Origin of the sequence: Nostoc sp. FACHB-190, from assembly GCF_014696905.1 — a bacterium.
Taxonomy (GTDB): Bacteria; Cyanobacteriota; Cyanobacteriia; order Cyanobacteriales; family Nostocaceae; genus Nostoc_B.
This window is the reverse complement of sequence record NZ_JACJQW010000004.1, coordinates 230685-346027: the sequence shown is the minus strand read 5'-3', so window position 1 is coordinate 346027 and position 115343 is coordinate 230685. Positions and strand designations below refer to the sequence as shown.

The 115343-nt window shown below is 41.1% G+C and carries 98 protein-coding genes and 1 riboswitch (2 of these 99 cut by a window edge); of the genes, 48 read left to right on the top strand and 50 right to left on the bottom strand.

Going from position 1 to position 115343, the window contains the following annotated elements; translation table 11 throughout:
- Together era and H6G28_RS07825 are read left to right on the top strand one after the other, a co-directional pair.
- Positions 1–848, top strand: the 3' portion of a protein-coding gene (gene era / locus H6G28_RS07830) for a GTPase Era (protein WP_190592176.1). 109 nt of this gene lie to the left of the window's left edge; only the last 848 of its 957 coding nucleotides appear in the window; its start codon lies beyond the left edge, outside the window; it ends in the stop codon at positions 846–848.
- Between the two features lie 71 nt (positions 849–919).
- The gene (locus tag H6G28_RS07825; protein ID WP_190592177.1) at positions 920–1597 is read left to right on the top strand and encodes a response regulator; all 678 of its coding nucleotides are present in this window, start codon (positions 920–922) and stop codon (positions 1595–1597) included.
- An 83-nt stretch (positions 1598–1680) separates the two neighbouring features.
- Here H6G28_RS07825 and H6G28_RS07820 read toward each other — a convergent pair whose 3' ends face one another.
- The 3 genes from H6G28_RS07820 to H6G28_RS07810 all read right to left on the bottom strand — a co-directional run bounded on the left by H6G28_RS07820 (position 1681) and on the right by H6G28_RS07810 (position 5010).
- The gene (locus tag H6G28_RS07820) at positions 1681–3564 is read right to left on the bottom strand and encodes an ATP-binding protein (protein WP_190670080.1); all 1884 of its coding nucleotides are present in this window, start codon (positions 3562–3564) and stop codon (positions 1681–1683) included.
- A gap of 180 nt (positions 3565–3744) precedes the next feature.
- Complete coding sequence (locus H6G28_RS07815; RefSeq protein WP_190670078.1) at positions 3745–4557, bottom strand: isopentenyl phosphate kinase; 813 nt, start codon at positions 4555–4557, stop codon at positions 3745–3747.
- A 192-nt stretch (positions 4558–4749) separates the two neighbouring features.
- Positions 4750–5010, bottom strand: coding sequence for a hypothetical protein (locus H6G28_RS07810; protein ID WP_190592180.1), 261 nt, complete (start codon positions 5008–5010; stop codon positions 4750–4752).
- A gap of 464 nt (positions 5011–5474) precedes the next feature.
- On the opposite strand from H6G28_RS07810, the gene H6G28_RS07805 reads away from it, so the two are divergent.
- Positions 5475–5822, top strand: a complete 348-nt coding sequence (locus H6G28_RS07805; RefSeq protein WP_242054483.1) for a hypothetical protein — start codon at positions 5475–5477, stop codon at positions 5820–5822.
- Here H6G28_RS07805 and H6G28_RS07800 read toward each other — a convergent pair.
- Complete coding sequence (locus H6G28_RS07800; RefSeq protein WP_190670076.1) at positions 5819–6853, bottom strand: L-histidine N(alpha)-methyltransferase; 1035 nt, start codon at positions 6851–6853, stop codon at positions 5819–5821. The two genes, H6G28_RS07805 and H6G28_RS07800, sit on opposite strands and share 4 nt — an antisense overlap.
- Before the next feature lie 234 nt (positions 6854–7087).
- On the opposite strand from H6G28_RS07800, the gene H6G28_RS07795 reads away from it, so the two are divergent.
- Positions 7088–8131: a nitrilase-related carbon-nitrogen hydrolase gene (locus tag H6G28_RS07795; RefSeq protein ID WP_190592182.1), complete on the top strand. Its 1044-nt coding sequence runs from the start codon at positions 7088–7090 to the stop codon at positions 8129–8131.
- Positions 8132–8177: 46 nt separating this feature from the next.
- Positions 8178–9677, top strand: a complete 1500-nt coding sequence (locus H6G28_RS07790) for an aldehyde dehydrogenase family protein (RefSeq protein WP_242054481.1) — start codon at positions 8178–8180, stop codon at positions 9675–9677.
- A gap of 110 nt (positions 9678–9787) precedes the next feature.
- Here the strand turns inward: H6G28_RS07790 and H6G28_RS07785 are convergent, their stop codons facing one another.
- The gene (locus H6G28_RS07785; RefSeq protein WP_190592183.1) at positions 9788–10468 is read right to left on the bottom strand and encodes a Uma2 family endonuclease; all 681 of its coding nucleotides are present in this window, start codon (positions 10466–10468) and stop codon (positions 9788–9790) included.
- 265 nt (positions 10469–10733) lie between these two features.
- Between H6G28_RS07785 and H6G28_RS07780 the strand changes: the two genes are divergently transcribed.
- The 3 genes from H6G28_RS07780 to H6G28_RS07770 all read left to right on the top strand — a co-directional run bounded on the left by H6G28_RS07780 (position 10734) and on the right by H6G28_RS07770 (position 14736).
- Positions 10734–12446, top strand: a complete 1713-nt coding sequence (locus H6G28_RS07780) for a diflavin flavoprotein (protein WP_190670074.1) — start codon at positions 10734–10736, stop codon at positions 12444–12446.
- A gap of 510 nt (positions 12447–12956) precedes the next feature.
- Positions 12957–13859: a cell division protein FtsX gene (locus H6G28_RS07775; RefSeq protein WP_190592185.1), complete on the top strand. Its 903-nt coding sequence runs from the start codon at positions 12957–12959 to the stop codon at positions 13857–13859.
- A gap of 67 nt (positions 13860–13926) precedes the next feature.
- A complete protein-coding gene (locus H6G28_RS07770; protein WP_190670072.1) occupies positions 13927–14736 on the top strand; it encodes a DUF3598 family protein in 810 nt (269 codons plus the stop codon).
- A gap of 22 nt (positions 14737–14758) precedes the next feature.
- Here the strand turns inward: H6G28_RS07770 and H6G28_RS07765 are convergent, their stop codons facing one another.
- From H6G28_RS07765 to H6G28_RS07755, 3 genes are all read right to left on the bottom strand, one after another.
- Complete coding sequence (locus H6G28_RS07765; RefSeq protein ID WP_190670070.1) at positions 14759–15256, bottom strand: DUF5063 domain-containing protein; 498 nt, start codon at positions 15254–15256, stop codon at positions 14759–14761.
- A gap of 68 nt (positions 15257–15324) precedes the next feature.
- Positions 15325–15609 (bottom strand): hypothetical protein, encoded by a 285-nt coding sequence (locus H6G28_RS07760; RefSeq protein WP_190670068.1) that lies wholly within the window; start codon positions 15607–15609, stop codon positions 15325–15327.
- A gap of 279 nt (positions 15610–15888) precedes the next feature.
- Positions 15889–16434 carry a hypothetical protein gene (locus H6G28_RS07755; protein WP_190670067.1) on the bottom strand — a complete coding sequence of 182 codons (546 nt, stop codon included), beginning with the start codon at positions 16432–16434 and terminating at the stop codon, positions 15889–15891.
- Between the two features lie 177 nt (positions 16435–16611).
- Here H6G28_RS07755 and H6G28_RS07750 point away from each other — a divergent pair, with 177 nt between their 5' ends.
- A complete protein-coding gene (locus tag H6G28_RS07750) occupies positions 16612–16857 on the top strand; it encodes a helix-turn-helix domain-containing protein (RefSeq protein ID WP_190670064.1) in 246 nt (81 codons plus the stop codon).
- Positions 16841–17572, top strand: coding sequence for a hypothetical protein (locus H6G28_RS07745; RefSeq protein WP_190670062.1), 732 nt, complete (start codon positions 16841–16843; stop codon positions 17570–17572). Before H6G28_RS07750 ends, H6G28_RS07745 begins: the two co-directional genes overlap by 17 nt.
- 4 nt (positions 17573–17576) lie before the next feature.
- Here H6G28_RS07745 and H6G28_RS07740 read toward each other — a convergent pair whose 3' ends face one another.
- Complete coding sequence (locus tag H6G28_RS07740) at positions 17577–18719, bottom strand: DNA cytosine methyltransferase (protein WP_190670059.1); 1143 nt, start codon at positions 18717–18719, stop codon at positions 17577–17579.
- Between the two features lie 68 nt (positions 18720–18787).
- Positions 18788–19363 (bottom strand): leucyl/phenylalanyl-tRNA--protein transferase, encoded by a 576-nt coding sequence (gene aat / locus H6G28_RS07735; protein ID WP_190670057.1) that lies wholly within the window; start codon positions 19361–19363, stop codon positions 18788–18790.
- 107 nt (positions 19364–19470) lie between these two features.
- Between aat and H6G28_RS07730 the strand changes: the two genes are divergently transcribed.
- Positions 19471–19800 carry a DUF8822 family protein gene (locus H6G28_RS07730; RefSeq protein ID WP_190670055.1) on the top strand — a complete coding sequence of 110 codons (330 nt, stop codon included), beginning with the start codon at positions 19471–19473 and terminating at the stop codon, positions 19798–19800.
- A gap of 122 nt (positions 19801–19922) precedes the next feature.
- On the opposite strand, the gene rpsN is transcribed toward H6G28_RS07730, so the two are convergent.
- From rpsN to rseP, 4 genes are all read right to left on the bottom strand, one after another.
- The gene (rpsN, locus tag H6G28_RS07725; RefSeq protein WP_190592192.1) at positions 19923–20225 is read right to left on the bottom strand and encodes a 30S ribosomal protein S14; all 303 of its coding nucleotides are present in this window, start codon (positions 20223–20225) and stop codon (positions 19923–19925) included.
- Between the two features lie 201 nt (positions 20226–20426).
- On the bottom strand, positions 20427–21047 hold the full coding sequence (locus tag H6G28_RS07720) for a Uma2 family endonuclease (protein ID WP_190670053.1): 621 nt from the start codon (positions 21045–21047) through the stop codon (positions 20427–20429).
- A gap of 50 nt (positions 21048–21097) precedes the next feature.
- Entirely contained in the window at positions 21098–21748 is a 651-nt protein-coding gene (gene nth, locus H6G28_RS07715) for an endonuclease III (RefSeq protein WP_190670052.1), read from the bottom strand.
- 317 nt (positions 21749–22065) lie between these two features.
- On the bottom strand, positions 22066–23139 hold the full coding sequence (gene rseP / locus H6G28_RS07710) for an RIP metalloprotease RseP (RefSeq protein ID WP_190592195.1): 1074 nt from the start codon (positions 23137–23139) through the stop codon (positions 22066–22068).
- A 585-nt stretch (positions 23140–23724) separates the two neighbouring features.
- Here rseP and kdpA point away from each other — a divergent pair.
- The 4 genes from kdpA to kdpC all read left to right on the top strand — a co-directional run bounded on the left by kdpA (position 23725) and on the right by kdpC (position 28882).
- Complete coding sequence (gene kdpA / locus H6G28_RS07705; RefSeq protein WP_190592196.1) at positions 23725–25410, top strand: potassium-transporting ATPase subunit KdpA; 1686 nt, start codon at positions 23725–23727, stop codon at positions 25408–25410.
- A 338-nt stretch (positions 25411–25748) separates the two neighbouring features.
- Positions 25749–27854, top strand: coding sequence for a potassium-transporting ATPase subunit KdpB (kdpB, locus tag H6G28_RS07700; protein ID WP_190670050.1), 2106 nt, complete (start codon positions 25749–25751; stop codon positions 27852–27854).
- A gap of 167 nt (positions 27855–28021) precedes the next feature.
- Positions 28022–28249 carry a potassium-transporting ATPase subunit F gene (locus H6G28_RS07695; protein WP_190591877.1) on the top strand — a complete coding sequence of 76 codons (228 nt, stop codon included), beginning with the start codon at positions 28022–28024 and terminating at the stop codon, positions 28247–28249.
- A 30-nt stretch (positions 28250–28279) separates the two neighbouring features.
- On the top strand, positions 28280–28882 hold the full coding sequence (gene kdpC, locus H6G28_RS07690; RefSeq protein WP_190591876.1) for a K(+)-transporting ATPase subunit C: 603 nt from the start codon (positions 28280–28282) through the stop codon (positions 28880–28882).
- 42 nt (positions 28883–28924) lie between these two features.
- Here the strand turns inward: kdpC and H6G28_RS07685 are convergent, their stop codons facing one another.
- A complete protein-coding gene (locus tag H6G28_RS07685; protein WP_190670048.1) occupies positions 28925–29383 on the bottom strand; it encodes a retroviral-like aspartic protease family protein in 459 nt (152 codons plus the stop codon).
- Between the two features lie 88 nt (positions 29384–29471).
- Here H6G28_RS07685 and H6G28_RS07680 point away from each other — a divergent pair, with 88 nt between their 5' ends.
- The 4 genes from H6G28_RS07680 (at position 29472) to rbsK (ending at position 33544) form a co-directional block, all read left to right on the top strand.
- Positions 29472–30632: a universal stress protein gene (locus H6G28_RS07680; RefSeq protein ID WP_190592200.1), complete on the top strand. Its 1161-nt coding sequence runs from the start codon at positions 29472–29474 to the stop codon at positions 30630–30632.
- Positions 30633–30696: 64 nt separating this feature from the next.
- Positions 30697–31671 (top strand): M48 family peptidase, encoded by a 975-nt coding sequence (locus tag H6G28_RS07675; RefSeq protein WP_242054480.1) that lies wholly within the window; start codon positions 30697–30699, stop codon positions 31669–31671.
- Positions 31672–31838: 167 nt separating this feature from the next.
- Entirely contained in the window at positions 31839–32498 is a 660-nt protein-coding gene (locus H6G28_RS07670) for an Alr2735 family protein (RefSeq protein ID WP_190670046.1), read from the top strand.
- Positions 32499–32608: 110 nt separating this feature from the next.
- Positions 32609–33544, top strand: coding sequence for a ribokinase (gene rbsK / locus H6G28_RS07665; protein WP_190670044.1), 936 nt, complete (start codon positions 32609–32611; stop codon positions 33542–33544).
- A gap of 51 nt (positions 33545–33595) precedes the next feature.
- On the opposite strand, the gene H6G28_RS07660 is transcribed toward rbsK, so the two are convergent.
- On the bottom strand, positions 33596–34027 hold the full coding sequence (locus H6G28_RS07660; protein WP_190592167.1) for a nucleoside deaminase: 432 nt from the start codon (positions 34025–34027) through the stop codon (positions 33596–33598).
- 16 nt (positions 34028–34043) lie between these two features.
- On the opposite strand from H6G28_RS07660, the gene H6G28_RS07655 reads away from it, so the two are divergent.
- Together H6G28_RS07655 and H6G28_RS07650 are read left to right on the top strand one after the other, a co-directional pair.
- Positions 34044–34967, top strand: coding sequence for a nucleoside hydrolase (locus H6G28_RS07655; RefSeq protein ID WP_190670042.1), 924 nt, complete (start codon positions 34044–34046; stop codon positions 34965–34967).
- A gap of 180 nt (positions 34968–35147) precedes the next feature.
- Entirely contained in the window at positions 35148–36452 is a 1305-nt protein-coding gene (locus H6G28_RS07650) for a glutamate-5-semialdehyde dehydrogenase (RefSeq protein WP_190592165.1), read from the top strand.
- A gap of 172 nt (positions 36453–36624) precedes the next feature.
- Here the strand turns inward: H6G28_RS07650 and H6G28_RS07645 are convergent, their stop codons facing one another.
- Together H6G28_RS07645 and H6G28_RS07640 are read right to left on the bottom strand one after the other, a co-directional pair.
- A complete protein-coding gene (locus H6G28_RS07645) occupies positions 36625–38379 on the bottom strand; it encodes an ATP-binding protein (RefSeq protein WP_190670040.1) in 1755 nt (584 codons plus the stop codon).
- Positions 38380–38524: 145 nt separating this feature from the next.
- Positions 38525–38761, bottom strand: coding sequence for a hypothetical protein (locus H6G28_RS07640; protein ID WP_015113554.1), 237 nt, complete (start codon positions 38759–38761; stop codon positions 38525–38527).
- Positions 38762–39338: 577 nt separating this feature from the next.
- Between H6G28_RS07640 and lepA the strand changes: the two genes are divergently transcribed.
- From lepA to H6G28_RS07625, 3 genes are all read left to right on the top strand, one after another.
- Positions 39339–41150, top strand: a complete 1812-nt coding sequence (gene lepA / locus H6G28_RS07635; RefSeq protein ID WP_190592163.1) for a translation elongation factor 4 — start codon at positions 39339–39341, stop codon at positions 41148–41150.
- A gap of 567 nt (positions 41151–41717) precedes the next feature.
- A complete protein-coding gene (locus H6G28_RS07630; protein ID WP_190670038.1) occupies positions 41718–42905 on the top strand; it encodes a glycosyltransferase family 4 protein in 1188 nt (395 codons plus the stop codon).
- A gap of 163 nt (positions 42906–43068) precedes the next feature.
- Entirely contained in the window at positions 43069–44106 is a 1038-nt protein-coding gene (locus H6G28_RS07625; RefSeq protein WP_190670036.1) for a cyanophycinase, read from the top strand.
- A 302-nt stretch (positions 44107–44408) separates the two neighbouring features.
- On the opposite strand, the gene ilvB is transcribed toward H6G28_RS07625, so the two are convergent.
- A complete protein-coding gene (gene ilvB / locus H6G28_RS07620; RefSeq protein ID WP_190670034.1) occupies positions 44409–46304 on the bottom strand; it encodes a biosynthetic-type acetolactate synthase large subunit in 1896 nt (631 codons plus the stop codon).
- Between the two features lie 586 nt (positions 46305–46890).
- Between ilvB and H6G28_RS07615 the strand changes: the two genes are divergently transcribed.
- On the top strand, positions 46891–47637 hold the full coding sequence (locus tag H6G28_RS07615) for a DUF6683 family protein (protein ID WP_190592159.1): 747 nt from the start codon (positions 46891–46893) through the stop codon (positions 47635–47637).
- 390 nt (positions 47638–48027) lie between these two features.
- On the opposite strand, the gene H6G28_RS07610 is transcribed toward H6G28_RS07615, so the two are convergent.
- Positions 48028–49290, bottom strand: a complete 1263-nt coding sequence (locus H6G28_RS07610; RefSeq protein WP_190592158.1) for an MFS transporter — start codon at positions 49288–49290, stop codon at positions 48028–48030.
- 134 nt (positions 49291–49424) lie between these two features.
- Positions 49425–49967 (bottom strand): hypothetical protein, encoded by a 543-nt coding sequence (locus H6G28_RS07605; protein WP_190670032.1) that lies wholly within the window; start codon positions 49965–49967, stop codon positions 49425–49427.
- A 338-nt stretch (positions 49968–50305) separates the two neighbouring features.
- Here H6G28_RS07605 and H6G28_RS07600 point away from each other — a divergent pair, with 338 nt between their 5' ends.
- Positions 50306–51421, top strand: coding sequence for a ferrochelatase (locus H6G28_RS07600; protein ID WP_190670031.1), 1116 nt, complete (start codon positions 50306–50308; stop codon positions 51419–51421).
- Positions 51422–51756: 335 nt separating this feature from the next.
- On the opposite strand, the gene H6G28_RS07595 is transcribed toward H6G28_RS07600, so the two are convergent.
- Positions 51757–52017 carry a hypothetical protein gene (locus H6G28_RS07595; RefSeq protein ID WP_190670029.1) on the bottom strand — a complete coding sequence of 87 codons (261 nt, stop codon included), beginning with the start codon at positions 52015–52017 and terminating at the stop codon, positions 51757–51759.
- 151 nt (positions 52018–52168) lie between these two features.
- Between H6G28_RS07595 and H6G28_RS07590 the strand changes: the two genes are divergently transcribed.
- Together H6G28_RS07590 and H6G28_RS07585 are read left to right on the top strand one after the other, a co-directional pair.
- Positions 52169–52525 carry a Rieske (2Fe-2S) protein gene (locus H6G28_RS07590; protein WP_190670028.1) on the top strand — a complete coding sequence of 119 codons (357 nt, stop codon included), beginning with the start codon at positions 52169–52171 and terminating at the stop codon, positions 52523–52525.
- Between the two features lie 584 nt (positions 52526–53109).
- Entirely contained in the window at positions 53110–53667 is a 558-nt protein-coding gene (locus tag H6G28_RS07585; protein WP_242054478.1) for a hypothetical protein, read from the top strand.
- On the opposite strand, the gene H6G28_RS07580 is transcribed toward H6G28_RS07585, so the two are convergent.
- The 4 genes from H6G28_RS07580 to H6G28_RS07565 all read right to left on the bottom strand — a co-directional run bounded on the left by H6G28_RS07580 (position 53668) and on the right by H6G28_RS07565 (position 59781).
- Positions 53668–53823 carry a hypothetical protein gene (locus H6G28_RS07580; protein ID WP_190592152.1) on the bottom strand — a complete coding sequence of 52 codons (156 nt, stop codon included), beginning with the start codon at positions 53821–53823 and terminating at the stop codon, positions 53668–53670.
- 171 nt (positions 53824–53994) lie between these two features.
- Positions 53995–55260, bottom strand: a complete 1266-nt coding sequence (locus H6G28_RS07575) for a sensor histidine kinase (RefSeq protein ID WP_190670024.1) — start codon at positions 55258–55260, stop codon at positions 53995–53997.
- Positions 55261–55269: 9 nt separating this feature from the next.
- Positions 55270–57147 carry an ATP-binding protein gene (locus tag H6G28_RS07570; protein WP_190670022.1) on the bottom strand — a complete coding sequence of 626 codons (1878 nt, stop codon included), beginning with the start codon at positions 57145–57147 and terminating at the stop codon, positions 55270–55272.
- A 198-nt stretch (positions 57148–57345) separates the two neighbouring features.
- Positions 57346–59781, bottom strand: coding sequence for a penicillin-binding protein 1C (locus tag H6G28_RS07565; RefSeq protein WP_190670020.1), 2436 nt, complete (start codon positions 59779–59781; stop codon positions 57346–57348).
- Between the two features lie 387 nt (positions 59782–60168).
- Between H6G28_RS07565 and H6G28_RS07560 the strand changes: the two genes are divergently transcribed.
- The gene (locus H6G28_RS07560) at positions 60169–65904 is read left to right on the top strand and encodes an alpha-2-macroglobulin family protein (RefSeq protein WP_190670018.1); all 5736 of its coding nucleotides are present in this window, start codon (positions 60169–60171) and stop codon (positions 65902–65904) included.
- A 51-nt stretch (positions 65905–65955) separates the two neighbouring features.
- Here the strand turns inward: H6G28_RS07560 and H6G28_RS07555 are convergent, their stop codons facing one another.
- From H6G28_RS07555 to H6G28_RS07535, 5 genes are all read right to left on the bottom strand, one after another.
- Complete coding sequence (locus tag H6G28_RS07555; RefSeq protein WP_190592147.1) at positions 65956–66624, bottom strand: Uma2 family endonuclease; 669 nt, start codon at positions 66622–66624, stop codon at positions 65956–65958.
- A gap of 217 nt (positions 66625–66841) precedes the next feature.
- On the bottom strand, positions 66842–67678 hold the full coding sequence (locus H6G28_RS07550) for an energy-coupling factor ABC transporter ATP-binding protein (RefSeq protein ID WP_190670016.1): 837 nt from the start codon (positions 67676–67678) through the stop codon (positions 66842–66844).
- Positions 67653–68465: a cobalt ECF transporter T component CbiQ gene (gene cbiQ / locus H6G28_RS07545; protein ID WP_190592145.1), complete on the bottom strand. Its 813-nt coding sequence runs from the start codon at positions 68463–68465 to the stop codon at positions 67653–67655. The genes H6G28_RS07550 and cbiQ overlap by 26 nt, the downstream gene beginning before the upstream one ends.
- The gene (locus H6G28_RS07540; protein ID WP_190592144.1) at positions 68462–68764 is read right to left on the bottom strand and encodes an energy-coupling factor ABC transporter substrate-binding protein; all 303 of its coding nucleotides are present in this window, start codon (positions 68762–68764) and stop codon (positions 68462–68464) included. Before H6G28_RS07540 ends, cbiQ begins: the two co-directional genes overlap by 4 nt.
- Complete coding sequence (locus H6G28_RS07535; RefSeq protein WP_190670014.1) at positions 68751–69530, bottom strand: energy-coupling factor ABC transporter permease; 780 nt, start codon at positions 69528–69530, stop codon at positions 68751–68753. The genes H6G28_RS07540 and H6G28_RS07535 overlap by 14 nt, the downstream gene beginning before the upstream one ends.
- Before the next feature lie 26 nt (positions 69531–69556).
- A riboswitch (cobalamin riboswitch) is annotated at positions 69557–69696 on the bottom strand.
- Positions 69697–69784: 88 nt separating this feature from the next.
- Between H6G28_RS07535 and H6G28_RS07530 the strand changes: the two genes are divergently transcribed.
- Positions 69785–70390 (top strand): thermonuclease family protein, encoded by a 606-nt coding sequence (locus H6G28_RS07530; protein WP_190670012.1) that lies wholly within the window; start codon positions 69785–69787, stop codon positions 70388–70390.
- A 173-nt stretch (positions 70391–70563) separates the two neighbouring features.
- Here the strand turns inward: H6G28_RS07530 and H6G28_RS07525 are convergent, their stop codons facing one another.
- The gene (locus H6G28_RS07525; RefSeq protein ID WP_190670117.1) at positions 70564–71058 is read right to left on the bottom strand and encodes a methylmalonic aciduria and homocystinuria type D protein; all 495 of its coding nucleotides are present in this window, start codon (positions 71056–71058) and stop codon (positions 70564–70566) included.
- Positions 71059–71710: 652 nt separating this feature from the next.
- On the opposite strand from H6G28_RS07525, the gene H6G28_RS07520 reads away from it, so the two are divergent.
- On the top strand, positions 71711–72307 hold the full coding sequence (locus tag H6G28_RS07520; RefSeq protein WP_190670010.1) for a hypothetical protein: 597 nt from the start codon (positions 71711–71713) through the stop codon (positions 72305–72307).
- 71 nt (positions 72308–72378) lie between these two features.
- Here H6G28_RS07520 and H6G28_RS07515 read toward each other — a convergent pair whose 3' ends face one another.
- Complete coding sequence (locus H6G28_RS07515) at positions 72379–72630, bottom strand: DUF6464 family protein (protein ID WP_190670008.1); 252 nt, start codon at positions 72628–72630, stop codon at positions 72379–72381.
- A 475-nt stretch (positions 72631–73105) separates the two neighbouring features.
- Here H6G28_RS07515 and H6G28_RS07510 point away from each other — a divergent pair, with 475 nt between their 5' ends.
- Positions 73106–73474 (top strand): cyclic nucleotide-binding domain-containing protein, encoded by a 369-nt coding sequence (locus tag H6G28_RS07510; RefSeq protein WP_190670114.1) that lies wholly within the window; start codon positions 73106–73108, stop codon positions 73472–73474.
- Positions 73475–73842: 368 nt separating this feature from the next.
- Here the strand turns inward: H6G28_RS07510 and H6G28_RS07505 are convergent, their stop codons facing one another.
- Complete coding sequence (locus tag H6G28_RS07505; RefSeq protein WP_190670006.1) at positions 73843–74151, bottom strand: threonine dehydratase; 309 nt, start codon at positions 74149–74151, stop codon at positions 73843–73845.
- A gap of 229 nt (positions 74152–74380) precedes the next feature.
- Between H6G28_RS07505 and H6G28_RS07500 the strand changes: the two genes are divergently transcribed.
- Positions 74381–74599: a hypothetical protein gene (locus H6G28_RS07500; RefSeq protein WP_190592138.1), complete on the top strand. Its 219-nt coding sequence runs from the start codon at positions 74381–74383 to the stop codon at positions 74597–74599.
- A 355-nt stretch (positions 74600–74954) separates the two neighbouring features.
- Here the strand turns inward: H6G28_RS07500 and H6G28_RS07495 are convergent, their stop codons facing one another.
- On the bottom strand, positions 74955–75386 hold the full coding sequence (locus H6G28_RS07495; protein WP_190670005.1) for an EamA family transporter: 432 nt from the start codon (positions 75384–75386) through the stop codon (positions 74955–74957).
- Positions 75387–75657: 271 nt separating this feature from the next.
- Complete coding sequence (locus tag H6G28_RS07490; RefSeq protein WP_190670003.1) at positions 75658–76596, bottom strand: alpha/beta fold hydrolase; 939 nt, start codon at positions 76594–76596, stop codon at positions 75658–75660.
- A gap of 129 nt (positions 76597–76725) precedes the next feature.
- Here H6G28_RS07490 and H6G28_RS07485 point away from each other — a divergent pair, with 129 nt between their 5' ends.
- On the top strand, positions 76726–77598 hold the full coding sequence (locus H6G28_RS07485) for a shikimate dehydrogenase (RefSeq protein WP_190670002.1): 873 nt from the start codon (positions 76726–76728) through the stop codon (positions 77596–77598).
- A gap of 188 nt (positions 77599–77786) precedes the next feature.
- Here the strand turns inward: H6G28_RS07485 and H6G28_RS07480 are convergent, their stop codons facing one another.
- From H6G28_RS07480 to thrC, 3 genes are all read right to left on the bottom strand, one after another.
- The gene (locus tag H6G28_RS07480) at positions 77787–79457 is read right to left on the bottom strand and encodes a hybrid sensor histidine kinase/response regulator (protein WP_190670000.1); all 1671 of its coding nucleotides are present in this window, start codon (positions 79455–79457) and stop codon (positions 77787–77789) included.
- A 2-nt stretch (positions 79458–79459) separates the two neighbouring features.
- Positions 79460–83614 (bottom strand): PAS domain S-box protein, encoded by a 4155-nt coding sequence (locus tag H6G28_RS07475; RefSeq protein ID WP_190669998.1) that lies wholly within the window; start codon positions 83612–83614, stop codon positions 79460–79462.
- Positions 83615–84073: 459 nt separating this feature from the next.
- A complete protein-coding gene (gene thrC / locus H6G28_RS07470; protein WP_190592131.1) occupies positions 84074–85165 on the bottom strand; it encodes a threonine synthase in 1092 nt (363 codons plus the stop codon).
- A 460-nt stretch (positions 85166–85625) separates the two neighbouring features.
- Here thrC and H6G28_RS07460 point away from each other — a divergent pair, with 460 nt between their 5' ends.
- Positions 85626–85814, top strand: coding sequence for a hypothetical protein (locus H6G28_RS07460; RefSeq protein ID WP_190592130.1), 189 nt, complete (start codon positions 85626–85628; stop codon positions 85812–85814).
- A gap of 306 nt (positions 85815–86120) precedes the next feature.
- On the opposite strand, the gene H6G28_RS07455 is transcribed toward H6G28_RS07460, so the two are convergent.
- Positions 86121–88013 (bottom strand): iron uptake porin, encoded by a 1893-nt coding sequence (locus H6G28_RS07455; RefSeq protein WP_190592129.1) that lies wholly within the window; start codon positions 88011–88013, stop codon positions 86121–86123.
- Positions 88014–88442: 429 nt separating this feature from the next.
- On the opposite strand from H6G28_RS07455, the gene H6G28_RS07450 reads away from it, so the two are divergent.
- Positions 88443–88652 carry a TOBE domain-containing protein gene (locus tag H6G28_RS07450; RefSeq protein ID WP_190592128.1) on the top strand — a complete coding sequence of 70 codons (210 nt, stop codon included), beginning with the start codon at positions 88443–88445 and terminating at the stop codon, positions 88650–88652.
- Between the two features lie 169 nt (positions 88653–88821).
- Here H6G28_RS07450 and H6G28_RS07445 read toward each other — a convergent pair whose 3' ends face one another.
- Both H6G28_RS07445 and H6G28_RS37320 read right to left on the bottom strand, forming a co-directional pair.
- Positions 88822–89181, bottom strand: coding sequence for a hypothetical protein (locus H6G28_RS07445; RefSeq protein ID WP_190669994.1), 360 nt, complete (start codon positions 89179–89181; stop codon positions 88822–88824).
- A 102-nt stretch (positions 89182–89283) separates the two neighbouring features.
- Entirely contained in the window at positions 89284–89412 is a 129-nt protein-coding gene (locus tag H6G28_RS37320; protein ID WP_277877203.1) for a hypothetical protein, read from the bottom strand.
- 350 nt (positions 89413–89762) lie between these two features.
- Here H6G28_RS37320 and H6G28_RS07440 point away from each other — a divergent pair, with 350 nt between their 5' ends.
- The 4 genes from H6G28_RS07440 (at position 89763) to H6G28_RS07425 (ending at position 94539) form a co-directional block, all read left to right on the top strand.
- Positions 89763–90998 carry an XRE family transcriptional regulator gene (locus tag H6G28_RS07440; RefSeq protein WP_190669992.1) on the top strand — a complete coding sequence of 412 codons (1236 nt, stop codon included), beginning with the start codon at positions 89763–89765 and terminating at the stop codon, positions 90996–90998.
- 232 nt (positions 90999–91230) lie between these two features.
- A complete protein-coding gene (gene nifH / locus H6G28_RS07435) occupies positions 91231–92196 on the top strand; it encodes a nitrogenase iron protein (protein ID WP_190592125.1) in 966 nt (321 codons plus the stop codon).
- Between the two features lie 738 nt (positions 92197–92934).
- A complete protein-coding gene (locus H6G28_RS07430) occupies positions 92935–93618 on the top strand; it encodes a hypothetical protein (protein ID WP_190592124.1) in 684 nt (227 codons plus the stop codon).
- 336 nt (positions 93619–93954) lie between these two features.
- Positions 93955–94539: a PEP-CTERM sorting domain-containing protein gene (locus H6G28_RS07425; RefSeq protein WP_190669990.1), complete on the top strand. Its 585-nt coding sequence runs from the start codon at positions 93955–93957 to the stop codon at positions 94537–94539.
- A 128-nt stretch (positions 94540–94667) separates the two neighbouring features.
- On the opposite strand, the gene H6G28_RS07420 is transcribed toward H6G28_RS07425, so the two are convergent.
- A complete protein-coding gene (locus tag H6G28_RS07420; protein WP_190669987.1) occupies positions 94668–96074 on the bottom strand; it encodes a hypothetical protein in 1407 nt (468 codons plus the stop codon).
- A 245-nt stretch (positions 96075–96319) separates the two neighbouring features.
- Here H6G28_RS07420 and H6G28_RS07415 point away from each other — a divergent pair, with 245 nt between their 5' ends.
- Entirely contained in the window at positions 96320–97963 is a 1644-nt protein-coding gene (locus H6G28_RS07415; protein WP_190670112.1) for an iron uptake porin, read from the top strand.
- Positions 97964–99328: 1365 nt separating this feature from the next.
- Positions 99329–102442, top strand: coding sequence for a CHAT domain-containing tetratricopeptide repeat protein (locus H6G28_RS07410; protein WP_190669986.1), 3114 nt, complete (start codon positions 99329–99331; stop codon positions 102440–102442).
- A gap of 409 nt (positions 102443–102851) precedes the next feature.
- Here H6G28_RS07410 and H6G28_RS07405 read toward each other — a convergent pair whose 3' ends face one another.
- Positions 102852–103415, bottom strand: a complete 564-nt coding sequence (locus H6G28_RS07405) for a Uma2 family endonuclease (RefSeq protein ID WP_190669983.1) — start codon at positions 103413–103415, stop codon at positions 102852–102854.
- A gap of 355 nt (positions 103416–103770) precedes the next feature.
- On the opposite strand from H6G28_RS07405, the gene H6G28_RS07400 reads away from it, so the two are divergent.
- From H6G28_RS07400 to purU, 5 genes are all read left to right on the top strand, one after another.
- Positions 103771–104772 carry an ABC transporter ATP-binding protein gene (locus tag H6G28_RS07400; protein WP_190592119.1) on the top strand — a complete coding sequence of 334 codons (1002 nt, stop codon included), beginning with the start codon at positions 103771–103773 and terminating at the stop codon, positions 104770–104772.
- A complete protein-coding gene (locus H6G28_RS07395; protein WP_190669981.1) occupies positions 104773–105582 on the top strand; it encodes an ABC transporter permease in 810 nt (269 codons plus the stop codon). It abuts the gene before it with no gap.
- 100 nt (positions 105583–105682) lie between these two features.
- Positions 105683–107392, top strand: a complete 1710-nt coding sequence (locus H6G28_RS07390; protein ID WP_190669979.1) for a GldG family protein — start codon at positions 105683–105685, stop codon at positions 107390–107392.
- 90 nt (positions 107393–107482) lie between these two features.
- Positions 107483–108097 carry a DUF4340 domain-containing protein gene (locus tag H6G28_RS07385; protein ID WP_190669977.1) on the top strand — a complete coding sequence of 205 codons (615 nt, stop codon included), beginning with the start codon at positions 107483–107485 and terminating at the stop codon, positions 108095–108097.
- A gap of 169 nt (positions 108098–108266) precedes the next feature.
- On the top strand, positions 108267–109121 hold the full coding sequence (purU, locus tag H6G28_RS07380) for a formyltetrahydrofolate deformylase (protein ID WP_190592115.1): 855 nt from the start codon (positions 108267–108269) through the stop codon (positions 109119–109121).
- 35 nt (positions 109122–109156) lie between these two features.
- Here the strand turns inward: purU and crtW are convergent, their stop codons facing one another.
- The 6 genes from crtW to H6G28_RS07350 all read right to left on the bottom strand — a co-directional run bounded on the left by crtW (position 109157) and on the right by H6G28_RS07350 (position 114228).
- On the bottom strand, positions 109157–109930 hold the full coding sequence (crtW, locus tag H6G28_RS07375) for a beta-carotene ketolase CrtW (RefSeq protein WP_190669975.1): 774 nt from the start codon (positions 109928–109930) through the stop codon (positions 109157–109159).
- A gap of 234 nt (positions 109931–110164) precedes the next feature.
- Positions 110165–110551, bottom strand: a complete 387-nt coding sequence (gene gloA2 / locus H6G28_RS07370; protein ID WP_190669974.1) for an SMU1112c/YaeR family gloxylase I-like metalloprotein — start codon at positions 110549–110551, stop codon at positions 110165–110167.
- Between the two features lie 131 nt (positions 110552–110682).
- Positions 110683–111636, bottom strand: coding sequence for a bestrophin family protein (locus H6G28_RS07365; protein ID WP_190669973.1), 954 nt, complete (start codon positions 111634–111636; stop codon positions 110683–110685).
- A gap of 34 nt (positions 111637–111670) precedes the next feature.
- Complete coding sequence (locus H6G28_RS07360; RefSeq protein WP_190669972.1) at positions 111671–112690, bottom strand: hypothetical protein; 1020 nt, start codon at positions 112688–112690, stop codon at positions 111671–111673.
- A 357-nt stretch (positions 112691–113047) separates the two neighbouring features.
- Entirely contained in the window at positions 113048–113596 is a 549-nt protein-coding gene (locus H6G28_RS07355) for a hypothetical protein (protein ID WP_190669971.1), read from the bottom strand.
- Positions 113596–114228, bottom strand: coding sequence for a ParA family protein (locus tag H6G28_RS07350; protein WP_190592109.1), 633 nt, complete (start codon positions 114226–114228; stop codon positions 113596–113598). Before H6G28_RS07350 ends, H6G28_RS07355 begins: the two co-directional genes overlap by 1 nt.
- Before the next feature lie 171 nt (positions 114229–114399).
- Between H6G28_RS07350 and H6G28_RS07345 the strand changes: the two genes are divergently transcribed.
- Positions 114400–115343 carry the 5' portion of a cytochrome P450 gene (locus H6G28_RS07345; RefSeq protein WP_190669970.1) on the top strand. It continues 415 nt past the right edge of the window, so 944 of the gene's 1359 nt are visible here — the first part of the coding sequence; it begins with the start codon at positions 114400–114402; its stop codon lies beyond the right edge, outside the window.

Below are 115343 nucleotides of genomic sequence, written 5' to 3'. Positions count from 1 at the left end.
TCGGTAAATCTACTCTAATGAATCAATTAGTTGGTCAAAAAATTGCAATAACCTCACCAGTAGCCCAGACTACGCGGAATCGTTTGCGAGGAATTTTGACCACCGAAGCAGCACAATTAATTTTCGTCGATACACCGGGAATTCATAAACCCCATCACCAATTGGGGGAAGTGTTAGTACAAAATGCCAAAATTGCCATTGAATCAGTAGATGTGGTGCTGTTTGTAGTTGATAGTACAGCTGCTTGTGGTGCTGGCGATCGCTACATTGCGGAGTTATTAACCCACAGTCACACCCCTGTAATTTTGGGACTGAACAAAATTGATCAGCAACCAACGGATTCCCAGTTTATCGATGAAAGTTACCAACAACTAGGTGATGCTAACCAATGGCCGTTAGCGAAATTCTCCGCCAAGACTGGTACAGGATTACCAGAACTACAAGAATTACTGACGGAAAATTTAGCAACAGGCCCCTTATACTATCCGCCTGACTTGGTGACAGACCAACCAGAACGGTTTATTATGGGCGAGTTAATTCGGGAACAGATTTTACTGTTAACCCGTGAAGAAGTGCCGCATTCTGTGGCGATCGCCATTGATAAAGTAGAAGAAACACCATCAATTACCCGCGTCCTCGCTACCATCCACGTCGAACGCGATTCCCAAAAAGGTATTTTAATTGGTAAAGGTGGTTCTATGCTCAAAGCCATTGGTAGCGCCGCCCGCGAACAAATCCAAAAACTCATCTCCGGCAAAGTATACCTGGAACTTTTCGTCAAAGTCCAGCCAAAGTGGCGACAGTCTCGGTTAAATTTGGCAGAGTTTGGCTATCGCGTGGAAGAATAGAGAAGTTAGTCAATGGTCAATAGTCAATAGCTATTGGACTATTGACTATTGACCATTGACTAGATAAAAAAATGTCTACCAATCCTAGCTACTCCTTCAATCTGCCGAATGATCAACCTGTATTGCGCGTTTTGATTGTGGAAGATGATCCGATGATGCAACTAGGACTAGAACAATCACTAATGGCGCAACCCCAGTTGGAAATTGTTGGACAAGCAGAAGATGGTTATTTAGGGGTACAAGCAGCCTTAAAATTAAAACCAGATTTGGTAGTCATGGATATTGGTTTACCGCGCCTGGATGGGATTGCAGCGACACAGCAAATTAAAGCGGCCTTACCAGAAACCCATGTCGTGATGCTGACATCCCACACCACCGAAACAGAAGTAATTGCGGCATTATCCAGTGGTGCAGATGCTTATTGTATCAAAGGTGCGAGTGTAGAAAGACTGTTAAAAGCGATCGCAGCCGCCGTTGATGGCGCGACTTATTTAGATCCGCAAATCGCCAGACGTGTCATTGATAACCTCAAACCTCCCACAACCCAAGGAAACACCGCCAATCTTTCCACCAGAGAGTTAGAAGTTTTAAAACTCATGGTAGAAGGTTTAAGCAACCCCGAAATTGCGGAAAAACTTTATCTGAGTCCCAATACCGTTAAAACCCATGTCCGTGGGATTATGAACAAACTAGCAGTTGATGATCGTGTTCAAGCTGCTGTAGTGGCACTGCGATCGGGTTTAGTATAGTTAATCATATTTGATGGTTGCCAAAAATTTACTCGATTGAATGTCATTTTTCACTCTTATTTACCATTACACCCAGATTTCATTCAATCCTCACCTTGTTTTAAAGGAATCATAATTATAAATTCTGTACCTTTACCCACAGATGAAATACACTCCAGGGTTCCATGATGATTTTCGGTGATAATTTGATAACTAATTGACATTCCCATTCCTGTACCTTTACCAATGGGTTTTGTAGTAAAAAATGGGTCAAAAATCCGTTTTTGAATATCTTCCGGTATACCCAAACCATTATCAGCAATTTTAATAGCAATCTGAGTTTCATTCTCAACTGCTGTATCAATCCGAATTCTACTAGGAGTAGCTTGCATTTCCTTTAGTGTGCGTTGTGCGTCTCGTTCTTCGATAGCATCGATCGCATTAGTCAAAATATTCATAAATACCTGATTGAGTTGACCAGCATAGCACTCAACCAGAGGTAATTTACCATAGTCTTTAATAACTTTAATACCTGGATAATTAGGTTTAGCCTTGAGCCGATTTTCTAAGATTAATAATGTACTATCAATACCTTCGTGCAGATTCACCGCTTTATATTCAGCTTCATCCAGGCGGGAAAAATTACGGAGAGATAGCACAATTTGGCGAATGCGATCGGCTCCTATTTTCAGAGAAGATAATAGCTTGGGTAAATCTGACATTAAAAAATCTAAGTCTATAGAATCGATTTCTTCTCGAATTACCTCCACAGGATAAGGATAGTTTTCCTGATAAAGATTAACTAGCTTGAATAAATCATGAACATAATTAATCGCAGGATTAATATTGCCATAAATAAAGTTAACCGGATTGTTGATTTCGTGAGCTACACCAGCTACTAGTTGTCCTAAAGAAGACATTTTTTCACTTTGAATGATTTGGGATTGAGTACGTTTTAATTCTTTTAGTGTTTGTTCTAGTTGTTGAGTTTGTTGTCTGAGTGCTGCTTCGGCAATTTTGCGATCGCGTGATTCAACCACCAGCCGCACAAAGTCAGTAATTGAGCCAATAAAGCTTTGTTCTTCTAATGTCCACTGGCGTGGGGTGATTAAATGTTCACAACAAACTACACCAATTACTTCCCCTCTCGACCATATCCGCGCATCCAACATCGCAGTAATTCCCAATGGAGTTGTATAAGTTGCCGAAAATTCAGCAGTGCGAGCATCAGTATGCACATCAGTAACTGCGATTATTTGTTCTTCTTTGAGAGCTTGAAAATATTGCGGGAAGTCGTAAACAGATAATTCCAAACCGTGACTGTGGCGATTATATTCTTGTTCATATAAATCCACACATTGAATTTCCGAACGGTTCTCTGTGTATAACCAAACACTAACACGCCCAACCTCAAGACCTAAACTAGCTACTTCAGTTACATATTGAATCGCAATTTGAAAATCATCATGTTGTAGTTTTTCACTCTGCACAAGCTGTTGTAGCGCATTACTATGTCTGCGAAAGCGTTTCTCTGTTTGTTGGCGTTCATTAATTTCTTGTTCTAATTTATTGATTGTCTGAAGTAGCAAAGTAGTTTCAATTTGATCTTGGGGAACAACTAGCCGAATTGAACCTACTAAAAATGAATTACCAGCTTCGTCAGATAATAAGCTTTTTTTAGTAGATATGATTTGGGTTTTACCTTGGTAATCTGTGATTAATTCCTCATTTTCATCAGTCACACCTGTGGTAAAAACCAGTTCATCTCTCGCCCAAAAAACATCGGCTTGGGTTTTGCAGAAAAAATCATAGTCAGATTTACCAATTAGTGTTGTTCGCTCATATCCAATGAACTGACAAAACGCATCATTAACAAACACCCAATTGTGTTGTCTGTCCTTCACAAAAATGGGGTCAGTAATGCTGTTCAGAACACTCCACAGCAAAGTCTGAGAAGATTGTTGCGGTACAAAGTGAGAAAACGCCATCTTGCTGAATCCTGCAAGTTACTGGCTTTCTTTTTGGCAGATCATCCCAAATTCAGAATGATTCCCACAAAAGATGGCCAAAGTTTTCCCTTAGTATGCCCAATATATCTTTAAATGCAATACCCCTCATGCGAATATCTTGCACTTAATGAATTAGCTCTCCCTTTTATCCCTAAATTCTTACCTGCATTCACCAGAGCGGATCACTGTTCCTAAAGTCGCCTGTCCTAACACAGCCTTGACTAAATTTCCGGGAATATTGCCATCAATTATCCAACAATCAATTCCCCAATCAGAAATAGCCAAAAATTCTTCTACCTTCTGAATCATCCCGCCAGTTACATCTATTGACGCACTCTTGCCGATAGCAGCTTTAATTTGAGCATAATTGGCTGGTGTAATCTCAGGTATTACTTGCCCATTGTCGTCATACACACCAGGATAATTCCCCGCATTGATGAGTTTGACTTGGTAGTTATCTTGAATATGAAAGTATTTGGCTAACTCTGCTAATAAAGTTTCAGTAGAAAGAATAGTACCGCCAATGACTTGATCTAAAACAACATCACCGAAAACCAACGGTATTAAGCCAGCTTGTAAACTATTTTCAATTACCGAAAAGTTTGTTTTCACTAGCTGTTTATTCTGAGTCACTACCATCGTGAGAGGTGGTAAGCTCACTACTGGTAAACCTGCTTGTAAAAAATAATGGGCCAGTAATTTATTTAAATCTAAAACGTCTTGATGAACTAGACAAAACCCTAGTTTATCAGCATCACAGACAACACCATTGATAGTATCATATTTATGTGCTGACTGATGCCCAAAAGAACCAGCACCATTGCCAATAATCAGTTTCACACTAGGATTTTGCTGCCTGACTAGACTAATTTCCGTAACTAGTTTTTGCATAGTTTCTAGTCGAGCAGTGTATGGTTGGTTCTTATCAGTGATTAAAGAACCTCCTAATTTGACTAATACTAGCTCTAGCATGAAATCTCAAGATGTGGTAATCACTAGCAAAAAGCTTACCACAAGGAATTTCAAATCATCGAGTGTTCACTGTCTTAAAAAACAACTAATAAGCAACAGTTATCTTGCTGTTGCTTATTTATGATGAACATATTTTTTGCAGAATTCATAAGTTAAAGATTAGAATTCTGACATATATATATTGGTTATTTATCAGTCATAGAAATTATCTACTCTGATATCCCGTAAGATTTCCGAAACCTGCCATCCTGAATTGGCGATGGATAAAACTACCGGGTTATCCCGCACCGGAATATAGTTAGGCTCTCTAGTTTCTACTATATTGACTACTGGTTTTTCCTCAACGGTAGCTTCTTGGCTTTCAAAATCATCTATTGAAAGATTTTCTTCTTCTATCTGTTTTATCTTTTTCAGGATTAATTTTTCAGATTTTTTGATGAGTCGTATATCCATGATGATTTGTTAAGCCTTAAAGTGTGACAAAGAAATAATCAACAGAAAGTAGATTCTGAGAGAGTTCAAGAACTTCTTCCAGAATCTTGCGTGAAATCCGCAAAAAAGTTTTATGAACTTGGGTGTTGAAAAAATTACCTAAGAAAATCTAGGATACATCAAAATTGATTTAAAATTCCCAGGCTCAACAGAAAAATTTCTGAAATCGTAGATGCAAACTTCAAACCACTGTCAATACTCTCTATCCAGCACAATCAAGTTTCTCTAATCAACTCGATAGATTTTTTCTATGTTTGTAGGAAACTCTCTGCTGCTTAGATGGGCTATTTGCGATCGCATTGTAGGATGGGGGGAGCGATCTCCACATAATTGCAGACATCAATCATCATCACTCTCTGAGTTATTATCACTGGCATACTGAAAAAATAGTTCCAGTTTCAGAACCGCGTGGTTTACCAGAAGATATGAATCCTAGTTATCAAGACTATTTTGAAAATAAAGGTCTTGGAATGGGACATCACTTTACTTGGTTCATGGTTCAAGAAATTATTGATTATGATTGGGATAGAATATTCCCAGAATGTAAAGGCTATGTAAATCATCAGTATGCCTATTTATTTTCTGCTTCGGCTCCTTTTCCTGATGATTTACCAGACGATGAGCCTGTTTATAAAATGAAAAAAGACAACACAACTGAAGTTTCATGGGTACAGAGTTATAGAGAATATGTCGGTTGTGTTGATTGGTTTATTCAAGAATTACTAAAGTTAGGAAATCCCGCAGAAACTAGAATTCTTTTTTGGCTTCATTAGATATTAGCAACCTGACAAATTGCCATAATATGTGATGAATATTTGTTAGTAGTGTAATGAACAAGTTCTAATCCCGCACTTTCTAGTTCTTGGGTAAGTTTAGGTATTTCATATTTATGATGTCTCCAAATTGTAATTTCTTTACCCTTGGGGATTTCAATAGATTTATCTATTCCTTGGAAGCTGAAATCTATAGTGTAATTATGCTGGAATTTGATATTAGCGACGACACTATCTGTTGCTAAGTCATACTTTCTAATTAGTTGACAATCTTGAGATTTAATACCAATTGTATTTTTGATTGTGCGATATATGGCTTCGGCATGATACTTACAGCCACCTCTGGCTATGCCATCCCATTGAGAGTTAGAACCAATTTCATTGGTAAAGATGAGCAAATCATTTTCATCCATACTATTTCTAAAGTTATGCAGCACCTGATTTCTATTGTGATGGTTGCCCATTGTCACACCCAAATGCAGAATGATTTTGGGTTTGCCTGAGAAATTTGCAGGTATACAGCTATTTTCAATGTCAATTTGTTGGTTGCTATAATCCAGTTTGGGAAACCAACTTGTAAAATTTCTCTTGGATACAGTCAGCAATCCTTCACTAATATCTAAAGCAATATATTTATTAATTTTATTCAATTGATTGAGTCGGAAAACAAATTCTTTGGCTGGGTATGAATTTCCTGCACCCACGTCGATAATATTGACTTGGCTAAATTTTGATATATTTTCATAAATATATGCAAAACTGTTCCTTAATAGGTCAATTTCTACACTTGATTTGCGATACCATTTAGGGCTAATAAATTTCTGATAAAAATCATGCCAAATTTTTGCCCCTTGACCTTTATAAGAATATTTCAGGGGGATTTCCCATCGAGTTTCTAAGGCGTGAATAATTTCTAAAATTTCTGCTGGAGAAAAAACAGTGTAAAACTCAGAACTTGGCTTTGCTATACAAGGGTGCGAAATGGAATTATCTGCGGAAAATTGCGAGTTTTGATGAAAGTTTTTTGCCATTATTCCTAGTTCTGAGGTGGGTTAAGTAGAGAAAGTACATAATTGACCACTTGGCCAGTCTTGTATTTTCTCATACCTTGCTCTCAAACAAGGTCAGGACTTACACATAAAGATTGTGGGAGTGAAAGGGTGTATCTTGCTGTCATATTAAATTATGCTTGATGGCGCGATCGCTAGGCATAGTTAGCATATCCTTGTAAATTGATAGTGAGGCGTTTCTAAACAGCAAACAGCATGGCAGATATTCCCAATTCCATCGCATCATACCGAGCCTTAGCATTGCAAGTCACTTGTCATGCTGTCAATCAAGCACGCGATCGCCACTCAGCCCAAGAAATCATTCATAATACTATCAACCGCTTGGCACAACAAATTGCCGCCAGCATTGCTTTTATTGGGTTTGACTGTCGCTTAATTGTCCTCCCAGAATATTTCCTCACCGGTTTCCCGATGGGTGAATCTCTGGCTGTGTGGCGAGAAAAAGCTTGTATAGAAATGCACGGTGCAGAATATGAAGCCCTCAGTAAAATTGCCCAAAAGCATCAAATCTTTTTAGCTGGAAACGCCTACGAACTCGACCCCAACTTTCCCCATTTATACTTTCAAACTTGCTTTGTTATTGACCCTTCTGGCACGATTGTTTTGCGGTATCGACGGCTAAATTCTTTGTTCGCACCAACACCCCATGATGTTTGGGATCAATATCTTGATTGCTATGGTTTAGAAGGGGTTTTTCCTGTAGCGAAAACTGCTATTGGCAATTTAGCTGCTTTAGCTTCCGAAGAAATTTTGTATCCAGAAGTGGCGCGGTGTTTAGCTATGCGTGGTGCCGAGATTTTTCTGCATTCCACCTCAGAAGTGTATAACAAAAACCTCACACCCAAAGACGCGGCGAAAATTTCTCGTGCTGTGGAAAATATGGCTTATGTTGTTTCTAGCAATACCGCAGGTCTAGCTAATAGTACTATTCCTATTTCTTCTGTTGATGGTGGCTCAAAAATAGTAGATTATCGCGGGATTGTATTAGCAGAAACAGGTGCAGGGGAAAGTATGGCCGCCTTTGCCGAGATAGACTTAGCCGCTTTAAGACGCGATCGCCATCGTCCAGGGTTAAATAATTTACTTTCTCGTCAGCGATTTGAAATCTACGCCCAAAGCTACAGCGAGGCACAATTTTACCCAGCAAACACTATGCTAAATCAAGAAGTAGACCGCAAACACTTCATCCAAACACAGCAACAAACAATAGAACGCCTATCTCAGCTAGGAGTGATTTGAAAGTATGAAATCTGAAGTATAAAGTCTGAAAAATGACCAATGACAAATGAAAAAACCAATCGAAGTCCGTAACCCACGCACCGGCAAATATGATTATGTAATTATCCCACCGCCGCCAAAACTGCTGGCACAGCAATGCAACCGGGCGCGAAGGGCGCAAGTGCGTTGGCAACAACTAGGGGTAGACGGGAGAGTTGCAGCTTTAAAAGAATGGAAGCAAGCAATATTAACTAGACGCGACAAACTCACAGATGCTTTGGTCAATGATACGGGTAGATTGTCTATCTCGGTAATGGAAATTGACTCGTTTCTATCTAGCATTGATCGCTGGTGTGGGTTAGCGCCAGACTTATTACAAGATTCAGCCAAAAATACATCTATCCCCTTTATCGCCCTACAACAAACATCAACCCCTTACCCTGTAGTTGGGGTGATTAGTCCGTGGAATTTTCCACTATTACTATCTACCATCGATACTATTCCGGCACTGCTGGCGGGTTGTGCGGTAGTTGTTAAACCCAGTGAAATTGCACCGCGTTTCATCGCCCCACTCACAGATGCAATTAATGAAGTATCGGCGCTACGTGATGTTTTAAGCTTTGTAGAAGGTGCGGGAGAAACCGGCGCGGCTTTAATTGAAAATGTAGATTTAATCTGCTTTACAGGTAGTGTCGCCACTGGACGCAAAGTTGCAGCCGCCGCAGCTAACAAATTTATCCCCGCTTTTTTAGAATTGGGAGGGAAAGATCCGGCGATCGTTTTAGAATCTGCCAATTTAGAATTAGCCACATCAGCAATTTTATGGGGTTCTGTCGTCAATACCGGACAGTCATGTTTATCAATTGAGCGAATTTACGTTGCTGAATCTATCTTTGACAAGTTTTATCATCAGTTAGTAGCTAAAGCCCATCGCCTACAACTAGCTTATCCCGCCATTGAAAGTGGCGAACTTGGCCCGATTATTGCCGAAACACAAGCGGGTATCATTAACGAACATATCTCCGATGCCGTGGAAAAAGGTGCTGTGATTCATTGCGGCGGTAAAGTTGAGGAGTTGGGCGGCGGTTGGTGGTGTCGTCCCACGGTGTTAACTCAAGTTAACCATACAATGAAAGTCATGACGGAAGAGACATTTGGCCCGATCATGCCCGTCATGGCTTTTGCCACAGTAGAAGAAGCAGTTAATTTAGCTAATGATTCAATTTATGGACTAAGTGCGGCGGTGTTTGCAGAAACGGAAACTGAAGCATTAACAGTTGCCCAACACATAGATGCAGGTGCTATCAGTATTAATGATGCCGCCCTCACCGCTATTATGCACGAAGGTGAGAAAAACGCCTTTAAATTCTCCGGCTTGGGCGGTTCGCGTATGGGTGCATCTGCCCTCAAACGGTTTTTGCGGAAAAAAGCTTTTTTAATTAAAACTAATTCTCACCAAGATCCTTGGTGGTTCGACATAACAGGAGGACGAAACTTTACTCCAGTCGGGGAACCCGCCTACCCAAGTGTCTCCAGAAGGCAAGAGGACGACACGATAAGCTATTAAGCACTTAGTTTGCAGTTTAGACCGCAGGGGGGCAGAGGGGCAGAGGAGAGAGTTTAAGTCATTTATGTACAATTTCAATAGTGCAGCTTAAATGCTGATTAGCTTATGACTCATATTGTATCGGGATCAATATTTAACTCCCGCAGTTTTGCTGCAAGACGTTCCGTTTGTTGTTGTGCTTGTTGTGCAGTTTCTTCCAGTGTGGGTACTAGTTGATGATCTGGGGTGAAATAACGCAATAATCCCTCATACACACCCAGATACAATCCTAATTGTTGACTCCACAAATGACCATATTCATTTGCTTGCAGAGGTTGATATTCGCCATCTAATAAATGAAACCCCGCAAATTCTAAGGTGTTAGGGTCAAACCAAAAATAATCCGGTGTGCGGAAGGTGTCTTGATAAATTGTTTTCTTTAAATTTTTGTCTGTCTTTGCTGTGGAGTCAGATAAAATTTCAACGATGACATTGGGATATTTGCCGTGTTCTTCCCATACCACCCAACTTTTTCTGGTTTTACGTTCACATCCCAATACTACAAAAAAGTCTGGGCCTCGGAAAAATTCTGACTTTAGTTGATAGGGACTGTAGTAAATAGTCAAGTTTCCCGCCGCATAGAAATCTTTTCTCTCGCGCCACAGCCATTCTAGGCAAGTTAACAGTAGGATGATTTGTCTGAGGTGTAAATCGCTTTCCAAGGGTGGTTCATCGCTGTATATATCACTAGGAGGAAATATAACATCCTGGCAGATGCCTGTTTGCGGATTTTTTTCTGGAGCGATGGTCATAGGATGAATACGGCAGCGAGTATGGCTTTATTGTAACAGCGTTGTATTTGGCGATCGCTCTCTCCCATCCCAATGACAGGAAAGATGCGCTCAATATCTGCAATTAATTTTGTTATCCTCTTTATAAGAAATACTGAAAATTTAATCCACTAAATTAAGCTTTAATTTAAATGGGTACTCTTTGGCTGCAATTGTGGACTCGTATGTAGCAATTGCTGTTTCAGCCATAATAAATACTTAAAAATAAACAAGTTATTCAAAAATTATGCCAGATACTAAACCGCGTGATGTTCAAGTACTACCAATTGCTACCGATACAACTGTCATGCGATCGCGCAGTTGGACAAGGTTAAGATTTGAAATAGAATACGCCCTAGCTAAAGGAACAACAGCTAACTCTTATTTAATTCAAGCTGACAAAATCGCTTTAATTGACCCACCTGGGGAAACTTTCACGCAAATTTATCTGGATGCGTTGCAAAAGCGTATTGATGTGACAGCGATTGATTATGTCATTCTCGGTCACATCAACCCTAACCGCGCCGCCACTTTAAAAGCTTTACTAGAAATTGCACCCCAAATTACCTTTGTTTGTTCTAACCCTGGGGCGATAAATTTACGCGGTGCTTTAGAAAATCCCGACTTACCAATTATCGTGATGCGGGGGGAAGAAACCCTCGATTTGGGTAAGGGACATAACTTACAATTCATTCCTACACCCAACCCCCGCTACGCCGATGAACTCTGCACCTACGACCCCCAAACCGAAATTCTCTACACCGATAAGTTATTTGGGGCGCATATCTGCGGCGACCAAGTATTAGATGAAGGCTGGGAAATTATCAACGAAGACCGCCGTTATTATTATGACTGCCTCATGGCTCCCCATGCGCGGCAGGTGGAAACAGCACTAGAAAAACTCGCAGATTTTCCCGCACGTTTGTATGCGACAGGACACGGGCCTTTAGTACGTTACGGCTTAATTGACCTAACCAAAGCTTATCGCCAATGGAGTCAACAGCAAACCTCGGCTGACTTGACAGTAGCTCTAATTTATGCTTCAGCCTATGGGAATACGGCAACCTTAGCCCAAGCGATCGCCCGTGGCATTACAAAAGCTGGTGTGGCGGTAGAATCAATTAACTGCGAATTTACTGAACCAGAAGAAATCCGCGCGGCGGTGGAAAAATCTGATGGTTTTGTCATGGGTTCACCCACGTTAGGCGGTCATGCACCGACACCAGTGCAAACAGCTTTAGGGATTGTCCTCTCCACCGGAACTAATAATAAACTGGCGGGTGTATTTGGTTCCTTTGGTTGGAGTGGTGAAGCAGTCGATTTAATTGAAAGCCGACTCAAAGATGCTGGTTATCGCTTTGGGTTTGATACCATCCGCGTCAAGTTTAAACCCGATGATGCGACTCTGCAATTGTGCGAAGAAGCCGGAACCGACTTTGCCCAAGCTTTGAAGAAAGCCAAAAAAGTGCGATCGCAAGGTGTCCCCGCGACCAATGTTGAACAAGCAGTAGGGCGTATTGTTGGCTCTCTGTGTGTGTTGACAGCCAAACAAGAAGATAGAGCCAGCGCCATGTTAGCCTCATGGGTAGCCCAAGCCAGCTTTAATCCGCCGGGGTTAACTATCGCCGTTGCCAAAGAACGGGCAGTAGAATCACTAACCCACTCCGGTAACGAATTTGTCCTGAATATTCTTAAAGAAGGCAATCACATCGGCTTGATGAAACATTTCCTCAAACCCTTTGGCCCTGGAGAAGACCGATTTGCAGGTGTCGCCACTGAAGAAGGTGCAAATGGCTCTCCTATTTTGGCTGATGCTTTAGCATATTTGGAATGTAAAGTGCAGCACCGGATGGAATCGGGCGACCATTGGTTAGTTTATGCCACTGTAGAAAACGGTAAGGTGTTGAATCAGGATGGTGTGACGGCGGTGCATCATCGCAAGTCGGCTACGCATTATTAAGTGCTGAGTGCTGAGTTTTGAGTTTTGAGTGTTGTTCACTGAGCGAAGTCGAAGTGAACAACACTCAGTAATTTTTGGGTGAGAATGATATTGGTATGATTTACGCCAAAAAAGGAAAATTCAGGTTTTAGAGCAGGCTGTAGGTATTCAAAACCCTTACACACCCCTACCGTGTAAACACAAGTCAAAAACTTTCATCCCGCCTAGAACTAAAGTTCCAGGCTAATAGCCAAAGTCCACAAAGCGTGGACTGGAAGACATTTTTGGTTGAGTCATCTTCAGATGACTTGCGCTATGAGACTCGGAATTCATTCCGAGGCGGGACAGATGCACTCAACGAAGATTTCATTTGTGTGTACACGGTAGCCTATACCCTCGCACCCTCACACCCTTACATCCCTAAACCCAGTCTCAACAGACAAAGTTTTTGCGTAAATCCTCATGGGTAAACTTCATCACATCGAGTATAAAGAGTGATTACAAATTACTTTTTAGATGTTGGGGTGGTCTGTGTTCAAATTTCTCACTAAACTCGACTATTTACTCAAAGAAACCTTTTTAGGATTATTGCGTGGCGGCTGGATGAATTGGGCTGCTGTTAGCACTGTGGCGGTATTATTATTTTTGTTCGGCTTGAGTTTGCAAACTTCTTGGCAAGTAGAAAAACTCCTCAATCAATTCGGTAGCCAATTGGAAGTTTCAGTATATTTAGAACCAGGAGTAGAAGCCAAAAGCATTGAACATTTGGTAGTAAAAATGCCGGAAGTGGTTTCGATGCAAAGCATTTCTAAAGAAGAAGCTTGGCCAAAATTAGTGAAGGATTTAGGAATTGCAGATATTGACGGTGCGACTCAGCAGCTAGGGGAAAATCCTTTAGTGGATGAGATGAAAGTTAAAGCACGGAGTTCTCAAGTAGTACCAGTTTTAGCCACAAATTTGGCGAAATTGCGCGGTGTTGATACTGTTGAATATGTGGATGAAGCTGTAAAACGAATTGCTCAGTTGCATCGAGGGTTGAACTGGTTTACTGTGACAATTACCAGTATTTTGACTTTAACTGCGATCGCTGTTACTACTACCACCATTCGCCTGATTGTACTGGCGCGACGACACGAAATTGAGATTATGCAACTAGTCGGCGCAACTTCCGCGTGGATTTACCTACCGTTTATTTTACAAGGAATTTCCTTTGGTTTAGTTGGTGGTGCGATCGCTTGGAGTTTCATTTCGGTAATCGAACAATTTTTAGGCAAACTCCTAGCTAATCAACCAGAGTTTATTCAATTCCTTGCCAATGGTTTGCAACTTGCACCATCACAAATCTTATTATTACCCCTGATTCTCTTAAGTTTCGGTGCAACGGTAGGATTAATAGGCAGCTTATTTGCAGTACACCGATTTGCTAAGGCTTAGTCTCTTGTCAAAAGTTCTCTATTATATTAATCAAATGACAAATGACCAATGACCAAGGACAAATAACATGACATCTCAATGGAAATATTTATTAAAAAATCTTGGTGAATGGCAAGGTTCATTCACCAGATTTTCACCTCAAGGTGTGCTGTTGAACGATGTTAAAAGCGTAGTTTCTTTAGAAGGGTTGAATGATAATAAAACTATTCACCAAGTTGTTAGCCGCGAAGGTCAAGAAGATTTAGTTTTAGAATACAGTTCTTTAGCTAAAACTACACTTTTTTTTGAAAATGGCGCATTTTCCCAAGGTTCGATTCAATTAGCACCATTTACAGAATTTGGTGCAGAACTAAGTTTAATTTATGAAAATCGCCGCGTACGTTTAGTTCAATTATTTGATAAAAACGGTCAACTTGATAAACTAACTTTAATCCGAGAACATTTAGCCGGAACAGCACCAGTAGAAAATCCTCCCTTAACGGTAAATGATTTATTGGGAGAATGGCGCGGTGAGGCGATTACAATATATCCTGACTGGCGATCGCCTGATACTTTCTCTTCAACGTTAAAATTACATTTAGATGACACTGGACGTTTAGTGCAGAGTTTAACTTTTGGCGAAAGAACCATCACTTCAACAGCCACTATCAAAGGTTCTCTCATTCACTTTGACCAAGACCCACAAAAGCAAGTACAAATTTTATTATTACCTAACGGTGCTTCTGCAACATCGCCCTTGCAAGTAAAATTACGTCAACCCTTATTTTTAGAAGTTGGTTGGCTAATTCAGCCTAACTTACGCCAGCGCATGGTTCGCACCTACAGCGATAAAGGTGAATGGGTTAGTCTTACATTGGTAACTGAACAAAAGGTGTAGAAGAATTTGTTTACCATTCCTACTACGAAAAATAATTATGAATTGCCCTTTGCGATCCCACTAAATGAGCGCCCCAATGAATTTCAAAATGAAAACGCCATTCCCATACTGCTTCCATAAGATAACTATGCTCGTAAAGTATAAGACCTCGTTTGAGGTCTTGATAAATATCATTTAAATCATCGATAAGACTGTTAGTTACAGGTTGATTATCTTCTATATTTAGTGGTTCAAACACATCCCAATAATTATCAATAGGTAATATCTGAAACCGCTTATAAACACTACTTAATTTGTAAGATGAGCGAATATCGTCTACTTTTTTGCCACAATTAATTTCAGATAAATCAATTTCAAGTAAATCAATTATACCTAAATGAAGTTCAGCTAAAAGTTTTCGAGCCGTTACCATTTCTTGCTCTGGATCGCTGCTAGAAGCTTCTGCCCAATCACAATACTTACGAACAGTATCAGCAAATTTTTGAATTTTTGTTTTTGTATCTAAATTAGACAGTTCCATGCGGGAATTTTTGCCTATTACAAAATACATTCTATTTTGATTCAAAATAAGAGATAAACTATGAATATCTATTTATTTCTCTTGAACTTTTGCCAAACTTCTCCTAATTCTGACCTTACTGCTATCCAACCTAATGGTAGATTAGCCAGTTGATTCAAAGAAGGGTCAAGTTCAATAATTCTTCTGAGCGACACAACTTTAGCATCAGAGTCTTTAACTGTATCATTTGTATGAAATTGCCAAGCACCATCCTCTTCATCATGACTGACATATAAGATTGGTTTACCTTCTATGACTTGAAGAGTCGTAATCACAGCTACATTTGGTGGATCATCAAATAGCCAGTCACTCATAGCTTATATCTGTCTCATCAACAGTTGGTAAGTAGAAATCTAGTAATATAGCAATCCTAAATCATTTGTGAAATTCTCTTTCTTCTCTTTTCTCTCTTTCTTTGTGTCCTTTGCGTCCTTTGCGGTACCCTACCCTTCGGGAACGCCTGACGGCAAACGGGAAGCCGCTTCGCGTCTACGTTAAAAAGAATATTTTTTACAACTCAGATAGGATTGCTATAACAATAACTCAATTGACAGGAATGCTCCACCTTAAATCCATCTTGTAAATGAATACTATCAATCAAAAGAATAACCAGCAAAGAAAATCTCACTTGGCTGGTTGTCTGCATAAACAATGATGTATCTTGCTGTACCTCTATCAATACTGTCCCAAAATTGATTTCTGCCATTAGGATTTGTGTTACCAAGAAGCACTAACTCTATCATTTCATGAGTGGGTTGCTCAGTACCGAATAAAGTCATAAGTTCTGCTGGCAGTAGTAGAAAAGCAGTGTTAAAAACTTCGCCAAGTATTTGATAAAATTCTTCTCCTCCTCCTAAAGCCTCTTCAAACTCATCTCTTGAAAGTGGACATGGCCTATCATCAACTCGAAGAATATCAAGAATTGAACGTGTTCCATCAGCCTCTGAAGCTTCTAGTGCTGCTTCAATGGATATATGCTGCGCTCCAGGAGCAGGAGAATTTTCTGTAATCGGAAAATCAAGCAATCGTATTGCAGGATTATATCTACCCGCTTGAAATTCTCTTTGGCGGAGTGTCTGTAATGCTGCATTCAGATCAGGTTGATAATCTGTGTAGTACCAGTAAACTTCTGCAACCATAGAAATTAGTCACTAAATTTTAAGAATGAGCCACATCATGCCCTACATTCTTACACCAAAGAACAGCGTCGCTGCAATGCTTTCTGAAGTAAAGTTTGATATTCTTCATCGCCAATCCCGTAAGCTCGAATACTTTAGTCTGTAGAACTTTTGTATTCAAAAACCTATGCTTTCTTCATGCAGACCAGTCAACTAGATCAAATCTTAGGAAGAGAACTACAGCGTCGTCGGATAAATCAAGGTTGGTCACAAGAGTATCTTGCAGAAGTAACAGGTCTGCACAGAACTTATATCAGCCAGCTTGAACGGGGGTTAAAAAGCCCATCAGTTAGAGTTCTCAGTCATATTACCAAAGCTTTAGACATAAAAATGAGCGAATTCTTACAAGCTGTTGAGGAATCTTTAAGTGTTGACGGACAGTGAAGTTGAAAGATTAAGACAAGCTATTATTGCCGCTATTGCATCTCCAGTTATCGGTTCGATAGAAGATTATACGTGGGAGGCTATGTTTCATTATGTGAAGAATATTTCTTTATCTGATCCCGCGTTAGGACGTAGCAAGCTTCTTTACGATGCTGTAGATCCTTCAACTAAAACAGGTTGGTCGCTTAAGTCGCTACAGTTAAAAGGAAAAAGCCATCTTGAAATTACAACCACTTATTTTTACGTCATTCAAAGAGCGGATGTAATTAAAAAGGCTATTGATTTAGGATTTCCCGACCTTGATGAAACATCTCCACCAGAAAAACTGGGTGCAGCAATTATTAAACATTGGAATCAAAAAGTCGAAAAAGATTCTCTAAAACAAAAAGTTGAAATTAGTTATGAAGGTATTCTTCTCAAGAATATTCAAGGAACCGAATATGTTTATTGTGAATATTCCATTGAGTGTTTAGACGCATCTGCTTTTTCTTGGTCTTGGACAGTCAACCAAAAAACTGGGACAAAAGGTGTGGGTTTACAAGGAAGTATTGACGGCAAAGCACAACTCATCTGGTATAAAAATCAAAAGCAACTTTTTAGAGCTAGAACTATTCCTTCAGACGCAGTTCATATTAGGGTTGAGCGAAATCGTCTGACACTGGAGCGTTATGTTGAAATAGTTGTCTCAGCTTTGCGATCGCAAATTAACAATTAGGTTGTTAAACATGAGCCTGAAGAATAGATGAAGCTATAACTTTACCAAGAAGTGGTGGTACAGATTCACCAATTTGGGAAGCCATATCAGTATATGTTCCTAAAAAGTGAAAATTATCAGGATAAGAGTGTAATCTTGCCGCTTCACGTATTGTAATTGTGCGATCTTGAGTAGGGTGAAAAAACCTCCCCGAACCAGGATGAAATACCCATCTTGTAATAGTTCGCGCTGGCTTATCCCAGTACAGTCTTCCGTATGCACCGCTATAGTGCTTTTTAGGAGCTAATTCACTTGGTAAGTCTCTAGCATCTTGTCCTTCTCGAAGAATACGCACTCTTGATAATTGAATTGGAGTCAAAGCACGGGCGACATGATTAACTATTGTTATGCTGTTATGACGCATCATAGCTTGATATGTAGTTTCTGGTGCAGAAGGATAAATTTCAATGTCATATATTTGTCCTGCTTCTAGTGGTGGCAAGTCCCCGATTGCATCTCTAACGGTTACAATAGGAGACATATTCGCCTCTAACAAATTCATCTGATTATACAAATTTTTATTTCTATAGTCACTTTTGATATCACCAAAATATGTTGGTTCAGGAAAATGAAGGTAATGATCTAGACTAGCCAGAAAAAAAGCCCTGCATCTTGTTTGTGGTATTCCATAATGTGCTGCATTTAAGGAAGCACAGATAACTTTATAGCCGAATAATTCTAGTTGTTTTATTATTTCTTCTTTGATTACACCATTATAAGCTTTCAAAATTTCAGGTACATTTTCTATGACAACATAAAGAGGCCGAAACTGGTCTACAAATTCCAAAAAAGTTCGATATAGTTGATTACGTGAATCATTGAGGTAGCGATAACCAGCAGGAATATTTCTGGACAATCCTTGGCATGGAGGGCCGCCAATCAATGCTGTTAGTTCTTCTCTTTTCAAACCTAAAGCTAATTGCAAGTCAGAAGGACTAATCTGACGTATATCCTGATTAATAATTTTAGTATTTGGATAATTGTGCTTGTAAGTGGCTAATGCTTTTGAGTTGATATCTACTGCACATAGGGATTCAAAACCAGCCATGTGAAATCCTGTGGTAAAACCACCTGCACCAGCAAATAAGTCAATAATTTTATATCTCATTATTGAATACTATAGTCTTCACTAGAGAGTGTCAAGCAACTTTCCGATTTTAAAAATCATGACACTGTTTACACCAAAGAACAGCGACGCTGCAATGCGTTCTGAAGTAAAGTTTGATATTCTTCATCGCCAATACCGTAAGCGCCAAAGCGTTCTAAATGCGGGTTCATCATTTGAGCGTCAAACAGGACAAATTGTTTTTGGCGCAATCTTTCCACTAACTTAACCATTGCTACTTTTGAGCCTTCGGGAATGCGGTAAAACATCGATTCACCGATGAAAGCGCCACCAATGACAATTCCTAAAATACCGCCTGCGAGTTCATCACCTTGCCAAGTTTCAAAACTGTGAGCAAAACCTGTTTTATGCAGTAAAAAGTAAATTTCTTTTAATTCATCCGATATCCAGGTTGTTTCTCGGTTCGCACAGCCAGCCACAACAGCCGGAAAATCGCGGTTAATTGCCACTGTAAACCGTTCTTGATTCAAAACACGCTGCAACGACTTAGGATAGCGGAATCGCTGGTCTAGAGGAATCAAAGTCCGATCGCGGCTACCATACCAACCCAAGCCATGATCGTCATCAGCCATGAGAAAATAACCTTGGGCATATCCTTGAATAATTGCAGCGATATCATATTGCATAGATAGATCAAAATAAAATAAAAAAATTCAGAGGAACGCCATTTGATGCGATCGCCATCCTCTGCGCTCCTCTGGGATATATTTAGCATGACTCTGCATTTACCAAAATGACACAACCAATCCCATCCATTACCCTACCACCAGCTAACAACCCCCTCCTTGAAGGTGAGTGGTTACAAGAGCGTTTGTTGCGGTGGTTAGATGCAGAATTTATCCCTGAAGCAATCAACCAAACGATTGCTCAACGAGCCGCGCAAATTTATGTCCGCCAACGTATGGAAGGAGAAAACGACTTGGGTTCTCTGGTAATTGCCATTGTCACAGAGATGCAAGGGTTTGATTTTTCCAAAAGCTTTTATGGAGAGTTTGCGATCGCTAACGCCGTCAGCGATCTACTCTTAGAAAGTCTGGGTATAGACCGTTGCTGCGGTCAATAATTTTGTCATTTGTCATTTGTCCTTAGCAATAACCAATGACTAATGACTAATGACCCTTCGGGTTCGCCAGTTGCTCATGGGGGAAACCCCCAAGACCGCACTGACTCACCAATGACCAATGACTACCAACTAGACTTAACAACTCCAGGTAATAAACCTTCGTGCGCCCACTCCCGCAGAACGTTCCGAGACAGTCCAAAGTCACGGTAAACACCTCTAGGACGACCAGTTACCCAACAGCGATTGCGGCGACGGTTGGGCGCACTGTTACGAGGTAGTTGTTGAATTTTACGGTGAGCGTCCAGTTTCTCTTCTAAAGATTCTGCCTGTTTGAACTCTTCCATCAGAGTTTCCCGCTTCTCCGCATACTTTGCGACTAATTTGGCGCGTTTTTTCTCGCGCTCAATCATACTTTTCTTCGCCATACATTCTAAATAAAGACAGCATTTTCCATTCTACAGTGTCCGAATCAATTCTAGGGATAGTTTTGATATTAAAGGGAACAGGGAAAAAGGAATAGGTAACAGTACAAGGGTTTGACGAGGACTGTCATACCATTTCACGTTCAAAATGATACATATCGGCAAGTAGCGCCTCGACTTCGCTCGGCGATCAAATGCAGAGAGCTATGGCGTTATGTTACCTGCTTGAAAAATCTGTTGGGCGGTTAAAATCAGTTCTGGGAAGGTTGGTGACTGAATCAAATCATCCCCTTGAAACTTTTTAACTTGATACTCGCCTTCATCTAACGAGAAAATCAAAATAGTGGCTTGTTTCGGTTTCCCAATAAATTCTCTACCACCCAAAGCAGCGTAATCAACAAGCCAGTATTCTTGTATTCCTATTGCTTCGTACTCGCCACGTTTCTTAAAGTAATCATCCCGCCAATTCGTACTAACGACCTCAACAATTAAAGGCACTGAGGCTCCGTAGACCACAGTAGATTGCTTTTGCCAAAGAGGTTCATTGATTAAGTTTTGCCGATTCAGCAATAGTATATCTGCTGAGTAAGCAGATTCATTTTCTGGTGGTTTTACTAGTGCTGTTTTCGGTATAAAGTATGGCAGTTGTAAGCGTTCATACTCCACCACTAACTTAGTCACTAAAAAGCCTATAACTTCTTCATGTCCTCCCAATGGCTGCGGCATTTTAATGATGACTCCATCATGCAATTCATAACGCCCATCTTCTGGTTTACATTGAGTAAATTCTGCAAATGTGACTAGTTTGCGTTGGGCTTGAATCATTTTTCCTTCTCTTGAGCATTAAGATATCAGTTTTTCAGTACTTATCCAAATTATTTGTCAGATGTCGGACATAAATCAGCCAACTCACAAGCTGAACAAGCGGGAGAACGGGCTTTACAAACAGCGCGACCATGATAAATCAGCCTAATTGACCAATTTTCCCAATCTGGTTGGGGTAATAACTTCATTAAATCTTGTTCAATTTTAATGGGTTCAGCATGTTTAGTTAAACCCAAGCGTTGACTGAGGCGCTTAACGTGAGTATCTACAGTGACTCCAGCATTGATCCCATAAGCGTGAGCTAAAACTACATTTGCTGTTTTTCTCGCCACACCAGGCAATTTTAATAATTGCTCCATTTGATTAGGCACAACTGAATCAAATTCCGTCACAATCATCCGACAGGCGGCTTGAATATTTTTAGCTTTATTGCGATAAAACCCTGTAGAACGCACCAAGTTTTCTAATTCTTCTAAATCAGCATTGGCTAAACTGGCTGCATCGGGAAAGCGACCAAATAAAGCTGGTGTCACTTTATTGACGCGCTCATCTGTACATTGTGCGGAAAGAATGGTTGCAACGAGTAGTTGTACAGGTGTTGAGTAGTTTAATGAACAAGTAGCATCTGGATATAAATGTTTGAGGCGTTGGAGAATTTCTAACGCTCGTTGTTTTTTTGAGGGAGATTTACGGGTGGTCATAAAAAAAGGCAAAAGTAAAAAGGCAAAAGTAAAAAAGGCATTGCTGAATATGAGGATTAAAATTAAAAATTCAATCTCTCAAACTCTTATTCTCCGCGCCTCTGGTTACTGAGCGAAGTCGTTCGCGTTAGCGTCTCCGAAGGAGAAGTATGCGTCTCTGCGTGAGATAAAAATTATCCAACTCATCAGCAACACCTAAAAAAATCATTGCCTATTTACTTAAAGATTAGTAAGTAAAAAATAAATTAGCCTGCACAGGCAGGCTTGGTTTGATGAGCCTCAGACTTGAGTCTGAGTGCTTTAATTTTGTGCCATGACTACTGAGTAGTTAACTGGATGGTTTCTTTGACAATTAAGAAAATACCTAAACCCAAAAGTAGGACTAAGCCAGTTTGCATGACACCTTCTTGAATACGGTTAGGTAAGGGTTTACCGCGTAAACCTTCAATTAATAGGAAAGCTAGTTGTCCGCCATCTAATGCAGGGAGGGGCAAGATATTGATAATGGCTAAGTTAATGCTGATAATTGCAGCAAAAGATAACAAGTTTGTGCTATCATCTGCGGCTAATTTTGCACCAACTTTGACGATATTAACTGGGCCAGAAACTTGTCCAATGGTTTGTTTGAAGTTAGTAATTAATTGTCCAAAACCATTAAGTGTGCCGACAAATAATTGTTGGAAGCGGTTAGCAGCAATGCCAAAAATCTCAAAAGGATTGCTAGGGCGACGAAAAACAGGCTTACCATTTGGCCCTAATTGAATGCCAACCAAGCCTTTACCATCAGCGCCTAGTGTGGGGGTTAATTTTAGGGAAACTTGTTTATCTTTCTGCTGAACTTTGAGGGAAATTTCCTGGTTGGGATGGGTTTGAATTTCTTTGGTCAAGATGGCGGTGGATTTTTCAGAAGCTGGAAGTTCTTGACCGTTTATGGCTAAAACTATGTCACCTTCTCTAATTCCGGCTTGATAGGCAATGGATTGTTCATTAACTGGTTGAACAATTACGCCGGGTTGATAATTAAACTTTTCGGGGATGCCGACAATGCCCAATTGCAGTACTAGAACTAAATAGGCAAAGATTAAATTTGCGATGACTCCCGCACTGATCACGATCGCCCGGTCTAAAATTGGACGGTTACGCAGCAGATTCGGGTCGTTGGGTGGAATGTCACTATCTGGGTCATCATCGGGAAAACCAACAAAGCCACCCAAGGGAAAAGCACGTATAGCATATTCGGTTTCTGTTCCTTGGTATTTCCACAAAATCGGCCCAAACCCCAAGGAAAAGCGGTTAGCATAAATGCCTTGAGACCGCGCTGCTACAAAGTGTCCCAGTTCATGTACCAAAATTAAAACAGCCAAGACTGCGATCGCTGCTAAAACTGACATAAAGCAAATAAGTCAAAATATTCGGATATATTTCCTTATTGTAGTAGTTGAAGAACGGACGCTGAGACTGAATACTGTTATGTGGGAGGAGGGAGGGGGCAGGAGGCAGGGGGGCAGGGGGGGGGGAGCAGGGGGAGACTCAGCACTTTCAAGTCAAAATTTGAGAGGGTTCTTGCGTTAGTTCTTATTATGTTAATGGCTCTACATTCTCCATAAAATTAAACCCAGTATATTAAACTACTTTTTGACTAGTGCAATTACATAAATACGGCGTATACACTACCTTAATCAGTCACTCAGATTAAATTTTAAATACTCTTGACAGAAACTTTAAAAAGTAACTAAAAAATTGTAGTGAATGAACAGAGTAAATCTAGATAGATGTATTGAGACTCAATAAAATATTGCCAACTTGCTCACAATCTCACCGTCAAATAGTTCACTCTTATAGCAGAATTCAGAGTTTAGAAGTAACGCAGTCTATTTCTCTATCTGGAGGTATAGATTATATACTTCAAGTGAAAATCCGCAATATATCTAAAATAATTAGCTTTCGAGTATTAAGTTAAACTGAGCGCAAAATAAATGGGACAAGGTTTTTTACAAATCGGCTTGACGCTGTGTATTGTCATAGCGATCGCACCTATTTTGGGACGATATATAGCGCGTGTGTTCCTGGGACAAAGAACAATCCTTGATCCCCTGATGAACCCGATAGAACACAGCATTTATCTAGTTGCAGGTGTTAATAGAAAAGATGATATGACGGGCTGGCAGTATATCCGAGCGATTCTGTCTAGCAATCTAGTCATGGGGATTTTAGTTTTTGGGTTGATACATACTCAAAGATTTTTACCTTGGAATCCCAATGGATTTTACGCGCCTCGTTGGCATACATTACTGCACACGGTGATTTCTTTTGTTACCAACACAGACCAGCAGCACTATATCCCCGAAACTACTCTCAGTTACTTCAGCCAAGTCGCGGCATTAGGCTTTTTGATGTTCACTTCGGCTGGTACAGGGTTGGCGGTGGGGATCGCTTTTATTCGCGGGTTGACTAGCAAAAAATTGGGTAACTTTTATGTTGACCTGACTCGTGGCATTACCAGGATATTACTACCGATTTCCCTAGTTGGGGCGATCGCCCTTGTTTTCTTGGGTGTACCGCAAACCCTAGATAAACCATTAATTGTGGAAACTCTAGAAGGCAGCACACAATATATCGCCAGAGGCCCTGTTGCTTCCTTTGAGATGATTAAGATGCTGGGTGAGAATGGCGGTGGTTTCTTTGCGGCGAATTCTGCCCATCCCTTTGAAAACCCCAATGGCGCATCTAACTTAATTGAACTCATCGCTATGATTGCCATTCCCGCAGCATTGATATTCACCTACGGGATCTTTGCGAAAAACTTCAAACAAGCTTGGCTGTTGTTTTGGATGGTGTTTACCGCCTTCGTAATTTTAGTGTGGGTGACAGTCAGTGGCGAACTACAAGGAAATCCCCTTGTGAATGCCAACTTAGTAGCAGAACTACCGAATTTAGAAGGTAAAGAAGTCCGAATTGGAGTTGTACAGACAGCATTGTGGGCTGTGACAACCACCGCCACCATGACAGGCGCAGTCAATGGAATGCTAGATTCTTTAATGCCCCAAGGATTATTTGCGACATTATTTAATTTATTTGTGCAGATTATTTGGGGAGGACAGGGTACAGGGATCGCCTACCTGCTGATTTACTTAATTCTCACCGTGTTCTTAACGGGGTTAATGGTGGGACGCACACCAGAATTTTTAGGACGCAAAATCGAAAAGCGCGAAATTGTCCTCGCCAGTGTTGTGCTGTTGATTCACCCCATTGTGATTTTAATTCCCAGTGCGATCGCCTTAGCTTATCCCTTTTCTTTGTCTGGCATTACTAACCCAGGCTTTCATGGAATTTCCCAAGTTGTTTATGAATATGCTTCAGCCGCCGCCAATAACGGTTCTGGCTTAGAAAAACTCGCCGATAATACCCTGTGGTGGAACTTCAGCACCAGTTTGAGTATGTTGGCAGGACGCTACATCCCGATGATTGCCATCTTACTGTTAGCTGATAATATGTCACGCAAACCAACCACACCAGAAACACCAGGAACCCTCAAAACCGATTCCCTACTCTTCACCACAGTGACTGCTGGTATAGTACTGATTTTAGGAGTCTTGACATTTTTCCCCGTTTTAGCCCTAGGCCCCATCGCCGAAGGATTTAAACTAGCATCTGGCAGTTAGGGGTGGGGAGTGGGGAGTGGGGAGTGGGGAGTGGGGAGTGGGGGTAGACAAGGTAGAGGGGGTAGACAAGGTAGAAATAGAAAATTACTCCCTTGTCTCCCTTGTCTCCCTTGTCCCCCTTATCCCCCTTGCCCCCCCCTTTCAAGGGCAGGTTTTTAAACCTTCGATAAATAGTTGAGAATATTCTCAATTATGAAACGTAGTTTTAACTGTTCAGACAATAATTTTGGTTTTAAAAGCCCAAAAATTTGTCTAATAAAAAAAGCCTGCCCTTGAAAGCTTGCCCCCCCCCCCCCTGCCCCCCTGCCCCCCCGCATCCCCTTGCACCACTCAACTATATGAACCAAGTGGCACCTACCCAGAAATCAAAAAACACAAAACTGCGTCCGAGCGATCGCCGTCAGGCGCGGAAAAAGGCCAGAATCGATAACAAAGGAATTTATTTGAGAGCCATCAAGGATGCTTTTATCAAGCTCAATCCCATCGCCGCCATTAAAAATCCGGTGATGTTTGTGGTGTGGATTGGTACGCTGATTACCTTGGCTGTAACGATTGATCCCAACTTATTCGGCCCCACCCAACAGCGAAATCCTCAACTGTTTAACGGTATCCTCACCGGAATTTTGTTTTTTACAGTGTGGTTTGCTAATTTTGCTGAAGCTGTCGCCGAAGGACGTGGTAAAGCCCAAGCCGATGCCTTGCGATCGACCCAATCAGAAACCATCGCCAAAAAACTCGCCTCTGATGGTTCAATCTCCGAAGTTCCTTCCACTAGCCTCAGACAAGGTGACAATGTATATATTGTGGCTGGTGATATCATCCCCGCCGATGGGGAAGTAATTATGGGTGTCGCCTCGGTGGATGAATCAGCCATTACCGGCGAATCTGCACCAGTCCTCAAAGAATCAGGTTCAGACGTAGCGAGTTCCGTGACAGGTGGCACACGCATCATCTCTGACGAATTAATCATCCGCGTCACAGCTGATCCCGGTAAAGGTTTTATTGATCGGATGATTACATTAGTCGAAGGTGCAGAACGCAGCAAAACACCCAACGAAGTTGCTTTAACAGTATTACTGTCCGTATTAAGCTTAATATTCCTGTTTGTTGTGGCCACCTTGCCAGCCTTTGCCTACTACGTTCAAAGTCCAATTAGCATCCCTGTTTTAATTGCTTTATTAGTCGCCTTGATCCCCACAACCATCGGTGGTTTACTCAGCGCCATTGGGATTGCAGGTATGGATCGAGTCGCCCAATATAATGTGATTGCTACCTCTGGACGAGCAGTGGAAGCCTGTGGTGATGTTAATACGTTAGTTTTAGATAAAACCGGCACAATTACCCTGGGTAATCGTTTAGCGGAAGAATTTATTCCGATTAACGGTCATTCTATGCAGGAAGTGGCTTATATTGCCTTAATTGCCAGCATCTTTGACGATACACCAGAAGGTAAATCGATTGTCAGGCTGGCAGAGAGATTAGGCGCAAGACTAGATTTTGATCCCAGTCGCGCCAGTGCCGTAGAATTTTCTGCTAAAACCCGGATGAGTGGTACAAATTTAGCCAATGGACGAGAAGTCCGCAAAGGTGCAGTCGGAGCAATTCAAGGATTTGTGCGATCGCGCAACGGTCGAGATACTCCAGAATTAGATACTGCATACCAGCGAATCTCCCAACAAGGAGGTACACCCCTAGCAGTTTGCTTAGATCAAGAAATTTACGGTGTCATCTATCTCAAAGATATTGTTAAACCCGGTATTCGTGAGCGTTTTGCCCAGATACGCCGGATGGGTGTGTATACTATCATGCTCACCGGAGACAACCATATTACTGCATCTGTAATTGCCCAAGAAGCTGGTGTCGATGATTTTATTGCTGAAGCCACCCCAGAAGATAAAATCAGCGTCATTCAAAAAGAACAAGCCGAAGGCAAATTAGTAGCCATGACAGGCGACGGAAGTAACGACGCTCCCGCCTTAGCACAGGCAAATGTGGGTGTCGCTATGAATACAGGTACACAAGCAGCTAAAGAAGCCGCCAACATGGTAGATTTGGACTCTGATCCCACCAAACTCATCGATATTATCAGTATTGGTAAACAATTGCTGATTACCCGTGGGGCATTAACCACATTTTCAATTGCTAATGATATTGCTAAGTATTTTGCAATTATCCCGGTAATTTTTGCAGCCGCTAATCTGCAAAGTCTCAATATTATGAATTTAACTAGTACTAATTCGGCTGTGCTATCGGCATTAATTTATAATGCGTTGATTATTCCGGCATTAATTCCCTTGGCTTTAAAAGGCGTAAAATTCCGCCCGTTGACAGCGAATCAATTATTAAAACGTAATATTTTAATTTATGGCTTAGGTGGGTTAATTGCACCATTTATTGCCATTAAAATTATAGATTTGTTGATTACCGCAGTCGGCTTGGCATAGAAGGAAGTATGAAGTGTGAAGTATGAAGTATGAAATTTTTCAGGACTTACGCAAAAATTCTCAAAAAGCTTAATTTATATTTACTACTCAGCACTCAGCACTCAACACTTTGCTATTGACCAATTTTGAATTTTTACCCTGTTAGTGAGGGAAATTAGCAGATAAGTATGAATAAAGAGTTTATGGATTTAAGGCGACAATGGCGTAAACAAAAATTTTTTATCGGCATTCTGATTGTAATTGGAATTAATTTAGGACTTTCTCGTGTAGTTTATGCAGCTAGTAATAACACCTTACAAATTCAATTTACTTGGGCGTATGGTGTTTTATCTGCCATTCTTTTAGGGCTGATTATTTACTTATTTGTGGTGTTTTTTCAGCCAGAACGCTTTTAAAAATTTAATCCTCAACACTTAACAATTGTTATGGTAATTATTCGAGAAGCTATCAGAGCAATGCGTATGACGCTGATATTATGGTTGCTAACAGCATTAATTTATCCTTTAGCAATCTTAATTATCGGTCAAGGTTTATTTCCGTTTCAAGCTAATGGCAGCATCGTGTTAAATATAGATGATAAGCCCATTGGCTCAACTTTAATTGGTCAGATATTTACAGACGATCGCTATTTTCAAGGTCGTCCCAGCGCCGTCAGATATAGTCAAGGCAGAAAGGCAAAACCCAATGGTATCTCTGGTGGTAGTAATCTCGCTCCCAGTAATCCAGAGTTGCTCAACCGCGTAACTGAACAAGCTACTCAATATCAAGAACAAAGTATTCAACCAAGTGAAGATTTAATTTATACCTCTGGTTCAGGTATAGATCCACATATTTCCCTCAAAGCCGCCAGAGAACAACTACCAAGAGTAGCTAATGCCCGTGGTATCAAAGAAGATGACATCATACCTTTACTAAATAAGTTTACTGATGGCAGATTTTTATGGATTTTCGGCGAACCAGGAATTAATATTCTCCGCTTGAATTATGCTCTTGATTTGCAAGATATTAATCGCAAGTTAAATCAATGAAAAATTGTACTTCTTTACAAAAGGCTTGAGCAGAGCGATCGCCTACAATACACTCAGGTAAGTTTGCTCAGAATTCATTGGTAAAACCCGCAACTTACGATTTCTTAAGTCTGGTTCTAATCCTAAAACTTCCATAGGCGTAACACCTAAAAGAGCATAAGATACTTCTGTGAGTTCCAAACAATCAAATGTCCCTTGGCGTTCTCCAATACTTACTTCCACGTCTCGAAATATTCGTCCTTGTTGTACTCCAGCAGTAGTTTCTACCTGGGCTTCTCCACCTGGAACTAAACCTAATTGACTAATAATATTAGCGGGTAAACAAAGTAAAGTTGCACCTGTGTCAACCAAAACATTTTCTAATTCACAGGAGCGAACTTCTGCTTCTGGAATAAAGCCTCGCTGGGCTAAAACTCGATCAATACGATTTGTCACGGTGAGGGTAACTATAACTTGCCCCATTTGCCTACCCTGAAGATTTGGTAACATCAATTTACTCATTTCAGCAAATCCTCTGGAGATTGTACAGTAATTCTAGGGTAGCTCTCTTGAATGGATGAGAGCGATCGCATCTTCACATAGCATTCTTATGTTAGACCAAACTAATTCAGGTGTAGCTATCAATTCTTCTTACCCAGCGCGTCGAGGCAAACATAAAATCTTTATTGGGATGGCTCCCGGCGTGGGTAAAACTTATCGAATGTTAGAGGAAGGAAATGCACTCAAACAAGAAGGAATAGATGTAGTTATTGGACTGTTAGAAACCCACGGACGCAAAGAAACAGCAGAAAAAGCCGCAGGATTAGAAATTATTCCGCGTCAGCAAATTGCTAGAGGTGGGTTGACGCTGACGGAAATGGATACCGAGGCGATTTTACAGCGATGTTTAGGAACTAGCTCTTATACGTCTAAATCCCAATTGGTTTTAGTTGATGAACTGGCTCATACAAATGTCCCTGGTTCCCCACGGGAGAAACGCTACCAAGATGTGGAAGTGATTTTAGCTGCGGGTATTGATGTTTACTCTACGATGAATGTGCAGCATTTAGAAAGTCTCAATGATTTGGTAGCAAGAATTACGGGTGTGGTGGTACGAGAACGAGTCCCCGATAGGATTTTAGAAGCAGCAGACGAAGTGGTGGTAGTCGATGTGACACCAGAAACTCTGCAAGAGCGATTATTGGAAGGGAAAATTTACGAGCAGTCAAAAATCCAACAATCTTTAGATAACTTTTTTCAACGCCGGAATTTAATTGCTTTACGAGAATTGGCTTTGCGAGAGGTAGCCGACAACATCGAAGAAGATGCGATCGCCTCTAGTCCTAATGGGCAATTTTGTAACATCCATGAGAGGGTTTTAGTCTGTGTATCTACTTACCCAAATTCATTACAATTATTGCGCCGTGGTGCAAGACTGGCTAATTATATGAATGCACCACTGTATGTTGTGTTTGTTGCTGATCCTGAGCGTTTTTTAAATAAAGAAGAAAGTTTACACATTCACAACTGTGAAAAGCTGTGTCAAGAATTTACAGGTACTTTTCTTCGCGTTACCAATGGTAACATTGCTCAAGCGATCGCCGAAGTTGCAGAGAAATACCGCATTACCCAAATTGTCATCGGAGAAAGTCAGCGATCGCGCTGGCAAATTTTGTTGAAAGGTTCATTAACTCAAAAGTTAGTTCGCTTATTGAAAAATATTGATATTCATATTATCGCTAGTGATAAACAATCTGCGGTTAAAAGTTAAATATATTCCCTTGGTGAGGTATACCAAAAAATAATTAACCGCAGATTGAAAAGGATGAACGCAGATGAACGCAGATAAATTCGGATTTCAGCAGGCTTTGAAACGCGAGAATATTAGCATTAAAAATATTAAAATACAACAAAACTATATTCTACAAAATATTTTTAATTTAGCATCTCAGCCTGATTCCTATACAAATAAAATTCAACAATTAACCCAAACTATCAATCAAACAGTCTCCACAATTGAAAATATCTGCACTACCAAACAAATCACACCCGCAAACCTGACTAATTCATCTCGTAAAATCTATGCTTGGTTGAAGTTTCTCTCTGAGGAACAAAATCTACAAATTCACCTAAACAGTACTTATCGTGTACGACAAATAATTGCACAAATTCTCTCTACAGAACAACAAAGTGCTGTAGAAATTATGGTTGAATTTACTAATTTAGCGGGATTATATCAAGGTAAAAGGTCTAGTAAGGTTGTTGCACTTAAGATGAACGAAGGTTTTATTAATGCTGAGGAAGAAGTTTTACAAGCATTAGTGAAATGCACTCTCTTTGGTAAAAATCCAGAAAGTACTCGATTAATTAGAGGGTTTGCGAGTTCTGAAGAATATATTGCTGTTCTCTTAGAGTTAGATTTAATTGCAGAGGTAATTGCCGAAAATCCTCAAGGTAATTTTTATAATTTAAATGAATTGTTTGATCAGCTTAATTTTGAATATTTTGCAGCGAATCTTGTTAAACCCAGGCTTGTATGGAGCCAAATCAAAACCTATCGTAAGTTTGGGCATTATGAGCCAGCTAGAGATAGGGTAGTGATTAGCACAACTCTGGATAACGCTTATATCCCTAAGTTTGTGCCTGAGTTTGTTTTATACCACGAATTACTGCATAAATACCACGGCACAAAGTGGGTAAATGGTAAACGTATGGTTCACACCAGTCAATTTCGCACTGATGAACGAAAGTTTAAGTTCTACACAGAAGCAGATGAATGGTTAAAAAAGTTAACACTCAATCAAAGTTGATAAAAAAACTTTTGGCTCAAAAACCTTACCCAATCAAGATTTCACACTTTGACTCCAAATTTAAGTATGTTTGGGGTTTTTTATTGAGATTTTAGTAGTACAATTGTTCTAGTGATAGACCTCTGAGCGATACTTTGCCGACGCGAAGTTTAAACGATATCAATACTATGATGACACCATTACAGGGTATAGTTGCAAGCCAAACCCAATCGAAGTTTGAGCAATATCATGAACATCAAGCTAATCGCCCAAAAAGCTTTAAGCGCGAACATATTGCTTTTCAACGGCTAACTGATGTCACTCAGGTAATTTTGCATCATGCTTTTTGGTTGGCGGAACAAAAAAAACAGCTTTCTTTGCGAGATTACAAACAGCTACTTTTAGAACATGGTTGGCAAGGCGAAGAAAAGCGATATCTGAAAATAGCAGCAGCGTTTGCGAAGTTTTCGCCGCAAGATGTCGCGCAAGTTGAGCCGAGAACTATTTATCAATTGGCAGAAAACAGCAAAAAATACGAGCAAGTTATCAATCGGCTACTAGATTTAAGCATTATTAATCAAGAAAATGTGCGTTCTTTAATTAAAAAGCAGCGTCCAGCCAAAACTGCTGAGTATAAAAATGAAAAACCTAGTATTTGGCGACGGACAAAAAACGGCGGGAGATACTGCCAAATTCCCCCAATTCATGAACCGTCAGAACAAACTGGGATGACTTTGCAAAGAATGATGGATGAAGAAGGATTAAGCGCCCAGCATATTGTGGCAGAAGCGATCGCACTCCGACAAGCATATAAACAAGGGCAACTCATCCACACTGCCAATCAATAAGGTTCAATTAAGGTGATGAAAGTTGATTTCTCAATTTCTGCTCTACCCATAAAGGGATAGGGTTTTAAGGCGAGTATATTTTCATTTTTTCACCCACCATTCCACTCACTATGAGTATTATTGTTTTCGGCAGTATCAATCTAGATTTAGTCGCCACCGCCGCTCATTTACCAACTAGCGGCGAAACTTTATTGGGAAAAAACTTTTTTCAAGTCCCAGGCGGTAAAGGGGCAAATCAAGCCGTAGCCTTAGCGCGTTTGGGAATTCCCACTCAGATGGTAGGACGTGTGGGAACCAAAGGTTTTGGTGCAGAATTGCTGGATAATTTGCAAACTGCTGGCGTACAAACTGAGAATATTTTCCGAGATGAAACTGTCAGTTCTGGTGTTGCCATAATTATTGTTGATGATGCTGGACAAAATCAAATTGTGGTGGTTCCTGGTGCAAATGGAGAAGTAAATCAGGCAGATGTAGAGAGGTTATTGCCTTTATTACCAACAGCCAAAGCACTACTTTTACAATTAGAAATTCCCTTGAGTGCGGTTGTGGCTGCTGCTCAAGCTGGACGTAATGCAAATATTACCGTGATTCTTGATCCTGCGCCGGCACAATCTTCTTTACCCGCCGAACTTTACCCGTTGGTGGATATTATCACCCCCAATGAAGTAGAAGCCGGACAATTAGTTGGTTTTAAAGTAGATAGCCAAGAGTCAGCCACCAAAGCCGCAACAGTATTATTGCAAAGAGGTGTAAAATCTGCGATCGTCAAATTAGGCGCAAAAGGTGTAGTTTGCGCCACCGCCGAAGAAACATTTTTTGTACCAGCTTTTAGAGTTGATGTTGTAGATACTGTGGCGGCTGGTGATGCTTTTAATGGTGGTTTAGCTGCTGCACTTTACGCGGGAATGTCTTTACATCAAGCCGTGATTTGGGGTGCAGCCGCAGGTGCTTTAGCCGCGACAAAATCCGGCGCACAAACTTCGTTACCTGATAAGTTGACTTTTGATGCTTTCCTTAAAGGTAGGGGAGTAGGGAGTGGGGAGTAGGGAGTGGGGGAAGATAAGGGGGACAAGGGGGACAAGGGAGATTACTATTGACTATTTCCCAATATCTTCATTCCAGAGTTCGGGGTTGGTTTGAATAAAGTCACTCATCATTTGTTCGCATTCATCTAAATTTAAATCAATTACTTCTACGCCGTGAGATACCATAAATTCTTTCGCGCCAGGAAATGTGCGAGATTCGCCGGCGATGACTTTTTTGATACCAAACTGCACAACTGCCCCGGCACACAAATAACACGGCATTAAGGTTGAATATAGGGTGGTACCTCTGTAACTGCCAATTCTGCCAGCGTTACGGAGACAATCAATTTCGGCATGGGTAACAGGATCGCCATCTTGGACGCGCTTATTGTGTCCTCTACCAAGAATCTCGCCATCCTTGACGAGAACGGAACCGATGGGAATTCCACCTTCTTGTCTACCTTGTCTAGCTTCTGCGATCGCAGCTTGCATAAATTCATCCATTCTCTTATTCTCCTTTATGTCAAAACAACTGGTATTAATGGATCACGATGGTGGTGTAGATGATTATCTAGCAACTATGCTGCTGTTGACGATGGATCATATAGAATTGCTTGGTGTTGTCGTCACTCCTGCTGATTGTTATGTCCAACCTGCCGTGAGTGCGACACGCAAAATCATTGATTTGATGGGATTTTCTCATATCTCAGTTGCCGAAAGTACAGTACGCGGGATAAATCCTTTCCCTCGGCTTTATCGACGTGATTCGTTTATTGTTGACCATCTCCCCATTCTCAACCAGCAGGATACTATTAATACACCTTTGGTTGCCGAACCTGGACAAGATTTTATGGTGCGGGTGTTACGAGAAGCACCCCAACCAGTAACGCTGATGGTAACAGGGCCATTAACGACAGTTGCAGTAGCGTTAGATAAAGCACCAGATATTGAAGCCAAGATTCAAAAAATTGTCTGGATGGGTGGCGCGTTGAATGTTGGTGGAAATGTGGAAAAAAGTTTAGAAGCCGGACAAGATGGTTCGGCGGAATGGAATGTTTACTGGGATGCAGTTTCCGCCGCGCGAGTTTGGCAAACCCAAATTGAAATTATTATGTGTCCGTTAGATTTAACTAACAATGTCCCAGTGACATCAGATATTGTGTACAAAATGGGCAAACAACGTCACTATCCCATCTCTGATTTAGCTGGACAATGTTATGCACTGGTAATTCCCCAAGATTATTATTTTTGGGATGTGTTGGCGACGGCTTATTTAGGACACCCAGAATTTTATCAACTGCGACAGTGGGAAACGGAAATTATTACCACTGGCTTAAGTCAAGGACGGACTAAGGTTGTTCCCGGTGGGCGGAAAATTTATGCAATGGATACAGTTGATAAAGAGGCTTTTTATGCTTATATCTTGCAGCAATGGGCAAGATGAAAGGTAACAGGTAACAGGCAACAGTGGAAATCAGATTGCTATAGGATGGAAAATACAGCAGATTTTTAGTGGATGAAGTACACAATCTAGTTTTCAAACTTAGGCAGCAAGAGTATTTTGCTTCTGACTTCTGGATTCTGCTGTATATGTTTCTACCATAATTAAGAGTTATTTTTTCTCATGACCATTGTTGAAGTTGCACCATCCCTAGTTAGCATTGCGGAAAAAACTCGCGCGGCTGCAAGTAAGTTAGCAATTCTGTCCACCGAGGCAAAAAATCAAGCGATCGCAGCGATCGCCCAAGGGTTAGAATCAGCCAGAGAGGAAATATTGCAGGCAAATCTGGCGGACTGTCAAGCTGCGGCGGCGGAAGGAATTGCTAAACCCCTGTATAAACGGTTGCAGTTAGATGAACATAAATTAAGAGATGCGATCGCTGGAGTCCGAGATGTTGGTAAACTGGCTGATCCAATAGGTAAAGTCCAGATTCACCGCGAACTCGATACTGGCTTAGTCCTCAAGCGCATCTCTTGTCCTTTGGGTGTGTTAGGCATTATTTTTGAAGCCCGTCCCGAAGCCGCCATTCAAATTGTTTCTTTGGCGATTAAATCAGGTAATGGTGTCATTCTCAAATGTGGTAAAGAAGCTGTACGTTCTTGTGAAGCCATCGTCAAAGCAATTAAACAAGGATTATCTCAAACTGCTGTCAGTCCTGATGCAGTGCAGTTACTCACCACAAGAGAAGAAACTGTAGGACTGTTGAAATTAGATAAATATGTAGATTTAATTATTCCTAGAGGTTCTAATTCTTTTGTGCGGTTTGTGCAAGAAAATACCCGTATTCCTGTCCTTGGTCACGCTGATGGTATTTGTCATGCTTATATTGATCAAGCGGCTGATATTAACAAAGCTGTAGAAATTACTGTGGATGCGAAAATTCAATATGCGGCTGCTTGTAATGCCATTGAAACTTTATTAGTACATCAAGCAATTGCCGGAGAATTTTTACCCAAAGTTGCCGCAGCTTTAGCCGCCAATCATGTGGAATTAAAAGGTGATCAACGCACCTTAGAAATATTACCAAATATTGCCCCAGCTACCGAAGTTGATTGGGAAACAGAATATAGCGATTTAATTTTGTCAGTTAAAATTGTAGACTCTTTAGAAGATGCGATCGCTCATATTAACCAATACGGTTCTCGCCACACCGATGCAATTATTACTGAAGATATCGCCACCGCCGAATCTTTCTTTGGCTTGGTAAATTCTGCTGGTGTGTTTCACAATTGTTCCACACGTTTTGCTGATGGTTTCCGCTATGGTTTTGGCGCAGAAGTTGGCATTAGTACTCAACAAATGCCTCCCCGTGGCCCTGTTGGTTTAGAAGGCTTGGTAACTTATAAATATCAAATGACTGGTAATGGCCACATTGTCGCTAGTTACACCGGCTCAAATGCCAAGGCGTTTATTCACCGCGATTTGTAGGAGGGGCTAGGGATTAGTACAATAAGGCAAAAGGAAAAAGAAATAATAACGATACCGCAAGCCTTTTAGGAATTTCTTATGGTTTGTTTATTTAGGCAGGCCTGTACTAGAGGCAAGGGACTAGTATTTTTACTGTAACCTGTAACCTATCACCTGTAACCTGTAACCTGTATCAACAAGCACAATCTAAATTACCTTCACTAGAAGAAACAATTACTGGTTGATGATACAAAGGTACGGTAAAGGTGACAGTTGAACCTAGTCCTTCACCCAAGCTGTAAAAATGTACTTCGCCACCCATCGCTTCAATTAGCTTTTGGGATATTGCCAACCCCAAACCTGTACCGCCATATTGGCGAGTGCGGGAACCATCTACTTGAGAAAATAATTGAAATAATTTATCTTGCTTGTCTAAAGAAACACCAATACCAGTATCGGCTACCCGGACTCTAACCATACCGGGAAACTGCTGTTCTTGGAATTTGACTTTTTTCTGGACAATTTCGGATGTGATGGTTATACCACCTTCATGAGTAAATTTAATGGCATTGTTTACCAAGTTCAGCATGACTTGGAGTAGCCGTTGATAATTTCCTTGGACAACAATTTCATCGCAGGTTGTGGGAATTTGCATCCGAAAGCTGAGGTTTTTCATTTCTGCTTGGGGACGCATAAAACTTTCTACACCACAAAATAGCTCATCTAATTTGACAGGAGCGCAGTCTAATTCCATTTTGCCTGCTTCAATTTTGGCAATATCCAAAATATCGTTGATGATGTTCAGCAGGTGAATGGATGATTGATGGGCTTCTAAAAGAAACTGATGCTGTTCTTCTGGGTCATCTGCCATCCCCTCTAGAATCAGCTTTAAAAAGCCAATCATTCCATTGAGGGGAGTACGAATTTCGTGGGAAACGTTGGCTAAAAATTCACTTTTGAGGCGCGAGGCTTCTTCAGCTTTTTGTCTGGCTGCTTCTAATTCTTTATATAAAGTAGCATGAGCGATCGCAGTTCCTAACTGATCGGCTACTTCTTTCGCTAATTCCAGTTCAGCATTTGTGAGAGGATAACATTCATCCCGCACAGCCACTGCAATCAAACCATTGGCTTGGTCTTGATAGCAGGTGGCAACCACTAAAACTTTCTGATTTGGACAAAGTGCATATTTTGATACCTCCATCACCACAGGTTCTAAAGTGGCTAATGCTTGGGCAAATGCTGGCTCAGAAGCGACATCTATTTCTAAGCCAAGCATCGAACTGCGTTCTGGCTGATGGTACTCTGCTATGACACGCACTTTAGAGCTAGAGGGCTGATAAGGACAGATAATGCAACGTTCTAGCTTGAGAGCTTTACCCAAACTGTCTACCGTTTGTTGCCAAATAATGTCTAAGTCCAAAGTTCGCCGAATATTTCTAGTAATTTTAGTTACTAGTTTTTGATGTTGTTGCGAACGTAAAGCCAACTCGATTGGTGTAGGCGCTTTGGGTGTGGTACTGTGTTCTTGTTGATTTACTGTCGCCTGTAATAACCGCCCCATCACGACAACTGTCGTGGCGGCAGTTCCCAGTGGCGGTATGATTGGACAAATTACTAATTCCAACTCATACAACTCTTGCTGGTAGCTAAACCAACATTGAAACTTTTCTGGCACCAAACTTGTTAAAATTCGGTGCAATCGTTCCAAATAAGCTACCTTATCCGCAGGAGCAAAAATTTCCTCTTCATGGCTGCTGACTACTTGCTCAGGGTTTAATCCCAGAACTTCACTACGCTGCCAATAAAATGTCAGGTAGCGGCCTGACCCATCCTGCATATACACCAACTCAGCACCGAGAGCTGGTGACGAGCCATTTGTTTGATTAGCTATGTCTTCCAGATTTTGAGAAAATAAGTTTGGCAATTGGGAGTTGGCAGTAATAGTCATTTAATCGAGTTGGGTAGACAAGTGGCAACTCAATACAGGTTTGCTTCAGCTAATGCTTTTGCAGACTTACATTGGGTGTTTTGGCTGTTGTGAACACGATGATTGACCTTTGTGTTCTTGTCTATGAAAAGCTTGTTTGTGGCTGTCAATCATTCCACTCACCTCTAGGTGGTACAGGTGTGCGATAAGGAGTCCGCGTCAGTTCATCATCTCTAGGAATCTCACCCCGTAACCATTGGCGAATTGCCACTTCAATGACTTTGCTAGGATCATTGGTAAGATGCTGAATTTGCTCTAATAACTCAGAATCTAGGCGGACAGCAATTTCTACCTTATCGCCTTGTCTTTGCTCCCCTTCGGTAGCTCTCTCTTTCATATTCATAGGTTTATATACTCTGAATTTGTTTTTTCCAAAGCTTTGTAAAGTAGTTCTACTCAAGTTTCGGGTTAGTTTACTGACAAATCTTAAAGGTATAGATACATAGTTCCCCGAACTCCTACCAAAAATAACAGCTTGAGATTTTTAAGTGGCCATTTTCATAGAACTCACTTTTTCAATGCTCTAGAAGTTTTGTCAGTAAATCAGTAGATCCGAGCATTTACGAGGTGTAACTGCCCACGATCCCTACACTATGTACTTATATATCTTTATTGTACGCTGCTGATTGTTCAATACCTGCAAGGAAAAATAGACTTAATTATAGAGACTTTATATAGATTTGCAAAATACTTAAGGGTCAATAGTCATTTGTCATTGGTCATTAGTTATTGTCATTCGCCATGTTACAGACTTATCTACCTTGTCCCCCTTGTCTCCCTCGCCCCCCTGCTCCCCAACTCCCTACTCCCCATTCCCCACTCCCTCTCCTAAATAGCAGCGTCTTGGCAAAGAAAGCATTAAAATACATTAAGTAAATCGCTCTTTATAACCTTGGTTGCTGCTTCAGCAAAGATAGTATATGACTGACGTTCCGGCAGTTCGCATTCGCAATTTCTGTATTATTGCTCACATTGATCACGGGAAATCAACCCTGGCCGATCGCCTGTTGCAAGCTACCGGCACTGTTGATGAACGACAGATGAAGGAGCAGTTTCTCGACAATATGGATTTAGAACGGGAGCGCGGCATTACCATTAAGCTGCAAGCTGCCCGGATGAATTACACTGCTAAAGATGGTCAGCAGTATGTATTAAATTTAATTGACACTCCCGGACACGTAGACTTTTCTTATGAGGTGTCGCGCAGTTTGGCGGCTTGTGAAGGGGCGCTATTGGTTGTAGATGCGTCTCAAGGTGTGGAAGCGCAAACTCTGGCGAATGTCTACTTGGCGTTAGAGCATAACTTGGAAATTATTCCCGTTCTCAACAAAATCGACCTTCCTGGTGCCGAACCAGACCGGGTAATTAGCGAAATTGAAGAAATTATTGGTCTTGATTGCAGTGGGGCAATTCTCGCCTCAGCCAAAGAAGGAATTGGCATTAATGAGATTTTAGAGACGATTGTGGAACGGGTTCCGCCAGCACCTGATAGAGTTAATGAACGTTTACGGGCGTTAATTTTTGATAGCTATTACGATCCCTATCGGGGGGTAATTGTCTACTTCCGGGTGATGGATGGGCGCGTGAAAAAAGGCGATCGCGTTTATCTAATGGCATCCGGCAAGGAATACGAAATCGACGAGTTGGGTGTCTTGTCTCCCACCCAAAAGCAAGTTGATGAACTCCACGCCGGGGAAGTAGGTTATTTAGCCGCCGCCATTAAAGCCGTAGCCGATGCGCGGGTAGGCGATACCATTACCTTGTCTAACGCCAAAGCCGTAGACCCCTTACCAGGGTACACCGAAGCCAACCCAATGGTCTTTTGTGGGATGTTTCCCATCGATGCTGACCAATTTGAAGACTTGCGGGAAGCTTTAGAAAAGCTCAGACTCAATGATGCGGCGCTGCACTATGAACCAGAAACTTCGAGCGCGATGGGTTTTGGTTTCCGGTGTGGGTTCTTAGGCTTGCTGCACATGGAAATCGTGCAGGAACGGCTAGAACGCGAGTATGACTTGGATTTAATTATTACTGCGCCTTCAGTGGTTTATAAAGTCACTACTATTAAGGGCGAGGAATTATATATTGATAATCCTAGCCATTTGCCTGCTCCCAACGATCGCGAGAAAATCGAAGAACCCTATGTACAGGTAGAAATGATTACACCGGAAGGTTTTGTCGGCACATTGATGGAGTTGTCACAAAATCGCCGTGGTATTTTCAAAGACATGAAATATCTCACCCAAGGGCGTACCACCTTAACTTATGAAATACCCTTGGCGGAAGTTGTCACCGACTTTTTTGACCAAATGAAATCGCGATCGCGCGGTTATGCCAGTATGGAATACCATATCATTGGCTACCGTGAAAATCCCCTGGTAAAGCTAGATATCATGATTAACGGCGACCCCGTGGATTCTTTAGCAATGATTGTCCACCGCGATAAAGCTTATAACGTCGGGCGGTCAATGGCTGAGAAACTCAAAGAATTAATTCCCCGCCATCAATTTAAAGTGCCAATTCAAGCCGCCATTGGTAGTAAAGTCATCGCCAGTGAACATATCCCTGCCTTACGCAAAGATGTACTCGCCAAGTGTTACGGCGGTGACATCAGCCGGAAAAAGAAACTTTTGCAGAAGCAAGCCAAAGGTAAAAAGCGGATGAAGGCTGTAGGTACAGTAGATGTACCCCAAGAAGCTTTTATGGCTGTTTTACGGTTAGATCAAAATTAAACAGGACTACGCACAAAGGTTGTCTGTTAAGAATGGGTGCAAGGTGTGAGGGCTTGAGGGTGTAAGAAGTTTGAATACCTTCACCCTCCCCCACAACGTTGATTTTTCGTCTCACTGCATAAGTCCTATTAAATCAAGACTGTTATTAACTGCATACAGCAACTACAGGAATGTCTAAGGGAAGATTCTCTTGACATTCCTTTATTTATGTCCTGATGGTTTTTACTTAAGTCTGGAAATTAAGACTAACTTAGTTTAGGGTATCAAGGCGTATTGGTTGTTTAAGTGTTTCAAACCCCTACACCCCTAAACCCTTACACCTTACATAAAACTCAACAAAGGGGTAAGATACTTCATCCCCACAGGAACATTTATCAATTAATCTAGTAAGTTTCATAAGGTATTTGCTAATTTGCTCAACCTTGATAACCTGTGATCTATCCCTAAAATTATTAAAAAATTAGAAAACTTTGGTAAACATACCGACTCAATAGATTTCTTCTCCTTGTATTTTTGAGATACAGCTAGTTTTTTGAGAAATTTATAAAAATTTGGAGATTTTAGTACATGAAAATACTTGTATTAAGTTGGGAATTTCCACCAAGAATAGTCGGCGGTATTGCGAGACACGTAGCTGAGTTGTATCCAGAAATAGCTAAGTTAGGACATGAAATTCACTTAATTACAGTGGAATTTGGTCAAGCACCGATGTATGAGGTAGTGGAAGGCATAAATGTGCATCGGGTACCAGTGGGACATAGTAATGACTTTTTTCACTGGATTGTCAATCTTAACCAAAGCATGGGTCATCACGGTGGTAAGTTAATTTTGGAGGAAGGGCCGTTTGATGTGATCCATGCCCATGATTGGCTAGTGGGTGATGCTGCGATCGCCCTCAAGCATACTTTTAAAATCCCTTTAATTGCAACAATTCACGCCACAGAACATGGACGCTATAACGGCATTCATAACGATATTCAACGCTATATTCACGGCAAAGAAAACTTACTTGCTTTCGATGCTTGGCGCGTTATCGTTTGTACGGACTATATGCGCCGAGAGGTAGAACGCGCCCTCAGCAGCCCTTGGGATAAAATCGATGTGATTTATAACGGTATCCGTCCAGAGAAAAAACAGCATCACCAAGATTTTCACGCGCAAGATTTTCGCCGCCAATTTGCCGCAGATGGTGAAAAAATTGTTTACTATGTCGGGCGGATGACTTATGAAAAAGGTGTACCAGTATTATTAAATGCTGCACCCAAAGTTCTTGCAGAGATGGGTGGTTACGTCAAATTTGTGATTATTGGTGGCGGTAATACCGATCATCTTAAACGCCAAGCCACAGATTTAGGTATTTGGGAGAAATGCTACTTTACTGGTTTCTTATCTGATGAATACTTAGATAAATTTCAAACCATTGCCGACTGTGCTGTATTCCCTAGTTTTTATGAACCCTTTGGGATTGTGGCTTTAGAAAGCTTTGCATCGCGCGTACCCGTAGTAGTTTCTGACACAGGTGGTTTCCCGGAAGTTGTTCAGCATACCAAAACAGGTATCGTCACTGGGGTAAATGATCCTGATTCCTTAGCATGGGGAATTTTGGAGGTTTTGAAAAACCCCGGATATCGGCAATGGCTGGTAGATAACGCTTACGAAGATTTAGAACGCCGCTTTAGCTGGTCAAAACTAGCCCAGCAAACAGAGTCAGTTTATCAGCGAGTGGTGCAGGAGCGATCGCAAGTTATCTGGTAATTAAACACAGCGTAAAACTGAGCATACTGCCCCTAAACCAGAGAAAAAATGATTACTCTGGACTATTTGACGTTAAAAAACATTACAAGACCTGTACGCTGGGAATTTCAAGCCTTCTGATGCGAGAGTAAACAGTAAATGCAGTTTGCTCTATAAAGTTAGTATGACGAAGGCATTCCCAGATATAGCAAAGTTCTGGAAGAATTTGGGAACTGTGTTGTTAAGAATGGGTGCCAGTTTAATAACCCGTCTTACAGCATACCTGAAACGCCACTTCATTGACAACACTGTTGATGTTGTTCCGCCCCTTTCCCACCTTCCTCGTCTAGCTGGCCCCGTACTAAATTTAGGCGGCGGTGGCCCTGATGTTGAGAAGGCTATTCAATGGATGATTGACCAAGTTCGTGGAGATACTAGTAGCAGCGCCAATAAAGTTGATGTGGTAGTTCTCCGCGCCTATGGCAGTGAAGATTACAATCACCTGATTTACGGTATGAGAGGTGTGAACTCAGTCAAAACACTCATCATCAGTAACCGCAATGATGCCAACCGCGAAGATATCGTCACCAAAGTTAGAAAAGCTGGCGTAGTTTTCTTTGCTGGGGGAGACCAATGTCAATATATCCGCAGTTGGAAAAACACCAAACTAGAAAACGCTGTGCGAGAAGTCTACGCCAGAGGCGGTGCAATTGGCGGGACGAGTGCAGGTGCAATGATTCACAGTGAGTATATCTACGATTCTTGTGCTTGCGAAGACAGCATAGAAACCAGAGAAATACTCGAAGACCCTTATCGAAATATCACCTTTTCTTATGATTTTTTTCAATGGGGTCATTTGCGCGGAACCATCATCGATACCCACTTTGATAGCCGCAAACGTATGGGTCGCATTATGGCTTTTATTGCACGACAAATTCAGGATGGCAAAGCTAACCGCGTTTTAGGAATAGCTATTAGCGAGGAGACATCCCTTGTCATCGATAAATATGGTCTAGCCAAGGTGATGGGGAGAAACGCCGCCTACTTTGTCTTGGGCGACCACCCGCCGGAGATATGTAAACCCCGAACACCTCTGACTTACCATGACTATAAAATTTGGCGGGTTCCCAGTGGCGATACATTCGACCTGAGAAACCCACCAAATCGGGGTTATTACTTTAGGAGTGTGAAGCGAGGGAGGTTTAATTCTGATCCCTATTGAGTAATAAGTAAGGAGTAATGAGTAATGAGTGGGGAGTAATAAGTCAGAACTTACACAGAATCATGAAAAAACGAACCGCAAAGGGCGCAAAGGACACGAAGTTAAGAGGATTCGAGAGGGTTTTTGCGTAAGTCCTATAAGTAATGAGTGGGGAGTAATGAGTAAATACCCATTACTTATTACTCATTACTTATCACTCATTACTTAAAATGCTAGTCCCACTTTCATGCTTGGCGATGAAGCTTGTTTTATTGGGACTGCATTCTGCCTACCTTACCCCCTTACACCCAAAGTTAATTAACTTACAACTTTGTCCCACACTCAGAACAGAAGTTATGGTTCGGTGCATTCATGCTACCGCAGTGACTACAACAAACAGGTTCTACAGAACTGGTTGGTGGTTGCTTGGGTAAACCGACCATTTGAGCGTTGCTCTTACCAGGGGCTACCATTGGATAGCAGTTTTCGTCTCTGGTGACGTGAACATTTAAGATGACAGGGCCGTTATGTGCCAACATTTCGGCGATCGCATCTTTTAATTGCTCCCGTTCTTTAACTACAATGCCTTTGATACCGTAAGCTTTCGCTAACAACTCAATATCAGGCATCCCGACTTCCATGTTGGAACAAGAGTAACGTTCACCGTGGAAGGCTTGCTGCCACTGGCGCACCATTCCCTGCCAACCGTTGTTGACGATTACAGTCTTGACATTAATTCCATATTGTGCTGCTGTTCCCAATTCTTGTAAACACATTTGGAAACTCGCATCACCACTGATACAAATCACTTCTTCGTTGGGGAAGGCGACTTTCGCACCAATAGCCGCAGGTAAGCCAAAACCCATCGTTCCTAAACCCGCGCTGGAAATCCAACGGCGTGGCCCATTCTTGAGGAACTGCGCCGCCCACATTTGATGCTGACCCACATCTGTGGTATAGAAGGCGTGGGGTGCTTGGTGACTAACTTCGACAATGGCTTCTTGGGGAGAGATGCTGTCGGGGTGTTGGGGAACTACCAAGGGGTATTCTTCCCGCCAACGGTTAATTAAATTCAACCATTCTTGGTTTTGGTTGGGTGTGGGTTTAACCCCAGATTGCTTGCAGCGCCGCAACAAATCAAGCAGTACATTGCGGACATCACCAACAATGGGTACTTCGGGAATGCGGTTTTTCCCGACTTCTGCTGGGTCGATGTCGATGTGAATTACCTTAGCGCGGGAAGCAAATTCATCTAATTTCCCTGTTACGCGGTCATCAAATCTCGCACCCACGCAAATCAGCAAATCACAATCACTCACAGCAAAGTTAGCGTAGGCTGTGCCGTGCATTCCCAACATCCCCACAGACAGAGGATGATGTTCATCAAATGCGCCAATTCCCATCAATGTGGTAGTGACAGGAATATTGAATAACTCAGCTAACTGTTTAACTTCTTCATGGGCGTTAGATGCGATCGCACCACCACCAACATACAACAATGGACGACGGCTTTCTTTCAGTAACTTAATTGCCGCATTGATTTGGCGCGGGTTTCCCTTAACGGTGGGGCGATAGCCCGGTAATTTGACTGTACCTGGTTCTACAGGCTCATAATCAAATTCTTCAAAGGCGACATCTTTGGGGACATCAATTAAAACTGGCCCTGGCCTGCCGGTGCTGGCAATGTGGAATGCTTCAGCCACGATTCTGGCCATATCTTTAGGGTCACGCACCACATAAGAGTGCTTGACTATGGGTAAAGTAATGCCGTAAATATCGGTTTCTTGGAACGCATCTGTACCGATCATTTTCCGGGGTACTTGTCCCGTGACGATCACCATTGGAATTGAATCCATGTAGGCTGTAGCAATGCCTGTTACCAAGTTTGTCGCCCCTGGGCCAGAAGTACCAAAGCAAACTCCTACCTTACCAGTGGCGCGGGCATAGCCGTCTGCGGCGTGGGCTGCGCCTTGTTCATGCCTTACCAGGATGTGCTTTAGCGCACCAGTGGATTCTACTTTGTATAAATCATCATAAATCGGCAGGATTGCCCCACCAGGATAACCGAATATATACTCAACGCCGTGGCGCAGCAGGCTATCTAGTAAAGCGAAACCACCAGTTGCCCTTTTGGGTGTCACAACTGACGATTGAGCAGCAGACTGGTGTTGATTCTCGGTTTTTGCGGGACTAATCGGGGAAGGCAAGCTCAAGGTCACGATCGAACCTCAAATAATAGCTAAGTTAACGCTGAAATTCTGTAGTTAAGATTTCATTTTAATGGAAAAGTTCGATTTAGTGCCTACCGATTTTTTAAATATCAATCACAGGATAGAAGTGATAAACAGATTTATCTGTTTGTGCTGAATATCTTAAAAATATGAAATAACAAAGCTGCGCTGGTTTTAATCAGCAAAGCTGACTATTTTTAATCATAGACAATTCAGCATGATTATCACTCACCGTTCGCGCAATGCAGGATAGATAATACCAAATTAAAAAATGATTGCGACAAATGGATGGCTCAAAAGCTTACCAATTAACCCTTACCCAATCCAAAATCTGTCTTGAAAAGTTTGCTCAAGTCGGGGAACCCGCCCACGCAACTTTTCGCAAAATCTAAAATCCAAAATGGTATAAGTTTGCTGAAATCATAGCAGAAGGCGGGAGGGCATCTGCCCACCGTAGGCGATCGTTTTTGGCAAGTTGTGTAGGGTGTAACATTTTAATTGTAAGTGTGAAAAATGGCACTGTAATGCTCAAGTTTTCAACTGTGTAAATCCCAAGACCCATACAGGAAAACCCATGAACCCATACATCAAGGTCATCCTCACTACCGCCATCGTCGTTGGTGTCTCTGGTAAACCAACTATGGCCCAATTTGGCGCACCCAGTAGTCTCAGCTTCAGCAACATGAACGCCTATCTCAGCGTTCAGCAAAATGCTGCGCTGGTGCGTGAAGCTCAGAGAAGGCTCAACAGCATCAATCGGAGCAACAACAGCAACCGGAGCGCCCAAACCACCGCCCGCACCCAAGCCCAAACTGCCCCAAAAACCACTTTTCGACCCGTCCCGCAGCGATTGTTGCTGACGCAGTTCGCCCGCAGCTTGAGCAGTGACCCCGCCGTAGTACGCGAGTCAACCAAAGCCTTCTCCGAGGGCTTCAAAGCTTTCGAGCAAGAAGCCCGCCGTTTAGGCCGCCCCAACAATGTGGCGATGGCCTTCACTTACTTGGTGGGAGTTTGCTACATGGTACACTACGGCGAAGAACCCACCGAAGCCGCGCTGATGAATCTCCAAGCAAATAGCGATGCGGCCTTCGGTTCATCGACGACCTTTAAAGCACTGAACAGCCAAGAGCGCCAAAAACTCTATGAAACCTTCGTGCTGATGGCGACCCTACCTTTGGCAGGCTACACAGTAGCAATTGAGCAGAACGACCAAGAATTGCTCAATACCTACCGCGAGGTTGCCGGGGTAGCCCTAGAGACTGCCTTGGGAGTACGCCCAGAGCGGTTACGGTTCACGGCGACGGGCTTGGAACTGCGCTAAAAGCAAATCAGGGGAATGTGTTCCAGCACACCCCTTATTTTTTTCTTGAGGCACGAGCTATTCCCTTATGACTTACGCAGACTCTACGATTTCTTGGCGAGAATGTTATCGCCTGCTTTGATACTCTCCCTTATTTCATCTATAGCCGTAGTCAGATATGTTAGGACAATTTGAAAGCTTAAATGCCAGGAATAGTAAGACTTTTCCTCCTGCCTTCTGCCTCAACCGCGTAGCGGTAAGTCAAAAGGCAAAAGTAAAAAGGCAAAAATGAAGAATACTTTTGACTTTTGGTTTTTTACTTTTGACTTCTCCGGCTTTGCCGGAGTGCCTTCTGCTATATGTTCACCAAACTCATCCTCAAATTGCGCTAACGATGAGTTATCAAGCTTTTTAAATCACATCCTGTAATACTCGGCGGGTGTTTTGCCATGCCCAAACACCAACGGCCGCAACTACAACGCTCATTGTCACTAATACCACACGCAACCCAAGGGCATCTGTTAATGGCCCAGTGATGGCTAAAGGTACAGATAAAGCAATATTTACGGCATGGTTTTGAAAGCCAAATACTTTACCGTGCATGGTTGGCGGTGTTTGCTGCTGAATTAAAGTTTGCATGGGTACGCCAATCAAGGCCGCACCTATACCTAACAATGTACACAGCCCTAATGCCAGCAATAAGTTATGGGTAAATGTAAAAACTCCCAAAACGAGTGCCATTGCTAAAAATCCCATCAAAGGTAAGGGTTTGTGGTGTAATTTATCTCCCCAGTGACCTAAAATCCCCGCCCCGATCAGCATTCCGACTCCAGCTGCTGCTAAGAAAAAGCCAAACTGTTTTTCTTTTAAACCAAACTCTTCTGCTAATCGAATTGTCAGGACTGTTAAAGCTGCAAACACACAATATAAGGTGGTTAATTGCAGCATTGCGTTTAATACTAAGCGGTTTTTCTTGAGATAGCGCACACTTTCTCTAAATTCCGCCCAAGGGTTTGCAGATACTCGATGTTCTCGATGGGGTTTATGTTCTTTAAACTGAATCGGCTGCATCATCACACCCGATAAAATGTACAGTCCGCCAACGATAATTTCTTGACCGTATTCTTCTCCCATTAGGGTTTTAGCCCAACTTAATATGGGTTCTCCAATGGCGAAACCTACTATCAACGCGCCCATCATGGTGCTGCTAAACAGGGCGTTGGCTGCCATTAAATTTTCTCGACGCACTAACAAAGGGATGGCTGCTTGTTCTGCGGGGGCAAAAAACTGCGTTACTGTAGAGATGCAAAAGGTGAGAATTAATAAAATAAAAAATTCTCTTGGTAAAAAGGGCAGACACAGTGTTAATAGCCCACGCACAATATCGGAGCCTACCATAATCAACTTTTTTGGCAACCGATCGACAAATATACCGCCCGCAGAACCGAATAAAATGGCGGGGATGGTAAATGCCACCATTAAGGTTGAGTACATCGAGTTCTCGGCTAATCCTGGTGGGGCTGGATAAAATTCCAGTAAGGCAATCATCAATACGAAAAAGACTTTATCTGCCAACTGGGAAATAAGTTGTCCAATCCACAGAAGCATGAAGCCACGGTTTTTTAGCAGTGCGCTAAACCCATGATTGACAGCAGCAGGTTCAGTTGGAAACATCGGTTCTTAGTGATAACGACTAGGGTAGATAGAACAGCTGGGGGAGTAGGGAGTAGGGAGTGGGGAGTAGAGTTGCTCCCTGGCTGCTTCCTATTTCTCACTCCTGTTTACTGACGCTGTTTTCCGGACTATTTTTATTCATAGCGTTTTAGCAACAAATGCAAAAACTCAGCAGCAGTCAAGCGCATTTGTTGGGGAAAATCTTCATAAGAAGAGTCTACCCACCAACCTTGAACATTTTGGGGCGATCGCCACATAGATAAATGGTCAACGGTTGGTTCTGCGTAAAAATTATTATGCCCACTACCGAGTAACAAAGAACTCCAATGTGTAAAATAATCGTGGCTGAGGCGATGAATAGGAAAATTCCCCCATAAAGGTACACCCCATCCATCTATAGCAATAAACGCTTTGACTTGTCCTCCCAAGATTTGCCAGTTCCAGGCGGCGGCGATCGCTCCCGCGACTCCCGCACTGAAGCTAATAAATACAATAGGTGAATTTTGACGATTTTTGCAGCGATCGCCTAAAAATTGCAAAATATGTGGGGCTGATAATGCTAAAACACCTTGCCCCGGAAACACCATAATTTTATCTCTTTTTTGGCTTAAACATCCTGAAATAAAGTTTTCCGTGAGTTCGGGTTCATGAATTCCTGGGCAAAGGATGATCATCATTTATCTTTTATGCTCACAAGTTACAGTTGCTCGTTCTAGTGTTTTTGTTCATTCATCCAGAATTAGATTAAGTATTTCTATTTAAACAAAAAGATATAAAAAACACTTAAAAATCTTGCATAAATAGAACGAATTAGTTAAATTTTTCTTGAGGATACTCGGTAATTATTTTGTCATACTCAGTATCTAGGATTAATTCTAAGTATGTCTTTTGAAGTATTGTTGTTAATTTTCTGGTTATCCTATCCCCCCGGAAGGGATAATGATTTATGATTCAGAAAAATACACGAGAGTTATTACCTAGCTCTTGACTCTGAATTTATATTGAGGAATGTATTGTGGTTGCTACCCCAGAAAAATTGCAACACACCCATGAGCATCTACCTGGTCAAGACCGTGTAGCTGTATTATTGATGGGCTATGGTGAAGTCGAAAGCTACGAAGATTTTGCCAATTATAATGAACAGGCTTTAAATTTACTGACAGCGAAGTTTGCACCCGTTCCAACTTGGATTTATCCGCCTCTAGCAAGGCTGTTGGCGTTATTTGACCGCCATGAATGGGGTCATACACACCATGATTTTATTTCGCCACACAACGCCATATTTGAGCAGCAACGAGCCGGCATTGAACAGAATTTACAGGCGAAGTGGGGCGATCGCGTTAAAGTATTCAAAGCATTTAACTTTTGTGCGCCTTTCTTACCCAAGCAAGTTTTAGCAGAAATCCAAAGCCAAGGATTTGATAAGCTGTTAATTTACCCCCTGTTGGTTGTTGATTCGATTTTTACCAGTGGAATTGCGATCGAGCAAGTAAATAACGCTTTAGCCGAAATCGCAGCCGGAGAAGAACACTGGGTGAAAGGACAGCGTTACATTCCGTCTTTTTACAACGAACCAGCATACATCGATTTGATGGCGCATCTGGTGGAAGAAAAAATCGATGCTGATTTAGCCGCAAATTACTTACCTTCCCAAATCGGGATTGTATTAATGAATCACGGTTGTCCCCACAAAGCCAAAGGTTTCACCTCTGGGATCACCGAAAGCCAAGCGTTGTATGATTTAGTCCGAGATAAGTTGATTAACCGCTATCCTTTAATATCGGTGGGTTGGTTGAATCACGATACACCTTTAATTGAATGGACACAGCCGAACGCTGAACAAGCTGCTAAAAACCTGATTCAATTAGGGGCAAAAGTCATAGTATTTATGCCCATTGGTTTTGCTACGGAAAACCATGAAACTTTATTAGATGTCCACCACATTATTCATGATTTAGAAAAGCAGCATTCTGGTGTGGATTATGTGCAGATGGCTTGTGTGAACGACAATCCAGAATTTTTGGCAATGGCGGCAGAATGGGCAAATTCTCATATTGCCGATTTGCTGTCAGAACAAGCTGTGACAGTGAATCCTCACTTAACTGAACATCATCACCATCATCATCATTGATGAAGAAGTTATACCATTTTGGATTTTAGATTTTGCGAAAAGTTGCGTGGGCGGGTTCCCCGACTTGAGCAAACTTTTCAAGACAGATTTTGGATTGAGACAGGCTTTACTGGTAAGCTTTTGAGCAATTCATTTGTCGCAATCATTCTTCAATTTGGTATTAGAAGTCAGAAGTCAGAATTAATCATTTCGATAGCAAGAAGGGTGGGCAAAGTTTTGTCCACCCTTCTTACGGATAATTTAAAATCCAAAATCTTAAATTTTATAGGAGTCCACCAAGCATTTGCGAGGAACTGGGTTACTACTCAGCACTCAGCACTCAGCACTTTCAAGACTTACACATGAAGGTTGGCTTGTTCTTGCAACCAAGCATCTACAGGCTGTCCATCTTTGCGGCGGAGTTCAATTTCTACCACCATGACTTCTTTAGAGCCAGGAGGCGCGGGTTTTTGGTGGAAAATAATATCGTAGTCTAGGGGATTTTGATTGCGTTCTTTTAACCATTCCTGGACTTTGGTTGTAGCGAAAAATGATTGTCCTTGGTCAAACATCCGGGTAATTTGCATTTGCAGGGTGTAGGGATTTATGCGACCCATTTTTTCCGACCTTTGTAAAGTAATTTAAAGTGAGTATCTTGTCTACTCTATGTTATACCGCCTGTTATGGAAGCAGTCAGGAGGCAACAATACACACTAGGGTCACAATTGCGGGAAACTGAGAACAGATCCATTAATGAAGGAGAACTCAATGGGCTGGACTAAAGTTCTGGCGGCTAATGCACTTGCCCCAGGTGCGAGAGAAGTTGTGAATGTCGGTAAGCGCAAAATTCTCTTGCTGAATCATGAGAATAAATTATATGCAGTAGAAAATACTTGCCCACATTTAAAATTACCTCTGAAGAATGGCAAAATTGAAGACGGCGCGATTGTTTGCCCGTTTCACCGCAGTGCTTTTGATTTGGGTACTGGCCAGGTGAATAATTGGTGTCCCTGGCCGCCAGGAGTCGGTAAGGTATTGTCGTTAGTTTCGCAACAAAAAACACTGCCAGTTTTTCCGATACGTGTGGAAGAAGGTAGTATTTTGATTGATGTACCTGAAAGTTAAATTAAGTAGAAGGACTGAATTCAACTTAACTTGAGATTGGCGGGTTTCGACACTTCGACAAGCTCAGTGCATCGCTGCGCTCAACCCTCTTTTAGCAAGGCTATTGAGCATTGAGCGACTTGCCCTGAGCGTAGTCGAAGGGAGTCGAAATGCGTCTTCTAAATATAAATAATTATGTCAACATACTTAAAATTGCGATCGCATTAATTGGGCGGGCAAACTGCCCACCCTGCTTACACAGGAGAAATGTTACCTAAAATTACATAATGGTTCTGGTCAGAGAATTTTGAGAGAAAATATAAATGTAGGAAACAAAGGTAAAAATAGAAATTAGCCTCTGTTTCCCCTTCAGGTTTATTGCTGAAATTAACTTTGCAAACATGGTTAATGGAGGTGTCTCATGTTTAGCGATTTTTCACTTTATGATCCTACAACTTACCTAATTGTCAAACTCTTGGTTTTGATGTTGGCATTGCTAATGTTTATGGTGGTTGCTGCGTCCCCAGTTGTGTAGAAATTAGTTAATTTAAATCTTTTTCTCCAACCAAGTCTCCCAGAAATATAGCGGTGAGATAATGCTAATCATGAGCAATTTCTTACCAATGGGTATTGTCTGTTTAACTTTATTCACAGGTTCACTGATTTCTGGTAAGGTTCTTTTTGCTCAAGACTTGCAGTTAACAAATCAACCAGTCAATATTGCCCGTTTAGTAAATGGTCAATATCAATTTTGCAGTCAACCTGACCCCCAAGATTGGCGGGATGGGGCTGGAGTTTGTTTTAATTTCTCTAAAACTGGAAATCAAGTGAATGGTTATTATGGGTATCCGCACTCTGATCAATTTGTTTGTGTGCGTGGGATAGCAGATAAAAATCTGATCACAGGCGAAGGTCTAAGTATTGTGTGGGATATTCCGCAGAAAAATACAGTTGATTCTGCTGAATTTAAGTGGGATGCAGAAGAACATTTAACACTTAGTCAGGCAAATATCCTCAATACCGTCAATGTTGACGAGGATAGTGCTACGTGGATTTTGTACCGCAAAGCTTTACTCAATCTTGAGGGATTTTACCAATACAATCGCCCCCGAATGACACCAGTATCTCAATTGTGTCAGTGGAGTTTTGCCAGTCGTAATTAATTAACTAGCGTGTTCCCAGTCACTGAGTAACTCATGTTCTTGTTTGATTTTTTTGGTTTTGCGGAATGGAACTTTGGGAGAACCGATATCTACGCGCCCAAAAGACTGTTTTTTCTGCTTGGTGGATTTTTGCTTTTCTGTCGTTAAAGTAGTCATTGATGATTGTTTCCGAAAAACTCAGCACTACTTTAAATCATCAATTTCAAAACAGCAAATTTCTGAAGAGGTATTATTAAGTTTATTTAGGCGATCGCAAGGTATAAAAATATTCTCCAATTCCAAGCATTTTGCTATACCTATGGTCTACGTCATCTAAGTAAAGTATCGTCATGAGATGGGAATTGCGATGGTAAACTCGGTTCCGATACCGGGCTGAGAATTAACTTCCATTGTGCCGTTGTGTTTTTCGACGATAATTTGATGGGCAATAGATAAACCAAGTCCCGTACCTTTACCGACGGGTTTTGTTGTAAATAAAGGTTCAAACAGTCTTTGTTTGAGTCTTTCAGGAATCCCGATACCATTGTCAGCAATTTTAATTACCGCCATTTGTTGGGAATTGACATCGGTGGTAATTTGAATTTGCGGGATGCGATCGCTCATTTTACCTTGGATAATTGCTTCATCCAGAGCATCAACGGCGTTAGCCAGCAGATTCATAAATACTTGATTCATTTCACCGATGTAGCAGGGAACATGAGGTAACTTACCGTAAGCGCGAATCACTTCAATTGCCGGGCGATCGCCATTAGGCTTGAGGCGATGTTGTAAAATCAACAGCGTACTATCCATACCCGTATGCAAATCAGCAGGTAATTTGGTGTCGCTATCTGAGCGTGAGAAACTGCGGAGTGAGGTTGAAAGGTGTTGAATGCGTTCGGAACCTACCTCGATGGAACTGACAATTTTTTCTAAGTCTTCAAGCACAAATGGCAAATCCAAGTTATGTATAAAAGTCGTAATTGTGGCGGTTGGGACGGGATATTCTTGTTCGTACAGTTGCAGTAGCTTGGTGATGTCAGCAATATATTCTTGTAAGGGCGGGATATTGTTAACGATAAAGCCAATGGGGTTGTTCATTTCGTGGGCGATTCCCGCGATTAACTCTCCAAGAGTTGAGAGTTTTTCTTGTTGTACCAGTTGTACTTGGGCTTTTTGTAACGCAGTGGTGCGATCGCGTACTTGTTCTTCTAAAGATTGGGTTAATTGCTGGAGTTGTAAATGCACACGCACTCGCGCAATAACTTCTGCTTGGGCAAAGGGTTTGGGGATATAATCAACCGCACCCAGGGAAAATCCGTGAATTTTGCTTTCTGTATCAGCTAAGGCTGTGGTGAAAATAATCGGAATGTTTTGTGTTGCTGGGTTCGCTTTGAGACGACGACAGGTTTCAAAGCCGTCAATACCGGGCATTTGGACATCAAGTAAAATTAATTCTGGTTGGTTGCGTTCGGCTTGAGCGATCGCACTTTCGCCATCCACCGCGACACGAAAACGCCAACCCTCACCCGCGAGTGCTTCTGAAAGTACAGATAAATTGGTGGGATTATCGTCCACAATCAAAATAAATCCCTTTGTTAAAACCTGATTCATGATGCTGTATTAACTAATTTGTTGTTGAATAAAAGTTTCTAAACGTTTGAGTTGAAAGTTTTTTGCTAACTGGATAATGTGATTAGTAAAGTTGTGGAACTGCGGCTGAGAAGCGAGTTGTTCAGCTAGTTCTAAAATGTTCTGCACATCGCCATCTTGAGTGAGTTCTAAGAATTGTTGTAAAACTTCTTTTGCTGGCAAAATAAAATTATCTAAAGTATCTGTTTTAGGTTGGTTTATAGTGTTTTGTTGATTTTCGTATAACCATTCCAGTTGTAGAAATTGCCGCAGTAGTTCCAGGAGTGTTTCTGCTTCTACTGGCTTAGAGAGAAAGGCATTCGCGCCCATATCAATACTTTTATATTCGTCAATTGCAAAGACACTGGCAGAAGAAGCGATCGCAGGTATGTTGGCAAATTGACTAGCCTGACGCAAACTCTTAATCAACTCAAACCCATCCATCACAGGCATGACTAAATCAGTAATTATCAAGTCTGGTTGATGAGTGTTGATTTTCTCCCATGCTTCTTTTCCATGAATGGCTTCTATGACATCAAACCCTACTGGTTCTAATAAATTGACAATCACCGAGCGATTTTCCCATTTATCATCCACAATCAAAATTGTGCGTTTTTTTCCTTGATAACCAATAATAATTCCCTGTTCAACTACTCTAGAAACTTTCGCCCAATCTTTAGATTCTGGTGATTCTATTTCAAACCAAAAAGTACTGCCTTTGCCAAATTCACTTACTACTTGAATTTGACTGCCCATCAATGAAATAATTTTTTGGCTGATGGCTAGTCCTAATCCTGTGCCTTCTGTTTGGCGTTTTTGACTTCCTGCTTGTTCAAACGGTACAAAGATTTTTTCGAGTTGTTCGGGTGTAATACCTGTGCCAGTATCTATCACTTCAAAACGAAGTTTATAGATAATTTTACCTTCATCATGAATAGCTTGGTTAATAACTTTAATTTTAAAGGTAACACTGCCTTGTTGCGTAAATTTAATAGCATTACCAAGTAAGTTAATCAACACTTGGCGCAAGCGTTTTTCATCAGCCCGAATCCCGATAGGTAAATCTGGGTCAAGTAATACATGAAACCCGATGACTTTTTGTTCAGCGCGGATACGACAAATTTCACTGACGCTATCGATAAATGCAGGTAAATAAAAATCAATGAGATTTAATTCTAGTTTTCTAGCTTCGATTTTAGACAAATCTAAAATATCATTAATTAGGGTTAATAAATGAGAACCACACTGATAAATAATTCCGACACCTTTACTCCCTTTTTCGCTTAATTTTTCTGTGCGTTGGAGAATTTGTGTATAGCCAAGAATACCGTTGAGTGGTGTGCGTAATTCATGGCTCATATTAGCAAGAAATTCACTCTTGGCTTGGCTAGAATTTTTAGCAGCTTCTTCAGCAAGGCGTAGTTCTTGTTCGATACGTTTACGCTCAATAATTTCAGTTTTAAGCACTTTATTGATAGCTTCTAACTGTGCTGGACTAGGCAGCGTCAGAGCTTGTGGCATGAGATAAATTAAGGCAAAGGCTGTATATATTGAGATAATTGCTGTAAACGCTTTGACAATCGATGAAACCCAATAATCAGGATGCCAAAGCGTCCAAATATCTATTAAATGTCCACTACCACAAGCCAAGATAAAAGCCCCAAATAACAGAAATACTCCATTAAAGGGGACATCTTGACGTTTGGAAATAAAGTAAATTAATAGCAGAGGTATGGAATAATAAGCTAGAGCGATCGCACCATCAGAAATAATATTTAGCCATACAAGTTCGGGTTTCCAGAGATAACAATGTCCATGTGGAATAAACCCAGTCACGTAAATGGAATAGGGAACAAATGCCAATGTCATGCTAGAGATTGCTAGTACTGTGTTAACTTACGTAAACTTAGTATTCCCAAATCTTGACTCAAGATGAACGATGGCAAACATATTTAATGTGTGAAGATGAGAAATTTAGATACCCGACTTTTCTCACATAATTGAGAATTGCTATAGCCAGTATTAGCTATTACTTGGCACTTTTTATGGTATACTCAAAAACCACATTTACCTCTGAGAATTAACAACTGAAAAACCCCGCTTTGTTGGTCGAATTTTGGCTAATTCTACTTGAAAACTCACTTTATCGCTGGTGTCTGCACTCCGCGCTTCTAAATTCCAGTTTCCTGGACGCAGATACCAAAATAGATTAGTTGATTGTGTATCTAGTTGTTCGCCATTTAACCGCCACTCAACTGATGATGGATTTCCGGCTAGTTTAAATTCTAATTTTTGCTGTCCTTCTGTACCTGGATATAGTAAATACAAATCACCATTTTGGGGGGAGACAATTCGTAAGTTACTAGAGACAAAATTTGATTGCTGCTTGGCTAACCAATCATTATATTCGGGCGGTAAATTAAACTTGTCTTGAGTGGCGTAAGCAATTTTATCTTCTGAGTAAAAATACTCTTGCACAACAGAGTTACAATCTGACGTGGGGCGTAAACCTGAGTTTGCACAGATAGGAAGTTGAATTAATCCTTGGGGAACTGTAAACACTGCGGGTTCTTGGTTTTCGTGCAGGTGCAACATGATACGGTTCCATAAAGGTGCTGCACCCATCACGCCAGATACTTGACGCATTGGTTCACCATTGAAATTTCCTACCCAAGTTGCAACGGTGTAGTCGGTGGTAAAGCCCACAGTCCAAGTATCGCGGAAGTTGGAAGAAGTACCAGTTTTGACGGCGGCAGGAAAGGGCAAGTTTAACACTGAGTCTACACCAAAAGCGGTGGCACGGGCGTGGCGATCGCTCAACATATCAGTAATCAGTTGCCATATCGTAGGGAGTGGGGAGTGGGGAGTGGGGAGTGGGGAATAAGAGAGTGTTGTTACAAGTGGGATGCTTTGTCCTTGTCTCGCCATTGTGACGTAAGCTTGAGCGAGTTCCCATAACGTGACTTCGCCACTACCGAGAGTTAAACCCAAACCGTAATATTCTGGGGTTTGATTGAGGTGGGTAAAGCCTAATTCATGCAGACGTTCCAGAAAGTTCGGTACGCCAATTTTCTCTAATACTCTCACAGCCGGCACATTTAAAGAATTTGCTAACGCTATCCGCACCCGCACCGGGCCGAGAAAGCGTTGAGTATAATCTGTAGGGCTATAAAGTTTCGCCCCAGGAATGGCATAGTGGGCGGGGACATCAGCCAAGATGGTGTTTGGGCGAATCAGTTTTTTTTCTAACGCCAACTCATAAACAAAGGGTTTGAGGGTAGAACCGGGTTGACGTAGGGCTTGTACGCCGTCGTTACGTCCAAGTTTGGTTTCGTTGAAATAGTCGGGTGAACCGACGTAAGCTAAAACTTCGCCCGTATGGTTGTCAATTACTAAAGCTGCTGCATCGTGGACGTTGTTAGCGGCGAGGGTGGAGATGACTTGTTGTGCTTGGGCTTCGACGAATTGTTGTAATGGTCTGTCGATGCTGGTTTGGATGAGATGATCCCTCTTTGAGGCTACCATGTACCCATCAGTTATCGAATTACTACTAGTGTTGGAATTACCCCACCCTAACCCTCCCCTTGGAAAGGGGAGGGAACTAGATTTGCTTGTTTCCCCCCTTTCCAAGAGGGGACTAAGGGGGGTAAAAGGAACATCGCCCCCCTTACTAAGGGGGGTTGGGGGGATCTGCATTTGCTTGGCTAACCAAAACAAGAAATGAGGTGCAGCGATAATTCCCCGTTGGCGAGACTGAAAAACCACCTTTTCGGTTTGAGTTTTCTCGGCTATTTGTTGAGTGATATAGCCATCCTGTACCATCCGGTTGAGGACGTATTTCTGACGCTGTTTGAGTCTATCCCAATGTTGTAGCGGGTCAAAGTAGGTGGGATTATTAGGGATAGCAGCCAAAAGACTCGCTTGGGCAAGATTTAACTCACTGGCGGGTGTTGAAAAATAAGTCCGGGATGCGGCTTCTACACCATATATATTGCCGCCCATTGGCAGACGGTTGATATATGCAGCGAGAATTTCCTCTTTATTCATTCCCGCCGCTAACCGCCAAGCTAACCAAATTTCCTGCAATTTCCCTGAGAAGTTGCGTGTGGATGGTTCTAACATTCGTGCTAACTGCATGGTAATTGTAGAAGCACCAGAAACAATTTGTTTGGCGTGAATGGCTTGGTTGATGGCGCGGATAATTGCTTTGATATCCAACGCGCCATGATGGTAGAAACTACTATCTTCGGCGGCGATAATTGCCTTGATAAATTGGGGAGAAACTTGATTTAAGGGGACGACGGCGGTATGTTCTTGGTCACGGGTGAGGATTGTTCCTAATGGTAGCCCATTGCGATCGCTAAATTCCAAAGCCAGTTGATTTTGGGCTATATCTGCGGTATGTATAGGCGCAAAATAGGGCAGTAGCCGCACCACTATACATACAAATACAACAGCTAAGAAAAATTTTGATTTTCGGATGAGCCGCCTACTTAGTCTCATCAGAGACTCCCTGGATAGTAAAACCTACTTTAATTGTGACGTGCTGGCTATTTGTTTATCAGGTAATATTGCAAAGACTTAACAATTTATACCAATTTAAATTAAGAATTGTAGTGATTTTTGTAAATGGCTATGGGCGGTTAGTTATCCATATAGGAAAAGAATCTCACGCAAAGGCGCGGAGGCGCAGAGAGTATGAGTGTTTAAATTTTAATTCTAATATCAATTTAATGTGAAGCTGCACTCTATGAAACTCAAAATTCTTGGCGCTCTTGGCGGTTCGTTTCTTAAGATTCTGTGCATCTTCATACAGAATTAGTATAACTACTCTTAATCTCTTCTCCGCGCCTCTGCGTCTCTGCGTGATCCAAAATTATTCTATTTAATATGATTATTAAAATTATTCTGCAATTATTTATTATTCTGACCTTTTTACTCAGCATTAGCGGCTGTAGTTTATTAGGTGTATCCTCAAACAAAGAACCGTTACCCGCCGTTTCTCCCCTTACCCCACCAAAGTTACCAGACTGGATTGAACAAATTAGTCCTATTGGTGATGCTACACCTTTAAATCAAATTCGTATCCGCTTTAAGGAAGCATTAATTCCTGTTGAAAGTCTGGATAGTGCAGAACAACAAAATTTATTACAAAAATTTACTTTATGGCCGCCTTTACCCGGTCAATTTCGCTTTTTAACACCGCGTATGGTAGGTTTTCAAGCAGATAAAGCACTACCACAAGCGACTAGGTTTCAAGTTACTTTAAAAGCGGGTTTGGCAGATTTAAAAAATCACAAGTTAAATCAAGATTTAGCTTGGACTTTTAACACTGAACCTATTAAGTTGACTGATTTACCCGGTGTGAATCCTGTGGAAAAGGCAGAGATTCAACCTATAGATTTAAAACAAAAACTGCAATTTACTTCAAATGTCGAATTAAACTTAGATTCATTACAAAAACATCTTAAGCTTGTCCCCGAAGGTAAAAATAAAGATATCAGTTTTAATATAGACTTAGCGAAAGAGGAAAAACCAACAGAAGGTGAAGACCCATTACAAAAGTTTGACCCTTCAGCACGTAATTGGGTTTATAATCTCATACCGCAGCAAAGTTTAGAAAAAGCGACTAATTACCGTCTGGTATTTTCCCCTGGTATATTACCAAATTACGGTAACTTACCAACAGATAAAGAGTCGTTGAGTAAGTTGGCGACTTATTCACCTTTAGAATTTAAAACAATCAACTTTTACGGACAGCCTGATGTTAACGGAGCTTATGGGCGATTCATTAAAGGTAGTCCGCAGCTAGAATTTAATAATATATTACTGGCAGATTCAGTTAAAGATAATATCAAAGTTGACCCAGCACCAAAAGATATCTCTCGACTGTTCCAAGTTCCAGAAGAATCTAATGTGGTGACGCTTAATCCCTACGCTTTAGAACCTGCGACTAATTATAAAATTACTATTGAGAAAAATATTAAAGATAAATTCGGACAGACTTTAAATAAACCTGTCACCCTACAATATAATACTGGCGATTTGGCGGGTGATATTTGGGTTCCGTCAGATTTACATATCTTTCCTTCCAATCAAAATTTACAGTTAAATATTAGTACAGTTAATTTACCAGAGTCTAAATATAAAGCTGCTTTTCGTGTAGTTCAGCCCAGCGATTTAGTTTATTTTAATAGTGCTTCGCCGAAAGGCAATGATAACGAGTTATTACCACAGCTAAATTCATGGCAAAGCTTTAAAGTAAACTTTAAGAAAAATCAACTTGTTGATGTCAATGTCCCATTACGAGAAAAGCTTGGTAGTCCAACAGGGATGTTAGCTTATGGAGTCCAAGCACGCACAAATAAATATCAAGATAATGGCAAAGAATTGTGGCGGGAACCTGTAACTTATGGTTTAGTTCAATTAACAAATTTAGGTGTATTTAGTCAATGGTTTCCTGACTCTGGTTTAATTCGTGTACATCATTTGAGTGATGGTTCACCAGCTAAGAATGCAGCTATTGAAGTTTATCCATCAAAGTTAGAGGAAAAATATCCCAGTAATGCTGTACCTTGCGCGACTGGTACAACTGATGAAAATGGCACTTTCAGACTACAAGTTGATAATTTAAAACAGTGTTTTCCTGATAATCAAAGATTTACGAAATCGCCACAACTATTAGTAATTGCGCGAGAAAATCAAGATTGGGCTTTTGCCAGAACCGAAGAATATAGCGGGTCTTTTGGTTATGGTATTGATGCAGGTTGGCAAGAAGCTAAAGCAGAATCACGAGGTGTAATTTTTTCTGATAGAGACTTATATCAGCCAGGAGAAAAAGCTTGGTTTACTGGTTTTGCCGATTATTTAGAAAATGGGACTCTCCAGCAAGATAAAAACGCTGTTTATCAATTAACTCTAATTAATCCCGACGGACAGAAAACCCAATTAGGTGGCAAAACTACCAATGAGTTTGGGACTTTCTCTTTAGAGTTACCCATTCAGAAAACTCAGGCTTTGGGCTACTATACAATTCAGGGTAAAGGCAAAAAAGGACAAGAAATTTCCGGCGAGTTTCGGGTGGCTGAATTTAAACCGCCTAACTTTAAAGTTGAACTTAATTTAGATAAAGAATTTGCCCTAGCTAATGATAAAGTAGAAGCGAAAGCCGCGAGTAACTATTTATTTGGTGCGCCTGTAGAAGCTGGGGAAGCAAAATATTTTGTCACGCGCCAACAAACTAGTTTTATCCCTAAAGGTTGGGAAGAATTTAGTTTTGGTAGACAATGGTTTTGGCCGGAAGAAAGTCCATCGTTAACCAGTGAGGTTTTGCAAACTAGTGACAAGTTAGATGCAAGTGGTAAAACGAGTCAAACTGTGACGGTGGCGAAAGATTTACCTTACCCAATGACTTATCAAGTAGATGTGCAAGTTGCAGATGTTTCTAATTTATCTGTGGCTGCTTCCCAAAAGTTTACCGCTTTACCCAGTAACAAACTTATTGGACTCAAAAGTAATTTTATTGCTGATGCTAGTAAGGCTTTACCTGTAGAAATGATAGTGACTGAACCTACAGGAAAACCCATCACAGGTCAACGGGTACATTTAGAATTACAACAGATGAAATATAGTAGTGTGACGCAGTTAGTGGAAGGAAGTCGCACTGCGAAAAATCAATTGGAATATAAAACAGTAGAACAAACAGATATTACTTCTGCTGATAGTCCCCAGATATTAACTTTAACACCACCCGAATCAGGCTCATACAGAATTAGAGCTAATTTTAGGGATACAAAAGAGGAATTAACGGCGACAGATTTACAAATTTGGGCAACAGGAGAAACCCCAGTTTATTGGAGTTCGGAAGACCGCGATCGCCTAGAAGTTAAACTAGATAAAAAAGAGTATAATCCAGGGGAAACTGCCACAGCTTTAATTCAATCTCCCTACCCCGAAGCAGAATTATATTTTGCGGTTATTAAAGATAAACCAATTTATCAACAAGTCACCAAAATCAAGGGAGGCGCACCCCAAATTCAGTTTCAAGTCACACCAGAAATGTTACCTAATGCAGCAGTAGAAGCTGTATTAGTTAGACAAGGCGCACCTCTCAACCAAGTAGAACCAGGAAGTTTAGATAAATTAGTAAAAATTGGTTTCTCACCTTTTAAAGTCAACTTGCAAGATAAATATTTAAAAGTGCAAGTGACACCTTTGCAAGCATCTTTAGAACCGGGTGCAGAACAAACAATACAATTAGAACTGAAAGACAACCAAAATAACCCCACACCAGGGCAATTTACTGTTATGGTGGTGAATGAAGCGGTGTTGCAACTATCTGGTTATCGTCCGCCAAACTTGGTAGATACAGTCTACGCAGAACAGCAAATATCTACCCGGTTCAGCGATAATCGTCCTGATGTGGTGATACAACCCCAAGATATCGCCAAACCCAAAGGTTGGGGTTATGGCGGTGGTTTTTCTGTGGGTGCAGCAAATACCCGCGTCCGTACAGATTTTCAGGCCTTAGCTTACTACAATGGTTCAGTTTTAGCTGATGCGAGTGGGAAGGCGCAGATAACCTTTAAATTACCGGATGATTTCACCACATGGCGAGTGATGGCTGTCGCTACCGATGGAAACTTACGCTTCGGTAACGCTGATGCGACATTTATCACCACCAAACCACTGCTAACTAATGCTATCTTGCCACAGTTTGTCCGTCCAGGCGATCGCATCTTCGCTGGTTTATCTGTCACCAACACCACCGGGAATAACGGAAACCTCTCAATTAACGGCGAACTTAGCGGTACAGTCAAGTTTGCGGAAAATAACCCCAGCACGACTTCCTTACAAACCAACGCTGAACCAGCTACCAAAGCTTATCGCTTCCCCATGATTGCAGGTGGCGTTGGCGAAAGTAAAGTTAGGTTCACCACTCAACTAAATAATACAGCCGATGCTTTTGAACTGCCTTTAGAAGTGAAGCCATTAGAAATTACCGAACAAGTTGTCGAAGCTGGGGTAACAGAAAAACAAGTTAAAATTCCCCTGAATGTTGATAAAAATATCTACCCCGAAGCAGGTGGTTTAGATATTCAATTAGCGAGTACATTAATACCCGAAATTAAAGCACCAGCTAAACAAGTTTTAGAAGATGATGATTTACCCTTCGCAGAACCAGCCGCCAGTCAATTAATCATTGCTGCTAACCTGCAAACTTTAGGTAAACAATATAGTCAAACATTCGCTGAATTTAATCCTAGCCAAAAAGCAAATCAAGCCATTACCCAACTGCAAAAATTACAAATAGCCGATGGTGGTTTTGCTGCTTATCCAGGACAAGAAAAATCAGACCCTTGGGTTTCTGCATACTCGGCGGAATCTTTAGTAAAAGCTAATCAAGCATTTCCTGGTTTTATCGATTCTGCAACATTAACGCGCTTGAAAAATTATCTGCAAAAGGTAGTAGCAAACCCAGGACAGTATGAATTTTGTAAACAGCAAATTTGTAAACATCAACTGCAATTAAACGCCTTAATCGCCTTAGCAGAATTAGGTGATAAAAGCAATAGTTTCTTAGGCGATATTTACCAACAACGCAATAACTTTGATATCGTCACCCAAATCAAACTAGCGCGATATTTATCGCAATTCCCAGAATGGCAAGATGAATCACAACAAATGTTGAACCAGTTACAAAAAAATATCTATGAAACTGGACGCAATGCCGTAATTAGTTTACCCCAAAGTTGGGGATGGATGAATTCATCTACCACCGCCCAAGCGCAAGCTTTAAGGTTATTTATTGCCAAACAAAGTAAACCGGAAGTTCTGGATAAATTATTCCAAAGTCTATTAAGTTTACGCCGAGATGGTACATGGCAAACTAACTATAATAATGCTCAAGCTTTAACAGCATTAGTAGAATATAGTCAACTCCAACCCACACCACCAAACTTTGCCACCACAGTTCAATTAGCTCGTCAAAAGTTAGGTGAAAATCGCTTTGATGGTTACAAAAATCCTAACTTGCAACTAAATGTTGCAATGGATAAATTACCCCGTGGTCGTCATGATTTGATAATACAAAAATCGGGTAGGGGCAAATTACATTATTTAGTTGCCTATAATTATCGCTTGCAAGGTAATCAACCAGGGAGATTTAACGGTTTACGTGTCACACGCGAAATTAGCAAAGTCGGAGAAGAAAAAGTTCTGCAAAAAACCGGGATGTATGCTGTAGATAAACCCTTAACTGTCGATAGTGGACAAGTATTTGATATTGGTTTAGAAATAATTGCAGACCATCCTGTAGACCATATAGTCATTAAAGACCCATTACCAGCAGGATTTGAAGCCGTAGACCAGAGTTTTCAAACTGCGACAGCCGCATTGCAAGCCAAAGCCGATAGTTGGCAACTTGGTTATCGCAATATTTACCGCGATCGCATTATCGCCTACGCCGACCACCTCGAACCAGGAGTTTATAGCCTACATTACCTAGTCCGTTCTGTGACTCCCGGTACATATACATGGCCTGGCGCAGAAGCACATTTGCAGTATGCACCAGAAGAATTTGGACGCACTGCCGAATCTACAATTGTGCTGGAGGAGAAGCGTTGATTTTGAAACCCAGAGTCTTTCTCTCTGCGTTCTCTGTGTCTCTGTGGTTAGTTAAACAAATCGCTGCACAAACGCAGCATATTCCGACGACTTCAACCCCTCTTGTAACACCTCCAAAACTCGCGCCATCTGATTATTTAACAGCGCCTCCTCTGCCAACCACAACCCCGGAAACACCTGAGAACGAATAATGCCATCTGCACCAGGAGATAGCAATTGATACTCGCCATCAACTAAGCAAAACCATGCCAATTGATTCTCATAAGATTGCCAGATAACATACTCCAACACCCCATTCCGACGATAAACTTGCTTTTTAATACCCGTATCAATTGAGACGCTACTTGCAGCAATTTCCACAATTAATTCGGGAGAACCTTCAATATAACCGTCACGGCTTAATCGAGTTTGTCCACCCGCCGCAGGTTCAATAAACAGCACTGCGTCTGGTTGGGGTTCGTTATCTAAATCTAATCTGACTGTTGGTTCCACACTCAAGTCAACACCAGGAGTCATGGCTTGATAGACTCCTAACCAAGTCATCACCCGACTGTGGGGTTTACCATGCTGTTCATGTCTTAAGGGAGAGGCCACGTAAACGATTCCTTCAATCAACTCTGCTTTCTTGATATGGGGTGCAGCATCATAACGACGTTCAAATTCAGGACGAGTTAAGCGATCGCCACTTTCCAAAGGAGGTATTGCTTGTGTTTTCACCATTTGCCAAGCTGGGGATTTATTAGATACTTCTCACTTTAGCAAACCACAGTTATTGACAAGTCTAAACTATATAGCAGTCCTAAATCATTTGTAAAATTTCTATATCTTTTTCTTCTTTCTTACCTTTGCGTCCTTCTCTACGAGACGCTACGCGAAGGCGTTCTTGGCGGTTCGTTTCCTTATCTATGTTTTTCACGACTCATTTAGGATTGCTATATCACGACGCAAAATCATGAAATAATTTTAATATTCTTTGCCTTACTCTTTCTCTAACGGCTTCATCCTCACCTGATAACCCATCGAATAACATTTCATATATCAACGGTACGCCTAACTCTAACTCTTCTAATAAAGAACGCTGACTAAATACATCTTGCGGTTCACCTTCTACTATCAATTGTCCTTTATCCATGACAAAAACCCAATCTGCCCAACGATACACCAAATCTAAATCGTGGGTTGCCATCATTAAAGTTTTGCCGTCTCGATGAATTTTTTGCAGAGTTTTCAGCAAATTCCGCGTATGCTTCACATCTAAATAAGCTGTTGGTTCATCTAACAATAATAATTCAGGATTCAATACCATCACATCTGCTATAGAAACCCGCTTTTTTTGTCCTAAACTTAAATGATGTACTGGTCTTTCAGCTAAAGCTGTCAACCCAAATTCTAATAATATTTGTTCTACTCGTGCTTGAATTTGCGAAACTGGCAGTCCTAAATTACACAAACCATAAGATATATCTTCTTCCACAGTAGAAGCTACTAATTGCTGTTCGGGATCTTGAAAGATTAGCCCGACTTGTTGACGCAATTTCCCCAGATAATTACGATGATAAGTTAACGGTTCTCCACGCCACCGTACAACACCCTTATCAGGTTTATATAAACCATTAGCTAATAAAAATAACGTGGTTTTCCCACAACCATTCTGCCCAATGAGCGCACATCTTTTACCCAATGGAACTTTTAAGTTAAGACCATTCAAAGCTGATTGCTGTGCGCCGGAATAGGTGTAAGATACTTGCTCAAATTCTAATAAATATTCCTGCATTTCGCCAAAATTCCAATCCAATTAAACAAATACAGCCGCAAATTGCTTCGATAATATATCTGGTTTGGGGATGATAGCGGCGAGGATGCCAAACTTTAAATTCCCCAACAAAACCCCGCGCTTCTAAACCCAGAGAAAACTGATTATATGTTTGTAATGTGCGCTGTAAAAGTTGTCCAATTAATATGGCTAAACTTTTCATCCAAATACGCCAAGTGCGATAGCCACCACGGGAATTTTGCGCTGTCCATATTTCATTGGCTGTATTCAGCAAAATGAAAATAAACCGATACATCAGTAATAACAAATCAGTTAACAGCACTGGAAATCGCAAGTAACGCAGAGTTTGTAAGATTTCCGTAAACGGAACAGTTAACATGAGAAAATATAAGCAGGAAACTGAGGCTAATGCTCTGGTGAAGATTGCCCAGGCTTGCAGACTGCCATGATGACTAACATAAATATAGAATTGTCCAAAACTTAGCCCATATAAAGCATCTAACTGCACCTTTGGCAAATCATTAATTGACACACCATTGATGATTAAGGCGGGTAAACTTGTCAAACAAAAAACGATGGTAAATAATAACAAACGGAAATAAATACTAGCCGGAATTTTGGCATAAACCATTGTCCAAACACCCATCCAAATTGCTATTAAAATCTGCACGAATGGATGGGTAGCAAGGGCAATAGCAAGAGTAGTCAAGGCAAAAATTAGTTTATGCTCTGGTGGTAATTTTCGCAACCGATTAGTATAAGCTAACGTATCTAATTGCAAACTCATTCTTCATGCTTTTGTTGTTGGGAACGGCCTTTATATAACCCAATTGCGTAACCAATTACTCCCGCACCCAAAGCTGCTTGCGAAGCAAATAATAAGCTTGCTATTTCACCACTAGCTGGTTCAAAAATTGATTTAAACCAAGGTTTATATTCTGGTTGTATCTCACTTATAGCTTCTTGTGCTTTGCCATCAGCACCGCCAAATTCTGCATTACGGACAAAGATTAAGGGTGCAACAGCTAAAGCCAATACAGCTAATACTAATAACCAGTTACTCAACCCTTTTTTAGACTGATTCATTTCCTTGGGGTTCCCGTTTGATTAATTTCAGCAATTCTAATTCTTGAGGATTATAAGATTGCAACCAGTTCCACACTAATACAGTTAGCAATCCTTCACTAATTGCGAGAGGGACTTGAGTTAAGGCAAAAATTCCGGCGAATTTGGTAAATGAAGCAATGAAGCCACCAACAGGCGCGGGAAAAGCTAAGGCGAGTTGGATAGAAGTAATAATGTAGGTGAGTAAATCTGAAATGGCTGCGGCGAGAAATATGGCGATTTTTTCTTTACCACCTAATTTAATTGTGAAATTATATATCCAGTAAGCGGCAAATGGCCCGGCGATCGCCATTGAAAACGCATTTGCTCCCAGGGTTGTCAAACCGCCATGTGCTAACAACAAAGCCTGAAACAACAATACTAAACTACCCAAAACCGACATAGTTAAGGGGCCAAACAGCACCGCACCTAACCCTGTGCCGGTAGGATGAGAACAGCTACCTGTAACCGAAGGGATTTTCAAGGCGGAAAGTACAAAGGTAAACGCACCCGCCAAGCCGAGTAGTAGTTTAAGTTGCGGGTTGACTTGGGTAATGCGTGTCAAACTCCGCAACCCTAATAAAAAAAATGGCAATGCTACAACCCACCAAAAAATCGCCCACTGCACTGGTAAAAAACCTTCCATAATGTGCATTGCGTAGGCGGGTTTGGGTAAACCAACTACTAAGTAAAAACTAATTACTGCCATCAGGCATAGACTAGCTAAAGCCTGCTTTTTTCTGTTCATAATCTGTACCTCGCAGATTTATGTAAATATATTCAGTTATATCGGCGGGCATCCTGACTCACCCAATTTTGGTTCACAGTTGCGGGACAGTGCCGGATTCTCACCGAACTTTCCCCCTTACGTCTGATGGCTGCTCCCCATCAGAACCGATCTCAGTAAATATATCACTATTTTTAATGTTGGCACTTCAATCGGAGCCGCATCTATTTCAAAAATCAAATATAGTATCATCCATCAGAGTTAGGTGAGGTTGAATGCAGAAATTAACAAAACAGATGGTACTTTGGCTAAGTGCAGTTGTGATGGTTTTGGGTTTGGTGAGTTGTGATAAATTCTTTGGTGCTTCTGGAGACTTGGTAGAAAGGGTGAGTGATGGGGATACTTTAGCTGTCAAAGATGCGAAAGGAATTAAATTCAATGTGCGCTTTGCTTGTATTGATGCGCCAGAAGTACCCCATTCCCAAAAAGAAAGGAACAGTAAACTCGCCAGCGATCGCAATCAATTTGACTGGGGTAGCAAAGCACAAGCACGCTTACAACAATTAGTAAAACAATCAGGCGATCGCGTGATGTTGACGATTACAGATAGCGATCGCTATGGTAGAAAGGTTGCAGAAGTCCGCTTAAAAGATGGTACTTTTGTCCAAGAAGTCTTATTAAAAGAAGGTTTAGCTAAGGTTTATCGCCCTTATCTAAACAAATGTCCGAGTAAAGATTTAGTTCAAAAAGCAGAAGCACAAGCACAACAGCAAAAACTAGGTGTTTGGAGTGATAGCAAATTTACCAACCCTTGGGAATATCGCAGTCTTGCAAAAGAAGGCAGTGGTTCGGCTTCGCTCACCAACCGGAGGAAGAAGTAAAATCATTACTAATGTCTGGATCATAAAAATCCTTGAAAAAAACTTTCATAAGCTAATCGTCATTTAAATTGCATCATTTTCATTTTGGCAAACGCTGTAAACCCTCTCCCTTGCTCCCTGCCCCCTGCCCCTCTGCGGCCTAAATGTGCAAATTAAATGCTTAACAGCTTACTTCAGGCTTCCTCTTCCCATCCATGTTGACAGGCGATTTCTTTAACGACAAATTCAATCAGCGTTGGCGGTGCGGCGGAGATTAAAATACTCGGATAAATTGCTGTACCCCAAATTGGATGAACCAGCACACAGCATTTATTTTTAATGACTGGATAGCCAAGTAACGCTTTAACTACAGCAGTATCATTGTGCGGCATTGCACCGGGACGCGAAAGTAAAGGATAGCCTGTACGCGGATCAATTAAGTCTGAGAGATAACCGCGATCGCGCAATTCAAAAGCCACATCACAACCAAATCCCATAAACCTTTGGCGTAACTTTTGTTTCTCCGCCTCGATTTCTTTGGTGCTTTCCACTAAAGAAAATTGCGATCGCTGCAAAACAACCACAACCCAAAAAAAGGGTTCTTGTTTCCAATCTGGTAATATCCGTTCGCAATTAGTACATATATATTTACTCGGTGCATGAATAGAAATTTGCACAGCTTGTCCCATATCGCCAGTTAAATTTATGGGACTGGTTTGTTCCGAAATGTAAACGCTTGGGTAGTTCACTCAATTGATATGATTTTTTACAAGTTGTTAATTTATTCCTTGGGATCGATAATAACTCTTAACACTTTATAAAAACCATCAATTTTCGCCCAGCAGTCAGAATTTATTGCAATTTATATATATAAATTATAAATTTTTAATTTAATTTTTATCTTTTATTAACCTTATTTAAAACTCAGCACTAACACCCCGGAGAACAATACTTTGAGACGACTTGGGTGACTCAGTTTATCTGTACTACTTTTCTTGCTGGTAATATTTTTGGAGAAGTTGCCCCGACCATAAAGTCAGGACAACTTCTGGTACACCCCTTGCACAATACAAACAATATCAGTATTCACAACAATTTGTTTGCCAAATTGGCAAAAATTAAAAATTCAACGGTAGTCAAATTTACTGTCTGGGGAAGTCTGAGGTGGATAATTAAGCCGAATGATTCAGGTAAATTTACTCAATCTGGCGCTGGTGACTGAATCTAGCGTTGTGAATTGTCATAATATAAGCAGTTACTTGATTGAGTCTCAATAGTGAAATCTCCTTCATTGCGTCAATCCTAGCCTTCAGGAATCAACTAAACTCAGTGAGGCGACTCATGAATATTGATCAGCAACTCAATGTTAATTTACGTGCAGAACTGGAAGTAGCGAAAAGACAGTTAAAATCTGACCAAAAAGGTGGAATTGCCGCCTTAGATCAGATTTATCGCCAAGGTAAAGTTCCAGAACAAACTTTAAACGGTCGCTATTGGGGTGAGTTTTTGACTGCTAATTTCAATCCAGTTTTAGATAGTTGGTTAGATATCATCACAAAGATGTGGCTACCTTGGGAAGGTAAAACATTTGATGCCAACAATCACACTGGTGATAATATTTTTACCAATGATGGTTTATTACTAGGGCGCTTAATTTGGCCTTCATATAATGGTTATGTGGCAGATACGAGAGGAAGAACCCTGGCATTTAAATTTCAGACCTCCCGTGATCAATGTTTATTAGAACCAGATATTGACGTTTTACGTTTGAGCTTCGATTTACCAGAAAACCCTCGATTTATGATTCGGGAGTTGGTAGACCAATTAGTTCAAATTGATGATGATTTTTATTTAGGAAAAGCCGTACTCAAACATCCCGATGGTGGTCGATTTTGTGCTGCTTACTTCACCCTCAAATCTGGGTTAGCTTCAATTTAATTCTACAGGATGAGAGGGTAAGTGTCTGAGAATATAGCAGTCTGATTTGAGATGTGACAAACAAAGACCAATTATTGAGGATTGCTATATTCTACAAAATACATACATTGCTCACACAATTGTGTTGGATTTACAGCACATTGAATATAAGGCGATCGCGCATTATATAAACAATCACTGTTATCAAGTAAATTTTGGGGTTTGCGACTTTGACTTTCTTCTCTAACTTGCATTGGTGGTGTAGCGATCGCTGATAAAATCCCCAGTAAATACCAAACCCCGCCACAAACAATCAGCAACATAAAATCAGCAATACGTCGCATATTCAAACCTTAGCTAAAATCCAAACTTGTCAATGATTTTAGCGATATTAAAATATTTATTCATCCGTCATTAGCCATTCATCTTTAGTAAATAAAAACTAACAATAATTAGCAAAAAATGATAAATCTACAGAAAATACTAGTATCTAAAGATATAGAAATATGGTTTTATTTCCGAATTTACTGATGTAGTCAGGGAGTAGGGAGTAGAAAAGAAATCTTTTCTGGATGTAGTGATTTTTTCAGAAATCAAATTAAATCCTATATATAGCAATCCTATTTGATTGACAAATATCTATCTACCTTGTCCCCCTTGTCTCTATTCTTCTTATCTCAAATCTGACTCTACAGGTTTTTAAACCTTTCCATAAACTGCATGAATATCTGTTGAGTTTGTCACTGGCATATCAAACCCTAGTAGTATAATCTACTCTGGTTTATATCGCCTAAGTATAAGTTTGGTACTGCTCTAATGTTGTTAAATCCAGTTGTAACCATTGAGATATTTCAAAAACAAGCCGAACCTCAAATATATGCAGCCGGTCAGATCATCTTTGCAGAAGGACAGGCTGGTGATTTTATGCTTGGTATTATCGCAGGAGAAATTAACATCTTAGTGAACGGCAAAGTTGTAGAGACAATTACAACTGGTGATGTGTTTGGAACAGGGGTACTTGTAGGCATCAAGAATCGGACTTACACTGCGATCGCTAAAACTGAATGCAAACTCGTCTCCTTAGACGAAAGAAGATTTCTCTTCGCCGTTCAAGAAACACCTATGTTTGCACTACACGTCATCAAAAACTACTCAGAGCGTTTGTCTCGACTGCAACACATGGTTTAGAGGTTATTTATAAATAGGACTTACGCAACTGACATATTTTTTCTGTAGGGTGTGTGACGCAAAGAGAAGATTTGAACGTAGTCATAAGATTGATAGCGTCACGCACCAACTACCAATTTTGACACTTTCATAAGTCCTGATAAAGTAAAAGTTCTTGTAGGTGTGTTAGGCGCATATTGTGAGCGAATGAATCACAACAACTACATACAAGCGCCTAACGCACCGCCAGATGATGATGGTTGATGAAGCTGAAGTCAGTGTGACCCAGTTTAAAATCAGGTGAGCCAATAGTTCACAATCGGGTTTCAACAGACTGTTATGTTGTAAACATTGCCCACCTGAAGATGATTGATATTGGCAGTTAATTTTTACTTCTTGCCAACATCACGAGCCATGTTGAGGTAATAGTCTTCTACTTTTTTCTGAGAACGACGGCGGACAAATGAAGGAGTTTCCGAGGTGGTTTTCTGCTCTGTTTTTGCTGGTTCTTCTGAAACTCGCTTGATAGTTTGCGCCGCATCAGATTCCAAATAATAGCCAGAGCTATTAAATCCGAAAACTTTCGCAAAAAAGCCAAAAATACTTCCAAAAAAACCGAAAACAGCCTTAAAAACTACAGAAAAATAACCTTCAAGGCGAATAAAGATATTCTGAAGAATTTGAACTAGACGATCCATAGCAGCACCCTCTATGATTGCCTACTGCTATTGTGACTTAATTTTGCCCTGGTTAGGTATTCTCCCAGAGATATAACTACCAAAGATAAATGATGAATTTACTAGATGTGTCTTTTGGCAGTTTAGTCAAGACCAAGAAATATTTATTAATATAGTTATAAATCAGTGTCAAAAATCAAAACGTTCTTTATTTGCAGATACTGGATTTTCCACCATCGGAGTAGAAGACATGAAAGACCAAAAAACATCCGACTCTAAAGAGTTCGTAGGCAATCTCAAGAATGGGATTTGGCTATTTGGACTCTCTTCTTGGGTCTTTGGCATTACCGATCGCAGTATCGCTTCTTTTGCAGATGGTTATCTCTCTGCTTTAGATTTAACGCAACTATTCACAGCAGCGACATTTTTTGTAGCGTGGCTATTCTTAAAACCCACATCCAAAGTTTGAGGCGGTTGATTTGTCATCAGTTGGTTTAGTTGGTCGCTGATTTTATCAAGCTAATAAATACTTCCGAGGTAGAACGTTTTCTCGATCGCCAAGTGCAGCATGTGGTTTGAAATGCTGAGTCTCATTGGTTATAAGTTAAGATGGTGAGGCGGTTGTCATTCAATATATCTAGGACTTACGCAAAAAAACGAAAAAATAAGGTTTTAGAACAGGGTGCAGGGGTATGAGGTTGTAAGGGTGTAAGTATTCAAAACCCTTACACCCCATACCCTTTCACCCCTACACCCAATCCCCACAAACAATTTTGGTGCGTAAGTCCTGTTATCAAATAAAGCTTAAATTGTATTAGCGTATATTAACGAATCAAAACCAGTGTACCAGCTAAAATCAAGCCAGTTCCCAACATCACTTGCGGCGTTAGTTGTTCTTTGAGAAACAGTGCTGAAAAAACCAGTACCAAAAGTAAACTCGATTTATCTAAAGGCGCGACTAAAGAAGCTTTCCCGACTTGTAAAGCCCGAAAGTAAAATAACCAAGATAAACCCGTTGATAAACCAGAAAAGACGAGAAATAACAGAGTTTTAGGCGAAATTGTCAGCAGTGTATCTAGTTGTCCTTTGGCAAAAACCCAACCCCAAACCATGACTAAAATAACTACGGTGCGGATCGCAGTTGCTAAATTGGGGTTAATCGTCTCGACTCCTATCTTGGCAAAGATAGTCGTTAAAGCTGCAAAAAACGCCGATATTAGGGCAAACAATATTGCAGTCGTTTCATTACTGAGCATTCAATCTCTCGAACAATCTGAGGATTATTGAGAAATAATATCATTATTTCTCCAGAGAAAACGGTGCATATACTCTGAAAAAACACTCTTTCAGGACTTACGCACCAAGATTGTCTATTAAGATTGGGTATAAGGGTGTAAGGGTTTGTGGCGTAAGGGTTTTAGATACATACACACGCCACTTGGCTCCCCTATACCTCTGTACCCCTACACCCAACCTACTTGAAAGAGTATGTCACTCGTTTTCACATAGAATTATGACTTTAAATTTTTACTCAGAAATAGATATCACCCAATCTCTTAAAAGTTGATTGACCTGATCTGGAATTTCATCATGGGGACAATGACCAGCCCTGAGAAAATATTCAGTCAGTTGGGGGTAATATTGGTGGAATTTTTGTGAACGTTCTCGCGCCTTCATCCAAGGATCAGCTTCGCCCCAAAGTAATAATAAAGGACAAGTTAAGCGTTGTAACAGCACATCAACTTTTTCCCCTTGAGGACTGCTAAAAACAGAAACAAACACATCAAAAGCCCCTGTATCATAAGCAGGGCGAGCAATTTCTTCTACTAATTGGTCTGTAATTGCAGTTTTATCTAAATAAACTTTTTCTAAAGTGCGGCGAATTACCCAACGTTGTCGCACATATTGAAATATCACAAACCGGGAAAAAGATTGTTTAAAAATCCACTTGACACTACTACCCAAGATTTTCTGTAGGGGTGATGGTTGTTTGGGTGGTTGGATTTGTGATTGTAACGCTTCTGGTTCTGCTGTGGCTTGAGTTTCGCTAAAAGGGCCAGCACTATTGAGTAATACTACCCCAGCAACACTATCAGGATATTGGGCAGCAACAGACAAACTTGCATAGCCACCAAGAGAGTTACCTGCAACGATCGCTTGGCGACCAATGATTTCACTGATAAAATCATGCAGTTGGTCACGCCATAAGTCTCCACTGTACTGGAGTTTGGGTTTAGCCGATCGCCCAAATCCCAACAAGTCGATCGCAAACACTTCAAAATCTTGATACAATCCACTAATATTCTTTCGCCAGTGGTCTGTAGAAGCACCAAACCCATGCACCAACAGCAACGGTGGACGTTGGGATTGTGAATTTCCTGCATGTACATAGTAAATTTTCTGCCCTCGCCACTGCCAATATTGCCCAGGAACCGGATTTGTCAAAGGGGCTGTACTAACTTGCATAATTTTAAGTAATGTTAAGTAGTTGTTAATAATTGTAGAGGATGTGAGGGTATAGGGGTGTGAGGGTATAGGGGTGTGGGAGGTGTGGGGGAGAAGAACTAATGACCAATGACAAATGACAAATGACCAATGACTAAAATTACAGGCACTACCAAATTATTAGGGGTAATTGGACATCCGGTGGAACATTCACTGTCACCGTTGATGCACAATGCTGCGATATCAGAATTAGGGTTAGATTACGTTTATTTACCTTTGCCGATTGCACCTGATAACTTAGAAATAGCGATCGCAGGTTTTGCGGCAATTGGGGTAAAAGGTTTTAGTGTGACAATTCCCCATAAACAGGCAATTATGCCGTTATTATCAGAAATTACCCCCGTAGCCCAGGCGATAGGTGCAGTTAATACTGTGACTCGCCAAAATCAGGGATGGATAGGGACAAACACAGATATTGAAGGATTCATCGCCCCCTTACAAACAACATACCAACAAGATTGGAGTCAGAAAGTAGCAGTTATTTTAGGTAATGGTGGTGCAGCGAGGGCTGTAGTTGCAGGCTGTTATCAACTGGGTTTTGCAGAAATTTATGTTGTGGGGCGCAATGAACAAAGATTAATCGAGTTTCGTGATAGTTGGGGAAGTTCACCCATAGCCGAAAAATTGCAGGTTTATCCCTGGGCTAGTTTGTCCAAATTGATTCCGCAAGCACATTTATTGGTGAATACAACCCCCATTGGGATGTATCCCCAAGTAGAAAACTCGCCTTTAAGTGTTGCAGAAATGGCTGATTTACCCCAAGGTGCGATCGCTTATGATTTAATTTACATCCCCAAACCAACAAAATTCCTCCAACAAGCCCAAAATCAAGGCGCTATAGTCATTGATGGCTTAGAAATGCTAGTTCAACAAGGTGCAGCAGCCTTAAAAATTTGGTTACAAACAGAAACTGTACCAGTTGAGATTATGCGCCAAGCACTACGCCAACATTTAGGCCTTTGAAAAAGTGCTGAGTGGAATTAGACAAGGGAGAGGGGGTAGACAAGGTAGAAATGTAAAGTATAAATCTTGCTTCCTTGTCCCCCTTGTCCCCCTTGTCCCCCTTGTCTCCCTTGTCCCCCGTGTCTCCCGTGTCTCCCGTGTCCCCTGTGTCCCCTGTGTCTCCTACTGTCTTTATGATCAATTTTTCACTAAACATGCTCTGACAAGGTTAATGGTAACTGAACTATAAACCTTGTCCAACCTTGAGAACTAGTAACTGTAATATTTCCTTGCAGATATTCCACGAGTTTTTTGACCAAAGTTAAACCTAACCCACTACCATGATTAAATGTAGATGCGTTTTGCATAACTTGGGTATAATCAAAAATTGATAATTTATCTTGATTTTGATTTTGGGATATGCGATAAAACGGTTCAAAAATTTGAGCTTGTTCTTTGACCGGAATTTCGACACCAGAATTACTCACAATAATTTCTACTCCAGAAATTGGCACATCAGGTGAAATTTCTGGAAAATTTAATTGATTAAAGATTTGGGTTAATTGAACTCCCACTGTAATAATTGCACCCAAGGGAGTATGTTTACAAGCATTCATTAATAACTCTGATAAAATCCGCGTCAAGATAGCCAAATCAGTAGTCACATTCGGCAAATCTGGAGGAACTTCAACTTTTAAAATTTGCTGTTGAGTTTGGGCAATATCCTGATAGCTTTCAGTAATATGAGGTAGCCAATCTTGTAGACGCATAGAAGTTAATTCTAAGGGATACATATCTGCGTCTACAAAACGCATATTTAATAAATCATCGATTAAATTTAGTTCGCGTTCGCATTCGTAACGTAAGATATTAATGTAGCGAGCTACAGCATTTAATTCAGGAGGTTTACCAGACTGAATCATCCGTCGGCGGTCGAGAATAGTTTCCAGCATTGTAATTGCCATTTTAATATTTGATAATGGCGTACGCATTTCATGAGAAGTAGCTGCTAAAAAATCTTCTTTTAATTGGTTTAGTCGTTGCAATTCTGCCATTTGAATTTCTAACTGATGGGCGCGTTCGCTGGCTAGATTGCGTTCTTGGCTTAATCTGCGTTGGGTATCATCTCGAAATACCAAGACTGCGCCTGTAATTTTACCTTGGTTGTCGCGCAGAGGAGCCGCACTATCGGCAATGGGAATAGTTTTTTTATCTTTGGTAATTAATAAAGTGCGATCGCTTAAATATGCAGTAGTTTTTTGTTCTAAAGCTGTATGAATGGGATTTAATACAGGTATTTTACTTTGTTCGTCAACTAGGGAAAAAATTTTTTCTAATAATTGGTTTCTCGCTTCATATAATTGCCAGCCTGTAAGGGTTTCTGCCACTTGATTCATATACTTAATCTGTAACTGGGGATCAACTACAATCACTCCATCCCCCATACCTCGCAATACAGTACTTAAAAACTGTTCTCGTTCATAGCGATTTAGCGCCGTTTGAATGGCTACGTAGAGTTCTTGATCCCTGATGGGTTTGAGAATATAACCAAAGGGAAAAGTGAGAGTTGCCCTTTCTACAGTACTTTGGTCAGAGTGGCCTGTAACATAGATAATCGGGATTTGTAAATTATTCCAGATTTGTTCTGCGGCTTGAATACCATCACTTTCTCCCCGCAACCTAATATCCATCAAAATCAAGGTTGGACGCAGAACAGTTGCTTTTTCTATAGCGGCTTCTGCGGTATCTGCAATATCAACAACGGTGTAGCCCAAAGACTCTAAACTTTCTTGCAAATTAATGGCAAGAATATACTCATCTTCCACAACCAAGACTTTCACTGTCTTGGTTGTGCTTATATCGGAGGAGATATCTATCATATTCATGCCCTACTTTTTGTAAAAGTAATTTTAAATTCTGTTCCTTGTTGAGAATTAACTTCAATAGTTCCTCTTAACTGCTTCACTAAACCTTGGACAAGAATAATCCCTAATGTTTTTGTGTGTTTAGGATCAAAGTTTTGAGGTAGTCCAACGCCATTGTCTTGAATGATTAATATCAAATTGTAATTATCTTGTTGCTCTAAGCTAACGGTAATTTCTCCTGTACTTTGATGAGGAAAAGCGTATTTTAAAGCATTGGAAACTAATTCATTGATAATCAAACCACAAGGGATGGCTGTTTCAATGTCTAAGCTGGCATTATTAACTTGGATTTTAAGTTTAATACAGTTAGACGTGACATTGTAAGAATCAAATAAATGAGTGGTTAAATCGGGGATGTATTGGGCAAAATCTATGTTTGCTAAATCGGCGGAACGATAGAGTTTTTCATGAACTAAGGCAATAGAAGCAATGCGGTTTTGACTATCGCGCAGAATTGCTGCGGCTTCGGTGTCTTGCGTCCGTCGGCATTGCATTTGTAACAAACTACTAACAATGCCTAAATTGTTTTTGACACGATGATGAATTTCTTTGAGTAAAACCTCTTTTTCTTTTAGAGATGCTTTTAGTTGCTCTTGGACTTGCTTTTGTTCGGTAATGTCTTGGTGAACGACAACGAAAACTTTTCCATACTCAGGATGCTCAAACATAGAAGTTGTCGCACTACACCAAAAAGGTGTGCCATCTTTTTTCACATTGTGGACTTCATAGCTGGCTTCGCCATGTTCTAAAACAGTTGCACTGATGGCTTGGTTTACCGCTTCTGCTTGTGCTTGATCCTCAGCATAGTTAATAGTTGAGATATGTAGACCGATTAATTCATCAGTGTCATAACCAAACATTTTCTCAAACTTAGGATTGGCATAAACGATAATTCCATCACTGGCGCGAACCAAGCAAATTCCTTCAGCCATGTTGCGTGTAATCACTGCTTGCAGTTCGAGCATTTGTTGAGCGTGTTTTTGTTTGGTGATATCAATACAACTTCCCACAATGCGGTAAACACGGTGATGATCATCTCTCAAGGGAGTCAGGCTGGTAAACCACCAAGTTTCTTGGCCTTTAAATGGTAAACATTCTTCATAAGTGATAGTTGTGCCTGCGTTGAGACAATCTTGATAATGTTGTCTCACCTTCATCGCCGCCGTGGGAGGAAGCAACTGTTCTGGGGTTTTGCCTTGGATATAATCGGAACAAAAACCCGTGAGTTCTTCGTGAGTAGGGTTCAAACCAGCATAACGAAAATCATCATCAACCACATCAACCACAAAAATTGCCTGGGCTACACCGTCGTAAATACTGCGTAAAAAATTTTCTTTTTCTTGCAATGCTTGTTCTGCTTGTTTGCGATCGCTAATATCAGTTACTCGTACCAGATTCATCACCTGCTGGGCAACTTGAATTTGTTTAACTGCGGTGTTTCCCCAAAAACAATTGCCCTGCTGGGTAACATACTCGATTTCCTGGCTCCAATATCCTTGCTGATTCATTTTTGCGAGGATCTCAGCTACCTCCTGAGAATTAAATGGTCGTTTATGCAGGGTATGTCCTTCTATTCCAATCAAGTCAGCTTTACATCGCGCTGCAAATAATTCTACGGCTCGATAATTGCAGTCGATGGTTAATAATGTTTGGGGACTAACCAAAAACAGAGCATCAGCAGATTCGTTATAAATGGCTTCACGCAAATCACGGCTCTTGATAATTTCTAACTCAGCTTGTTTTCGTTCTGTAATATCAATAACGGCTCCAAATAACTTCACCTGTTGACGTTTTGTATCATAAGCTACCTCTGCTTTTGATTCTAAGTAGCGCATTGAGCCATCAGGTCGAATAATCCGGTACTCTACGTTAATCGGGACAGCATCAACAATCGCCGCTAAAAAATGAGCTTGCAAAACTGGCCGATCATCTGGGTGAACCATTTGCAGAAATTCTGCTTGAGTTGGTGCTGGTTGAATGGGGGAAAGACCAAAAATCAGAAAGGTTTCCGTTGACCAAATTAGCTGTTCATCACCCAAGTTCCATTCCCAACTGCCAACATGGGCGATATGCTGGGCAGCATTTAGCTGTAATTCACTGCGACGTAATTTTTCCTCTGCTTGAATGCGATCGCGTAATGCCGCTTGTCGTTCAGTAATATCTCGTCCTTCAGGAATTAACAAAATAACTTCGCCAGTTTCATCCTGGAGTGGACGCAAGGAGAAATCAATGGTTGCTATTTGGTTATTTGCTCCCAAAACTTCCACTTCATAGCGGACAAAGTTTCCTTGAGCTGCTGAAGCAATTGCCTGTTTAAGTTGCTCTTGAGTTTCTGGTGAAATTGTCCACCAGTGTGTGTCCCAAAATGGCCGATTAATTACATCTTCCGGCTTCATTCCTGCAAAATCGAGCGCAGTTTGATTTGCCTCTAGCAAAGTTCCATCAACACTCAGCAGCCCGATAAACTGAAATGAATTGTTGAAAATGCCACGAAATCTACGTTCGCTGGCTTGTAAAGCGGCTTCTGCTTGTTTGCGTTCTGTAATATCTTGAGCGGTACCGTAAAGGCGGGCTACTTCTCCATTACTATTAAACTCGGCATAGCCAATCCCCTCCACATAAATATCAACATTGTCAGTTCTAGTAGCACGCAGAACTAGTTTGTAAGATTCACCAGTGGTAATAGCACGCGCTACAGCTTGGTCTAATTTTTCTTGATCTTCGGGGTGATATAGCTGTAAATTTTCTGTATATGTGGGTGTTGAAAGTTGAATGTCTCGTTGAAAAAGTTCAAACAACCCTTTTGACCAGCTAATTTTGCCTGTAGCCAAGTCATACTCCCAGTTACCCAAACGAGCAACGCGCTGCGCTTCTTCTAACAAAGCTTCATTTTTGCGGAGTATTTCTTCAGTGCGTTTAATTTCTGTAACATCAACTACCATGCCATCCCAAGCTATGCGACCATCTTCCAACCGACGTGGCGAGGAACGAAAATGACACCACTTCAATTTACCACTGGGTGTACAGATTCGCAGTTGAATATCAAAAATACTCAGATGCTGTTTTGACTCATTTTCAGCAGTTTCAAGTCGGGGGATGTCTTCTGGGATAAACTGACGATAAAGTAGACTGGCATCTTGGAGTGCATCTGCGGCACTCACTTCCATGATATTTTCAATTCCCGCACTTAAATAATAAAAGCGATCGCTACCATCTAATTCTCGAATGACTTTGTAAATTGCCCCATTCGGTAAGTTATCGCCAATTCGCCGCAACATTGCTTCTCGTTCTTGCAAAGCGAGTTCTACTTGTTTGCGGTCTGTAATCTCTGCCAATGAACCAACCAACCGCACAGGGTTTCCTTGCTGATCCCAAACAGCTTTGGCGCGGGATCTAAACCATCCATAACTACCATCTCTACGGCGTAATCGATATTCAACGTTATACTCTGGGGCTTGTTGTAATAAATAAGCTGTTTGAGCAGCCATTACTTGTGCATAATCATCAGGATGTATGCGTTTACTCCATTCATCATCCTCACAGCTTAATTCATGATGCTCATATCCCAGCATTTCAAACCAACGTTCTGAGCGATAAGTTTGATTAGTTGCTATGTCCCAATCCCAAATCGCCTCACTCGTACCAGCCACAGCTAAGTGCCAACGTTCTTCACTACATCTTAAAGCCGCTTCTATTTTTTGGCGTTCGCTAATTTCTCGCTCTAGTTCTTTGTTTGTGGCTTCTAGTTGTACAGAACTGGGAAAAGCTATTGCTTGTGGCATCAAATGTATCAGTTCTAATGCAGTGTACAGTGATATTACAGATGCGATCGCTTTCATCACACCACTCAGCCAATAGACAGGATGCCAATGTGTCCAAATCTCGATCCAGTGAGTTGTACCACAACTGAGCATCAATAAAGCAAACAGCAAAAAAATCCAGTTAAATGGCAAATCTCGGCGTTTGCAAACAAAATATAGTAGGGTGCAGGGAATAGAATAATAAGCGATCGCAATCAAACTATCAGATACAATATGCAGCCATAACAACATTGATTGCCCAGCATCGCTATGATTACAAGGAATCAACGGTATTTGTATAAAAATATTCATAAAGTTTTCTAAAACACAATTTCCCGCAAGGGTATATCTATCCTAAAGAATAGGTTTGATTTTTCACCTACATAATTTTGAATTGATCACCCTTGTGGCAAATTTCAGGCTGCGATCGCTACATTTCTCCCCAAGGCAACGTTTAAGAACCCTGATAACATAGAAGAAAGTTCAACTGAACTACCAAAGTTATGAGCAGTATTAATATTTCCTTACCTGAAGCGAATTTTCTGTTACTCTTTGCGTCTTTGCGCGGCAGTTGCTTCAAGTCGGCAAAGCCGCCCAACGCACTGCCTTGCCTTTGCGTGAGCTTTTAAATAGTATTGTTAGCAACACCAAAGTATTTATGCAAGAAGTTTAATGATATTGATACGCAATTGGTACATAAAACCCCAACTTTTTCACAAAGCTGGGGTTCTAGTTGATCGAAAAGCGATCGCATATCGCCAAAAACAACTTTTAAAATCCCATTGCGGTGGCTACATCTTTCAGTTCTGCGGGGATGCCTTGCTGAAATTGACTGTTACTGTGCTTAATTGCTGTATCAGGGTCTTTCAAACCATTACCAGTCAATACACACACCACTGTTGCACCTGTGGGTACTTGGTCTTTGACTTTTAATAATCCCGCCACAGAAGCGGCGCTGGCTGGTTCGCAGAAAATACCTTCGGATGCAGCTAATAAGCGATAAGCATCGAGAATTTCTGCATCAGTGACAGCTGCAAAACTTCCTTGACTCGCAGTTTGCGCGGCGATCGCTTTATCCCAACTGGCTGGATTCCCGATGCGAATGGCTGTGGCGATGGTGTCAGGATGGGCTACTGGTTGACCGTTGACTAATGGTGCTGCACCTGCGGCTTGGAATCCCATCATCTTGGGGAGGCGATCGCATTTACCAGCTTGGTGGTATTGACAAAAACCCATCCAATATGCTGATATATTTCCCGCATTGCCCACCGGGATACATAGCCAATCAGGAGCGTTACCCAAAGCATCAACCACTTCAAAGGCTCCGGTTTTTTGTCCTTCTAAACGGTAAGGGTTAACGGAATTTACCAAGGTTATTGGGTAACTCTCAGCCATGTCCCGGACAATTTCTAAGGCGCGGTCAAAGTTACCTTTAATTGCTAAAACTTCGGCACCATACAATAAAGCTTGTGCCAATTTGCCCAAAGCGACGTAACCATCAGGAATCAAGACAAAGGCTTTCATTCCACCACGTTTAGCATAGGCGGCGGCGGCGGCGGAAGTGTTACCAGTACTGGCACAAATTACGGCTTTTGCGCCTGCTTCCTTGGCTTTGGAAATGGCCATTGTCATTCCCCGGTCTTTGAAACTACCGGTCGGGTTGAGGCCATCGTACTTGACAAATACACTCACTTGTCTGCCAATGCGTTCTGCGATCGCTGGCACCGGAATTAAAGGAGTATTACCCTCTAACAAGGTAACAACAGGCGTTGTGTCACTGACAGGTAAGTACTCACGGTAGGCTTCTATCAGTCCGGGCCAAGGTTGGCGATGAGATTTAGCAACAGACAAGCTCACAGTCACAGGTTTTAACAGTTTTTCACTAAAGATTGATTAATTTATGGATACGAAAGCCAAGTTTGAGCTTTCTTTCTCCACCTATTCCAGAAAAATATTATCTTTGTTTGGTGTAGTTTTTGAGATTTTTTTATTTCGTGCAGATAGTTAGTTTACCATAAAGCCTTTGTACACCTACGTTTTTTAGGATTTAAGAGTGAGAGGAAAAATCAAGGGTTTTGGTGAGGCTGAAAGGCTTACACCCCTATACCCCCACACCCTTACACCCATCCTCAACAGCCAAACTTGGTGCGTCAGTGCGAAACTTTGGAACACTCCACTACTCATCGCCGTCGCTTATCACAAAACTCACAATCCATTAAATGATGTGATTAAAACTATACAATCATTTAACAAACCTTAAACCGACATTACTATAATATTTAATATTGGTGTGAGTTGAGTTGTGTATCTATTTAATATAACAATGTCTACATCTAGTGTTTCAGAACGGAAATCCCAAGCTGCTTTAGTTAACGAACTAAACAAGTCCTATTATCAAGCAGATCAGCAAGCCAAGTTTAAGAACCTGGAAGCCGAGGTAGATTCTCTGTTACAGCAGTTGCAAAACTTGAAAGAACAACGGTTAGCGGCGACTCATTCTGACGAAGAATAAGTTCCCTGAACCAAAGCGATCGCCGACATAACATCAACCTGAACCTTTAATAAACGCTTAAACACTTAGTTGAGAAAATTTTCTAACCAGAGAACCTAACTTTGGCGATCGCTATCAAAATTAAACAAGTTTTGACACTGAAAACCTGTTGTACAGATTAATCTACCACTATCCTAAATTATGAGGATATGTGTACACTACTGATCTTCTGTACGTGGTGAGAGGTTTGAGTGTGAATAGAATGAAAAAGCTGTTTGAGCAGTTGAGTACTCAAACAACTTAGTTAAAAGATTTGACTAAGAATTTCTAGAATCGGAAAGTTGTCCGAATTGTCCCCACATAGATAGTGTCGTTGTTGCGGTTGTGTTCGGGGTTGAACAGAATGATCAACCCTGGGGTAATTGAGATATTGCTGTTAACTTGATAACGATACAAAGCTTCTAAATGGTAAGAAGTATCGCTATCTTCCCGACGCGCACTTGTCGCCGTCAGAGTGCGTGGCCCGTAATCATTGCTTGTTACCTTTGGCGGTTGACCAAAAATAATCCCACCGACATTACCTTTTTTACCCAAGTCGGGAAATCCTAGAGTCACAGCCCAGTTCCAAATATCAGCTTTATCACCTCTATTGACTGTATTGGTAACAGAGTTTCTTCCAGAACTGGCTTCGGCGATCGCCTGTGTGTAACCCACCCAACCAGATATGATGAATTTATTACTCAACTTGTAACTACTTTGAATGCCATAGTGATTAGCTGATGTGGCAATAGGAATTGCAGTTGTTCCAAATGGATTATTCGCAAACGCACTTCCTTCCGAACCGGAGACATTCACATCACCAGTTGCAACGCCATTACCATCAACCGCACTAAAGTAAGAATGGGCATAAGTAAAAGCCAGAGTCAAATCTTTATTTGGTTGAAACGCCACTTGTCCTAACGCGCCATAACTCCCATCAAACAAACCTCTACCATCCAGAGGATTTTCGGCATTTCTCGCTATATAACCACCTGACAAAGTAATAGCATCACTCAGCTTGAAGATAGCACTGACACCAGAACCTCTACCAACCGCCAGACCAGAGTTACTTGCACGATAAATGGGCGCGAAACGACCAAACCGCGATATAGCGCCTGTCGTTGCAGCTGAAAATAAGGGGTTAACGGTGTTGAAATTATCAAAGAACGAACCGCCAATAGCATCAACCGTCACATTTAACTTATCCCCAATCGGGAAGTTATAAAATAACTTAGCCAAGCCAAAACTATTATCTGGCTCAAGAGTCGTATCCCAAGCCAACCGCGTCATATTTGTCCCGGAGACTTGATTTGTGGCGTTGAAAGCCAGAGTATTATTCGCTCTCAAAATCACGCGCAAGCGGTCTTGACCGTAAAAACTGGAATCAAAGATGATTCGCACCCGGTCAGCAAAAATTGTGTTATCTGCTAAGTCGCGTCCGCCAGCACTTCTATAGGCTGCGGCTTCTCTAGCGGTTCTACTTCCACCAGGGGTATTATTGATAGTCCGCCACGCATCGGAAGTTAAAGCTTTTTCTTCACCATACACACCACCAAAGGTCAAGATCACATCCCCAGATAATTTGGTTGTGGTGGAAAATTGATTGGCTTCTAGTTCGGCGGTGCGTGCTTCTAATGGGTCAATTCTGCCACGCAACTCAACTAAACCATCAGCAAATTCTTGTTGCAGCTTTTGTAAGGTTTCTAAATCTTCTTTTCTCACAGCGTCGGCGGTACTTGTGGCAATTAATTCATTAATTTTTTCCAAACAAGCATTTAACCCAGCCGCAAATTCATAGCGCGTCATCGCCCGATTACCCCGATAGGTGCTATCGGGATAACCTGCAATACACCCATATCGTTCAACTAAAGATTGTAGTGCTTGAAATGCCCAGTCTGTTGGTTGGACATCTGATAGTTGCGATACGGATGTTACTTGACTCATGGTATCGGAATTATCAGTTTCTTGCGTTAATTCTGATACAGAGGTTTGATTGACTTCAGTTTCCGTTTGAGCAACCAGATGATCTTTTAGTTGTGGTGAACCTAACTTGATACTTTCTGCCTGTAATTCCTCTGGAGACTGAACTACAGAATTTGCTAACGCCTTTTGAGTCGTAACAAAACTAGCAAGTAACAGTATTGGACTGATCCATACTGCGCTGCGGAAAACACTATTCATGAGCCTCACACCTGAACTGAATTACACTACTGTACTGGTAAAAGTATATACTAAACCAATAAAGTTGGTAAAGCTAGTTTATCACGGGTTAAGGACAGTTTAAAAGTTTGCCCAGTAAAGTTGTGTGGGAATGTTAATAACCCAGGAAAATATTCATCCTCTGGGTAAGAAGGGTGTGGGGGTATAGGTGAGGAAAAGCTTTTACACCCCTATATCCTTGAATTCTTACACTCAGTCTTCAAAGATAATCTTACAGCCAAATTACCAACTTTATTCAACTATTCCAACTTTATTGGTATAAATTACAGAGATAAGATAAATATAAAAATATGGTTAAAAAAGAGTGATAATCCTAATATCGCTAAATTTTGAAGATAGTAAATGCTATATTGAATCTGTCAATAATACCGAACCAGGGAGCAATATAAAATGCAAGTCAGTGCGCGTAATGCTTTAAAAGGGACAGTTAAAAAAGTTGAAGTTGGCAGTGTCAATACAGAAGTCACCGTAGAAATTGCCAATGGTGTAGAAGTAACAGCAATCATTACAAAATCATCGGCAGAAAATCTGCAACTCTCTGAAGGTAAAGAAGTTTATGCCATTGTTAAAGCTACTGATGTGATGATTGCCATTGATTAATTAATTTAAATCAGTTTATTAATACAGCAAATAAAGGGCAGATTTACTGCCCTTTATTATGGGTAATTCTCTACTACATCAAGTCATATTTGAAATCAGGCGATCGCATCTGAAAAAACATCCATCTCTAGTAATGAATCTAGAAGTTTTTCAGGTGAAATTATGAGAATTAACTTTCATGTTTGGTTGACAAAATCCATAATAAATCTAACCATAATTGCGGATGGGTGTGTTTAAGTTGAGACATGGGATCTCGTACTAAGTTGGTAGCATTCAAGCACGCAACTTCCACCAGTCCCAAATACTGTGCGACTTCTCGCAGTAAGTTTTTTTGTGTGAGGACAGCACTCATTAGCTTATCTGGACAATAAACAGTCACATATCGTTTGTGAAAATAACTCGGATGCAGATATTGAAATTGGGGGTTATTGACTTTCACATAACAGTGGCGAATGACTTCCCATGCACTAGGATGAGTATGTTCGACAATAGTCGCAAATTGCTGTGCCAAATCTTCTTCGGTAATCATACTTGCTTGCCTCTAAAATCTTGCAGGAAGGGATATTGACTTACGCAGTGAGACGACAAATCAAGGGAGGGTGTAGGGGTTTAAGGGTGTATATACCCAGTCTCAATAGCCAATCTTTGTGCGTAAGTCATTGTGATATTGAATCGTTAATGGTGCGATCGCTTGATCCCTGTCACAATATCGGTTGGTATATACTTCACTAGCGAGATTACCTGCCTGCCTAAAAAGCATCAAAACCCAAACTCAACCCAAAAACTGTATCAAATACAGCCATTTACCAACTTAAATGGTATAAACAAAAAAGATGAAGGCAAAATTTCCGAAAAATTTTATCTCAGCCTAAAAACCCGAAAAGCGGATTTTATCAGCATTCTGGCTTTCCAATTTCTTAACATTAAGCAGGGAAAATCAACTTGGCGCAAAAATTTTTGATTTTTTAGCAAGAAAACTAGCAAGACGTATGTTATTCTTTCTGTAGAGGGAAACGAAAGGGCAAAGCAAAAAACAAAGCAAACCTTTTGCAAGCACCGATACAGGTAAATCCGCTCAGGCTTAGTTACAGTTGAGAAAAAAGGCAGCCAATGAAGCAGGATAGCGACCTCCGCAACAACTTGAAGTCAATTAGAACCCGCTTAGGGATGAGCCAGCAAGATTTAGCTAATATTGCTGGGGTAACTCGTCAAACTATTAGTGGTGTAGAGTCAGGGCAGTATGCTCCTTCTGTAGCCATCACCCTGAAACTAGCGAAAGCTCTTGGCTGTCAAGTAGAGGATCTATTCTGGTTAGAGCAAGATTTACCGGAAATTGAAGCCACTCTCGCCAAACCTGTCACAATTAATCAACCTCTGCGCGTTAGCCTAGCGAGAGTCGGCGGACAATGGATAGCTTACCCCTTAGTGGGAAAAGACGCATTCCGTCAAGATATGACACCTGCTGATGGTGAGACAGTTGCGGTGGTGAGGCAGTCCGATCTTGGGGGTTTCCCCCAGAAGGAACTGCCGAAAGGGTTACCCGGCATAAGCAAACTGTCGAACCCGGAGGGTGAGGCGGCAAAGCAAATAGGTAAAGATAAAGTCATAGTCCGGCTTTTGGATGACAACCTCGAAGCACTGCACAATACAGTAGTAATTGCTGGTTGTTCCCCTGTAATTTCGCTCTGGGCAAGGGCTACCGAACGCTGGCATCCGCAGTTGCGAGTCCATTTTACCTTTGCCAACAGCATGGCTGCATTGCACAGTTTATGCAGAGGTGAAGCCCACATTGCCGGGATGCACCTGTATGATCCCAAAACAGGCGAACATAATGTTCCGTTTGTACGAGAAGTTTTAGCCGACAAATCAGCAGTTATCATCACCCTTGGTTTATGGGAAGAAGGATTATTAGTACAATCTGGTAATCCCCAAGGCTGGGAAACATTATCTGATTTAGTCAAAGCTAAAGCAACCATTATTAATCGAGAACCTGGTGCTGGTAGCCGGATGCTGTTAGAAAGCAAACTGCAAGAAGCGCAGATATCATTTGATGCTGTCAAAGGATTTGACCAAATCGTTACCAGCCATCAAGATGTTGCCCAAACTGTGGCGTTAGGTTTAGCCGACGCAGGTATTAGCACCGCATCCATCGCTGCAACCTTCGGGTTAGGATTTATCCCATTACATCAATCACGCTACGACTTAGTAATTCTCAAGGAATATCTCGAAGAAGCACCCATACAACAATTGCTGAGTACCTTGGGACATCGTATGGTTCACTCACAGTTAGAAGTTCTCGGTGGCTACGACATTAGGAGAATTGGGGAAGTAGTAGCGACTGTTTAGGATAGGGAATAGGGAGTGGGGAGTAGGGAAGGATAACACTTTTTAGACTTCATACTATCCCACACAAACGCCAAAGGCGAAAACACTTCAGATTTTTCACTTCATTGAATATGTATTTGATTTTAACGGTTGTGGGCGTAGAGCGATCGCCCCCAGCGACGTTCTACATCGTCCGAACTCTTCACATCGCAGACCCACACAAATTCACACACTACTAGGAGACTAAATCATCATGTCTGACGAAAGAATTAGACAGATAGCTTTTTACGGTAAAGGTGGTATTGGTAAATCTACCACCTCTCAAAACACCCTCGCTGCAATGGCAGAAATGGGTAAGCGAATTTTGATTGTGGGATGCGACCCCAAAGCTGACTCTACTCGTTTGATCCTCCACTGTAAAGCCCAAACCACAGTACTACACCTCGCCGCCGAAAAAGGTGCAGTCGAAGACCTGGAACTCGAAGAAGTCGTTATCAATGGTTTTCGTGATATCCGATGCGTGGAGTCTGGTGGCCCTGAACCCGGTGTAGGTTGCGCTGGTCGTGGTATTATCACCGCCATCAACTTCCTTGAAGAAAACGGCGCTTATCAAGACCTAGATTTCGTCTCCTACGACGTATTAGGTGACGTTGTATGTGGTGGTTTCGCCATGCCTATTCGTGAGGGCAAAGCGCAAGAAATCTACATCGTTACTTCTGGTGAAATGATGGCGATGTTTGCAGCTAACAACATCTCTCGCGGTATTCTCAAATATGCCCACTCTGGCGGTGTGCGCTTAGGTGGCTTGATTTGTAACAGCCGTAAAACAGACCGCGAATGGGACTTAATTAGTGAATTAGCGAGAAGAATTAGCACTCAAATGATTCACTTTGTACCTCGTGACAACATCGTTCAACACGCTGAATTACGTCGGATGACAGTGAACGAGTACGCACCCGAAAGTAACCAAGCGAATGAATACCGCACACTCGCTACAAAGATTATCAACAACGACTTTATGGCTGTTCCAACTCCTCTAGAGATGGACGAGTTAGAAGACTTGTTGATTGAGTTTGGTATTCTGGAAAGCGATGAACAAGTGCAGAAACTCACCGCCACAGCACAAGCGCAAGACGAGAAAGAAAAGCGCCAAGAAGATGCTGAAGGTGAAGCACTAGAAGCAATCAAAAAAGGCAACGTAGAAATAGTTGCTGGGTAAACCTTGTTAGCGACTGAATAAGCTTAGGTGGGCGAAAATAGCCCACTCTATCTAGCAAAATTTGGAGGTATGCTCATAGCTGACTAATTGTTTTGGATGTTTTCGCTTTACCGCTTTTAACCGCAACTTTTTCGATTTTTTAATGCGGAATTAGTATTTTATTTAGACTGTTCTCCTTCTCTACTATTTGGTTGGTTGTTTATTTTTCGAGGGGATGGGAAACATAAGCTTCCCATCCTTTTTCCTTAAAATGCAAACAGATATGAAAATCTCACGCAGAGACGCAGAGTCGCTGAGAGAAGAGTTATTATGAATATTTTCCCCATCCCCAAGCAACAGAAATAGATGTGCTAATTCAAGGTATATTTGACAAACGACGCTTTTTAGAGCTAATCAAACATTCGATAGTTTTTGAAAAAATAGGCATTAGTTATAGTAAAAAGTTACTCCGTCATCATTTCTGTACTGTGCCATTACCAATAAATATAGAGTTATAACCTGCTACTTGCTATATATATTAACAGTATTTGCTGCTAAATCTTTCATAATTACCAACTATATTGATTAAATCCAATAAAGTTGGTATTATTACCTCATCAGAATATTTACTTAGTTTTTCCAGGAATGTGAGACAGAAAAACATTTTCTGCTCACAAAGTTGATGGAAACTAAGTTAATTTGGTACGCGCAGCCATAGTTTTCTGAATAGAAATATCAACTGTAATTCGGGAATATTGTATGTATTTTACACGCCGTATAGCCAGCGTTTCTTTAATGCTGTCCATACTCGGATTTTGGCAACCAACTTTAGCTGATCCTGGTAATTTTTCACCTTGGCGAAGACAGGACACACCAGCACCTTGGGCAAAAAACAGATGTCTGGGAGGATTTGTAGATAAGTTTCGCCTAAGTGGAGAAGTAAATCAAGCCAGCAATTTTACTCTACAGAAACTTACAGAATTAAGAGATACTATCAAAACTCAAAATCCATCAGCAGTTACAGAACTCACAGTGAGTTTTCAAACAGGTTCAGGCCCCAGAACCGAAACATATTATGGAGTTACACTGTGGGATTTGATTAATAATACAAAAGCTGGTGGCGGACTAAAACCTGGTAATTCTGGGCAGAATACTAAAAATGCTTTTTTGCGACAATATGTTTTAGTTGAAGCGACTGATTGTTATGGTGCAGTTGTAGCTGTTGGTGAAATTCATCCGAATTTTGAAAATAAATCTGTACTGGTTGCATTTGCCAAAAAAGCCAGCGACGGTACAGTTCAATTACTAACAGATGAAGGTTTTGCTCGTTTAGTAGTTCCTGGTGATAGAGCAGGTGGACGTTATGTTAGTAATGTAAGAAATATTGTCATACTTTCTGCACCACCTTCGCCTTTAGAATTGAAAGATTTTCGCTATCCTTAATTTTTTCAAAACATCAAAACATAGCACTTTTAACTTGGATAGGACACAGATTCATGGGTGCATCCCAGTTTTTATTACTCAGCAAAATAATAATCCTGTCATTGCGTTCGCGTAGCGTCTCGCAGAGAGGAGGCACGACGTAGGCGTAAGACTTCCCGCAGGGTAGCAATCGCATGGACTCGTTGTTAGTGAGGGATTTTGCGATTGCTTCACTCCACTTCGTTGCGCTCGCAATGACGTATTCAAAAAAGTGGGATGCTCCCCAGATTCATCTGCGTCCATCCGCGTTTATCTGCGGTTAATTATTTTTTTGTACTTCATTATAGCGAAAGTTTTATGTTAAAAATTCAGTTTTTTATTAAAAAATTAATAGTAACTCTAGGATTAACATTAACAGCAATTTCTGTTACTCAACAGGCTCAAGCAGCCAACTTTACTTATCAGGGTGATACAACAAATCAACCTATTTGGCGGCGTGTCGCACCGGGTAATCCACCTACGCTAATTTCTGGTGAAAGAGATGGCACATTAGGAATGAGTGTACCTTATAATGTGTTCGATTTTATCGTTAATCAATCAGGAACATATACTATCAGTGGTACATCTGGAAGTAATTCTCGATGGGATATTTTCTTGGCTTTATATCAGGATAGTTTTAATCTTAATCAACAGTTGAATAATGTTTTAATCGCAAGTACAACCACCACTGGCGATACTGTGACATTCAACAGACAACTAACATCACAACGCAAATACTTTTTAGTGACAACTGGTCGGAGAGTAGCTGATTTTGGCGTTTTTACTAATACAATTAGTGGTTCGGGGAGAGTTATCCCAATTCCTGAATCAGATGCGATCGCACCTATTTTAGCTGTCAGTGCTGTCACTTTATTGTCAATTAAATTCAAAACTCACGCATAAAGGCTATATGTTGAAAATGGGTGTAAGGATTTTTCACACCTACACCCCTAAAAAAAGTCAAAATTAAAAAGTAAAAAGTAAAAAAATTTTGACTTTTGACTTTTGACTTTTGACTTGATTTTGCCTGTTCATTTTTCCGATTCATGATGCAGTCGTTTGAGTAAATCTTGAATTTCTGCAATGGTATCTTTGGAGATTTTTGGCTGTTTTTCTAGCCAAGCAATAGCACTTGCATCTCCTTGTTGAACGGCTAAGATTAAAGCCCCCCATGTGAGTACATCTGGCTGTTGTGGATTAACTTCTAATGCTGATGCTACACGATTCCACAACTTGCCTTTTTCGCCTTTTAACAGAATAGAAATTTCTTGAACATTTTGAGGTGATGCTTTAAATACTTTTAAAGCTTTATCCCAACGACCATCAATTAAATCTGCTAACACTTGTTCACTGGGACTAGCCCAAGTTTTTTCGGCTTGTGCTTTGGTGAATTCCGAGTGTAAGCGAATAAAATCAACTTGGGCTTGGGCTGTGGCGGGTAAGGCGTTTCTGCGTTGTTTTTGCAGAGATTTTAACGATTCTAGGGCTGGTGTCCATAAACCGCTACGGGCAATTGAGATGGCGTTTTGGTAAGGAGTCTCTTTAATAGCTGGTGGTTTGAGAGAAATTTTATCTAACTGAATTGGGTTGAGATAAAGTTTGGTTGGTTTAACTTGGTAAACCCGTAATTGGGGTTCTAAACCGGCTGTTTGGTCTAAGATTAATTCTTTATCATCATTACCAGTCACTTGTTGCCATTTTGGTGATTGGCCGTTAGAACTCTTCCACGACAGCAGTTGAATTAAGTTAGAACGGACTGGATTGTAATATAAAATCTGTCCATAAGCGATCGCACCTGAGCTTTTTTGATATTCTCCTTGCACATTAAACCAAACACCAGCAGCAGGCGTTTCATCATCAAAACTTTTGATTGTGGTGAAAGGTAAGAGGTTATTATCCTCATTCTCGGCTTTACTATCTACAAATGACTTGTCTATCCCAGTTACCGATAATTGAGTTGCTAGACGATAGTATTTTTCGCTTTTTGATTGAAATTCTGAGTCTGTTGCTAGTTGATAAACTCGCAATGCTACCAGTTCATCACAATCAGACTGACAATTAGGACGTTGCTGAAAAACCGGCAATAAAAACTCGTTGTTATTTTTATCTAAAGCTAGAGTCTCGCCGGATGTTTGTTTTTGTGCTTGTATGCTGGCTTGAATTTCGGAAAGGGTGTGGGGATGTTCGCTATAACCAAAGGGAATTTGCGCCCATTCTGGTAAAAACTTGTTCATCCAAACGATTTTGTCGGGATTGAAGATAAACAGCCAACTAATCCAAGCAAATATCAAAATTAACCCAGCACTACTGAATAAAACAGTAACCGCTACCGTTGATGACAGTAAACTTCCCTCTTGGGGTACTTTTTCGGCAATTTCGGGGGAAGTTTGATTGCGTTTCAAGAATTTTAGCGATAGTCTGCGCGATTGATGTGCCATAGTGCTTCTCGGTCAATCTAATAGGTGGTGCAAGGCTGGTTATTTCTACTTTTATACTCGCGTTTTCGCCTATTGACCAGAATCAGTTTCGTCTTATTTGGTACAAACTCGGTAAAATTTCTCATGCCGAAACTGATAATTTTGCTTACACTCGAACTTCAGTATTCAATGTAGACTTTAATAAATTGGAACTTAACGTGATTCGCTATAATCATCTCAAATACTGGGTAATTGCGTCTTTTGTGATGGCGGGATTAAACGGCGGATCACAGATAGCCTCCGCCCAAGATTATACTAGTACTGAAACACAACCAAGTTTAAGTTTAGACAATCAAGATTCTCCAATATTTCCTGCCGCTTCTATTGATCAGGGTGTAATAGAAAATACCGAACCGATGGCACAAGTGACATCGGTGTCACAATTGAATGATGTCCAACCAAGTGATTGGGCTTTTACCGCGTTGCAATCTTTAGTAGAACGCTATAACTGCATTGCTGGCTATCCTGATAATTCATTTCGGGGCGATCGCGCTGTCTCTCGCTATGAATTTGCTGCTGGGATGAATGCTTGCTTAGATAAAATCAACCAAATTCTTGCAGTTGCAGCACCCAGCGCCGAATTAGTGACCCGTGCAGACTTGGATACAATTAAACGTTTACAATCTGAATTTAGCAGCGAATTAGCCACCTTGCGGGGACGAGTAGATAGTTTAGAAGCGCGGACTGCGGAACTGGAAGCGAACCAATTTTCTACCACAACTAAACTTAACGGACTGTTAATTGTAGGTGTTCAAGGGCGGAGTTCTAACCGTGGTGACGTTAACCCTAGAGATGGTGTCAAAGACTCAGATGATAATGGCACAAACTTTAACGTTATTAACTTTTCCTACCTGAGTTTAACTACTCAATTAACGCCCCGTAGTTATCTATTTACCGGCTTAGTGGCTGCTGATGGTACCACAAAACCTAAATTAAGTAATGACTTTGCCCTGAGTTACGAATATCCCACAGATAACAAATTAACTGTGATTGACTTGAATTATCGCTGGTTAGTCAATGACAAATTAGCGGTTATGGTAGGAACAGAAGGCGTAAATATGACCAACGCTTTCCGAGGCCCGGTGCGAGTCGAGAGTGCAGCTACAGGGCCTTTATCTTGGTTAGCCCAAAGAAACCCGATTTTAGATATTGGCTTTGGTCATGGTGGAATTGCTGTAGATTGGCAATTTGCTAAACGTGCCAGTTTACAAGCTTTATATACTAGTTATACTCCTGGGAAACCGGGTGAACGTAGTGGTTTGTTTGATGGAACTACAACTACAGCAGTGCAATTGTTATTAACACCGACTGATACTGTTGATTTGAGTTTGTATTACGTTAATAATTATGCTTCTGATGGTTGTTTGCTCACCTTTGTTGGTGATGAATGTTTAACAGCGACTAACGCACCCTTACAAACCAACGCCTATGGTGGGACACTCAGTTGGCAAATATCGCCCCGCTTCACTGTCGGCGCGTGGGGTGGTTATACTACTTCCTCGATTCCTGGGCGATCGGGTAGTGTGGAAACGACTAATTACATGGTATTTTTAAACTTCCCCGATTTATTTGCTCAAGGGAATTTAGGTGGTATTTATGTCGGACAACCACCAAAAATTACTAGTAGTACTTTACCTGTGGGTAATAATGTCCCTGATTTTGAGAATACAGGTTTAGGACGAGCAGGCGGACAACCAGGAACCACCACTCAAATTGAAGCTTTTTATCGTTTTAAAATGACAGATAACATCTACATTACGCCAGGGATAATTCATATATTGGAACCTGGTCATACACCAGACAGTGACCCAGTTACTATTGGTATTCTTCGCAGTACATTTCTGTTTTAGTATCGTGACTTTCAGACCCCCGACTTCTTCAAGAAGTCGGGGGTCTTGTTGTTGATAAATGATTGAGGAATGCTATGGATAATTGCAGTTAAGTAGAAGGACTAAATTAAACCTAACTTAAATTTACCGGGTTTCGACACTTCGACAGGCTCAGTGCATCGCTGCGCTCAACCCTTGTCTTTTCAAGGATCGAGCATTGAGCGTTCGCGTAGCGTCTCCCTTGGGGAGAAGTCGAAATGCGTCTTCTAAATCATTGTATCTACCTACTTAATTGCAAATTTCCAGCAGCAATCAATTCCTTTTTTACCTAAGTAAGCTGTGTCAAATTCTTTGAATAACTGCAAAAAGAAAAAAGGTTTGGCTCACCACCAAACCTGACTATAAATCCAGTGCATAACAACATCCCGCATTTATTTACTCATGATTTTTACTTTGTAGCATCTTCCTATAGGATGTATCCAAAACTTATAAAAGCTGATATTAAGCGAGACAGGTATTCTTAATTACATTGAAATAAAATAATTGCCATAAAATCCTTCAAAATTCAAAACTGCTGATATAATTACCGACTTTTGTATTAGGGTTAAGCTTTGCTATATCAGCAAAATAAAAGACGGGCTTGCACCCGTCGAAATAGCTTGAAAGTGGCGACACACCTTGGATTATCAAAAAGAATAGTAATTAAACTTAATAGGTCGTCAAGAAGACTGATGATTTAGACAATAAGAAGAGTTTTTACACCATGCTTAGTGTTTAGCTCAAAGTCATTCTTGTAGTATTCTTCAATTTAGCATAGACAAATTTTAACTAACTGCCAAAATGCCAAAATATCTGAGGTGTAAATAGCATTTTGAGCTTTTTTATTTATCTAATTTAGCAAAACATATAGGACTAATATTTGATTTCTGAAATGTACGTAGTGGCGTGGCAAGCCTTAAATGTTGCATTAAAAAATAGATTTTATCTGTGTTCATCAGCGTTTATCTGCGTTTTTATCCAAATCTAATGCACTACTTTAGCCTTGCCACGCCAGTAGGATGTGTTAGCGACAGCGTAACGCCTCTAGCCCAAAGTTTTCGGTGCGTTACGGCTTACGCCTAACACACCCTACTGGACTACTGGACTGGTGTAGGTGGGGAAGAGAGAACATTGTTGCAAAAAACGCAACAATAACAGAAATAATCAGACGACTTAGTAAGATAACAATAGATTTTACGCAATATCTCTGATGACAGGTGAATAGATTTAGTCAGATCCCCGACTTCTTGAAGAAGTCGGGGATCTAATAACCCATCATCAAATTACAAATTACGAACTTGTACTGAGTGGCTCGCCCTGAGCAAAGCCGAAGGAAGACGAAGTATTATGAATTACAAATTATTATTTTTGCCTTTATTGCTGAGTTCGCTGCTGCTATCCGATGCAGTGAGAGCCACATCAAAAACCCAAGACTTCCAGATAGCACAACAACCAACCCAACCAGACGCAACCCGCGCCGCAGCACAACAAGCATTTAATGAAGGATTTGAGTTATTCAAGCAAGGCACAGCCGAAAGCTTACAACAAGCACTTGCAAAATTGCAAATTGCTTTACCCCTGTGGCAGAAATTAGGCGATAAATCTAACGAAGCTTTAACTTTGATTGGAATCGGTAAAGTCTACTCCGATTTAGGAGAAAAACAGCAGGCATTGTCATATTACAACCAAGCTTTGCCCCCATATCGTGCCGTAGGCGATCGCTCTGGGGAAGCCAGAACTCTCAATAACATTGGTGCAGTCTACGACGCATTAGGAGAAAAGCAGCAAGCACTGTCATTTTACAACCAAGCTCTGCCCCTAATTCGTGCAGTGGGCGACCGCAAGGGGGAAGCAACCACTCTCAATAACATTGGTGCAGTCTACGACGATTTAGGAGAAAAGCAGAAAGCACTGGAATTTTACAACCAAGCTCTGCCAATAAGACGTGCGGTGGGCGATCGCAAAGGTGAAGCTAATACTCTCAATAACATTGGTCTAGTCTACGACGATTTAGGAGAAAAGCAGAAAGCCCTAGAATTTCACAACCAAGCTCTGCCAATAAGACGTGCGGTGGGCGATCGCTCTGGTGAAGCGGTTACTCTCAATAACATTGGTTTAGTCTACTTCACATTAGGAGAAAAAGAGAAAGCACTGTCATTTTTCAACCAAGCTCTGCCAATAAGACGTGCGGTGGGCGATCGCTCCGGTGAAGCCACTACTCTCAATAACATTGGTGCAGTCTACTCAGATTTAGGAGAAAAGCAGAAAGCCCTAGAATTTCACAACCAAGCTCTGCCCCTATATCGTGCAGTGGGCGATCGCTCTGGGGAAGCTGTTACTCTTAATAACATTGGTTTTGTATACTCCAATTTAGGAGAAAAGCAGCAAGCACTGTCGTTTTACAACCAAGCTTTGTCCCTCAGACGTGCAGTGGGCGATCGCTCCGGGGAAGCAGAATCTCTCAATAACATTGGTAAAATTTACTCCGATTTAGGAGAAAAGCAAAAAGCTCTGTCATATCTCAACCAAGCTCTGCCCCTATTACGTGCTGTGGGCGATCGCTCTGGGGAAGCGACCACTCTCAATAACATTGGTACAGTCTACGACGATTTAGGAGAAAAGCAGCAGGCATTGTCATTTTATAACCAAGCTCTGCCCCTATTACGTGCGGTGGGCGATCGCTCTGGGGAAGCTGGTACTCTCTTCAACATTGCTTCCGTAGAACGAGACAATGGCAACCTAGAAACTGCACTCACCCAAATCGAAGCAGCAGTCAAAATCATCGAAGGATTACGCACCGAAATTAAAAGTCAAGATTTGCGTACTTCTTACTTCGCCACCGTACAAGACTATTACAAGTTTTACATCGACTTGCTCATGCAACTGCACAAACAATCACCAACCAAAGGTTACGCCGCCGAAGCACTACACATCAGCGAACGCGCCCGCGCTAGGGTTTTATTAGAACTATTAACAGAAGCCAATGCTAAAATCCGTAAAGGCGTTGATCCTAAATTATTAGCGCAAGAACAAAGTCTGCAAGAACAGATTGATGCCAAAGATAAACTGCGTCGAGATTTAATCAGCAAAGCAGCACCAGCCGCAGCAATTCAAGAACTCAAACAAGAAATTGCCAATCTTCTTAATCAATACAAACAACTGCAAACTCAAATTCGCACAACTAGCCCCAAATATGCTGCACTCACAGATCCTGAACCCTTAAAATCAGCGCAAATTCAGCAGCAACTCGATGCAAATACTGTGCTGTTGCAATATTCATTAGGTAAAGAACGCAGCTATCTTTGGGTGGTGACACCAAATTCCCTTGATAGCTATGAACTTCCAGCGCAAGCACAGATAGAAAAAGCCGCAAATAATTTCCGCCAAAGTTTAGTTAAACCATCAGCAACCTCTAAACAACAAGCAGCAGCAGCAACACAACTCAGTCAAATTATCCTCGCTCCAGTCGCCAACAAGTTAGCAAACAAACGCTTGGTAATTGTCGCCGATGGTGTTTTACAAAATATTCCCTTCGCCGCAATCACTGATCCAACCACTCAAGAATCTTATCAACCACTGCTAATCAATCACGAAATTGTCAATCTTCCTTCAGCCTCAACCATCGCCATCCTCAGACAAGAAACGCAAAAACGTCCCAAAGCACCCAAAGCCATAGCGATTCTTGCAGATCCCGTATACAAGGCTGATGATTCACGGGTGACAGGTAAACCAGAGCCACTTTCTATCACTCCTGAATTAGATGTTAGTCCTGCTGATGCAAATAATAAAGATAACAAACCAGAGGACAATTCCATCACTTCTGACTTAGACTTACAACGTTCTGCACTCTCCAGATCAGCGCGAAATTTTAACCGCAACGATTGGGAAAGATTAAACGGAACTCGTGAAGAAGCTCAAGCAATCCTCAAACTCGGTTCAGCAAAAGATAGCCTAGCAGCATTTGGTTTTGATGCTAATTATGACTGGATAACAAACCCGCAACTGAGTCAATATAGTGTAATTCACCTTGCTACCCACGGTTTTGCTGATGATATTAACCCAGAGTTATCAGGCATTGTACTTTCCCTTGTAGACAAGCAAGGTAAACCCCAAAGAGGATATCTGCGATTAAATGATATTTTCAACCTGGATTTTCCGGCTGATTTAATCGTGTTGAGTGCTTGTCAAACTGGACAAGGTAAAGAAATTCAGGGAGAAGGGCTAGTTGGGTTGACAAGAGGATTTATGTATGCAGGTTCACCCAGACTCGTTGTGTCTTTATGGGATGTGGATGATGAAGGAACGAAGGAATTAATGAGTGAATTTTATCGCCAAATGTGGAAAGAAGGGAAATCTCCTGTTGCTGCTCTCCGTGCCGCACAATTAAGTTTGTGGCAAAATCCCAATTGGCGTAAACCTTTGTATTGGGCTGCTTTTACTCTGCAAGGCGAGTGGCGATGACAATTCGTAATTCACGCAATGTGCAACTTAGGTTTGAAACTCCCCTCCAAACCTCTCACGCCAGTCGACTCAAGTCGGCAAACCCTTTCGGTAAAATGTTCGTTAAGTGCATCTGTCCCGCCTCGGAATAAATTCCGAGTCTCATAGCGCAAGTCATCTGAAGATGACTCAACCAAAAATGTATTCCAGTCCACGCTTGGTGGACTTTGGCTATGAGCCTGGAACTTTAGTTCTAGGCGGGATGTGGTTGAACACGAAAATTTTTGACTTGTGTGTACACGGTAGGGGGTTGGGGGTTAGGTTTGAGAGAAAGTTGCACACGGCGTTAATTCGTAATTCGTATATCCATGTTGAGTGTCCGAGATTTTTGTTGGGTTGCGCTGCGCTCCACCCAACCTACGCCTGTTTATTACATTACATCTTCGTAAAGTTCTGCGATTGTTGCCTCAAAATTAATGCTATTGAGTTGAAAATATTTTTCTTGGGATGTGTATGTTTGTAAAACCCACAAATTATCTTCATTACGTCGAAAACATTCAACTCGCTTACGTTTTGTGTTAATTAAAACATATTCTTTTAGACTTTCTATTGCTTGATAATCAGCAAATTTATCACCTCTGTCGAAGGCTTCAGTTGAGTCAGATAGAACTTCGACAATTAAACAAGGAAATCTTTTATGTACAGGTGTTTCTTGATCTCTAGAGTTGCAAGTCACCATCACATCAGGATAGTAATATCGATTTAAAGATTCAATTCGCGCTTTCATCTGGGCAATGTAAACACGACATCCAGAACCGCGCACATGACTCCGTAGAAGTACAGCAAGGTTTCCAGCAACGGTAACATGAGGATCACTTGCTCCAGCCATTGCGTAAATGTAGCCGTCGATGTATTCATGTTTAATGGAGCTTGTTTCCTCCATTTGCAAGTATTCTTCGGGTGTGAAATAGTTTGATTGAGAGGAGGCTGTCATAAACAGGTGTTGGGTGTAAAAGTCAAGGAAGACAAACCTAACATGATGTGAAACCTATTCTTGAAACCCCTCTCCAAACCTCTCCCCGTTGGCGTTAGCCTGCCGTTAGGCAAGCGGAGAGAGGCTTTGAATCTTGCTCCCCTTCCCTTGTAGGGAAGGGGTTGGGGGTTAGGTTCGAGAAAAAGTTGCACACGGCGTAACCTACGATTAATTTTAATTACGAATTACATCAAGTGCAGAAATCATCGTTGGATTTTCGCGGTTCATTTGGGGTGGCGATACGATCGCCCGCAGCGAATTACGAATTGATCTAAGATTGTTGGGTATTGTTTAATTGACGATCACCCACAGACCGATGATTGAAGTTGAACATCTCAGTAAAACTTACGGTTCTACCCCAGCGATTACGGATGTAACTTTTCGGGTTGAACCAGGGGAAATTTTAGGGTTTTTGGGGCCGAATGGCGCTGGTAAAACCACAACGATGCGAATTTTAGCGGGTTATTTACCTGCAACTAGCGGTACAGCGAAAATTTCTGGGTTTGATGTCCATGATAATTCTTTGGCGGTGCGTCAACGCATTGGTTATTTACCAGAAACACCGCCATTATATCCAGAGATGACGGTGGAGGGGTTTTTGCATTTTGTCGCCAGAATCAAAGGCGTACCCGCAGGCGATCGCACTACCAAAGTCAAAGCAGCGATCGCACGCTGTAATTTAGAAGATAAGCAAAAAGTCATTATTCGCAAGCTTTCTAAAGGATATCGCCAAAGAGTTGGTATCGCTCAGGCGATCGTCCATGATCCACCAGCCATTATTTTAGATGAACCCACCGTTGGACTTGACCCCCGCCAAATCATTGAAGTCCGCAATTTAATTAAAAGCCTCGCTGGGACACATACCATCATTTTGTCTACTCACATTTTGCCAGAAGTGAGTATGACTTGTAGTCGTGTTGCTATTATTAATCGGGGAAAAGTCGTAGCTACTAATACTCCCGAAAGTCTGATGACACAGTTGACAGGTGGCTCAGGATATGAATTGGAAATTGATGGCGAAGCGAATCTCGCCAAACAAGTATTACAAAATGTTGCAGGCGTGAGTCTGGTAGAATCAATTCCTGGTCATCATCTGATCAATCCTACAGACGGACGGGCTTATTTGCGCGTGATTGCTCAACCGGGAACCGAACCAGGAAGAGACATCGCCGCCACCTTAATCCGCGCTGGGTTTGGGTTACAAGAAATGCGCCGAGTCAGCGCCACTTTAGAAGATGTGTTCTTGCAACTAACTACAGAAGAAAAGCGTTTTGAACCAGAGACAGACTCAATCGCCAACGAAGGAGAAGCAGCATAAATGGGTATAGTACTGGCGAATATTATTGCCATTTATCGCCGAGAGTTACAGAGTTACTTTGTCTCGCCCTTAGCTTATGCGATCGCTGGGGTATTTTGGTTTATCTCCGGGTTATTTTTTGTCACCATTTTGTTCGGCCCCGATGGAATTTTACCAGCCGTTGCAGCCATCGACTTACAAGGTCAACAAGGTGTACCAGTCCCGTTAATTGATGTCCCTTATGAATTTATTCGGGCATTTTTAGACCGGATGGGTTGGTTATTGCTGTTTATTTTGCCAATTTTGTCGATGGGACTGTACGCCGAAGAACGCAAACGCGGCACATTAGAGTTATTAGCCACCTCACCTTTAACCAATTGGGCGGTAGCAGTTGGCAAATTATTAGGTGTGGTGACATTCTTAATTACAATGGTCGCACCACTGTTGATATTTGAAGCGATCGCCATTGGTGCTTCTAACCCTCCCATGTCGCCAGTGATTCTTCTAGTTGGTCATTTAGGCTTAATTTTGCTGGCAGCCGCAATTTTATCACTGGGAATGTTTATTTCTTCCTTAACAGACAGTACAATTCTGGCTGCTGTGATGACCTTTGCCTTAGTTTTATTACTGTTATTTGTGGATTTAATAGCTAAAAGTATAGGCGGCCCCGTGGGCGAAGCGATCGCTCATTTATCATTACTCAAACATTTCAACACCTTTATTCAAGGAATTTTTGACACCAGCGCCTTAATTTTATTTGCTAGTTACATTTTTTTAGGTATCTTTCTCACAGCACAATCAATTGATGCTCTGCGTTTTCAACGGCAATAAATAAGTAGTCATTAGTCATTAGGAGCCAGTGCGTTGGGCGGCTTCGCCGACTTGTAGCAACTGGCGTTCATTGGTTAAGACAAATGACAGAGGACAAAATATGAAAAAAATCACAAAAAAGCAACCTTGGAAATATTTGTTTTGGCTGGGGCCGTTTCTATTTATGGTCGGTTTCACAGCCGGGTTAGTATCTGGTAGCTGGGGACTATTACCCCTAGCATTTATGATTCCCGGAATTGCCATTATTGGATTTTGGGTATTTTGGCAAAGTCAGCACAGCCGTTGGTGGGCGAGTCGTTCTACCCAAGCCGGAACTAATGCGGTTGTTGCGACTGCGGCTGTGTTGGTAATTTTAGGGTTAATTAACTTTTTAGGTGTTCGTTATCAACTACGCCAAGATTTAACTGAAACTCAGTTATTTACCCTTGCACCCCAATCACAAGAATTAGTCCGCCGGCTACCACAAACAGTCAAAATTTGGGTATTTGATACTAATCAAAATCCCCAAGATAGAGAATTATTAGAAAATTATCAACGTCAAAGTTCTAAATTTCAATTTGAATATGTTGACCCCCAAAGCCGACCCGGAATCGCAGAAAGATTTGGGGTGAAAGAATATGGAGAAGTTTATTTAGAATCGGGTAACAAACGCCAATTAGTGCAATCTTTAAATGTCAACGAACGTTTATCAGAAATTAAATTAACTAACCGACTACAACAATTAATTAATTCCACAGTTATTAAAGCTTACTTTGTCCAAGGTCACGGTGAACATCCCCTGACTGGTGGTGAAAGCGGTATTTCTCAGGCTGTGCAAGGATTAAGCGAGAAAGGTTACACCGTTGAACCACTCAACTTAGCTGATAAATTGCAAGTTCCCAATGATGCTGCTGTTGTAGTAGTAGCAGGTGCTAAACGTGGCTTTTTTGACGCAGAGGTGAAAGCTTTACAAGATTATCTCAATCGTGGCGGTAACTTGCTGTTGATGATTGACCCTGATACTGACCCCAAACTCAGTCCTTTATTACAACAGTGGGGTGTGCGTCTCGATAATCGTTTAGCCGTCGATGTTTCCGGTGCAGGTGTGGGACTCGGCCCCGCAGCACCCATCATCACAGACTACGGACAACACCCAATTACCAAGGATTTTGGCAACGGAATTTCTTTTTATCGCTTGGCTAGACCAGTAGAAATTACCTCCGTGGCTGGTGTTGAGTCTACGCCCCTAGTGCGAACCAAAGCCTATCCTAATAGTTGGGCGGAAAGCGACCTAAAAAGCGAAAAATTAGAATTCAACCCTGACAAAGACCTCAAAGGGCCACTAACTTTAGGCGCGGCGTTGACGAGAAAATTACCAGCAACACCCACACCGACAACCCAAACAACGCCTACTCCCACAGCTACACCAACACCAACAACCCCAGCAACACCATCACTGTTACCCACACCAACAACCCCAGCAACACCCTCACCTTTACCAACTCCAATAACCCAAGCAACTCCCACACCTACAACAGCCGAGAAATCTGAACAAACTCCGAAAGAATCACGCTTGGTAGTCTTCGGAAATTCAGACTTTGCTACTGATGGAGTTTTTCAACAGCAATTAAATGGTGATGTATTTCTCAACTCTGTATCTTGGCTGAGTCAACAAGATCAGCAGACTCTTTCTATTCGTCCCAAAGAACCAAAAAATCGTCGCATCACTTTATCAACATCACAAGCCAATGTTTTAACATTGTCATCTTTGTTGGTATTACCTTTGCTTGGCTTTTTAACAGCTGCTTTTATTTGGTGGCGAAGAAGATGAAGAGGGAAAGTATGAAGTGTGAAGTCTGAAGTCTGAAATTTCATTATTCTGCTTTTTGACCATTGACAAATGACAAATGACAAATAACAAATGACTATTCCAAAGACAACTTTAATTTTGGTATTGTTGGCGCTGGGTTTGGGTGGTTTCGTGTATTTCTATGAAATTAGAAATGCAACTCAGCAAGAAGAAGTCAAGGCGAAACAACAGCAAATTTTCACGTTTGCGGAAGATGATGTGCAGTCTTTGACAGTGAAAACCAAAGCTTACACTCTGATGTTGGAACGCAACTCTCAGGGGAGTAATCCTAAATGGTTGCTGAAATATCCAGTATCAGATTCAGCCAATGATGCGATCGTTTCTTACCTAACGGATTTGTTGGTTAAAGGTAAAAGCAATAACACTGTATCAACCTCTGCTAACCAACTAACAGAATTTGGTTTAGCTCAACCCAACGCCACCATTGAGATTAAACTGAAAAATCAGCAAACCCATCAGTTAATTTTGGGCAAATCTAATTTTAATAATCGTTTTGTGTATGCTCAAGCTGACTCAGGTACACAACCAAACGGCAATATCAATGTATTATTAGTATCTACCGATTTTGTCAATGCCGTTAACAGGGAGTTATCAGAATGGCGACAAACTGTTGATAACAGTAAATCAACACCTTTACCCACTAATCTTCCTCTCCCAACACCTTAGAAGAAGTATGAAGTATGAAGTATGAAAAGTGAATATAGCAGTTCTCATTCCAGTGAGGTACATTTCCCTAGCCTCTAGCCTCTAGCCTCTTTTCTCCATCTACTTGTACTGCACTCAACCAAGAAACGCTATAAACTCAAATAAAATTTATTGAATTACGCATTATTTTATGTCCACGACAACTGCCACCCTGCTCATTTCTTGTCCTGATCAAAGAGGACTTGTTGCCAAAATTGCTAACTTTATTTATGCCAATGGTGGCAATATTATTCATGCAGATCAGCACACAGATTTTTCGGCGGGGTTGTTTCTCACTCGTATAGAATGGCAGTTAGAAGGATTTAACTTACCTAAAGATTTAATTGGCCCAGCGTTTAATGCGATCGCACAACCTTTGGGCGCTAAATGGCAACTCCATTTTTCTGATACTATACCACGCATCGCAATTTGGGTCAGCCGCCAAGACCACTGTCTTTATGATTTAATTTGGCGACACCGTGCTAAAGAATTTGCCGCCGAAATTCCGTTAATTATTAGCAATCATCCTCATTTAAAAGTAGCCGCCGAGCAATTTGGGATTGATTTTCATCACATTCCCATTACAAAAGAAAACAAACCAGAACAAGAAGCTAAACAATTGGAATTATTGCGGCAATACAAAATTGATTTGGTTGTATTGGCAAAATATATGCAAATTGTCAGTTCTGATTTTATTGCTCAATTTCCTCAAATTATTAATATTCACCACTCATTTTTACCAGCTTTTGTTGGTGCAAATCCCTATCACAGAGCTTTTGAAAGAGGCGTAAAAATCATTGGTGCAACTTCTCATTATGTGACTCAAGATTTAGATGCAGGGCCAATTATTGAACAAGATGTAGTGAGAGTTAGCCACCGCGATGAAGTAGAAGATTTGGTCAGAAAAGGTAAAGATTTAGAGAGAATAGTATTAGCTAGAGCGGTACGATTACACTTACAAAACCGTGTGTTAGTTTATGGTAATCGCACAGTCGTATTTGAGTAAATTACTAAATTAGGTTGCTCAAATACTCGATAAACTTATTGCTGCTTTCCGGACTGATAAACCTCTGGTAATCGCCACCAAGGAACATGAGGATATTCGTGATGTTCTTTATGATAACCAAAATGGTAGCAAGTAATAAATGACCAAAACACAGGTAAATGTGTACTGCGTGTACAGTGCGGACTTGTGTATCCTTCTGCAAGTCTTCTATGAGGAAGAAATGTGCCGAAATAAAATAATTGAATTGAACTCAAAATAGATGGTATACACCAAAATAAAATCAGATTAGCTTCATGTATATTACAGATATATCTCAGAAAAATATATACCAATATAAATCTTAGATGTTGTCGCCAATTCCAATATGATTTAATAAAGTTAAAATACCAAGCGAAAAAGTTTTGCTGCTGATGATCATAAAAATCTGGGTCATCTTTAGTAGCAGGATAGCGGTGATGTGACCAGTGTTTTTGGAGTAGCTCTTGATAAGAAAATAGTGCGTACAAAAATACACATATTCTACCTATCCAATTATTAATTTTAGGATTCTGGGGAAAAACTACACCGTGCATCGCATCATGAGCAGTAATAAATAATCCTGTATATAAAAATGTCTGCCAAAGTAACACTATAGCTATTAAGGGAATTGGGGTTTGATAAATATTGATTAAAAAAAATAGTGTGATACTTATTACCCACAATCCTAAAATCAGACCAGCAATGAGAATACCTGGAGATGTTTTTGCTTCTGCATTAATAACAAAATCTGGCTGTTTCGATTGTGATGATAAGGAATCAATCTGAGTCATCCGCAAATCCTGGATTTTTAATTTATATCTATTGTATAGGGATTTATTTGCTCATTTTTTTTATTTTAAGCTTTGCTCTAATTGCTAGATATTGTGATATATGAAATAAGTAATTCAATCATCCATCTTGAGCCACACACACAGCATATTCTTTGCAAGTAAGCATAAATATTGGATTTGCAACTCAAACCCATCTATGGAGACTGACAAATTAAGTAGCCAAGAATTGTGTTTTTAAACTTCATAAATTTCTAATGGTAAGTTATCTGGGTCTTGGAAAAAGGTAAACTTCTTACCCGTAATTTCATCAACCCTAATATTTTCTGTCTCTATGTTGTGCAAGTTTAAGTCAGCCACGGTTGCTTCTAGATTTTCCACAGCAAAGGCTAAATGTCTTAAACCACAAGCTTCAGGATTGCTGAATCGTTGGGGAGGATTGGGAAAAGAAAATAATTCAATTTGGGTATGTTCATTAACACGTAAATCTAGTTTATAAGAGTTTCTGGCGGCTCGAAATGTTTCTTGAATAATGGCAAAGCCGAGAACTTCTACGTAAAATCTTTTCGAGCGTTCATAGTCGGAACAAATAATTGCTATGTGATGAATGCCAAGAGTTTTCATAAAGATGAATTATTTGAGTATAGGCGATCGCACTTTATTTATAGCAAAAGGCAGGAGAAAAAGTCTTAATATTCCTGGCGTTCAAGCTTTCAAATGAATAATTAAACGCCGATGAACGCAGATAAAAACGCTTAGATATCTGGATTGCTGTATGAAAAGTTGATTTGTTTTTCTATATTGTCTTGGTCTTGGGTTACTTGAAAAGCAATAAATTCTTCAATATTATTTTGAATAGTTTGGCAAATTTTATCTAATGGCAAATCATTATGGTCGTAACCAAAAGGATTTTCAATTTCTACGCCAATTTCTTCAATACCAAACAAAGCAAAACTGACAAGAGCGACAAATACACCTGTCCACCAACCTAAATCTTTAACAAAATGAAAGGGCAGAATTAAACAATAGATGAGTAATAATTGATTGAGATGAATTACATAAGCCGGGGGAATTGGTGTTTTTAAAATACGTTCGCAGCCGCCGACATTATCCATCAAGTTATTCATGAGAGTGTGAATACTAGTCAATTGATAATTCGTTAACAGACCGCGTTTATATTCTTGCTGTAAGTATTTTCCTAACAGGCGGGATATTTCTAAAGGCATGTTTTGAATATTTTGCAAATTGCTATATTGAGCCGGGGAAACCCAAGGCTTTAATTCTTCACTGGCTGGTTCATAACGAAGATATAATTTTTTGGCGATCGCAAATGCTGGTAATAAACGTAAAGCGGCTATTTTGCGTTCTCTGTCGCTGGCTTCAACTTCATCCACGGCGACCCAAATTTTCCAAGCTAAATTGCGGACAGTATTAACTGTACTCCCCCAAAGTTTTCTCCCTTCCCAAAATCGCTCATAAGCTGTATTAGTCCGAAAAACTAACAACAAACCCAAAACAATGCTAGGAATCACACCACCTAACATTGGTTCAGAAACTGGTAGTTGCCAAAAGTGAAGACAAGAAATCAAAAATCCAAATGCACCACAAAACAGAGAACGTTCTAAAACCCCAGGAATTACAGAACCTTGAAATCTCAGTATTTCTTTAATCCATGTTTTTTTAACAGGGGTTTGACTTTTTTTAACCATAAATATTTATCAATTTTTCACATTAATCAACTTATTATCTGACAGGCATCCAGCCGTTTTCTGTGCATACTCCGGCTTCGCTTCTGGGTGGAATACACCAATAATTTTTGCCATCAAATATGAGATTTTCTTGAATATAATTTAATTCTGAAATTGGTCTCCATTCTTGTTCGCCAGCCTCATCATAATATCGATACTGTTCTCCTTTGACTTCTAAACCTTGATCAGTGCCGCCAAGTACATAAAACCCTGGTTTAATTGGCGCAGATGTAGCTGCGATTAAAGCTGATTCGCAAACTGTTGCATCACCTTTGCAACCTTTGGCAATTTGTCCATTAGCTGCAAGGCTGTAAACTTTACCGTCTTTAAAAAGTAATCCAAAACCACTGCCATCTTGCAAGATGATGGGATTGGAGAATTTGCCTTGGTATTGAATGGAACTTTGAAATTTACCATGAAGTGTAACTATCGTAGTGCCATCAGGTGCGATCGCAATTGATTGACCTGTGCCACTGCCTCCGAGAAAATTAAATGAGCGAGTACCGATAAATGGTGGTTTTTCTGGACGAGAAGACTGTGAAGTTTGTTGATTGCCATTTTTCTCAATTGACCAATGCCAAACAACTCGTTCTGTATTACTACGGTCAGCGATGGTGGCTGAAATCCACAATAGTTCTCCGGCTTGGTTGGTAAATTCAAATCGACAAGCACCAACACCTGTCCCGGAACAGTCTTTCACCTCTGTATATCCGAAATCATATAATTCTTTCACAGAGCTATCTTGAAGATTAGGCGCATCGCCTTGTAGATTCGGTTGCCAACCTTGTTGAAGCACTTGTTCTCGTGCTTTTTGATATGGCATACCTGCTTGGAGATTCAGCTTGGAGACGGGATTGCTAGTGTGAGGAAGTTGGGCTTGATTTGTGGTGGTGGGAGGATTTAAGCTTTTGCTTTGCTGCACATTGGAAGTTGCAAAACTAGTACATCCATTTGCGATCGCTCCTACTAAAATTGTCACAAGAGTACCTGCGATCGTATAACCACACAATTTCATGTTTTCTCCCTCAGTGATACTTGCCAGCGACAAAATCAATAATTTAAGTAGAGTGCAAGTTATATTTTGATGAATAATTATTTATCGCACAATAATTTATCTGATGCCAGAAGCAAACTAGTAGACTGACACAGCTAATTTATGGCAATCATCGAAATTCCATCCGCGTCCATCCGCGTTTATCTGCGGTTAATTTTATTTCATCTCTAATGCAACATTTTAGTCGTGTCAGTCCATTACTTAATTTGGTCTTATCAAATTTCACGCAAAAGATAAGACAAATAGCCTGCGTTGGCTAGGCAGGCTTTGTTTATCTATCCCTAGACTTCCAGTCTGAGGGCTTTAAGTTACTGATATTTAGTCATACAACCAAGTATTAGCCGCAAAATCATCTTTTGTTTCTGCTGGCATATCAGGGAGTTTTTCGGGGACGCGGTGAGATTTTCTGTAATCAGTTTGATGATAATTGTCTTTTTTCTGAGGAACAATACTAGCCTTTGGTTGTTGTAGGGCTTTATTTTCTTCGATGAGTTTAGAATTTGCTTCTGCCAGTTGAAGTACAGTGGTTTTTGCTTCTTCTAGTTCTTTGGTTAGGCGTTCTACAGAGGCTTGCTGTTCTGATAAAGCTGATTGTAATTCTTTAATTTGTTTTTGTAGAGCTTTTTCTGTGTCCTGATTTTTTTCTAAAGTTGTTTTTAAGTCTTTAATAGTAGCTTCTAAGTCTGCTTTGGTGGGAGTATTACGTTTAGCAGTGGTTGATTCATTTACATCTTCATCTGCGGCTGTTGTTGATTCCACAACTTCCACAGCCGGAACTTCGATTGCACCTTCGTCTACTGCACTATTTGGTGTTAATTTTTGTGCTTCTGCTTGAATTAAGTCAGAAAGATTTTGTTTCCTAGCCATTATTTTCTCCAATCACGCTGTAATTCATCAGCCACGCGGCGATAGTCTGATTCCGCCTCCCAAGCATTTTTGCCTCGCCATTGATTGATTGCAACACCCTCTAATGCGGCTCTTTCGTGGGCTTTATAGGTACGGATGAAGCCTTTACAAACAGGGATACCTAGCTTAACGAGAGAGTTTTGTGCTTCCATTGCTTCACCAATACTCCGCGCATCGACTTTAGTTAAGAGTACACGATGGGGAACTCCTGTGGGGACGACGGCTGATTTTACTGTTTCAATCAAAACAGCTAAATCCATTGCGGATGGGGGTGTAGGTAAAAGTATATAATCTGCGATCGCTACTACTGTTGCCAATGCTTCAGAGTGCAAAGCTGGAGGCGTATCCACCACTACTAAATCGTAACCTTTTATTTTACGTAAATGGCCTAATAGCTGTGGATCTGTTTCTTGCGATAAATCAAATCCCATTCCTTGATCATTGCGTCCAAACCACCAACTAGCAGAACCTTGAATATCTGCATCTACCAGCAGCACTGTTTTTCGTTTAGAAAATTGTGCAGCTAAATTGATTGAGGTAGTCGTTTTGCCGACTCCTCCTTTACCGTTGAGGATAGCGACGATTTTTGGCACTGCTTCTACGATTTGAGATTTTGGATTGGAGATGGCTTTAGGTGTCGCATTTTTTGCAAATTGCTATGGCTTTCTATCCCGCCATACAAAAATATACCGCTTTGTGTGACCCGCAGCACAGGGAAAAATCGCCAAAATAAAAATAGTCATGATAAATTCTGACGAGATTTTATGACAGTAATTAACAGCTTGCCTGATGGGCCAAGAATACCGTATTGGCTGCGAATGATTAAGTTTATCTTTCGACCGATAGATTATGTCGAAGATTTTGCCAAGGTTTACGGTGATAACTTTACAGTTTGGGGAAATGGGGAGAATCAACTTGTTTATTTTAGTCATCCCCAAGCACTAGAGCAGATTTTTACTACTGATGCAAGTTATTTTGAGGCTGGCAGAGGTAATCAAATTTTAAGATTTTTGCTTGGTGATCATTCCTTGATATTACTCGATGGCGATCGCCACCAACGCCAACGCCAATTACTCACACCGCCTTTTCATGGTGAGCGAATGCGGGCTTACGGTCAAACTATCCGCGAAATCACCCAAGAAGTTAGCCATGAATGGGTGATAGGTAAACCTTTTAATATCCGCACTTCTATGCAAGAAATCACCTTGCGCGTTATTTTGCGGGTGGTATTTGGTGTGGATGAAGGGCCGATGTTTCAACAACTGCGCCCATTACTCACTTCTACCTTAGACATTATGAGTTCACCTTTGATGTCTAGTGCTTTCTTCTTTCGGTTTCTGCAACAAGACTGGGGCGCATGGAGTCCTTGGGGAAAAATTGTCCGCCAACTCCAACAAATTGATCAACTCATTTATGCACTCATTCAAGAACGCCGGGCTGAAACTGGGCAGAATCGCCAAGATATCCTCAGTTTACTGATTGCCGCACGTTATGATGATGGTCAACCAATGTCAGATGTCGAATTACGCGATGAATTAATGACAATGTTGGTTGCTGGACATGAAACCACAGCTTCCGCATTAACTTGGGCTTTTTATTGGCTTGACCTTTTACCAGAAGTCCGCGAAAAATTACTCCAAGAATTGTCTACTTTAGGCGCTAACCCAGAACCAAGTGATATTGCCAAATTGCCTTATTTAACAGCCGT

Coding starts and splice junctions, on each gene's coding strand:
- H6G28_RS07825 (WP_190592177.1), top strand. CDS start 920: ATGTCTACCAATCCTAGCTACTCCTTCAATCTGCCGAATGATCAACCT.
- H6G28_RS07820 (WP_190670080.1), bottom strand. CDS start 3,564: ATGGCGTTTTCTCACTTTGTACCGCAACAATCTTCTCAGACTTTGCTG.
- H6G28_RS07815 (WP_190670078.1), bottom strand. CDS start 4,557: ATGCTAGAGCTAGTATTAGTCAAATTAGGAGGTTCTTTAATCACTGAT.
- H6G28_RS07810 (WP_190592180.1), bottom strand. CDS start 5,010: ATGGATATACGACTCATCAAAAAATCTGAAAAATTAATCCTGAAAAAG.
- H6G28_RS07805 (WP_242054483.1), top strand. CDS start 5,475: ATGAATCCTAGTTATCAAGACTATTTTGAAAATAAAGGTCTTGGAATG.
- H6G28_RS07800 (WP_190670076.1), bottom strand. CDS start 6,853: ATGGCAAAAAACTTTCATCAAAACTCGCAATTTTCCGCAGATAATTCC.
- H6G28_RS07795 (WP_190592182.1), top strand. CDS start 7,088: ATGGCAGATATTCCCAATTCCATCGCATCATACCGAGCCTTAGCATTG.
- H6G28_RS07790 (WP_242054481.1), top strand. CDS start 8,178: ATGAAAAAACCAATCGAAGTCCGTAACCCACGCACCGGCAAATATGAT.
- H6G28_RS07785 (WP_190592183.1), bottom strand. CDS start 10,468: ATGACCATCGCTCCAGAAAAAAATCCGCAAACAGGCATCTGCCAGGAT.
- H6G28_RS07780 (WP_190670074.1), top strand. CDS start 10,734: ATGCCAGATACTAAACCGCGTGATGTTCAAGTACTACCAATTGCTACC.
- H6G28_RS07770 (WP_190670072.1), top strand. CDS start 13,927: ATGACATCTCAATGGAAATATTTATTAAAAAATCTTGGTGAATGGCAA.
- H6G28_RS07765 (WP_190670070.1), bottom strand. CDS start 15,256: ATGGAACTGTCTAATTTAGATACAAAAACAAAAATTCAAAAATTTGCT.
- H6G28_RS07760 (WP_190670068.1), bottom strand. CDS start 15,609: ATGAGTGACTGGCTATTTGATGATCCACCAAATGTAGCTGTGATTACG.
- H6G28_RS07755 (WP_190670067.1), bottom strand. CDS start 16,434: ATGGTTGCAGAAGTTTACTGGTACTACACAGATTATCAACCTGATCTG.
- H6G28_RS07750 (WP_190670064.1), top strand. CDS start 16,612: ATGCAGACCAGTCAACTAGATCAAATCTTAGGAAGAGAACTACAGCGT.
- H6G28_RS07740 (WP_190670059.1), bottom strand. CDS start 18,719: ATGAGATATAAAATTATTGACTTATTTGCTGGTGCAGGTGGTTTTACC.
- aat (WP_190670057.1), bottom strand. CDS start 19,363: ATGCAATATGATATCGCTGCAATTATTCAAGGATATGCCCAAGGTTAT.
- H6G28_RS07730 (WP_190670055.1), top strand. CDS start 19,471: ATGACACAACCAATCCCATCCATTACCCTACCACCAGCTAACAACCCC.
- rpsN (WP_190592192.1), bottom strand. CDS start 20,225: ATGGCGAAGAAAAGTATGATTGAGCGCGAGAAAAAACGCGCCAAATTA.
- H6G28_RS07720 (WP_190670053.1), bottom strand. CDS start 21,047: ATGATTCAAGCCCAACGCAAACTAGTCACATTTGCAGAATTTACTCAA.
- nth (WP_190670052.1), bottom strand. CDS start 21,748: ATGACCACCCGTAAATCTCCCTCAAAAAAACAACGAGCGTTAGAAATT.
- rseP (WP_190592195.1), bottom strand. CDS start 23,139: ATGTCAGTTTTAGCAGCGATCGCAGTCTTGGCTGTTTTAATTTTGGTA.
- kdpA (WP_190592196.1), top strand. CDS start 23,725: ATGGGACAAGGTTTTTTACAAATCGGCTTGACGCTGTGTATTGTCATA.
- kdpB (WP_190670050.1), top strand. CDS start 25,749: ATGAACCAAGTGGCACCTACCCAGAAATCAAAAAACACAAAACTGCGT.
- H6G28_RS07695 (WP_190591877.1), top strand. CDS start 28,022: ATGAATAAAGAGTTTATGGATTTAAGGCGACAATGGCGTAAACAAAAA.
- kdpC (WP_190591876.1), top strand. CDS start 28,280: ATGGTAATTATTCGAGAAGCTATCAGAGCAATGCGTATGACGCTGATA.
- H6G28_RS07685 (WP_190670048.1), bottom strand. CDS start 29,383: ATGAGTAAATTGATGTTACCAAATCTTCAGGGTAGGCAAATGGGGCAA.
- H6G28_RS07680 (WP_190592200.1), top strand. CDS start 29,472: ATGTTAGACCAAACTAATTCAGGTGTAGCTATCAATTCTTCTTACCCA.
- H6G28_RS07675 (WP_242054480.1), top strand. CDS start 30,697: ATGAACGCAGATAAATTCGGATTTCAGCAGGCTTTGAAACGCGAGAAT.
- H6G28_RS07670 (WP_190670046.1), top strand. CDS start 31,839: ATGATGACACCATTACAGGGTATAGTTGCAAGCCAAACCCAATCGAAG.
- rbsK (WP_190670044.1), top strand. CDS start 32,609: ATGAGTATTATTGTTTTCGGCAGTATCAATCTAGATTTAGTCGCCACC.
- H6G28_RS07660 (WP_190592167.1), bottom strand. CDS start 34,027: ATGGATGAATTTATGCAAGCTGCGATCGCAGAAGCTAGACAAGGTAGA.
- H6G28_RS07655 (WP_190670042.1), top strand. CDS start 34,044: ATGTCAAAACAACTGGTATTAATGGATCACGATGGTGGTGTAGATGAT.
- H6G28_RS07650 (WP_190592165.1), top strand. CDS start 35,148: ATGACCATTGTTGAAGTTGCACCATCCCTAGTTAGCATTGCGGAAAAA.
- H6G28_RS07645 (WP_190670040.1), bottom strand. CDS start 38,379: ATGACTATTACTGCCAACTCCCAATTGCCAAACTTATTTTCTCAAAAT.
- H6G28_RS07640 (WP_015113554.1), bottom strand. CDS start 38,761: ATGAATATGAAAGAGAGAGCTACCGAAGGGGAGCAAAGACAAGGCGAT.
- lepA (WP_190592163.1), top strand. CDS start 39,339: ATGACTGACGTTCCGGCAGTTCGCATTCGCAATTTCTGTATTATTGCT.
- H6G28_RS07630 (WP_190670038.1), top strand. CDS start 41,718: ATGAAAATACTTGTATTAAGTTGGGAATTTCCACCAAGAATAGTCGGC.
- H6G28_RS07625 (WP_190670036.1), top strand. CDS start 43,069: ATGACGAAGGCATTCCCAGATATAGCAAAGTTCTGGAAGAATTTGGGA.
- H6G28_RS07615 (WP_190592159.1), top strand. CDS start 46,891: ATGAACCCATACATCAAGGTCATCCTCACTACCGCCATCGTCGTTGGT.
- H6G28_RS07610 (WP_190592158.1), bottom strand. CDS start 49,290: ATGTTTCCAACTGAACCTGCTGCTGTCAATCATGGGTTTAGCGCACTG.
- H6G28_RS07605 (WP_190670032.1), bottom strand. CDS start 49,967: ATGATGATCATCCTTTGCCCAGGAATTCATGAACCCGAACTCACGGAA.
- H6G28_RS07595 (WP_190670029.1), bottom strand. CDS start 52,017: ATGGGTCGCATAAATCCCTACACCCTGCAAATGCAAATTACCCGGATG.
- H6G28_RS07590 (WP_190670028.1), top strand. CDS start 52,169: ATGGGCTGGACTAAAGTTCTGGCGGCTAATGCACTTGCCCCAGGTGCG.
- H6G28_RS07585 (WP_242054478.1), top strand. CDS start 53,110: ATGAGCAATTTCTTACCAATGGGTATTGTCTGTTTAACTTTATTCACA.
- H6G28_RS07580 (WP_190592152.1), bottom strand. CDS start 53,823: ATGACTACTTTAACGACAGAAAAGCAAAAATCCACCAAGCAGAAAAAA.
- H6G28_RS07575 (WP_190670024.1), bottom strand. CDS start 55,260: ATGAATCAGGTTTTAACAAAGGGATTTATTTTGATTGTGGACGATAAT.
- H6G28_RS07570 (WP_190670022.1), bottom strand. CDS start 57,147: ATGACATTGGCATTTGTTCCCTATTCCATTTACGTGACTGGGTTTATT.
- H6G28_RS07565 (WP_190670020.1), bottom strand. CDS start 59,781: ATGAGACTAAGTAGGCGGCTCATCCGAAAATCAAAATTTTTCTTAGCT.
- H6G28_RS07560 (WP_190670018.1), top strand. CDS start 60,169: ATGATTATTAAAATTATTCTGCAATTATTTATTATTCTGACCTTTTTA.
- H6G28_RS07555 (WP_190592147.1), bottom strand. CDS start 66,624: ATGGTGAAAACACAAGCAATACCTCCTTTGGAAAGTGGCGATCGCTTA.
- H6G28_RS07550 (WP_190670016.1), bottom strand. CDS start 67,678: ATGCAGGAATATTTATTAGAATTTGAGCAAGTATCTTACACCTATTCC.
- cbiQ (WP_190592145.1), bottom strand. CDS start 68,465: ATGAGTTTGCAATTAGATACGTTAGCTTATACTAATCGGTTGCGAAAA.
- H6G28_RS07540 (WP_190592144.1), bottom strand. CDS start 68,764: ATGAATCAGTCTAAAAAAGGGTTGAGTAACTGGTTATTAGTATTAGCT.
- H6G28_RS07535 (WP_190670014.1), bottom strand. CDS start 69,530: ATGAACAGAAAAAAGCAGGCTTTAGCTAGTCTATGCCTGATGGCAGTA.
- H6G28_RS07530 (WP_190670012.1), top strand. CDS start 69,785: ATGCAGAAATTAACAAAACAGATGGTACTTTGGCTAAGTGCAGTTGTG.
- H6G28_RS07525 (WP_190670117.1), bottom strand. CDS start 71,058: ATGGGACAAGCTGTGCAAATTTCTATTCATGCACCGAGTAAATATATA.
- H6G28_RS07520 (WP_190670010.1), top strand. CDS start 71,711: ATGAATATTGATCAGCAACTCAATGTTAATTTACGTGCAGAACTGGAA.
- H6G28_RS07515 (WP_190670008.1), bottom strand. CDS start 72,630: ATGCGACGTATTGCTGATTTTATGTTGCTGATTGTTTGTGGCGGGGTT.
- H6G28_RS07505 (WP_190670006.1), bottom strand. CDS start 74,151: ATGGATCGTCTAGTTCAAATTCTTCAGAATATCTTTATTCGCCTTGAA.
- H6G28_RS07500 (WP_190592138.1), top strand. CDS start 74,381: ATGAAAGACCAAAAAACATCCGACTCTAAAGAGTTCGTAGGCAATCTC.
- H6G28_RS07495 (WP_190670005.1), bottom strand. CDS start 75,386: ATGCTCAGTAATGAAACGACTGCAATATTGTTTGCCCTAATATCGGCG.
- H6G28_RS07490 (WP_190670003.1), bottom strand. CDS start 76,596: ATGCAAGTTAGTACAGCCCCTTTGACAAATCCGGTTCCTGGGCAATAT.
- H6G28_RS07485 (WP_190670002.1), top strand. CDS start 76,726: ATGACTAAAATTACAGGCACTACCAAATTATTAGGGGTAATTGGACAT.
- H6G28_RS07480 (WP_190670000.1), bottom strand. CDS start 79,457: ATGATAGATATCTCCTCCGATATAAGCACAACCAAGACAGTGAAAGTC.
- H6G28_RS07475 (WP_190669998.1), bottom strand. CDS start 83,614: ATGAATATTTTTATACAAATACCGTTGATTCCTTGTAATCATAGCGAT.
- H6G28_RS07460 (WP_190592130.1), top strand. CDS start 85,626: ATGTCTACATCTAGTGTTTCAGAACGGAAATCCCAAGCTGCTTTAGTT.
- H6G28_RS07455 (WP_190592129.1), bottom strand. CDS start 88,013: ATGAATAGTGTTTTCCGCAGCGCAGTATGGATCAGTCCAATACTGTTA.
- H6G28_RS07450 (WP_190592128.1), top strand. CDS start 88,443: ATGCAAGTCAGTGCGCGTAATGCTTTAAAAGGGACAGTTAAAAAAGTT.
- H6G28_RS07445 (WP_190669994.1), bottom strand. CDS start 89,181: ATGATTACCGAAGAAGATTTGGCACAGCAATTTGCGACTATTGTCGAA.
- H6G28_RS37320 (WP_277877203.1), bottom strand. CDS start 89,412: ATGCTTTTTAGGCAGGCAGGTAATCTCGCTAGTGAAGTATATACCAAC.
- H6G28_RS07440 (WP_190669992.1), top strand. CDS start 89,763: ATGAAGCAGGATAGCGACCTCCGCAACAACTTGAAGTCAATTAGAACC.
- nifH (WP_190592125.1), top strand. CDS start 91,231: ATGTCTGACGAAAGAATTAGACAGATAGCTTTTTACGGTAAAGGTGGT.
- H6G28_RS07430 (WP_190592124.1), top strand. CDS start 92,935: ATGTATTTTACACGCCGTATAGCCAGCGTTTCTTTAATGCTGTCCATA.
- H6G28_RS07425 (WP_190669990.1), top strand. CDS start 93,955: ATGTTAAAAATTCAGTTTTTTATTAAAAAATTAATAGTAACTCTAGGA.
- H6G28_RS07420 (WP_190669987.1), bottom strand. CDS start 96,074: ATGGCACATCAATCGCGCAGACTATCGCTAAAATTCTTGAAACGCAAT.
- H6G28_RS07415 (WP_190670112.1), top strand. CDS start 96,320: ATGGCGGGATTAAACGGCGGATCACAGATAGCCTCCGCCCAAGATTAT.
- H6G28_RS07410 (WP_190669986.1), top strand. CDS start 99,329: ATGAATTACAAATTATTATTTTTGCCTTTATTGCTGAGTTCGCTGCTG.
- H6G28_RS07405 (WP_190669983.1), bottom strand. CDS start 103,415: ATGACAGCCTCCTCTCAATCAAACTATTTCACACCCGAAGAATACTTG.
- H6G28_RS07400 (WP_190592119.1), top strand. CDS start 103,771: ATGATTGAAGTTGAACATCTCAGTAAAACTTACGGTTCTACCCCAGCG.
- H6G28_RS07395 (WP_190669981.1), top strand. CDS start 104,773: ATGGGTATAGTACTGGCGAATATTATTGCCATTTATCGCCGAGAGTTA.
- H6G28_RS07390 (WP_190669979.1), top strand. CDS start 105,683: ATGAAAAAAATCACAAAAAAGCAACCTTGGAAATATTTGTTTTGGCTG.
- H6G28_RS07385 (WP_190669977.1), top strand. CDS start 107,483: ATGACTATTCCAAAGACAACTTTAATTTTGGTATTGTTGGCGCTGGGT.
- purU (WP_190592115.1), top strand. CDS start 108,267: ATGTCCACGACAACTGCCACCCTGCTCATTTCTTGTCCTGATCAAAGA.
- crtW (WP_190669975.1), bottom strand. CDS start 109,930: ATGACTCAGATTGATTCCTTATCATCACAATCGAAACAGCCAGATTTT.
- gloA2 (WP_190669974.1), bottom strand. CDS start 110,551: ATGAAAACTCTTGGCATTCATCACATAGCAATTATTTGTTCCGACTAT.
- H6G28_RS07365 (WP_190669973.1), bottom strand. CDS start 111,636: ATGGTTAAAAAAAGTCAAACCCCTGTTAAAAAAACATGGATTAAAGAA.
- H6G28_RS07360 (WP_190669972.1), bottom strand. CDS start 112,690: ATGAAATTGTGTGGTTATACGATCGCAGGTACTCTTGTGACAATTTTA.
- H6G28_RS07355 (WP_190669971.1), bottom strand. CDS start 113,596: ATGGCTAGGAAACAAAATCTTTCTGACTTAATTCAAGCAGAAGCACAA.